Source organism: Bifidobacterium sp. ESL0790 (assembly GCF_029395435.1).
GTDB lineage: Bacteria > Actinomycetota > Actinomycetes > Actinomycetales > Bifidobacteriaceae > Bifidobacterium.
The window spans coordinates 1,441,787-1,557,129 of the sequence record NZ_CP113915.1 but is presented as its reverse complement, the minus strand read 5'-3'; the positions used below and the strand labels follow the sequence as shown (position 1 = coordinate 1,557,129).

Sequence of the window (115,343 nt, the reverse complement as noted above, 5' to 3'; positions counted from 1 at the left end):
TGGAGAATGAGGTCGTATCAAGGCCTGAAACCAAAGGTGTAGACATGTGTCCACTGTATCGGCGTTCGCTGACAAGGAGGGGTGGTGGAAATGGTCGTGCAACAAGCTAAATTAGGCACTTCTAACTTAGATGTCTGCCTTGGTCGCGTGCCGTGAAACGGCTCGGAATAGCCTGCGCCGTTCATGTGTTGGGTAATACGACGGACCGGCGGATATCATGCTGGTCTCACGCAATGGGTGAATCCCAAAGGAGTCGATATGACCAACACCGATATGAACGGCAATGGTGACAACGCGGGCGGGCAGGCCCCGCAAAACCAAGGCGCGGCCAACGGGTATGGCCCGTACGCCAGCGACCCGAATCAATACGATCAACAGTATGGCAATCAGCAATACGGTAACCAGCAATATGGCAATCCGAACATGAACCAGCAGAACGCCCAGCCCGGCAGCAACGAATGGTGGCGGATGAACCCCTTCAAGCTCGCCGAGGAATGGCTGCCGAACCAGGCCAAGAAGACGATCCGCATCATCTACGGCATCGTCGGCGTCGTGGCCGTGCTGCTCGGCCTGGCCCTCCTGATCTGGCCGGGCAAGACCCTCGTGGTCTTCGCGGTCGCCCTGGGCCTTTACTTCCTGATCTCCGGCGCCATCCGAGTGGTCGGCGCGATCGTCGAGAACGGGCTGCCGGGAGGTTGGCGCGTGCTTGACATCCTCGTCGGCATCCTCTTGGTGATCGGCGGCGTTGTGATGCTCAAGAACACGGCGCTTTCCACCGCCATGCTCACCATCTTGGTCACCTTGGCCGTCGGCATCGGCTGGATCATGGAGGGCATCATGGCTCTGGTGGAGACCTGGCGTCTGCCGAGCTCGGGCTGGGCCATCTTCTACGGCGTCATCTCGATCCTCGCCGGCATCGTCGTGCTCTTCTCCCCGTTCGCCTCGATGATCTGGCTGATCATCTTCGCCGGATGCGCCATGCTTGTCATGGGCGTGGTCGCCATCGTGCGTGCCTTCCGTTTCGGCAAGCACTGAGAGTGGCATATTAAACGCCTCTGGCCTTGTTGGAAGTTTCGTTTCGACGTGGCCGGGGGCGTTTTGTCATGCGGGATTTCGCCATGGCCGGCCCCGCGTCGTCAGCCCTCGCCGATTGTTGGGCGAGCGAAGTAGGGTGAAGGCATGATCGAATTGAAAACACCAAAGGAAATCGCCTCGATGAAGGTCGCAGGCCGCTTCGTCGGCAGCATCCTCAAAGAGCTGAAGGAGACCACCAAGGTCGGCACCAACCTGCTCGAGATCGACGACCTGGTGCGCCGCCGCATCGAAAGCCGCAAGGGCGCCGAATCCTGCTACGTCGACTACGCCCCCGACTTCGGCACCGGCCCATTCAAACATTACATCTGCGTCTCCGTCAACGATGCCGTGCTGCACGGCGTGCCTTATGACTACAACCTCAAGGACGGTGACTTGGTGAGCCTCGACCTCGCCATCAGCGTCGACGGCTGGTGCGGCGACTCGGCCGTCAGCTTCGTGGTCGGCAGCGACCCGGACCCGGACGACCTGGCGCTCATCAAGTGCACCGAGGAGGCGCTCGCGGCCGGCATCGCGGCGGCCCAGCCCGGCAACCGCTTGGGCGACGTTTCCGCTGCGGTCGGTGACGTGGCGCACGAGCATGGCTATACCGTCAACATGGAGTTCGGCGGCCATGGCATCGGCCATGTGATGCACGGCGACCCGTTCGTGCCCAACGACGGCAAGGCGCATCATGGCTACAAGCTGCGTCCGGGCCTCACCATCGCGATCGAGCCCTGGTTCATGAAGACCACCGACGAGATCTACCAGGACGCCAAGGACGGCTGGACGCTGCGCAGCTCCGACGGCTCCAACGGCGCCCACAGCGAGCACACCATCGCCATTACCGACAACGGCCCGGAGATCCTGACCGTCCGCGAGTAGCGATTTCCGATGAGATAGGTCTGGTTTTCTCACCTTCTCCTCGCCTGTTGATGGCACTCATGGATTCGCTCCATGGGTGCCATCTTGTATCCCTTGCTCTCTGCCGCATGGTGCGGCATGCTGCGTGGCCAGACAATCGGTGGGGTGTACGCTACGTGGACATCGTGCCGGCGAGTTTACATTCATGCAATAAGGTGTGTCTCATCGTGGATGGCGCAAGGCCCCGATACCAAGGAAAGGCGGATGTGATGGTGCAGGCGAAACTCAATGTGGACGCGGGTGAGTTCGATCTGCCCGTCGTGAAGGCCACCGAGGGCGCCGACGGCATCGCGATATCCGGGCTCAAGAAGGACGGGTTCGTCGCCTTCGATCCGGGTTTCCTGGCCACCGCGCAATGCGAATCGAAAATCACCTATATCGACGGGCAGAACTCCATCCTGCGCTATCGCGGCTACCCAATCGAGCAGCTGTGCGAGCAATCCGATTTCCTCGAGGTCGCCTGGCTGCTCCAGCACGGCGAGCTGCCCACGAAGTCCGAATACGACCAGTTCTGCCTCGACCTGAACCACCGCACCATGGTGGGCGAGGACTTCCGCAGCTTCATGGCCTCGTTCCCGCGCTCGGCCCAGCCGATGAGCGTGCTCGCCTCGGCCATCAACGCCCTGGGCGCCTTCTATCCGAGCACCACCGACATCAGTGACCCGGACCAGCTCGACGAGTCCGCGCGCATCATCATGGCCAAGGCGCGAACCATCGTCAGCTACATTTATCGCCGTCGCCGCGATGAGCCGATGCTCTACCCGGACGTCGCCCGTGGCTATGTCGACGATTTCCTACGCATGTGCTTCGCGGTGCCCTACGAATCGTACGAATCCGACGAGCTCTCCATCCACGCGCTGGGCCGCCTGCTCATCATCCACGCCGACCACGAGCAGAACTGCTCCACCTCCGTGGTGCGCATCGCCGGCAGCGCCCACGCCAACCTCTATTCCGCCGTCGCCGCCGGCGTCAACGCGCTTTCCGGGCCGTTGCATGGCGGCGCGAACGAAGCGGTGCTGCGTCAGTTGGAGGTCATCAGGGATTCCGGCGAAAGCGTGGCCCAGTTCGTCGACAAGGCGAAGAAAAGCGGCACCCGCATCTCCGGCTTCGGCCATCGTGTCTACAAATGCTACGATCCGCGCGCGGTGGTGGCCAAGCACTATCTCGAGCAGCTCATGGCGCGAGGTGACGTCGACAACCGCCTGCCCGCCGACGAACGTACGCTGTTCGCCATCGCCACGGAGCTGGAGGACATCGCCACGCACGACGACTATTTCGTCTCCAGGCACCTTTACCCGAACGTCGACTTCTACACCGGTCTGCTCTACCGGGTCATCGGCTTCGACCCGGCCATGTTCACCCCGCTCTTCGCGTTGGGGCGTATCCCCGGTTGGATCGCGCAATACCGCGAGATGCTGGCCGATCCGCAGACCAAGATTGGCCGTCCGCGCCAGGTCTACACCGGCGAAACCCAGCGCGACTACGTGCCGATGGATCAGCGTTAGGTTTCAAGACACAAGTCGGGGGATAGGTTTTCGGGAATGGCGGAAAATGGCCAATCTGAAAAACCTATCTACCGACTTGTGCGGAGTGATAGGGAAGACTCACGGCACTAAACGTTTGATGGAATGTGTTCTGTGTGTCAGTGCTGCAAAGGTGTAGCAGTGAAGGTGGAAGCGCGGTGGGATTAAACACAAGTCGGGGGATAGGTTTTCGGGAATGGCGGAAAGTGGCCAATCTGAAAAACCTATCCCCCGACTTGTGCGGAGCTCCCCTCAGTTCTTATGCAGCTTCTCGTTGAGGGCGATGCCGACTTTGCGGTAGCGCGCCTCGATAGCCCCGGTCACCGAGTTGCGGATGAAGAGGATGTTGTCCTTCCCCGAGAGCTCGGATCCCTTGACGACCTCAAGCGGCTCACCCGCGGCGATCTTGGCCTTGTCGTGGATGGTGATCTTCGTGCCGGCGGTGACATAAAGGCCCGCTTCGACCACGCAGTTGTCTCCCAAAGAGATACCGATGCCGGCGTTGGCACCCAAAAGGCTGTGCTCGCCAATGGAGTTGCGCAGCTTGCCGCCGCCGGAGAGCGTGCCCATGATGGACGAGCCGCCACCGACGTCGGAGCCGTCGCCGACGACGACGCCTTGCGAGACCCGTCCCTCGATCATGCAGGTGCCGAGCGTGCCGGCATTGAAGTTGACGAACCCGGCGTGCATCACCGTGGTGCCGGGGGCCAGATGGGCGCCGAGGCGCACGCGGTCCGCGTCGCCGATGCGCACGCCCTCGGGGGCCACATAGTCGACCATGCGCGGGAACTTGTCGATGGCGAGCACGTTGACGTCGACGTGCGGGGCGGGCATGCCGCCGGCCACCACGCCCGATTTCGCCACAGCGTTCATCACATCCATCTTGCGCAACGCGAAGTTCTCGGCGGCGAACGGTCCGTAGTTGGTCCACACGACGTTGGCCAACTTAGCAAAGATACCGTCGAGGTTGATGGTGTTCGGCTCGACCATGCACATGCTCAGCAGGTGCAGGCGCAGATAGGCGTCGGCCGCGTCGACGATGGGGGAGTCGATGGACGAGACGGTGAAGACCGCCTCGCGTCGCACTCCGCGCGCGTCCGGCTCGCTGTGCTCGAGCGCGCCGAATCCGTGGTTGGGGCGGCTCTCCTTGCTCGGCGCCGCGCCGATCTCAAGCTTCGGGTACCACACGTCCAACGTGTTGCCCTCCGCGTCGATCGAGGCCAGGCCCCAGCCCCAGGCTGTGCGTTCTTCGCTCATGCTTGCTCCTAACTAGTCTTCATGGAATAGGTATCTTCCCAATCTAGCCTAAATGACCATCCCCGTGCGGGCAAGGCCCATAACGTGACGGATTCCGGCGATGCCGAGGCGCTTGGTTAATCGCCTATGTCCGATATACTGAATGTTTGTGGGTGATTACAAAAAAGAACGCGAACGCCGCGAAAACCGCCGCCGCAACATCGTGCGCGCGGTGTGCGTAGTCGTGGCCGCGGCCATGCTGATGGCATTGGTGATTCCCGCGATCTATGCGGGTCTTTGACGACCTTGGCATTCGCGTCGGGATGATGCGTGGGTGCGGCCGGGCCGCCGCCATTGGGTTTGCCGGTATAGGCGGGTGATGGTGGGCCAAAGAGAGGCCGCTGGCTATGCGCCCGCCCAAGTCATCGCCCCTTATAGACGCAAAAGGTCAGCAAGTTTTCAGTGAGGATATATAAGGTAGGCCACGATGGCAGAATTTGATTTTTCGCAGGCGCTGGGCGAGGCGCGCAAGAAGTACGAGACAATCGAGAAGGCGTTGGACGTCGAAAGGCTCAAGTCCGAGATCGACGAGCTTGAAAAGGAGGCGTCGGCGCCGAATCTTTGGGACGACGTCGAGAACGCGCAGAAGATTACCAGCCGGCTTTCCAACAAGCAGGGTCTGATCAAGAAGCTCGATTCGCTTTCGAGCCGCCTTGACGACATCGAAACCCTTTACGAATTGGGTCAGGAAGAGAATGACGCCGATTCGATGAACGAGGCCCAGAGCGGCGTGGAGGCCCTGCAGAAGGACCTTGACGAGATGGAGATCCAGACGCTGCTCGACGGCGAATACGACGAGCGTAGCGCCGTGGTGACCATCCGAAGCGGTGCCGGCGGCGTGGACGCGGCCGATTTCGCCCAGATGCTCCTGCGCATGTACCTGCGTTGGGCCGAGCGCAACGGCTACAAGACCAAGGTGATGGACACCTCCTACGCCGAGGAGGCTGGCATCAAGTCGGCCACCTTCCAGGTCGACGCGCCCTACGCCTACGGCCGTCTTTCCGTGGAGGGCGGCACCCACCGCCTGGTCCGCATCTCGCCCTTCGACAACCAGGGCCGCCGCCAGACCAGCTTCGCCGCCGTCGAGGTGGTGCCGCTGGTGGAGGAGACCGACCACATCGACATCCCCGATTCCGATATCCGCGTGGACACCTACTGCTCTTCGGGCCCCGGCGGCCAGGGCGTCAACACCACGTATTCCGCGGTGCGCATCACCCACTTGCCCACCAACATCGTGGTGACCATGCAGGACGAGCGCAGCCAGATCCAGAACCGCGCCGCCGCCATGGCCGTGCTCCAGTCCCGCCTGCTCGTGCTGCGCCACGAGGCCGAGGCCAAGAAGAAGAAGGAGCTCGCCGGCGACATCAAGGCCAGCTGGGGCGACCAGATGCGCTCCTACGTGCTGCACCCCTATCAGATGGTTAAGGACCTGCGCACGGGCTACGAGACCAGCCAGACCCAGGCCGTTTTCGACGGCGACATCAACGGTTTCATTGACGCGGGCATCCGCTGGCGCCACGAGCAGCGCCGCCAGGACGCGATCGAGGCCGAGGAGAACGGGAAGAACTAGCGGTAATGGATGGTGCGGCGCACTGGTGCCGCGCAGTTCGTACAATGAAATAGGCGTTGGCAACAAGGTAAGGATGACGACATGGCGTTGATTACATTGGACAAGGTCACCAAGATCTATCCCAAGGGCACACGCCCGGCGTTGGATTGCGTGAGTCTCGACGTGGAGCGTGGCGACTTCGTCTTCCTGGTCGGCGCCTCGGGCTCCGGCAAGACCACGCTGCTGAGCCTGCTGCTCTGCGAGGAGGAGGCCACCGACGGCGAGATCCGCGTGGCCGGCAACGACCTGCGACGTCTCACCTCGCGCCAAATCCCGCAGTACCGCCGTTCCATCGGCTTCGTCTTCCAGGACTACAAGCTGCTCAACAACAAGACCGTCTGGCAGAACGTCGCCTTCGCGCTCGAGGTCATCGGCACCCGCCGCTCGACCATCAAGTCGCTGGTCCCCAAGGTCCTCGAGACCGTGGGCCTGACCGGCAAGGAAAAGAACTATCCGCGCGAGCTCTCCGGCGGCGAGGCCCAGCGCGTGGCCATCGCCCGCGCCTACGTCAACCATCCGCAGATCCTGCTGGCCGACGAGCCCACCGGCAACCTCGACCCCACCACCTCGCTGGGCATCATGGAGGTGCTCGACGCCATCAACCGCACCGGCACCACCATCGTCATGGCCACCCACAACGAGGAGATCGTCAACTCCATGCGCAAGCGCGTCGTGGAGCTGCATTCGGGCAAGATCGTGCGCGACGAGCAGAACGGCAGCTACGATTCGGCGCTCTACTTCCCCGACGCGGAGGTGGAGTCGAAGGCCAAGCGCGTCATCAATCCTTACATGAAGGGCGCGGGGGCCGGCGTGGCCTCGTCGCCTTCGCAGATTCAAGCCGGCAAGGGTGCCTCCCGCGCCGCCGTCGCCAAGCAGGCCGTCAACGTCGTCGCGGACGCGGTGGCCCAAGGCAGCGGCGAGAACGAGGGCATCGCGCGTCTTGCCAATTCCGTGCATTCCGGCAGGACTGGCCACTACGGTGAGGCCTTCCAGTCCGCCGAGACCACCATGACCTGGGGCAAGGGCCTGAGCGAGGCCGAGGTGACCAGCGTGCGCGACGCGATCTCCGACAGGACGATCATCAACGCCGACGCCGGGGAGCCCAAGAAGCCCGCCGCCAAGACTTCCGCGGCGAGCAAGGGGGAGGCCGCGAAGGCCAAGAGCAAGGCGAAGGCCAAGGTCGTCAACGCCAAGGTCGCCAAGGCTCCCGCCGCCTCGCCGTCGCTGCCACCCGTGCCGCCCGCGCCGAAGGCCAACGCGAAAGCCGCGGGCAAGGCCAAGAGATCGAAATACGACGACCGCGTCCAAGGCGAGGGCCAGGGCGAATCCAGCAACAAGGGGGATCAGCGATGAGAATGCGGTTCATACTTTCCGAGACCTGGACGAGCCTTCGCCAGAACGTCTCCATGATCCTTTCGGTCATGCTCGTCACCTTCATCTCCTTCGTCTTCATCGGTGCCTCCGGCCTCATGCAGGCCCAGGTCACCAAGGCCAAGGGCGACTGGTACAAGGAGGTCGAGGTGGTCGTCTGGCTCTGCCCGGACGGCACCAGCCAGGCCGCCAACTGCTCGGCGGGCAAGGCCCCGAGCCAGCAGGAGATCGTGCAGCTCGAGGAGAAGATCCACCGCGACCTCAACAACGAGGTCTCCAAGGTCACCTACGAGAGCCGTGAGGACTTCTACAAGCACACCTTCCTCAAGCAATACCCCAACGGCGTCTACGAGGGCCGCACCCTCACCGCCGCCGACATGCAGGATTCGCTGCGCCTGAAGCTCAAGGACCCCACCAAGTACCAGGAGGTCTCCGAGACCCTGACCGGCAACAACGGCGTCGAGGAGGTGCTCGACCAACGCCAGATCTTCGATCCCGTCTTCAACATCCTCAACAAGGCCACCGTGGTCACGGTCGTGCTGGCGGTGGTGATGGTCGTGGTCGCGGTCATGCTCACCGGCACCACGATTCGCATGAGCGCGGCGAGCCGGCGCAACGAGACCGAGATCATGCGCCTGGTGGGCGCCTCGAACTGGACGATACGATTGCCGTTCATCCTCGAGGGCGTCTTCGCCTCGCTGATCGGCTCACTGCTTTCGGCGGCCACGCTGAGCGTGATCGTGAAGGTGTTCATCACCGACTGGCTGGCCAAGACGGTGCAGTGGATGCCTTATATCGACCAGAAGACGGTGTGGCTGATGGCCCCCGTACTCGTGGTCGGCGCGGTGCTGCTCTCCGCGTGCGCCTCGGCGGTCTCGCTGCGTCGCTATCTCAAGGCGTGATGAGTTGTATCGCAGAATATGTGAAGAAGTATTGAGCTGCCTGACAAACCTTCAGGTGGATACGTTACAATGGTAAGTCCGAAGCAAGAAAGGTGAATTCCATGCGCAAGCAGAAGCAAGTGACCGCGGCCTTCAGCATCCTGATCGCCACAGCCACGTTGTGTGGCACTGCGGCGATGACCATGACGGCCAACGTAGGGCAGGCTCAGGCATCCACCATGAGCCAGTACCAGCAGGCCGCCGCCAGCCAGGCCGACCTGAAGAGCCAGCTGGCCGGGGTCGACAGCGACCTGGCCAACCAGATCCTGCAGCTCAACGATTTGACGAACAACCAGATTCCCGCCGCCCAGGCCGCGGCGCAGAACGCCCAGCAGGGCGCCGACCAGGCGAAGAACCTGGCGCAGGCCACCTCCGACCGCCTCGCGGCCGCCCAGAAAGACAAGGCCGATCTCGAAGCCAAGATCGCGCAGACCGGCGCCGATTTCGATGACGCCAAGGCGGGCGTGGCCGCCCAGGCCCGTGAGAGCTTCCATGGCTCCGACGCCGCCGACGTGATGAACGTGGTCACCAAGTCCGGCACCACCAAGGATTTCGTCGACAAGATGCAGTCCTCCGCCGCGGTCACTCGCAGCGAGGCCAACGCCGCGAACGCCGACGCCAACACGCTCGGCACCTCGATGAACCGCAAGCAGCGTCTCGCCGCCATCGAGACCCAGATTTCCACGTTGAAGGACCAGGCCGACAGCCAGGCCGCCAGCGCGCAGCAGGCCGCCGAGTCGGCGCAGGCCCAGCAGAGCAGCCTGCAGGCCTTGCGAGACCAGGGCGCCCAGGCGCGCGCGAGCCTCGAATCGCAGAAGAGCTCGCTGACCTCGCAGTCCGCGCAGCAGGCAGCCGAACTCGCCATCCTGCAGTCACAGATCGATTCCCAGAACGAGCAAATGGGCTACCAGCAGCAGAGCGCGAGCCAAGGCACCAGCCAGGCCGGCAGCTCGAGCTACATTCCCAGCAACCCGTCTCCTGTCGCTGCACCGGGACCTGTCTATGGTGGTGGCGGCCACCCCTCCGGTGACTCCGGCAACGCCTATCCTCCGCGCCAGTGCACCGAGTGGGCCTATCTCCGTCGTCACCAGCTCGGCCTGCCCGTTGGATCCTACTTCGGCAACGGTGGCCAGTGGGCCAATTCCGCCCGCAGCCTCGGCTACCAGGTCGACAGGACCCCGTCATTCGGCGCCATCGTCGTCTTCTACCCGGGCCAGAGCGTCGGCGGCCATTGGATCGCCGACCCCTACTACGGGCATGTGGCCATCGTCGAGGGCGTGTGGGGCAACACCATCGCCATCTCTGAGGGCGGCACCGGTTTCGCCACCTTCCCGGCCAATGAGGTGTTGAACGACGCCTACAACTACGAATACATCCATAACTGATTTAGAAGTTCAGTTCGGTTAAACTCGGGCGCGCCATTCGCAACAGGATGGCGCGCTTGTGTTATGGTCGGAATATCATGCTCTCGAAGGTCGACTCCCAGAGGTCGGCGAACTGGCACAATCGTTCGGATTCGTGGCGATACGATGGCTGAGGCGCAATGCAGCCTGACGAACCAGCTGGAACCATGAACCGGGAATGCGGGCAAGGCCAGAGCTGTTGGTATATCGGATGCCAGGCACGAGTGAGGAATCAGGCGTAAGGAAAAGGACATGGCGAAGGAACAGGGCACGAAGATGATCGCGCAGAACCGCAAGGCTCGGCACAACTACACCATCGAGGACCATTACGAGGCCGGGCTGGTGCTCACCGGCACCGAGGTCAAGTCGCTGCGCGAGGGCAGGGCGTCGCTCGCGGAGTCATTCGTCTCTATCGACCGCAATGGGGAGATGTGGCTGGAAGGCGCGAACATCCCCGAATACCTCAACGGCACATGGAACAACCACGCGCCCAAGCGCAAGCGCAAGCTCCTGTTGCACGCCTCGCAGATCGCTAAGCTCACCCGCCAGACCGAGGCCAAGGGCTACACGATCGTCCCGCTGAGCCTTTACTTCAAGGACGGGCGCGTGAAGGCCGAGATTGCCCTGGCCCGGGGCAAGAAGGAATACGACAAGCGCCAGGCGTTGCGTGAGGCTCAGGACAACCGCGAGGCGTTGCGCGCGATGCGCTACGCCAACAAGCTCGTGCGTTGAGTGCGGCGGCTCGACTAAAAGGGGAGTCGCCCACTCGAGAAATCCGGCCAAGATGGCGAGACTCGAACCCTCGCATCTCGTCATCTTTCGGCAAGGTTGGTCGATGCAAAAGGTCTCGTGGCTGGGTTTTTCCGCATCATACTGTTTCGGTTTTATGCATATATGCATGTATGTATATTGTATACTGCATATTAAAATAACAAAGTTAAAGGTTGCATAGAGCGTTAAAATTGACGCCCTGTTGAACGTTTAGACGCTGTAATATATCAGTGAAATACATCATTTTAATACCTGATTCAGCTGCAATGAAGCCAGAATCAAGGGTTTAAACATTTTGGATTGATGTGTTGGGTAGTGTCAAAGAGGAAATTTGCCGCAGTCAAAGGTCGATTCGCCATGAGTCCGTATGGTGACACACATAACTGCATAAATACAGGCCTGAGCATATTATGCTACTAATCAGCGAAGCAATCGCTGGATAGCAATCGGGGAGGAACCGAAATGTCAGGAACATTAAGCAAAGCTATCAAAGGCGCGCTCGCAGGTTGTTGCGCCCTCGCGATGTTAGTGACGGTGGGGGCCTGCGGCACCACCGACGAGAGTGACAAGTCCGCCACCCAGACCAAAGGCGTCGACCTGAGTTCCGTCAAGAAGGATCCCAAGATCGCCGCGATGCTGCCCGAATCGGTGACCAAGGACGGCAAGTTCACCGTCGGCACCTCGCCCGACTTCGCGCCGGCCGAGTTCCTCGACACCGACGGCAAGACCCCGATTGGCTACGACATGGACTTCGCCAAGGCCCTCGCCCAGATCTTCGGCCTCAAGTTCGAGCCCGTCGCCTCGGTGTTCGACTCGATCATGCCCGCCATCGGCAGCAAGTACGACGTCGGTATCTCCGGCTTCACCGTCGACCCCAGCCGCAAGGACGCCGGCGAGTTCGTCTCCTTCCTCAAGGAAGGCGCCTCCTACACCGTCCAGAAGGGCAACCCCAAGCACGTCAAGATCGATGACCTTTGTGGCGACACCGTCGCCGTGCAAACCGGAGTCTCCGAGGAGCAGACCGTCAAGACCGCCAACCAGCAGTGCGTGGCCCAAGGCAAGAAGCCGATCGACATCCAGTCGATGAAGCAGCAGACCAGCGTCACCACCGCCGTGGCCACGGGCAAGGCCGACGCCTTCTGCGCCGACACCCCCGTCGCCGGATACGCCGTCAAGCAGAACAGCGACACCCTGCAGCTGCTGGGCAAGAGCTTCGACGAGACCACCGAGGCCGTGGTGGTGCCCAAGGGCGACATGCAGACCGCCAACGCCGTCAAGGCCGCCATGCAGAAGCTCATGGACGACGGAACGTATATGAAGATCCTCAAGAACTGGGGCAACCAGACCTGCGCCATGTCGCAGGCGAGGATCGAGACCTTCGACGAGAGCAAGCAGCAATAAGGCTCGCGTCGAAAACCGAAGAAAACCAACGTAAGGATTTGTGATGTATGACGGGCAGTGATGACATCGTCGCCGCCCGTCTTTCAAGTTGTTCAGCACGACAGCCGTTGTAATGATCGCTTTCGCACATGAATAGAGATGCACAGAGATAATCAAAGGGGATTGTTGTGACCCCTTGGAAAGGTGACGTCTGATGGCACGTGGGAAAAAGCCGGAAGGACCTGACATACCAAACGCGATCAAGGCACGGCCGGTGCGCCGCCCCGGATCGCTGGTCGCGGGGGTGATCGTGGCGCTCCTGGCCGTCATGCTCATCAACGGAATGGCGACCAACAAGAACTTCCAATGGAACCTGGTATGGAAATACCTGTTCAATGAGCATGTGCTCAACGGCATCGGCTGGACGCTTATCCTGACGGTGACCTCGATGCTCATCGCCATCATCCTGGCGGTGCTGCTGGCGGTGATGCGAAAGTCCGTCAACCCGGTGCTCCGCGGCGTCAGCTGGTTCTGGATCTGGTTCTTCCGCGGCACGCCTATCTACACGCAGTTGGTCTTCTGGGGCCTCTTCGCGGTGCTGATCCCGCACTTCTCGCTGGGCATCCCGTTCACCGGCATCAACTTCTGGCAGATGGACACCGCCCAGCTCAACAAGGTCATCGCACCCGGATTCCTGGCCGCCATGACCGGCCTGGCCCTCAACGAATCCGCCTACCTGGCCGAGATCGTGCGCGCCGGGCTCGAGGCCGTCGACCCCGGGCAGAGCGAGGCCGCGCAGGCGCTGGGCATGTCGCGTTCGATGATCATGCGCCGCGTGATCCTGCCGCAGGCCATGCGCATCATCGTCCCGCCCACCGGCAACGAGGTCATCAGCATGCTGAAGACCACCTCCCTGGTCTCCGCCGTGCCGTTCTCGCTTGAATTGCAGTTCGCCACTGACGCGATCGCCAATCGCATCTACAAGCCGATCCCGCTGCTCATCGTGGCCTGCATCTGGTACCTGGTGGTCACCTCCATCCTCATGGTCGGCCAGGCCTGGCTCGAACGTTACTTCGGCAAGGGCTTCGACGGCCGTGGCAATGTGCCCGACAAGGACGATGAGGACAAGCCCGCCGACAAGAAGGCGGCGCCGAAGGTCTCGAAGAGCGAAAGCAAGACCTCCGCGTTCCTCGGATTGAACTCATAAGGCGAAGGCGTGATCGATATGAACGAACAAACCATGAACAATGAAACCGGCGAGGTCGCTGAGGTTAGCGAGGTCGCCGAGACCATCGAGACCACGACGGGCGTCGAGGCCGCAAAGGCCGTCGTGCCGGCGGTCAAGGCCACCGAGGTGCACAAGGTCTACGGCAACCTGCACGTGCTCAAGGGCATCAACCTCACCGTCATGCCCGGCACCGTCACCGTGATCCTGGGGCCTTCCGGCTCCGGCAAATCCACCTTCCTGCGGCTGGTCAACCAGCTCGAGACGCTCACCGGCGGCAGCATCGAGGTCGACGGCGTGCTCAATGGCTACAAACATGTCAACGCCGGGGGCAAGGATGTGCTCCAGACGCTCAACGACAAGGAGATCGCCCGCCAGCGCGCCAAGCTCGGCATGGTCTTCCAGCGTTTCAACCTCTTCCCGCACCGCACCGTCATCGAGAACGTGATGGAGGCGCCCGTCCACGTCGCCAAGGAGCCCAAGGACCAGGCTCGCGCGGAGGCCATGAAGGAGCTGGAACGCGTCGGTCTGGCCGACCGCGCCGACTACTACCCGATGCAGCTCTCCGGCGGGCAGCAGCAGCGTGTGGCCATCGCCCGCGCCCTGGCCATGCACCCCGACATCATGCTCTTCGACGAGCCAACCTCCGCGCTCGACCCCGAACTGGTCGGCGAGGTGCTCGGCGTCATGCGCTCGCTGGCCGCCGCCGGCATGACCATGATCGTGGTGACCCACGAGATCGGATTCGCGCGCGAGGTCGCCGACCAGATCGTCTTCATGGACGACGGCGTCGTCGTCGAGAAAGGCGGTCCGGAGATCATCGACGACCCCAAGGAAGAACGGTTCCAGAACTTCCTCAGCCACGTACTGTAGTTGAAGGTTAGGCAGCGCGTCAGATGGGGATATACGTTGCTCGAGACACTCAAGGACCGTTCGGCCAAGCTTACGCTCGAGCAACGTATATCCCCATCTGACGCTTGTGCTGGTGTTTGGGGTGGAGCGGATTCATTAACACTGATGTGGTTGGCATCTGACTCTTTGAGACACTCTGGCTAAGCCGTTAAGCGAAAAGCCCAGTGGGCTTTTCGTAGGCTTAGTGAGCGCGATGTATCGAGCGCGAAGGCAAAATCGTAGATTTTGCTCGGCCAAGCTTACGCCAGAACAACACATATTCCCGCGCTCTGCTTGTGCTGGTGTTTGGGGTGGAGCGGATTCATTAACACTGATGTGCGCACGATTCTGACTCGCTCGGGACACTCTGGCTGAGCCGTTAAGAACGGAGCCCTGTGGGCTCCGTTTAGGCGAAGTGAGCGCGATGTATCGAGCGCGAAGGCAAAATCGAAAGATTTTGCTCGGCCAAGCTTACGCTCGAACAACATACATCCCCATCTGACGCTTGTGCTGGTGTTTGGGGTGGAGCGGATTCATTAACACTGATGTGCGTATGATTCTGACTCGCTCTGTCGTGGAAGAATTTATCGAGGGCTGGGTTTCTTGTCTGCGTTGGGTGAATCTTTCGGTGGGGGTATGGGCTTTCTAGGGCGGGTCACGTAGACTGAAGCGTTATGTGTGGAATTGTTGGATTCGCAGGTAATCAAACCGCTTGTGGCAAACCGTTGGAAGTCTGCATGCAAGGCCTTAAACGCTTGGAATATCGCGGATATGACTCCGCCGGCGTGGCGCTTGCGGCCCCGGGGATGCAAAAGGTGGCGGTACGCAAGAAGGCCGGGCGGCTCGCCAATCTGGCCGCCGAGATCAAACGCAGCCCGCTGCCCGACGCGACCGTGGGCATCGGCCACACCCGTTGGGCCACCAACGGCGAGCCGAACGACGTCAACGCGCACCCTCACACCAGCGCGGACGGCCACATCGCCATCATCCATAACGGCATCATCGAGAACGCCGGAAGGCTGAAACTCGACCTGCAGGCCGAAGGCTATACATTCGTCTCCGCCACTGACACCGAAGTGGCGGCCAAGCTCCTGGGCAAGACCGCCAACACCATCATCGAGGAGACCGGCAAGCCCGACCTCTTCGAGGCCCTGCGCCGCGTGGCCCGCATGCTCTCGGGAGCCTTCACCATCCTCGCGGTCGACTCGCGCCAGCCCGATATCGTCGTCGGCGCACGCCACGACTCGCCGCTGGTCGTCGGCCTCGGCGACGGCGAGAACTTCCTCGGCTCCGACGTGGCCGCGTTCGTTGCCTACACCAAGGAAGCCATGGAGCTCGGCCAGGACCAGGCCGTCTGCATCAGCGGCTCCGAGGTCACCGTCACTGATTTCGAGGGCAACGTGATCACCGACAACCGCCGCTTCACCGTCGACTGGGACGCCAGCGCCGCCGAGAAGGGCGGCTGGGACTCCTTCATGGACAAGGAGATCCACGAGGAGCCGATGGCCGTGCGCAACACGTTGTTCGGCCGCTTCAACGACGCCGGCGACATCACCCTGGACGAGGTGCGCATCGACCCCGAGGTCTTCCGCGGTGTCGACAAGATCGTCGTCGTCGCCTGTGGCAGCGCCAGCTACGCCGGCATGGTGGCCAAATACGCCATCGAGCACTGGGCGCGCATCCCCGTCGAGGTCGAGCTCGCCCACGAGTTCCGTTACCGCGACCCCATCCTGACGCCCAAGACGCTTGTCGTGGCGATCTCGCAGTCCGGCGAGACCATGGACACGCTCATGGCCGTGCGCCACGCCCGCGCCCAAGGCTCCAAGGTGCTCGCCATCTGCAACACGCAAGGCTCCACCATCCCGCGCGAGTCCGACGCCGTGCTCTACACGCACGCCGGCCCCGAGGTGGCCGTCGCCTCCACCAAGGCGTTCGTCGCCCAGATCATCGCCGCCTACCTGCTCGGGCTTTACCTCGCGCAGGTCAAGAACACGCTCTACAGTGACGAGATCCACCAGATCGTCGACCAGCTCAAGGTGATGCCCGAGAAGATCCAGTGGGTGCTCGACAACCAGGCCGACACCATCCAAGCCGCCGCCAAGCGTCTCGTGGACGCGCGCTCCTTCCTCTTCCTCGGCCGCTACGTGGGCTATCCGGTGGCGATGGAGGGCGCCCTGAAACTCAAGGAAATCGCCTACACGTTCACCGAAGGGTTCGCCGCCGGCGAGCTCAAGCACGGCCCGATCGCGCTGGTCGAGGAAGGCGAGCCCGTCGTGGTCATCGTCCCCTCGGCGCGCGGACGCAACGTGCTGCACGACAAGGTGATCTCCGGCATCGAAGAGGTCAAGGCACGCGGCGCGTTCACCGTCGCCGTGGCCGAAGTGGGTGACCCCGACGCCGAGAAATACGCCGACGTCGTCTTCTGGAGGCCGGCGTGCCCGACGTTGCTGAGCCCACTCGTCGACGTGATCTCGCTGCAGCTCTTCGCGCTCGATGTTGCCAAGCTCAAGGGCTATGACGTCGACAAGCCAAGGAATTTGGCGAAATCCGTCACAGTAGAATGATGCTGAAGGTTAGGCATCGTGGATTGGAGGGATATGCCATGTTCAAGACACTCAAGGACCGTTCGGCCAAGCCTACGCTTGAACATGGCATATCCCTCCAATCCACTCGTGCTGGTGTTTGGGGTGGAGCGGATATTTTGACACTGATGTATGTGGATTTCTGACTCCTTAACCAACAACGCATAAAAACAATGCTTGGACTCATTTATCGCTTATGTTATTTGCGCTATAAATTCGTATACGTTTTGTTTGGGAGTACGTTTAAGTCGACAAGGCTGAATAAAGGGGAACGGGATGAGACGGCATCGTTGGGTAGTAGATGAGCCGGACATCCCGTTTTCGCTTGATGTCGTGTATGAGGACGAAGCCATCATCGTGGTGGACAAGCCGCATTTTCTGGCCACCACGCCACGGGGAATGTGGTATCGACAGACGGCGCTCATCAGGCTGCGGGAACGTTTTGGCGAGCCGCAGATCACGCCGGCCCATCGGCTCGATCGGCTGACGGCCGGGCTGGTGCTTTTCGTACGAGACCCCGCGCTGCGCGGAGCCTATCAGATGATGTTCCAGGAGCGTCGGGTCGAGAAAACCTACGAGTGCCTCGCGCCGGTGAAACCGATGGCCACACCGAAAACCGGGACCATCGAACGGCTCGATCCACCTTCCGTCTTTCCGCTGAGGCGGCGCTCGCATATCGTCAAGGACCGCGGGCGTTTGCAGGCCTACGAGGTGCCTGGCGAGGTCAACGCCGAGACGGTCATCGAGCTGGGGGAGACCGATGGGGATATCGTCTCCCGTGGCTACCGGCGGTATGTGCTGCACCCGAAAACCGGCAAGACGCACCAGTTGCGGGTGCATATGAACTCGCTGGGTTTGCCCATCAAAGGTGACGACCTCTATCCGCGCATCATCGAGCCTAATTATGCGGATTTCTTGCGGCCGTTGCAGCTTGTGGCCCGCTCTATGAGCTTCACCGACCCTGTCACCGGTGATCTCAGGCGCTTCACTTCGCGGGTACCTCTGGGCTAGGTCGTCGTCGCCGTCGTCGCCGTCATCGTTGGCATTGCTGGAATTATCGCTGGAATTGCCGCCGTCGGTAATGAAAAATGACACCACAGACCGGCAAAATATGCCATACACACCAGATACCGGCTGATTGTTACCATGGCAGCGTAGCTAGCGGAAGCAGACGAGGAGCAACGATGGTCTTTGAGAAGAACGGGTACCGGTGGCCGCAGCCGCTGAAGGGGAATCAGCCACAAATCTGGTACGGCGGCGACTACAACCCCGACCAATGGCCCGAATCCGTGTGGGACGAGGACGTGCGCCTGATGCTCAAGGCCAAGGTCAATCTGGTGTCCGTCGGCATCTTCTCGTGGGCCAAGATCGAGCCGCGTGAGGGGGAGTACGACTTCTGCTGGCTCGACCGCGTCATCGACAAGTTGGGCCGCGCGGGCATTGCCGTCGACCTCGCCTCCGCCACGGCCTCGCCGCCGATGTGGCTGACGCAGGCCCATCCCGAAGTGCTCTGGCGTGATGAGAAAGGCGACGTGTGCTGGCCGGGAGCCCGACAGCACTGGCGCCCCACGAGTCCCGTCTTCCGTGAATACGCTTTGAAACTTTGCCGCGCGATGGCGCAGCATTATAAGGACAATCCCTACGTGGTGGCATGGCATGTCAGCAACGAGTATGGTTGCCACAATCGTTTCGATTACTCCGATGACGCGATGCGTGCCTTCCAGGATTGGTGCCAAAAGCGTTACGGCACCATCGAGGCGGTCAACGAGGCGTGGGGCACGGCCTTCTGGGCGCAGGCCATGACCGATTTCTCGCAGATTCTGCCGCCGCGCTATATCGGCGACGGCAACTTCATGAACCCCGGCAAATTGCTGGATTACCAGCGTTTCAGCTCCGACGCGCTCAAGGATTTCTTTGTCGCCGAACGTGACGAGCTCTCCCGCATCACCCCAAGCAAGCCCCTGACCACGAATTTCATGGTCAGCTCGGTGGGCGTGACGGCCGATTACGACGATTGGGCGAGTGAGGTCGATTTCGTCTCGAACGACCATTACTTCATGCCCGGTGAGGCCCATGTGGACGAGATGGCCTATTCGTCCTCCCTGGTGGACGGCATCGCGCGCAAACGGCCGTGGTTCCTCATGGAGAACTCCACCTCGGCGGTCAATTGGCGGTCGATCAACTACCGCAAGGAGCCGGGCCAGACCATCCGCGACGCCATGGTGCACCTGGCGATGGGCGCCGACGCCATCTGCTTCTTCCAATGGCGGCAATCGCGTGCGGGCGCCGAGAAATTCCACAGCGCCATGCTGCCCCACGCCGGCGAGCACAGCCAGGTCTTCCGTGATGTCTGCGAGCTCGGCGATGACCTGCAACAGCTTGGCGACGCGGGCCTGCTGGGCACGCGGTTGGCCAAATCGCGTGTGGCGGTGGTCTTCGACTACGAGAGCGAATGGGCCACCGAGCACACGGCCACGCCCACGCAGAACGTCCGCCATTTCACCGAACCGCTGGACTGGTTCCGCGCGCTGGCTGATTGCGGCATCACCGCCGACATGGTGACGCTGCGCTCGGATTGGGACACTTATGAGCTCGCCGTGCTGCCCAGCGTCTATCTGCTCGACCGTGCGAACGCCCAGCGGGTGCGCGACTATGTGGCGGGTGGCGGCAAGCTGATCGTCACCTACTACACCGGCATCTCCGACGAGCGGGACCACATCTGGCTCGGCGGCTATCCGGGGGCCATCCGCGACGTGGTGGGGGTGCGCAGCGAGGAGTTCGTGCCCATGGGCGACGACGCCGGCGCGCTGCATCATCTGGACCTGAGCAACGGCACGGTCGCCCACGACATCGCCGACCACATCACGCAGATCGACGACACGGCCACGGTGCTCGCCACCTACAAGGCTGGGGAATACACCGGCATGGACGGTGTGCCCGCGCTGACCGTCAACCGTTTCGGCAAGGGGCTCGCCGGCTACGTTGGCTGCAGGCTCGGCAGATTGGGCATCGCCGCGAGTCTGCCCGCTTTGTTCGAGGCACTGGGATTCGAGCTTGATCAGACGGATGGTTCCGACGATGTGTTGCGTGTCGTGCGTGTCGGTGGCGTTGATGATGTCGATGATTCGGCGAGCCATGGTGGGCAGCCGAGCGTGCGGTTCATCTTCTATTTCAACCGCAGCCGCGATATCGTCACCGTCGAACTGGAAGGCGAGCCTTTGGTCGTCTCGCACGCCACCGTCGACGCCGAACACGCAAAAGGGAGCATCGAGCCCAACGGCGTCATCGTCGTCAAAGGCTAGGAGGTCGTTGCCGGAGAAGCAGGGCGTTTGCTATGGGTCGCGGCTTTGCCTGTTTTTGCGGTGACATCAATGGCCGGATACCGTTTCGTTGTGCCTGCAATGTAATCGCGACACCATGCTATACGCTTCCAACTATGACGTAGGCTCGGCAGGATAGACTGGGGTTCCATCCGCGGAGGCGTTCTCGCGTCTCCACAGCGACTTGCGCAACAGGTAACTGGTCACAAGCGATAAGCGACGAACAATAGACAACACGAACGGCAAAGGACACACATGGCACGCACGCATCTGGGGCCGAGGCTCATTGCCTTGCTCTCCGCGTTCGCCATGCTGTTCGCCGTGGCGGGATGTGGCTCCGCCCGCGACAACCGCACCGTGGTGACCGTCTGGTCGTGGGAGCCCAGCATGCGCGCCGTGGCCCGCGATTTTGAAAAAGCAAATCCCGACATCCGCGTCGACATCACCTCCACCAGCGGCTACGACAACCTCAACTCGGCCATCCAGGACGGCTACAACATGCCCGACGTGGTGCAACTCGAGTACTTCGCCCTGCAGCAGTACGCCATCAGCGGCCAGCTGCGCGACATCACCGACCGCACGCAGGGCTACGGCGGCATGTTCACCCCCGGCACGTGGTCGAGCGTGCAGCTCAACAACCGGGTCTACGGCGTGCCGATGGACTCCGGGCCCATGGCCTTCTTCTATAACCAGGACGTCTTCGCCCAGGCCGGCGTCGATCCCACGGCGATCCACACGTGGAACGATTATTACGAGGCGGCCAAGAAACTCAAAGCAATCGGTGTTTACATCGCCGCGGACGGTGGCGACGCCAGCTTCTACAACGCCATGATCTGGCTGGCGGGTGGCAGGCCCTTCCACACCTCGGGCGACGGCAAGACCGTCACCGTCAACCTCAAGGACGACGCGGGCACCACCGAATTCACGAAGTTCTGGCAGAAGATGATCGACGAGGGCCTGGTCGACACGCAGCTGACCACATGGTCGGACGGCTGGAAGAACGCCGTCGCCGCCGGAACCGTGGCCTCCGTGTTCTCCGGCGCGTGGATGCCGTCGATGCTGCTGGCCGACGTGCCCGGCGGCGCGGGGCTCTGGCGGGTCGGGCGCATGCCCACCGTCGACGGGTCCGTGGTCGATTCGGAGAACGGCGGGTCGGCGCTCGCCGTGCTGCACCTGAGCCGCAAACCCGACGCCGCGATGCGCTTCATCGACTATGTGTGCAAGGATCGCTCCGGCATCCAGAAGAGGATCGACGGCGGCGCGTTCCCGGCCGATACCGCCAGCCTCAACTCCCGCGCCTTCCTCTCCAAGACCACGATTCGCGACGCCAGGGGCATCGATGTGCCCTATTTCGGCGGCCAGGAATTTAACCGCGTGCTGGCGGGGGCGGCCGAAAACGTCTCGGTGGGCTACCAATACCTGCCCTTCGAGGTATATTCGCGAGGCGATTTCCGCAACACCGTGGGGCAGTCCTATAGCTGGACGACGCAGAAACGTTCGATCGAGCGCACCAAGGAGCGCATCAGGGAGGGGCAGACCAACTGGGACGGCAGCCCGCTGGTGGTGCCCGACGACCCGGGCCCCAAGATCAGCCTTGCCAAGGGCATCGGGCTCTGGCAGAAGGATCTCAAGGAGTACGGCATTAACCAGGGCTTCACGATTCAATGATGGTGGTGCGGAGGTTGTGGCGCTAGTAGTGTTGACTACGGTGGTCGCCCAATCTTGGTTTAATTCGCGGGTTTTGCGCCTCTGCTGCTATACGCTTCTATATTCTTGTGTTTCCGAGATTCTCAGGTTTCCCGATATTCCTAAATGTTCTTGCGGTAGATGATCGCCATGCCCTTGAAGATCAGGTCGGGGTCGTAGACGTCGATGCAATCCGTGTCGTCCTTGAACACCGAGGAGAGACCACCGGTGGCGACCACCTTGAAGTCCTCGTCGATCTCGCGGTGGAATTGGGCGATGGTCTTCTCGATGCCGCCGAGGAAGTTGTAATAGAGGCCGGCCTGCATCGCCGTTTTGGTGCCTTTGGCGAGGATCGAGGCAGGACGCGTGATCTCCACCTCTGGCAGCTGCGCGGTGCCACTCACCAGCGACCCGGCGGAGGTCTGCAAGCCGGGGCTGATGAGCCCGGCGGTGATCGCCTTGCGCTCGTCGACGTAGTTGAAGGTCGTGGCGGTGCCGAAATCGGCCACCAATACCGGCCCGCCATAGAGCGTGAAGGCGCCCACGCAATCGGCCAGGCAGTCGGCGCCCAGCGATTTCGGGTCGTCCATCCGGATGCTCAGGCCGGACTTCACGCCCGGGCCGACGATCATCGGGTCGATATCAAGGAATTTGACGATGCTGGAACGGAAGGAATGCATCACCTGCGGCACCACCGAGGCGATGATCACGTCGTCGACATCCTCGGGTTTGAGGCCTTTGAGCCCGAGGAACTGCAGCATCATGATGCCGTATTCGTCGGAGGTGTGGCCCGCGTTGGTCGTGATGCGGTAGGTGCCGAGGATGCGGTTGCCGTCGAGGAAACCGATGACGATGTTGGTGTTGCCGATGTCGACCGCGACGAGCATGGGGGTTCCTTTCGCCAGGGAGACGTTTGGCTTGTGGATGTGCCGCCTCCGCTATTCGATTACGATTCTAGTGCGTGCCGCTGCCTTGGCAAGGATTGGTGGTGATGGTGCCGCCGCCTCGCCGTCGCTTAGAAGTTACCGTCGATGGTCTAGACTTGGTTCATGCAGACGACCCGAATGGGCGGCTAGCGGTGCGTGGCCATATGGACGCGCGCGATATGCAACACAATCAAAGAGGAACACATGCCAACCAATCCAGGTGCGCACGGCGAAGACGGCGCAACCAACAATAAGACCAGCATGACATCAAACCAGGCTTCCGGCCCGGCGGCCAGCCAGCCGACCGATGCGAAACCAACCGACACGAAACCAAGCGACGTGAAACCAGCCGACGCCAAACCAAGCGCCGCGGCCAGCACCGACGAGACGCTCAACGCTCACGTCAAAGGCGGCAGCGGAAGCGTCGCTGGCGGCGCGGGGAAGAAGAACGGCGGCAAGAGGCATTGGATCTGGCTGCTCGTCGCGGCCGTCGTCGTGGTGGCGCTGGTCTTCGTTTTCGTCGTGGTCCGCAAGCCCAAAAGCCAGGAGGCGCAAGGCCGGCAGGCCGATACGGTGACCATCGGGCTCAAGCTGGCGCCCACGAACCTCGACATCCGCAACCAGTCCGGCTCGGCGCTCGACCAGGTGCTGGTCGGCAACGTCTACGAGGGGATCGTGACCCGTGACTCCAATAACAAGGTCATCCCGTCAATCGCCAAAAGCTGGGAGAAAAGCGCGGACGGCATGTCGTACACCTTCCACCTCAACCAAGGCATGGTCTTCTCCAACGGCGACAAGCTTGACGCCCACGACGTGGCATGGTCCATCGAGGAGCTGGTCAAGCGCGGCTACCACGACGCTGAATCCATGCAGAACTTCAAATCGGCCACCGCGCTCGACGCCAACACCGTACGCATCGACCTGACCGCGCCCTACGCCAACCTGCTCTGGACGCTCACCGGCAGGCCCGGCCTCGTCTTCGACCAGAAGGCGCAATACGACCCCAAGACCCAGGCCGTGGGCAGCGGCCCATACACCATCGCGAAATTCACGCCGAACGACTCCATCACCCTCAAGGCGAACCCGAAGTATCAGGGTGCCAACAAGGCCAAGACGAAGACCGTCGTTCTGCGGTATTTCGGCGACGACAACGCCGCCGTCAACGCGCTGAAATCCGGGGATGTGCAGGTCTTGGCCCCGGTCACCGAGAACCTCGCCGAGCCGTTCGAGAAGGACAGCGAGCATTTCACCGTCTCGGCCGGTGACGACACCGACAAGTACGTGCTCGCCATGAACTCCAAGGGCGACAAGACCGGCGACAAACGCGTGCGCGAGGCCATCCGCTACGGCATCAACCACAAGGAGCTCATCGCCTCCCGTGGCGGCGCCGACAAGCCGATGGGCGGGCCGATTTCCTCCCTCGACCCGGGTTATCAGGATCTCACCGGCCTGTACCCTTACAACCAGGCCAAAGCCAAGGCCTTGATGAAGGAGGCCGGCTACACGCCTGACCACCCGCTCGAGCTGCGTCTGACCTACGCCAACACCTACGGCACCGAGCTCGGCGACCAACTGCGCAGCCAGCTTAAGGCCATCGGCATCGATCTGAAGGTCAACGTCGTCGAGTTCTCCACATGGTTGCAGGACGTCTACAACAACAAGGACTACGACCTTTCCCTGGTCGACCACAACGAGAGCCACGACTTCTCGCAGTGGGTCAACACGATGTACTACTACAACTACGACAACGCCCAGGTGCGCGACTTCTACAACAAGGCTATGGCCGCCTCGACCGACAAGGAGCGCGACGGCTACCTCGCCCAGGCGGCCAAGCAGGTCAGCAGGGACGCGCCGGCCGACTGGCTCTTCAACTACCGCATCACCACGGCGATGCGCAAGGGCGTCAAGGGCTTCCCGCTCAACCTCAACCAGACGCTGCTGCCGCTCTACGGCGTCACGTATACGCAGGTGGGCAAGTAGCCGACGAGGACGCAGTGCGTCGGTAAGCAGAAAAATGAGGTTTGTTTTCTGCTTATAGACGTGGGAGTGATTTCGGGCGCGTCGGTAGGCAGGAAATCCTAGCCGAAAATCTGCTTATCGACGCAAGCCCACATGATCAAACGAGAATGAGGCACAAGGATATGCGATTCGTCATTCAGCGCTTCCTGCTGTTCGTGGCTGCGCTGCTCGCCATTTCGGTGGTGATTTTCGCGGCGCTGCGCGTGCTGCCGGGCGATGTGGCCACCGTGATGGCCGGGCTGAACTCGCCTCCGGGCAGGGTGGCGCGGCTGCGGGCGCAGATGGGGCTCGACAAGCCGTTCGTCGCGCAATACGGTGACTGGATGGGAGGCTTGCTGCACGGTGATTTCGGCAAGTCGCTGCTCACCGGCCGCTCGATCACCTCGACCGTGGCCATGCGCGCCTCCATCACCTTCCCGCTGATCGCGCTGGGGCTGGTGGTGGCGCTGGTGGTCGGCCTTTCGCTGGGAGTGGCGGCCACGCTGGCCACGCGACCGGCCGCGCGCTCCTGCTTCCATTTCTTCGGTATCGTCGGCGGCTCCATCCCGGCGCTCTGGGGCGGCTTGCTGCTGATCCTGCTGTTCTCAAAAGGCACCGGGCTGATCGGCATCTTCCCCTCCCAAGGGTTTCCGGAAGGTGGATGGCATGACTTCGGAGGGGCGTTGGCCTCTCTGGTGTTGCCCGCGCTCACCGTCGGCATCATCGACGGCGCGAGCCTCATGCGCTATACACGCTCGGCGTTGGGCGACCTGCTCTCCAGCGGTTATCTCGACCAGGCGATGGCCTGCGGCTATACGCGACGCCAGGCGGTGCTCAAGGTCGGCCTGCGGCTCGCGATGCCACAGCTAGTGAGCGTGGTCGGTCTCATGTTCGCTGGCATGGTCACCGGCGTCATGGTCATCGAGAATCTTTTCGCGTTGCCTGGCATCGGCTCCGGGCTGGTCACCGACCTCGGCAACCGCGATCTCATCGCCGTGCAGAGCGAGCTGTTCATGCTCGCCGCGTTCTTCCTCGCCGTTGGATTCGTGGTCGACGTGTTGCACCGGCTGCTCGACCCGAGGCTTAAAAGCTCGCTGGAAGGAGGCCGCTGATGGCTGATGCAAAGTCTAGGAACAGGCGGATTTCCGGGCGTGGCGACGCTTCATTAGCCAAGAAAATCGCCGTCGTGCTGCGCTCGCTGTGGGCGCGTGGCGAGGGCAAGTTCGCGCTGGTGGTGCTCGCGCTGTGGCTTGTGGTCTCACTGGTGTCGCTGGTTTGGACGCCGCAATCGCTCTGGACCACGGATGGCTATCATGTCTGGGCCAAACCATCGGCCGCGCACTGGCTTGGCACCGACGGCACCGGCTCCGATGTGTTCAGCTGGCTGATGGCCGGCGCACGCACGAACCTGCTCATCGCCGTGCTGGCGGTGGCTCTCGCCGGTGTGCTCGGCATGGCGTTGACGGCCGCGATGGTCTCGCGTTCGGCCGCGGTCTCCGGCGTCGCCGTGGTGGTGGTCGACGCGCTGATATCCATCCCGACGGTGCTTATCGCCCTGATTCTCGCGGTGCCCATGGGCGCTTCCGTGGCGGTCATCGTCATTGCCTGCGGTATCGGTTACGGGCTCAATCTGGCGCGTATAGCACGTCCTCAGGCGTTGCTGGCCGCGGGTTCCGACTACGTGGATTCCGCGCTGGCCAATGGAGCGTCGTGGTTCTCGGTGCTCATGCACCACATCATGCCCAACACGATGCCGACCATGACCGTCCAACTCTCGCTTTCGGCGGGCACGGCCGTGTTGGCCGAAAGCGGCCTGACCTACCTCGGCGTCGGCGTGCCCAGCGGCGTGCCGAGCTGGGGCCATTCGCTGGCCACATCCGTCAAGTTCATCGACGTCTACCCGCTCACCGTGCTGTGGCCGGGACTCATCGTCACCGTGGTCGTGGTGGCGTTGAACGTCTTCGGCGACGCGCTGCGCGACGCGGTCGACCCCGTGGCCAATCCGGCGTTGAGGGAGGTGGCGTGATGGCTGTGGACGTCTCGAATCTTTCGGTTGAGATCGGCAGCAAGCCGATTGTGCGCGATGTGAATCTGAGCATCGCCGACGGGGAGCGCGTGGGGCTGGTGGGCTCCTCGGGTTCCGGCAAGTCCATGATCTCCAAGGCGCTGCTGGGGCTGTTGCCACGCCAGGCCAAGGTGTCGGGTTCGGCCACGCTCGGGGGAGTGGAGGTCGTCGGGGCCGATGATGCTGTGGTGGCCGGGCTTCGCGGGCGGTACGTCGGCACGGTCTTCCAGAATCCCGGCTCCTCGCTCAACCCGGTGTTGAGCGTCGCCAAACAGGTCGAGCTTCCGCTGAAGCTGCATTATGATCTGGACGCCGACGAGCGCCACGAGCGCGTGATGGCGATGCTGCGCAAGGTCGGGCTGGACGAGTCGCTGGCTGGCCGATATCCGCACGAGCTCTCCGGTGGCCAGCAGCAGCGTGTCGGCATCGCCACGGCGCTCATCACCTCGCCGCGCCTCATCATCGCCGACGAGCCGACCACGGCCCTCGACTCCATCACCCAACGGCGCATCGTCGACCTGCTGGTCTCCCTGGTCGACACCTCAGGCGCATCGATGCTCTTCATCACCCATGATTTCTCGGTGCTCGCCCGCGCCACCACCCGCTGCTATGTGCTTGACGAAGGGCGCATCGTGGATTCGGGAGCGACCTCCGAGCTGCTCGCCGCGCCCAGTGTCCCTCAATCCAAGAAGCTGGTCGAGGCAGCCAGAAAGCTGACGTTGAATGGTGAGTTATCGGCGGGTGAGACCTTATGATGGCCGGTTTTGAGGGTGTTGATGATTTGGGCGCATACCCAAAGTGGGGCATTCAAAAACGGAACGTTGGAATTCGTATGGTTTCTTTTGGAAACCGTCGGTTTGGGTGTGCGAGAAACGAGGAAATCGATGGCTAAGGGGCAGAAATTACTCGTCGGCAGCGGCATCTGCCGCACATTCGGGCGTGGTAAGACGCGGCAGGAGGCGTTGCGCGACGTCGACGTCGAGATCAGGCAGGGCGAATGTCTGGCGATTATCGGCGGCTCCGGCTCGGGTAAATCGACGTTGGCGCGCATCCTGCTCGGACTCGACAAGCCTACTTCGGGCACGGTGGCCTATCGCGGGGAAGCGGTGGATGGCGCACGCGCCGAAGGATACCGGCTGCTTCGTCGCGAATCAGGGCTTGTCTTCCAGAATCCCTTCGCCTCGTTGGACCCGCGCTGGACGGTCGGGCGCTCGGTGGGCGAACCATTGCGCATCCAGCATCGTGAGTTGGGGCGTGATGAGATGGAACGCAAGGTCGAGGATGCTTTGTGGTTGGTTGGCCTTGAGCCAGGCGAGTTCATGGGTCGTTACCCGGCGGATTTGTCGGGCGGGCAGGCCCAGCGTGTGGCCATCGCCCGCGCCGTGGTCGCCGATCCGAGCCTCATCGTGGCCGACGAGCCGATGAGCGCCATTGACGTGGCTGCCAGGCTGCAGATTCTGGACGCTTTCGCCACGATTCGCCAGACGCGGCCAGACACCGCCATCGTCATGATCTCGCACGATCTTGGCGTGGTGCAGCATATCGCCGAGCGTATTGTCGTGCTACACAATGGTGTGGTGGTCGAAGAGGGTTCAGCTGATGAGGTTTTGAGCCGTCCCAAGTCGGATTACACCAAGGAACTGGTGGCCGCCGCATCGCTGTAGATGCTGTTGTCGGCGTCGATATAAATATTGTTGTCAGCGTTGTTGTGTACTTGCCTTGGGTTCGGGCCCAAATCACTTTGAGCCCTTTATATTATCCGCTGTCGTTCCTCTGGCAACGCTCCTTCTAATCGACCACGTTGAAACACTCGCCATTGTAGAAGGCGAGGATGGAGCGCGCCACCTGACGCGACATGTCGGCGTAGGCGTCGTCGGCGCGCCAGGCCACGTGCGGGGTGAGGATGGCGTTCGAAATCGAGCGAAGTGGATCGTCCGTCGGCAACGGCTCCTTGTCGAAAACGTCAAGTGCGGCCTTGACGTCGCCGCGCTTGAGGCGGTTGACCAGCGCCCCAGATTCGATGAGTTCTGCGCGTGCGGTGTTGATGAAGAGGCTCCCTGGCTTGAGATGCTCCAGGTCGGAGGCGGTGATGAGCCTTGCGGTCTCGGCGTTCAGGGGCAGGTGGAGGCTGACGACGTCGGAGTGGTCCATGAGCTCGGCGATGGAGTCGACGGGTGTGGAGCCCAGCGAGCGGGCGGTGGCGGCGTTGACGTGCGAGTTCCAGACCAGCGTGTGCATGCCGAACCCGTCGGCGATGCGGGCCACGCTCTGGCCGATGCCGCCGAAGCCGATGATGCCCAGCGTCTTGTCTTTGAGGGCGAATCCCTCACGTCCGGCCCAGCCGCCGGCGCGGATGTCCCGATCCATGGCACCCACGCTGCGCGCGAGCTCGAGAATCAGGGCGAAGGTGTATTCGGCCACCGTCTCGTCGCCATAATGCACGGTGTTGCACACCCGGATGCCGAGCTCCCGCGTGCGCTTGAGGTCGATGAAATTGGTGACGCCGGTGCCGCCGAAGACGAAGCAGCGCACGTGGTCGGCGAGCTGGTCGAGCAGGCTGCCGTTGACGTGGAAACCGATGACCATCACGGTGTCGGCCTCGCGGCAGCGCTCGATGATGGCGTCGTCGCTGATGTTGAAATCCCGGTAGAGCCGCACCCGCGCCACGTCGTGCAACAGCTTGAGGCTGGAGGCGAGCGGCTGGTACATCGCCTCGAACATCGTGGGGACCACCACCAGTGGCAGGTCGGTACGTTCCGATTGGGTTTCGATATAGTCCATGCCTCCAACAGTAATTCCCGCTCTGGCCGATGAAGGTGGAATCCGCGTCCGCGCGGGCGAATCGGCTATGTATTCTTGGCTTATTACGATGTGAACATAGAGCGGGCGATACTCCGATACCACAACGAGGCGGCCGCAAAACGCGTGGTTGCGCTGGCTCGGATAGGGTATCGCAACGTCGCAAGGCATAACGCCAAGGTGGACAAGCGAGGTCAGGAACATGGTCGAACAGCAACGGAAGGCGATTCCCGACGAGATACGGACCAACGGGGCGACGCCGAACCCATGGTGGGCCAACGCGGTGGTCTACCAGGTCTATCCGCGCAGTTTCCAAGACAGCAACGACGACGGTTTCGGCGACATTCCGGGCATCATCTCGCGGCTCGACTATATCGCAGGCCTCGGCGTGGATGTGCTGTGGCTCAGCCCGGTCTACGTCTCACCGCAGGTCGACAACGGCTACGACATCGCCGATTACCAGAACATCGACCCTCGGTTCGGCACGATGGACGACATGGACGAGCTGCTGCGGCAGGCGCACCAACGCGGGCTCAAGGTCGTCATGGACCTCGTCGTCAATCACACCTCCGACGAGCACGCATGGTTCCAAGCCAGCCGCGACAAGAACGACGAGCATGCAGACTGGTATTGGTGGCGGCCCGCGCGCAAGGGCCACGAGCCCGGCGCTCCCGGCGCGGAGCCGAACAAGTGGGGTTCCTATTTCGGCGGATCGGCCTGGACCTACGACCTCAAGCGCGGAGAATACTATCTCCACCAATATTCGTCCAAACAGCCGGACCTCAACTGGGAGAATCCCGCCGTGCGCAAGGCCATCTACGCGATGATGAATTGGTGGATGGACCGCGGTGTCGACGGCTTCCGCATGGACGTGATCGTCGAGATATCCAAGCGCGTCGATTCCCATGGCCACCTGCCGGGCGAGCAGGGAGGCCACATTCCCGATTTGCCGGCCAGCCATGGCTATTCCACGCCGTTCCTCGCCTGCACGGATGGGCCGAGGCTCGACGAGTTCCTGCGCGAGATGCGCCATGAGGTCTTCGACGGCCGCGACGGCTATCTCACCGTCGGCGAGGCGCCCGGGCTGCGTGTGAAGCGCGACGGGGTCATCACCGATCCGGCCAACGGCGAGCTCGACATGATGTTCCTCTTCACCCACGTGCTCTTCGACGGCAAGAACTATGACACATGGAATCCCATCCCGTTCAGGATGAGCGCGCTGCGCAAGATTCTGGCGAAGGAGCAGAAGGTGGTGCGCGAGGCCGGTTGGGCGAGCCTCTATTTCGAGAACCACGACCAGCCCAGGGTCATTTCGCGTTGGGGCGACGACAGCGAGGCCATGCGCGTCAGGTGCGCCAAGGCGTTCGCGTTGCTGCTGCACATGCACCGCGGCACGCCGTATATCTTCCAGGGTGAGGAGCTGGGCATGACCAACGCCCACTTCACGCGGCTCGACCAATACCGTGATATCCAGAGCCTCAACGCCTACCGCGACCACGTCGAAGGCGATTATGGGATGTCGCCGGACGAGATGCTCGATTTGCTGGCCAAACGCAGCCGCGACAACGCGCGAACCCCGATGCAGTGGGACGATTCGAGATACGCCGGGTTCATGTCGCCGGACGCGGATGCGGAACCTTGGCTCGCGGTCAATCCCAACCACGACGCGATCAACGCGAAGGCCGAGATGGCCGACCTCGATTCCGTTTATAGCTTCTACAAGCGGCTGATAGAGCTGCGGCACAAGAACATGGTCGTCGCGGCCGGCGATTGGGAGTTGATCGACAGGCATGACGAGAACGTCTATGCGTTCGTCAGGTCTCTGGGCGACGAGCGGTTGCTGGTCGTGGTGAATTGCTCGTCGGAGGAGGCCGCGATTCCCAGGCAATCGGCGAAATTGATCTCGGAGAGCGGGGAGCTGGATGATGGTCGGCTCGTGATCTCCACGACCGGCGCGTTCCCGAGCGAGGGTCGGCTTGGGCCTTGGGAAGGCTTCGTATACAAGGTCTGAGCGGCATCAGACTTCGCAAGAAGAAAACTTTGTTAGGGGGGGTTGAGTCTTATGTCGCTATCTGATATGCTATAACGTATAGCAGTTGCTAAGAGGCGTAGTGATGCAAGGAGGGCTGTCATGACGATGGTGCAGATGAACGTGCGCGTCGACGCTGAGGTGAAAGCCGATGTCGACAAGATTCTTGAACGACTGGGCAAGACGCCCAGCTCGGTGGTGCGCGATTTGTGGGATTTCATCAAAGACCACGGGGAAACACCGGATTTGAACACCGCGTTGCAGAACGAGGACCTGGAATTACAGAAGCAACAGGAGCTCGGACGGATTCATAGCATGAGCGGCATCGTGCCGAAGATGCTGGAGAATGCGGGGCTTATCGGGCGCGGAGACGATCCGTTCGCGGGGAAGTCTGCCGAGGAGCTTCACGATTATGCGGATGAGCAGCGTTATCTCGAGTATCTTGGGGAAAGCGAGCCGCGGTGGTGAACAATATGTCGAAAAACATTGTCTTTGACACCAATATTCTCCTTGACATGGTGATGCATCGTTCCGTACGTGAGTCAAAAGCGTTGAGGCTCATGAGCCAGTGCGCCGATAGGCGGCTGAACCCCATGTGCGTGTCGTTGTCTTTGAAAGACGTGGATTATATCGTCAAGGTCAACATCAAGCGTGATTTCAAAGACGCTGCCGAAGGTGTGGAGCGGGAGACGGTGCGGCAACTGGTCTCACGAATCGGCTGGACCAGTGTCGAGTCCATCCTGAAGGTCTGCGAAGTGGCTGCCGTGGACGGGAGGGTCTGCGAGGATGCGCTCACCTTGCGTTCGGTCCATCCTGATTACGAGGACGACCTTATCGTCGCCGCGTCGCGGCAGGTCGACGCCGACATGGTGGTGACCGGCGACAAAGACATGATCAGGCATTTTCCGGATTTGTGCGTGAGCGTGGAGGACGCGCTCGCACGAGTGGAAAAGATGGACGGGCAATGATGGATCCTATATTGACGCTGTTTGCGGCCGCTTCGGCGGCGTGCGATGATATGGCTCGGATTTCTGCCGTCACAGGAATGAACGCGCTTAGACTGTAGGGAAAGTTCAACGGAAACAAGGGGAGTGAATATGGCTGGCAAGGCATTGATTATCGTGGATGTGCAACCGACGTTCTGCGAAGGCGGGGAGTTGGGTGTCGAAGGCGGCACGGCGGTGGCCGAGCGCATCGCCCAATACGTGAAGGCGCATAAGGGGGATTACGCCTATATCGCCACCACCCAGGACTGGCATATCGAGCCGGGCTCTCACTTCTCGGACCATCCGGATTTTGTGGATTCATGGCCCAAGCATGGTGTGGCGGGCACGCCGAACGCCGAGCTCATGCCGCAGATCGCCGCACTTGGGGTCGAGCACCACTTCAAGAAAGGGCAGTATGCCTCGGCGTATTCGGGCTTCGAGGGTATTGAAGACAACACCGACCGTGTGCAGACCCGTGACGAGTTCGCCGAAATGCAGAAGGATGGCAAGACCTTGGCGCAGGGGCTCAAAGGTGCCAACGTCGACCATATCGATGTGGTTGGTCTGGCCGAGTCGCATTGCGTCAAGGAGACCGCGCTTGACGCCAAGAAGCTCGGGTACTCGGTCACTGTTTTCGAAGACATGACCGAGCCAGTGAGCAAGGACCAGGGCGTGAGTGCGCGCAAGCAGATGAGCGAGGCTGGAATTGAGTTGGCGCAGGGGCTTGCCGATTAGTTCTGAGGCTTGATGCCGTTGCTGGCGGTAAAGCGGGCTCTGACTTTGGCTTTGACGTGGATATTGGTGGCTTCGAGCTCGTGAACGTGTCAGTGGTTTGGAAAATATAGGTGATATGGAATGGCGAAGTGGTGAAAATGACCGAGGATGAATACCCGAACGACGAAGGACAGTTCGCCGTCCCCGACTTCGAGGACGACTGGGCCGAGGCTGATGTGGCCCCGTCCGAGGAGGACGAGGCGTGGGCCATGCACCTTCAGGACCTGCAACATGGTTCCGGAGGGACTTCGGTCCCGACTTCGTCTCCAGCACCGTCAGTCGCTACGCCTGTTGTCAAACCGGGGGCGCCGCTCGCCGCGCTGAAGCAGTATTTCGGGTACGATTCGTTCCGTGCCGGTCAGGAAGACCTTGTCGACGCTATCCTCAAAGGCCATGATGTGTTGGGCGTCATGCCCACCGGTGCCGGCAAATCCATTTGTTATCAGGTGCCCGCTACCATCCTGCCGGGGTTGACCATCGTCATCTCGCCATTGATTTCGCTGATGCGCGACCAAGTGGACGCGCTGAACGACGCGGGAATCGCCGCCGCGTTCATCAACACCACGCAAAGCGCCGACGAACAGGGCATGGTGCTGGCGCAGGCCCAGCGTGGGGATGTGAGGATGCTTTATGTGGCTCCGGAACGCTTGGAAACGCAGCGATTCCGCAACTTTGCCTCACGGGTCAACATCTCACTGATCACCGTGGACGAGGCGCACTGCGTCTCGCAATGGGGCCAGGACTTCCGCTCGTCCTATCTTGGCATTGGCGAGTTCATCGACTCGCTGCCGCAGCGTCCGACCGTAGCCGCGTTCACCGCCACCGCCACCGAGAAGGTGCGGCGCGACATCGTCAAATTGCTGCGACTGCGTCAGCCCAAGGTCACCGTCACCGGCTTCGACAGACCGAACCTCTATTTCGACATCATCAACATGCCGACGAAACGCAAGAACGTCTGGATCGCGAACTATGCCGCCGACCACGCCGACGACTCGGGCATCGTCTACTGCGCCACGCGCAAGGAGACCGAGGCGCTCGCCGAGGCGTTGAACAAGCGGGGAATCCCCGCCGTCGCCTACCACGGTGGCATGTCCGCCGAGGTACGCAACCAGGCGCAACGTGACTTCGTCACCGACAAGGTGCCGGTCGTCGTCGCCACCAACGCCTTCGGCATGGGCATCGACAAATCCAACGTCCGCTACGTCATTCACCACAACATGCCCGAGAGCATCGAGGCCTACTACCAGGAGGCGGGGCGCGCCGGCCGTGACGGCGAGCCGAGCCGATGCACCTTGCTGTGGAACGAGTCGGACATCGTCACCCGACGCAGGCTACTTGACATGGACTCCGACAATGATCGCTTGAGCCCGCAGGAGCAGGAGATCGTGCGCGTCAGCCACCGTCGATTGCTCAATGCGATGATTGGTTACTGCCGAACTACCGAATGTCTGCACCGCTATATGACCCGGTATTTCGCCGATCCGAACGGTGTGGAGACGGCCGCTGCGATGGGCGAGACGAACCAGCCTGACAGCGCCGGCGATGGGGAAGTGGCGAAAACCGCCGAGAATGAGAAGTGCGGCAACTGCGCGAATTGCGAAAGCACTTTCGAGACCATCAACGTCACCGATACCGCACGTGCCATCAGCCGGTGTGTGCACGACCTTCGCCAGAGTTTCGGCATGGGCAAGATCGTCTCCGTGCTGCGCGGCTCCAAGGCCCAGGATCTCCTCAACCGTGGGCTCGACCAAGTGCCCAGCTATGGCGCTTTGCACGATGTGCCCGACGCCCGTATCCGTGACGTGCTCAACCAGATGGCCACCGACCAATATCTGTTCATCTCCGAAGGCAGACTGCCGATCGTGCAGTTCGGAGTCCGAGCCGGTGAGACCGCCCAGCCTGATTTCCATTACGAGATCAAGCGCATCGAACGCCATGGCCGTTCATCGGCCACGACATCTTCGGGTGCCGCGTTCGGCTCCTACGACGCCGATTCCTCACATACGCCTGCTGGTTCATCGTTCGGCGACTACACGCCAAGCGAGGAGGACGAGGCCCTGTTCCAGAAGTTCCGTGAGCTGCGCCGTACCATCGCCAGCGAAATCGGCAAGCCACCCTACATCGTCTTCTCCGACAAGACCCTGCGTGACATGGCCCGCATCAAGCCCGTCACCGACGCCCAATTCCTGGCCGTCAACGGCGTCGGCGAAAACAAGCTCCACCTCTACGGCCCCCGTTTCATGGAGGTCGTTCGGTCGAACTAGTTGTTTGTGCCGGTGAGCAGAGATGTTAAAGGAACGCACATGGAATTTAACGGCGAATCTCAAAGCAATTCGAACCTCGAGGCCGTTCGCCGTGCCCAAGCCGATTTCGAAGGCGACGCCCAAGAGGCGGGATTGCGTGATGAGGATGACCTCATGGAGCTCATCAAAGAGATAAGAAAAGAAAGGGCAGTCAGGTTGTGGACAGAGTGAACTTGGCCATCCGAATGGCGTGCTAGAGTGACAACCACAAGCGCTGATCCGTTATCGGCGGGGAGCTTTCGGAAGAACGGTTGTGGCCTACACCATGGGCCGCGGACTTATTAGAACCGACGGGATGGGCCCGACACAGCCTGACTCAAGCGGTCGCGCTCGCAGACACTTCTCCAAGTGCCTGGGTCGCGACAAGCGAGGTGGTACCGCGGTGCCGGCGCGTGCGAACAGCGCGCTCCGAACATCGTCCTCGTGGTAGCAATGACCATCTGCCAAGCGAGGAGACAACGGTGAGCGAATCCACCAATTCCCATGTGTATCCCAAGGCGTCCGTAGGCGAGCAAGGCGCGCACGTCGCGCCGAACCCGAGCTTCCCCAAGATGGAGGAGTCGGTGCTCGACTATTGGGACAAGGACGACACCTTCGAGAAATCCATCGACCGCAACCCCAGCGGCGACCACAGCGACAACGAATTCGTCTTCTTCGACGGCCCGCCGTTCGCCAACGGCCTGCCGCATTACGGCCATCTGCTGACCGGTTACGCCAAGGACGTCATTCCGCGCTACCAGACCATGAAGGGCCGCAAAGTCAACCGCGTCTTCGGCTGGGACACCCACGGCCTGCCCGCCGAACTTGAGGCGCAGAAGGAACTCGGCATCGAATCGGTTGACCAGATCGAGGAAATGGGCATCGAGAAGTTCAACGACGCCTGCCGCAAGTCCGTCCTGAAATATACCAACGAGTGGAAGGACTACGTCCACCGTCAGGCCCGCTGGGTCGATTTCGAGCATGGCTACAAGACCCTCAACACCACCTACATGGAATCGGTGATGTGGGCGTTCAAGACCCTTTACGACAAGGGCCTGGCCTACAAGGGCTACCGTGTGCTGCCGTACTGCCCGAAGGACCGCACTCCGCTTTCCGCACACGAGCTGCGCATGGATGCCGATGTCTATCAGGACCGTCAGGACATCACCCTCTCCGTCGCCGTTAAGATGCGTGACGAGGACGACGCCTACGCCGTCTTTTGGACAACTACGCCTTGGACCGTGCCGACCAACTTCCTTATTGTCGTTGGTGAGGATATCGATTATGTCGAGGTCAAGCCCACCGAGGGCAAGTTCGCCGGCAAGAAGTTCTACTTGGGCAAGCCGTTGCTCGGTTCGTATGCCAAGGAACTCGGCGAGAACTATGAGATCGTCCGCGAGCTCAAGGGCAAGGAGCTGGTCGGCCGTCGCTACTGGCCGGTCTTCCCGTACTTCGCGGGGGATGAGGCTGAGTCCGAAGGACATATCCCCGGACCGAACGCCTACCAGATTCTCGCCGCCGACTACGTCGACACCGTCGAAGGTACCGGCATGGTCCATCAGGCTGTCTATGGCGAAGACGATATGAACACGCTGAACGCGGCCGGGGTCAATTGCATCGACGTGCTCGACGCCAGCTGCACCTTCACCGCCGATTGCCCGGATTACGAAGGCATGTACGTCTTCGATGCCAACCTGCCGATTCTGCGCAACCTGCGCAACGGCGACGGCCCGCTGGCCCGCATCCCCGAGGACCACCGCGCCCTGCTCTTCCAGGAGAAGAGCTACGTGCACTCCTACCCGCACTGCTGGCGCTGCGGCACCCCGCTGATCTACAAGCCGGTCTCCTCCTGGTTCGTCTCCGTGACCAAGATCAAGGACCGTCTGCTCAAGAACAACCAGTTGATCAACTGGATTCCCGAGAACGTCAAGGACGGCCAGTTCGGCAAGTGGCTGCAGAACGCCCGCGACTGGTCGATTTCCCGCAACCGCTTCTGGGGCTCACCGATTCCCGTGTGGGTTTCCGACGACCCGAAATACCCGCGCGTCGACGTCTACGGCTCGCTTGACCAGCTCAAGGCCGACTTCGGCGACTACCCGCGCGACGGCGAGGGCAACGTCAATATGCACCGGCCCTATATCGACAATCTGACGCGCGTCAACCCCGACGATCCGACCGGCAAATCGCACATGCACCGCATCTCCGACGTGCTCGACTGCTGGTTCGAGTCCGGCTCCATGCCGTTCGCGCAGTTCCATTACCCCTTTGAGAACAAGGAGTATTTCGAGCAGCACTTCCCGGCCGACTACGTGGTCGAATATATCGGCCAGACCCGTGGCTGGTTCTACGTGCTGCACGTCATGGCCACCGCGTTGTTCGACAAGCCCGCCTTTAAGAACGTCATCTGCCACGGCATCGTGCTCGGCGACGACGGCCAGAAGATGAGCAAGCACCTGCGGAACTATCCGGACGTCAACGGCGTGTTCAACGACTACGGCTCCGACGCGATGCGCTGGTTCCTTATGTCCTCACCGATTCTGCGCGGCGGCAACCTCATCGTCACTGCCGACGGCATTCGCGACACGGTGCGCCAGGTACTCCTGCCTGTGTGGAGCTCGTACTACTTCTTCACGCTCTATGCCAACGCAGCTAATGGCGGTAAGGGCTATGACGCACGTGCGTTGAAGCCTGAGGAAGTCGCCGGCCTGCCGCAGATGGACCGCTACCTGCTGGCCCGCACCCGCAGGCTCGTGGTGTCGGTTGAGCATGCGCTCGATACGTTCGCCATCTCCGAGGCGTGCGCAGCGGTGCAGGACTTCATCGACATGCTCACCAACTGGTACATCCGCAACAACCGCGAACGTTTCTGGGATGAGGATGAGAATGCCTTCAACACCCTCTACACTGTGCTCGAGGTGCTGATGCGCGTCATGGCACCGCTGGCTCCGATGGAATCCGAGTCGATCTGGCGTGGCCTGACGGGCGGGGAATCCGTGCATCTGGCCGAATGGCCGTTCGTCACCGTGCAGGACGAGGAATCCCACGATGTCGGCGCGACCGCAGAATCTGAATCCGAACTCGACCACGGCAAGGAGACCGAGCTGGGTCGCGTGCTGGTCGATGATCCGGCGCTGGTCGCCGCCATGGAGCAGGTGCGCGAGGTCGTTTCCGGCACGCTCTCCCTACGCAAGGCCAGCCAGATTCGCGTGCGCCAGCCCCTGGCCAAACTCACCGTGTTGGTCGACGATCCCGAGGCCGTCGCCGCCTACGACGACATCCTCAAGACCGAGCTCAACGTGAAGGACGTGGAGTTCTCCACACTCGCCGACGCGCCCAAGCAGGGCCTCAAGATCGTGCACGACCTCAAGGTCAACGCACGTGCGGCCGGCCCAAGGCTGGGCAAGCAGGTGCAGTTCGCCATCAAGGCGTCCAAGTCCGGCGACTGGCACGTCGATGAGTCCGGCGCGCCCGTGGTCGAGACCCCCGATGGGGACCTGAAACTGGTCGAGGGCGAGTACACGCTCGTCAACCAGGTGGAGGAGGTCGGCGCCAAGGACCGCGCCAACGACGTCTCCGCGGCGCTGCCCAGCGGTGGTTTCGTCATCCTCGACACCGAGCTCAACGACGACCTGATCGCCGAAGGCTATGCCCGCGACGCCATCCGCGCCGTGCAGGACGCCCGCAAGGCCGCCGATCTCGACATCGCCGACCGCATCACGCTGACGCTTGACGTGCCGGCCGCCGATGCGCCCAAGGCCGAGCAGTTCCGCGATCTGATCGCGCACGAGACGCTCGCCACCACGCTCACCATCAACGCCGACCCGACCGCCGACGAGCTGAAGGCCACCGTGGCCAAGGCGTGAGAAGATCCGCGGCGCGCGGATGACGAGTCTTATGCCTTTCCGTGTGCCGCTGGTTTCCCGATAGCGCCATAAGCAAACGGGTGGCTGGCAAACCGATGAGTATCGTCGATTTGCCAGCCACCCGTTTTGTTGTTTGAGTTTTTGCTTGAGCTATCTGTGTTCGAGCTGTCTGTATTTGAATAATCTCCCGTTCACATTATTTCTTGATAGCTCCGGGTTCGCCCGTGGCCCCGACCTTGGGCATCACGTTCGGGTTGCCGACATCCGCGCGCTCGATGCCGATGCTCCCGCAGAACTGCTCGGGTGTCTTGTCTAGGTTGCCGAAGACGTTGACCGGCCAGATGTGCCCATTGACCCGAATCGTCGGCGTGAAGAAGCTATGGGTGCCTTGGATCGTGGTGTAGAGCTCGGTGCGCTTGGCCGTGTATTCGGTCACCTTGGTGATGTAGTCCGCGTAGGTGCCTTTGACGGCGGCTTCGGCGACCTGCGGGTCCACTCCCGCCTTCACGGCCTGCTTGGCAATCTGTTCGTCGCTGACATCCTTGTATTTGTTCTCGTCGGGCTGGAAACCTTTTTCGAAGAGCGCCGAGACGAACGGCGCCACATGCTCGGGGTCGTGGGCCGAGACGTAGGCCACGGCGCTCGCGGTGCGTGTGGAATAGCGGTTGGTGGAAGGCGTGTCGAGGAAGTTGACGACATGGAATTCGAGATTGATCTGCCCGGCGTCCTGCAACCGGATGAGCGTGGGCTCGAGCTGGCGGGCCAGCTTCGCGCAATAGGGGCACAGGAAGTCCTCGTAGATCTCGACGGTGGGGGCCTGCGGGTTCCGTTTCGCCTTGTTATACGCCGGCAGACCGCCTTGCTTGGTGGCCCCAGCCGGTTTCTGCGAGACATTCTGCAACGCGGTGTAGGCCTCCGATAACGCCTGCGGGGAATTGGCGTCCTGCGCCTTCTGGTGGTTGCGCCAGGCGGTGACGCCGATAACCGCGATCAGGGCCACCACAATCACCGTGGTGATGGCGCCGATGATCAGACGCTGGTGGGATTTTCGGGGCTGAATGGTGCCTGTGGCGGTGGTGCCACTGGGGGATGATGGTGCCGAAGCCCGCATTTCGATGGTTTCTGGCTCGCTCTCGCTGGATTCGTCGGTGTCGTCACTGCTCAATGTCATTCCTTTTTCTTGTTGCGTCTCCTATCGACGCAATCAAACGATATAACAAGTTATTACAATAAAGGTAATACTATACAAAGAAAGAAATTTTGTCGTTTTATGAACATTTGCTGCGTATTTTCGGCGCTTGTTTGGCGACATTCTAATTTTGGGCGAGCAGGCTAAAAGGACAAGCTGGGAAGGCGGATTACGGGATTGCAGGTTGCTGATTGCCTAATTTCCGGGGGACTCGCCGTGGCGGGCAAACGTCAAAGCGTCGGTTATACTATTTAAGTGGTTGAAGCCAATACTTCAATGACGTTGCGCCCGTAGCCCAATGGATTAGAGCAGCTGACTACGGATCAGCAGGTTACAGGTTCGAATCCTGCCGGGCGCACCAATTAATCCGTGGAATCTCAAAGGTTCCACGGATTTTTCAATTCTTGGGCAGCGTTCCGCCGCCGCAACGTATGCCAAACGTATTTCCGACCGCCTGATTCGGCACTGCGACTGCGCATGCTCAACTGGTGTTTTCACGCACTGGTGCCGTGAGCCAGTGGGAAAAGCAGGGTTATAGGCCAAAATATTTGGTTTTAGAATCTGTTTTTAGGGTTGTTGGCCAGGAAACGTTCTCTAGTCGGTGGCGTTGGGGTATCTGGTGGCGGTGTGGAACTCGTTCCAGTCGACGCCAGTGCCGATGCCGGGCTCGTCGCCGGTCACCGCCTGTCCCGCGGCCGTCTCTTTCCTTGTCTTCTCGGCCTCCCGCCTTCTGTTCTCGAGGTATGAGTCGAGCAGGGTCCCGGTGTCGGGGTGCGGGCTCCTCGTGTAGCATTTCCATTCGCAGGCGCGCATCATGTGGGCGCGGGGCATGCCGCGGTGGTCGTCGAGCATGCGCTTGATGGGCGAGTTGATCCCGCCCTCGAGCCCGTTCGTGTCGCGGGGCACGGGCCCGCCGGCCAGGAGCGCGGGGTCGGTGTAGGCGAACAGGCTGCCGTCGCGGAACAGGCGCTCGAGCCTCTTGTAGCAGCGGCGGAGCCGCTCGTGCGTCCACCACCACTTCCGGCCCGCCCGGGCCTTCGGGTTCGAGGGGTCGCCTTTCGCGGTGGTCCTTTCGTTGACGGTGCCCCTCCACCGCTCATGCCACGCGTTGAGCGCCTCGCCCCAACGGGCCGCCTCCTCGGCAGTGTGCACCCTGAACAGCCGGTAGGACAGCTTCTTCAGTTCTTTCGCGGCCTGCGATTTGGGCTTGTGGGTGAGGTCGCGGTTCGTGTCGCGGTGCACGTGCGCCAGGCAGCGCTGCAGGCGGGTCCCCGGCCACTCGGCCGCGGCCGCCCGCTCCATGCCCCGCATCCCGTCGCTCACGAGCACGTCCGGTGCGGGCACGCCATGGAACAGGCCCCGGTACTCCGCGATGGACTCGTGGGCGCACCAGCGGACCCGCGCCACCAGCCCCGTCGTCCCGTCCATCAGCACCAGCAGGCACCGGCCGTTGACGTAGGTGCCGTCCGTCTCCAGGACATGGCTCTTCATTTCGGGCATGGGGATCACCGGGGCGACCCGCCAGCACCAGGCGCGGTCCCGCCTGAACGAGCGCCCCTCCTCGGCCAGCGTATGGCCGCCCAGCAGGCGGGCGAGGAACGAGTCCAGCTCGCGCAGCATCGCGGCGCGGCCCCTCGCGTTGCGCGGCACTCGGTTGACCGAGCATTCCGGGCAGCGCCACCGCTGCCGGCCCTCCGGTGTCCTGCCGTCCTTCTTCATCCGCCCGCCGCACAACGGGCACCGTCTCGCCTGCCTCGACCTCGTCCTCATACCCCAAGAATCGACACGGCCACGCCCTTCTTATCGGGACGGCAAAAAAGAACAGGACGAAACACCTACTCCCACAAGGCCAAACCCCGGTTATAAACCAAATATTTTGGCCTATAACCCGAAAAGCACCAAAACGGCCCCGAAAAGGTGCTTTTCTCCACACTGGTACCGTAAATCAGTGGGAAAAGCACCAAATGAGCCCTAAAAAGGTACTTTTTCCGCAGTGACGGTGACGGTGTGAATCAGGCTTGGAGGAGGGCAGTGAGCCCACCTCGTATCCCGCTCAGAGGAACTTTTTCTGGATCGGCAGTGCCTTGCTGTGGTGGCCGATCGAGGGCATCACGGTCTTGTCGCCGACCTGGTCCTCCTCGAGCCCCAGCGACTGGATGAGCGTGGGCGTGACGTCCTGGAGCGAATGGAGCCGCCGGTACTGCCACATCGTGCCGTTGATGCAGATGGTGGGCGTCGAGAAACGGTGATCGCCGCGGATGTCGACGAAAAGCTCCTTGCGCAGCACTGTGTATTTGCTGGCTTTCTCCACGAAATCCTTGTAGGTGCCGTCGGTCGAGTGTTCGGCCACATCCCGCCGCACGCCCGCTTTGATGGCCTGATCGACGATTTGCTGGTCAGTGATGTCCTTCTTGTTGTCATTGTTCGGCTGGAAACCTTTGTCGTAGAGCTGTGTGACGAAGTCGAGCGCCTTGCCGGGCTCGTGCGCTGCGACATAAGCGAAGGCGCTGGCCGAGCGGATGGAATAGTGATGTTTCGATTTGGCGTCAAGGAACGTGACCGGATGGATGTAGAGGTTGATCTGCTTGGCCGCCTGCAGCTTCCTGAGCGTCGGGGAGATCTGCTTGTCGAGGTCGGCGCAGTTCGGGCACAGGAAGTCGACGTAGAGATCTACGTCAGGGGCCTTGGGGTTGTAGGCGCTGGCGGGGAATGTCGGCACCCCGCCCTGCTTGGTGGAATGCGCGGGTTTCTCGGTGACCGATTGCAGCTGGGAGTAGGAGCGCTCAAGGCCATGCTGCTTGTTCCAATAGGCGAATCCCGCGGCGATGACGATGACGACGACCAGGACCGCGGCGACGGCGCCGAAAATCACCTTGATACGGTTGCCGGAGGTCGGTTTTGATGCCGTTACGGTTTCGGTCTGCGCGTTGGCTGCCGAGTCGGTCGGAGCGTTAGGCACGGTATTGGTTGCGGCGTCGGTCATATCGGCGGAATCGTACGTGTCGTTCGTCTGTCTGGAATCCTTCGTGGTGCCCATATCGCCTTCCCCTAGCCGTGATGTCGCCGCTACACTTCGCCGGTCATCGGTTTGTGACTACTGTCTTACTTTTAGCGTACTCCAAAAAGAGGAAAGTTAACAAAACAAATGTTCGGAATCTTCATGTTTCAGCGGTTGATGTCAATGTTTGCAGTGTATTTATGGCACGAATTCGATGGACGGATGGTGAGATTGCGGTGGAATGGAATGAGACGCGAGAATTCGGATGCGAAGGGTGGGCGATAGGTGGGCGAGTGGCGGTGTGATTTTTTCATTCTTGGGGATGATTGTCTCGTTCGCGTCGTGCATTTAGACTTGGGGTTTCGGAGAGAACGTCGCTGGTGGCGCTTGGTTTGATGGTTGGTGTGATTCCTTGGTGCTATTGGTTTCCTGGGATTATTGCCGAGCCGAAGTGCGATTGCTCGTGAAAGGCGAGTGACGGTAGGGAAGTTGACGGCGGTGTCTGAAAGAACGAATGCGAAATAATAACCCCAAAATAAACGATAATCACGGCGGAAAACGGAGTGGAGGCGAAACAGACATGGAAACGAATGGCAACAATGGTAAGCGGACGCTGGAAAACAAGGAAAATTTGAGAGGTACGAAAAGCTTGAGCGATATGGAAAATATGGGAGTTTTGGGAGAAACGAACCAGACGGTAGACACGAACAAGGTGCTGGCTACGGAAAGCGCGAATCGCGCGGCGGCCGCGAACAGCACCGTGGCGACGCGCTCACGACGCTTCGGCCTGACAACCTTCGACATCAAGATGATCGGCGTGGTGCTGATGGTGGTCGACCACGTCCACCAGATGTTCGCCTCCCAGGGTGCCCCGAACTGGCTGGACTGGTTCGGCAGGCCCGTGGCGACGCTGTTCTTCTTCGTCAGTGTGGTCGGTTTCTCGCACACGCACAGCAAGAAGGCCTACATGGTGCGGCTTTACGTGTGCATGGCGCTTATGGCCGTCATGGATTACGTGCTGCAGCAAACCGTCAACTACGACGGCGCGCAGCTGGTCAACAACATCTTCCGCGACCTGTTCATCGGGACGATTTTCATGGCCGCCGTCGATTGCTTCGAGATCGCGTGGAAGCGGCGGGGGAATAGGACTCTCGCTGGCTTTGGTGGTGGCGTTGGAGCTGGAGCTGGTGCGCGTGGCGGCGACGAGCGCATTGGTTCCGCGCATGGTGTCGTCGCAGGTCGCAACGCTATGGCTGGGGCCGGATCTGGACCAGTGGCGAACCCCTCTGCCGTCAATCAGGATATGGTGCACGCAAGCAAGCATGCCGGCGGCGTTACCAGAGGTTTCCGTGTTAAGAAGACCTTGGAGGGCTTGCTGCTTCTGGCTTTGCCGTTCATCCTCTCGCTCGCGCTGCTGCCGTTCATGACCCATGCGAACGGTACGGAAAGCGGCGCGATGCTCTGGATTCTGCGCGCGCTGACCGCCCTCGATCCCGCGATCCTGCTGGCCGAGAACACCGTCATGGTGCTGCTCATCCCGGTGATGTACGCGCTGCGCAACGTGCGCCACAGCCTGGTGTGGCAGAGCGTCGCGATCGCCGTGGTCGCCGCCGGCTACGCGCTCATCGGCCAGACCCAGTGGATGATGATCTTCGCCATCATCCCGATCCTCCTCTACAACGGCCAAAAGGGCCGCGGCGACAAGTACTTCTTCTACATCTTCTATCCCGCCCACATCGCCGCCCTCTACCTGCTGGCGAGTGTGGTGTGAGAAGCCGAAAATTGGAATCGTTTAAGCTCCCCCCCCCTATCGCTAAATGACGTGCGTTTAGCGCTAGAGGTTTATATAAGAGTTATTTCCTAGTATTAGTAAGGATTTTTTATTTTTATTTTTGTATTAATCGAAAATAAAAAATTGGAATGATGTGAAAAGTTTTGCAATTAATCCTGTGTGTTTTCCGGAATAGCCTGGTACTTTAGGTATAGACGAAAGGCAGAAATACGTGAATACTCCAATACCTATTATTGATTTGTTCGCAGGTCCAGGCGGACTAGGTGAAGGATTTTCCTCTTTACGTGATGATGAAGGGCAACGTATTTTCCAGATTGTCATGTCCATTGAAATGGAACAATCGGCACGCAAAACATTGAGATTGCGGTCGTTTTTCAGAAAAATCTTCGATGTTAACGGCGTAATTCCTCAAGTTTATTTGGACTATATATCGAATCCGAGCGCTGAAAGTTTGAAAGCCCTCAAGGAAAAGTTTTCTAATGAATGGCTGGCTGCAGATAAGGAAGCAGTTTTAGGGACACTGGTTGAAGGCGATGATACATTCGTTCAAGAAGCTATTAAAAGACTAAATACTTTTTCTGGGGTGGAAAATTATTCAGGTCCTAAAGTCATCATTGGTGGACCTCCGTGCCAAGCATATTCCTTGGTTGGTCGGTCTCGAAGAGCACATGATCCTGATTTGGAAAAAGATGTGAAGCAAACGCTCTATAAGTGCTACTTGAGCTTTATTCACGGTATTAAACCCGAAATCTTTGTAATGGAGAATGTAAAAGGTATTTTGTCGGCGAAACTTCACGATGAAGGCGTTCTGGGCATGATTCGTGCTGATATCGAAGAAGCTGGATATACGATTCATTCTTTAGTGACTGCCGATCCTGAAACATCCTCGGATTATGTCGTTAGGGCTGAGAAATTTGGTGTACCTCAAAAACGCCATCGCGTTATTTTGTTGGGTATCCGTAATGATCTTGATGTCGAACCTTTACTGCTTTCAGAACAATCTAAGCCAAAAACGCTTCGCGAAGCTTTATTGAGTATTCCCTCGTTAAGAAGTGGTTTTTCGCATCGCGTCAAGAATCTTGATAACGAAACTTGGAGTGAGTATGTAGTTAAAGCGGCTAAAAAAGTAGCTCACTATTGCCGAGATGAAGACCTTAGAGAGGTGCTTAAACAAATTAGTAGTTCAGAATTGCCAAAGAGCATGAGTCGTAACTGTATAGAAGCAGACACTTCAAATGAATTAACAGATTGGTACAGAGGAAGGCTCGATGCAGTTGATTCAAATCTTCTTACCAATCATAATTCCCGCACACACATGGCTAAAGATCTTGATAGATATCTATTCTGCTCGGTCTTTGCAAGTGTCAAAGGGAGAACAGCCAAGTTAGACGATTTTCCGACATATCTTTTACCTGAGCATAAAAATGTGATGGATTCAAAAAACCATCTAAAGGATGTTGAATTTTCTGACAGGTTTAGAGTTCAACTCTATGATTCGCCGTCAACAACCGTAACGTCTCATATTTCCAAAGATGGGCATTATTTTATTCATCCCGATTACAAGCAATGTCGTAGTCTAACCGTGAGAGAAGCTGCAAGGCTGCAAACTTTTCCAGATGATTACTTCTTTGAGGGGAATCGAACTTCCCAGTTCCAACAAGTGGGTAATGCGGTTCCTCCATTGTTGGCAAATCAAATAGCTAAGATTGTTGCTGATTGTTTTGATGTTTCTGCAAATGATTATTTCGACACAAAAGCAGAAAAAGAAAAGAACTTGGCGCAGGACAAACTATTCTAATTTGTTATACTTAATTGTGTAGTTGTGAGACTGGAGTTGTGTAATGGCGCAGAAAACTATCCGTCTTGATCCCGAGCCTGGGATTCTCATCGAGAGTCTTCGTGACATCGGCTATTCGTTTAATAGTGCGCTTGCTGACATTATCGATAATTCGATTACTGCACAGGCTAAGAATATTTCAATTGTTGCCCTTCCGATTAGAGAATCTTTCCGAGTGTCCATTGTTGATGATGGTTTTGGTTTAAGTCACGATGATTTGCTGCGTGCGATGAGGCTAGGGAGTTCAAATCCTCGTTGGAAACGTGAGGAAAGTGATTTGGGAAGATTTGGTCTTGGATTGAAGACTGCTTCATTTTCCCAATGCAGGAAACTAACAGTGGCTTCGAAACAGGAGGGGCGGATAGCTGCCTTCACTTGGGATTTGGATGCCGTTGAAGATAAAAATTCTTGGTCAATTATAGAACGCACTGATGTGCAAAATATTTATGGGTTAGATTTTCTCGGGTCTTCTGGAACGTTAGTTCTATGGGAGAACGTTGATCGTCTTACAGGGAGTAATGGGTCAGGTAAAGTTGACTATGAACGAGTGATTAGTGAGTCTCAGGATTACTTATCGTTGGTGTTTCATCGTTTTATTGCTGGTGAACCAGGAGTAGATAAAGTAGACATTTGTATGAATGGTCTTCATCTGAAAGCTTTAGATCCGTTCAATACTAAGAATAAGGCCACACAGACATCTCCTGAAGAAGTTGTCTGTCCTGGGGTAAAGCTGCGTTCATTTACATTGCCGCACATATCTACCTATGAAGATAAGTACGAGTATGAACGTTATGGATTGCCTGGCGGATATCTTAAAAATCAAGGAGTATATCTATACAGAGCAAAGCGTTTGATTATTTTTGGTACTTGGTTTGGGTTAGCGAAGAAGACGGCGCTTACTCAATTAACAAGAGTGAAAATTGATATAGACGCCGATCAAGATGAGATTTGGAAGATAGACGTTAAAAAAGTATCAGCGCAGATGCCTGAAATCGTTCGGAAAAGAGTGAGAACACTTATCCGAACGATAGGTGCTCCTTCGCGAAAAGTATATCGTCAACGCGGCGCTCGTTTAACCAGTCCGAATGCGTATCCAGTCTGGAATCGCATTCAAAATGATACTGGTATAACCTATGGAATCAACACTGCGCATCCGTTAGTAGTTGCGTTTCGAAATAGTTTAGATCCAAGTTTTCAAGGACAATTTGATTCCTTGGTTGCCTTTATTGGAGCGATGCTGCCAACTGAGGCATTATTTTACGATTTATCAAATAATGCTGAATCTGTACATACTGAAATCATGCAGAGTGAGCAGTTTAAAGATAATGTCTGTTCGTTCTTTGCTGTTCTAAAACAATTTAAGGATGACGATACAGCAATAAATGTCATGAAATCTATAGAACCATATAAATCACATTGGGAAGAGGCATTGTCAGCTTTGGGAATCGAGGAGAAATGAAAACAGTAGAAGAATTGCAAGAGTGGATTAATGGGAATGTGCGTAGGCAACTAGTTAAGGATGAACTAAACGATACAAATCATTCTGCGACCGAGGAGCAGATTGAAAAATCGTTTCATGAATGGTTTTATATCTCAAGAGTTTTTTCTGAGACAAAGAACATCGTTGTTCATGATGATGAACGATTTATCTCCCGACTTATAGAAACGTACAAAGAAAAAGAATCTTATCTTAAGCGGGTTGGGTTTGTTTACCAAGATGGTGGTTATACACCATGGGTTGCAGCTGCTAAACAAGACAGCAATAACGATTGGTTTTATTGGGAGCGATATAAGCGTTATTTAAGAGAGACGAAGCAATGGTCTAAAAATATTGTTGAATCCATGGACAAGGATACTGATCACATTTTGGATCATCTCGGGAATCCTAAGGATGAAAAGGCCTTTGATAAAAAGGGTCTTGTTGTCGCTTCGGTTCAATCTGGTAAAACCGCAAACTATATTGGCCTAATATCGAAAGCTGCCGACGCCGGGTACAAAATAATTATTGTTATGGCTGGAATTTATAACGTGTTGCGAAATCAGACGCAGGTTAGGATTGAAGAAGGTTTCGTCGGTTATGATTTGGTCAGCGATCATTACGTTGGGGTTGGCCAATTGGATGGCGATTATCCTGCCCGCCGACCATTTTTAGGAACATCAAGACAAAGGGATTTTAATCGGAACACAGAAGATGTAATGCGTGGTCTGACTTCCGGTCATTTATCTGAGCCTTCCGTATTTGTTATTAAGAAGAACGCAAATTCGTTGAGTGAAATTCTAATTTGGCTTCAACGGAACTGTAAAAAAGATACGCCGCTCTTGCTTATTGACGATGAGGCTGATAATGCGTCAATTAACATTAAATACGATAAAGATAAAGTTTCACGAATTAATGGTCAAATTCGTAAGATTCTTAATCATTTCCATGGCAGAAGCGCTTATGTGGGGTACACTGCAACACCTTTTGCCAACGTGTTAATTCAATCAGATGGCGATGATGAAGGATATGGCTCTGATATTTTTCCAAGCGACTTCGTATACACCTTGGAAGAATCTTCTGATTACTTTGGGGCAGAGAAAGTCTTTGGAGATATTGATGAACCAGAGCAAAAATATCTTCGTTTTATAAACGACGATGAAGCAAAATCATTGCTGCGTTACAAAAGTGGAGACTCGATAACTGAGCTGCCTGAGACGCTAGAAGAGGCGATTCGCTCATTTGTGATTGCTTGTTCGATTCGTATTCTATCTGGTGATGGTAACGAGCATATGACAATGATGATTAATGTCTCTCCGTATAGGAGCGTGCAACGTTCTGTACGGTACCTTGTTGGCGATTATTTGGATGTTTTAGTGAATGCCATTCATTCGTATTCTCAGCTTCCCTCCGCAGTGGCTTTGGAAACATCATGTGTTTTGAAAGCTTTGAAAGAGACATTTGAAAAAGAATACTCAGTGTATGGCTATTCTTGGGAGCGTGTTCAAGAAAAATTATCGGAAGCTGTATCGTTACCAATGACGGTAGTGGAGATTAATTCCCAATCTACAGATGCGTTAGATTATAGTTCATCTCCTCAACGTGTAATAGCTATTGGTGGATATCGTTTATCTAGAGGTCTTACACTTGAAGGCTTGCTGGTTTCGTATTATTCACGAAACGCACGGGCATATGATGCGTTGATGCAAATGGCAAGATGGTTTGGATATCGGCAAAACTATGAGCATCTATGCCGTATTTGGATGACAAGACAGTCTGCGGATTGGTATGCGTTTATAGCAGAAGCTACAAAGAATCTCATTGATGATTTGCGAGCGATGTGCTCGGCGAGTTCCACTCCACGACAGTATGGATTTAAAATTCAAAGTAGTCCAGATTCGTTAATGATAACCGCTAGAAATAAAATGGGCGCCGGCGAACAAGTTGAGACAGTTCCAGTGCAATTGGATGGAAAATTTGTTGAGACAGCAGCTTTTGATCGTGATGAAAAGACGATTCGTGAGAATCGCGCTTTAACTAAAGATTTAATAACGAAAATTACGCAGGAAGGTTATATGCCGGATTCTTCATATAAAGGTTCAGGCATCTTGCTTCGTGATATACCTTGTGATGATGTGAAGGAATTTATAAGTTCGTATCACAATTCGCAGCATTCTGCAAAATCAGAACCTGGCTACATTCTTAGACATATAGATAAACTGGAAAATCTAGGCGATAAATTGTGGGATTTATATATTCCAGATGGTTCTGATTCGAGCGAGTATTCGATTTTGGGTAGAACTCAACATAGAGAACAGCGAACTCCTGGACGTGCTACTGATTTAAAGACGGTTTTTGTTGGCAATAAGCAACGTTTATCTAGTAGAGGTATCGATAAGGTTGTGCTGACTCCTGAACAACAGGAGGCGGCAAGAGCAGAGTTCTTAAAGGACAATCCAGACAAAAAGAACGTTCCCGATGTTTATTATCGCAGACAAAACCCGAGAAAACCACTTTTAATACTCCATCCTGTTGCGATTCGAGTCGGTAAAACTACAACTGGGTTCGAATATTCAGCTACTAGCTGGCCTTCTAAGGACTACGTAGAAATTGTAGATGGATGGAGTGTTAGTTTCCCAGTCCGCGGCATTGAGGATGAAAAAAGTTATGTTTATAACGATGTGTTAATAAAACAAAGTCGGCAAATACTTTCTGAACAAGAGATCGAGAATGATGAAGATGACGAATCAGTTTGAAAATCCTTGGGAAGAGTTAGCTGTTTCACCTTCGCCGGATTATTTTACTAGTCGTAAGGTTTCAAAAGATATTAACTTCATGGAACTTCCTATTCAATGGGCTGTTTCGTCGCAGGGCCGAAAAACCTTATTGGTTCAATATGACGAATCTGAAGATTCCAATACCGCTTTGCCCAATTTAAAAGGACTGCGTATCGGCGAGAATAAACAACAACATATTCTTGTACTTGAGCTTCTAGACGATAGTATGAGTGACGCTTTTTTGAAAGTATGCTTGGATATCATCGAGACAATGCAGTTGTCAGGGGCTTCTGAACGGAGATTTGCATGCATCCTACGACTTGAGAAGTGGGAATATTTCTTCAAGGAAGAACGGCATGGTCTTGGCTTCAAGGCTCAGAAAGGACTGATTGCAGAACTTGTATGTCTTAAAGAGATTGTGATTCCTAGATTCAATTCAAGATTGGCTCTCCAAAGCTGGAAGGGACCTGAAAAGGGGGTGCATGACTTTGTTTTTGGAGAAACGGCCATAGAGGTTAAGTCAAATCAGGGTGCGAGCACGCCTAATGTAATGATAAGTTCTGCTAGTCAGCTTTCAGTTGATGATTCAGAAACACTATTTCTTTATGTTGAACCTGTAATTCCTGGGGCTTCCGACAAGGCCCTTAGTCTTACAGGCTATGTTGAGGAAGTCAGAAAATTGATTACATCGCCTCTCGACAATTTTGAATTTGACCGAAAACTTGCCGCTGTAGGATACTTTGATTCTGACGATTATTCCCCAACAAAATGGAGTTGCGGAGAGCCTAGGATTTTTAGTATTTCGGCGGATTTTCCTAAAATTGATGAAGAGTATTTGAACCCAGCGATTCAAAATATAACTTATACAGTTAATCTAGATTATTGCTCTAAATTTGAAGTCGAGAAAGAAAGCTTTTACCAGTCGATAGGAGAATTAAATGTCTGATTCTACCGAGGAACTTGAGGAATTTGGACAGGAGTTTTTCTCTGATGTTCTCAATGACGCTGAAGAGGGGAACTGGGTAGAAGATTCGTTCTTCGACAAATTCAGTGATTATTTAGTCGATGCAGGGGAATTCGATACAGCTGAGCGTTCGAGTTATCAACCCGCGAATGGTCAGATTAGGGTTGATGGTTATTGCGGTGATCCGATTGAAAATAGCTTGGATGGAAGTGTTGATGGGCCACTTACATTAGGTTTAATTATTCTTAATGTTCATCAAGGCACAGATTTGCAAACGCTAAGCAACAGAGATATGGAGACTAGTTTTCGGCGATTGTTGAGGTATCTTAATAGCGCGTTGAAACCAGAATGGCGAAGCTCATTAGAATTTTCAGACCCTGGTGCTCAGTTGGCTGATTTAATTGCGACTAGATGGTCTCGTATTACCAAAATTAAACTTTATTTGCTGACGAATAAAGTTCTGAGTGGGCGTGTGGATGGTAAAAAAGCCGGAACTTTTAATGGACGCTCCGTTGTCTACAGCGTTTGGGATTTAAAACGGCTTCATGCTGTAGATAAATCTGCCTCAGATCGTGAGCCTTTGCATATTGATTTTGAAACTGATGGATTAAGGCCGCTTCGAGCATTGCTGGCCAGTTCGAAAGAAGCTGATCCTCAAGTGTACCTAGTTACTGTTCCAGGCCTTGATCTTGCAAAAATCTATGACCGTTGGAGTGAAAGACTTCTTGAACAAAATGTCAGGGTATTTCTGCAAGCTCGGAGCAATGTTAATAAGGGTATCAAACACACTTTGGAGAATGAGCCTGAACTATTTTTTGCTTTTAACAACGGTATAACCGCTACTGCAGAGGAGGTTGGAACGAAGATTGCTCCTAATGGCCTTCTCATTGATACGTTGGATAATCTACAGATTGTCAATGGTGGACAGACGACTGCATCAATTTATTCTGCGTATCGGGCAGGCAAAGATTTAAACAATGTATTTGTTCAGATGAAATTATGCATTGTCGACCCCAATAAGTCCGGGGAACTTGTGCCTAAAATTTCCGAATATGCGAATAGTCAGAATAAAGTTTCTCAGGCGGACTTTTTCGCTAATCACCCGTTCCATAGGAGGATGGAAGAATTCTCACGTCGTATTCTGGCTCCTGCCAAAGAAGGTACTTTCCACCAGACTAAGTGGTTCTATGAAAGAGCTCGTGGACAGTACAATGATTCGCAAGCTTTTATGTCTCGTAGCGAGAAGAAAAAATTCTTGGCTGAATATCCTAAAACTCAAAAATTTGCCAAAACTGATTTGGCAAAGTATTTGCTAGCTTGGACAGATAAGGTGTACTTCGTGAACCGAGGTGCGCAAAAGAACTTTGCTGAATTTGCAAAGGATGTCGCGTCTGAATGGGAAAAGAACGATAGGCATTTTAATGAATATTTCTACAAGCAAGTAATCGCCAAAAAAATAATATTCAACGAGACTGAAAAAATCATTCCTCAAATGGATTGGTATGAAGCTGGAGGGTATCGTTCACAACATGTTGTCTTGACGATAGGATTGATTGCAGAAGCTGCAAGAAAACTTGGTAAAAGTGTTGATTTTGAACGTATCTGGAATGCTCAAGAGTTAGATGAGCCTTTTAGAGAAACTATACGTAAAGCTGCTGATGAGGTGCATCCGGTGCTGATGAATCCGGGAAGTGGATACCGCAATATCAGTGAATGGGCTAAACAGCAACGTTGTTGGGAGGCTGTTAAATCTATTGACGTTGAATGGGACGTCGATTGGTTGTCAGAGCTGATTTCACCGGATGAAGAAAAAACGCGTCAGCATGAAAGTACTAAAGATCAAAAAGAGATTAATGGTATAGAAGCAACAAAAGCTGTCGTGAAAGCGGGGCCGGCTTTTTGGAAAGGTGTGAGCCAATGGCTTGTTGATGAGAATGAAGGGACGGCAAAAGAAAGGGGCTGCGTAGAATACGCGGCGGCAATGCCTAAAAAGCTTCCGAGTGATAAGCAAAGTATGGTGATTGTCTCTCTTATGCAACGATTGGAAAAGGAAGGTTGTCCATATACCCTGAGTTTAAGCTAGGACGCTACATTTCATCGCAATGCTATTCTACGAAATATAGCGGCTGGGAATTAGACTGGAGACATCGTCGATACTCAACCGAAAGGAAGCAACATGGCTGAAGAAAATAGCGGAAACAAGCCGGAACCGGAGAGCTTCAAGCTCGACCACACCAAGGTGAAGGCGCCGTATGTGCGCTTCATCAGCACCGAGTCGGGCGAGAAGGGCGACGTGATCTCCAACTACGACCTGCGCCTGGTGCAGCCCAACGAGAACGCCATCCCGACCGGTGGTCTGCACACCATCGAGCACACCCTCGCGGTGCTGCTGCGCGAACGCATCCCGGGCTACATCGACTGCTCGCCGTTCGGCTGCCGCACTGGTTTCCACCTGCTGACTTGGGGCGAGCACAGCACCGAGGACGTGGCGAAGGCGCTCAAGGAGTCGCTCGAGTTCATCGCCTACAAGGCGACCTGGGACGACATCCCGGCCACGGACATCAAGAGCTGCGGCAACTACCGCGACCACAGCCTCTTCACGGCCCAGGAATGGTGCAAGAAGATCCTGGACGAGGGCATCAGCTCCGATCCGTTCGTGCGCAAGGTGGTCTGATTCGGTGGTTGGTTTGCGGCTTCGTTTCTGATTGGGCTAAGGGTTGACGAACGTTCGTTCGTGGTTCGGTTTGGCTTGAGCTGATTTGGATTGGCCGAGAGCTGTCGGACGTTGATTTGCGGCTCAGCTTGGATTGATTTGATAAGTCCATGAGCTGTAAAACTTCGGATTTGCGAGGGCGCGTTGGCATTTCGGTGTCGGCGCGCCCTTTTATGTTGTGTAGCCGTACGCCAATACGATATATGGTATTGAGCGATTCGCGGCAAGGTGGTGTCAATATGGTCAACGAGCAATCAGCGCAACGCGTCCGCAAGGCGAACAAAGAAGATCTTGCTACGATTCAGAGCATCTTCGCGCGGGCACGGAAGCTGATGGCGGCGAACGGGAACCTGACGCAATGGGGTACGACCTGGCCTCCGATTGAGCTGATTGAAGAGGATATCGACAAACGTCGCGCTATGGTTCTGGTCGACAATGATGGCGACGACGGTGCCGAACGGATTCTGGCCTACTTCGCCGTGTGCGAGGGCGAAGAGCCGACTTACGCAGAAATCGACGGGCGTTGGTTGGATGACGATGCTTACGTCACCGTGCATCGGCTCGCTTCTTCTGGTCTTCGAGACCACAGCGCGAAAGCCTGCCTCGATTGGGTTCTCGTGCGCTATGGCAACCTACGCTGCGACACGCATCCCGACAACAAGGCCATGCGCCACGTCTTCGAGTCCGACGGTTTCGCCCGCTGCGGTATCATCCATGTTATGAACGTGACTACGACGCCTTCGCCTCGTATCGCCTATCAGCGTCACGATTGCTGAGTCTCGGACGGATTAGTATGTTCGGCTTCGATGATTTGAGATTCGTGATTCCGGAATCGGTTTGATTGTCCGCCTGATATTGAATCTGACATCAATACCAATAACGTGAAAATTCCATTACCTAAAAGCTCACGAACGACTTTGCCGCTGTCACGGATATCAGCTGATATCTGCGGTTTGCGCGCCTAATCAATATTCCTGATATCGCGTTTTGGAAATTCTCGTCCCAACGTGTGAGCGTTTCGTGGCGGGGAATTGCGTTCGTCACCTGCGCGAGCCACAATAAGACCATGACTTTGAACGCACTTGAACCCTGGCAATTCTCCTCCACGCTTGGCAAGTCGAACTACGAGTCGGCGCTGCGGCGCTACCCCGGGCAGGCCATCGTCGACCTCAAGGCGTTGCGCGACAACATGCGCCATCTCGTGGATGTGGTCGGTGGGCCGAAATCCGGCACCGCGGTGATGGGCGTGGTGAAGGCCGACGGCTATGGCCACGGCCTGATCCCCTCCGCGTTGGCGGCGCTCGCCGGCGGCGCGACGTGGCTCGGCACCGCTCAGCCACGCGAGGCCTTGCTGCTGCGCATGGCGGGCATCGATCCAGAGCGTTGCCACATCCTCACGTGGATGTTCAACGGACGCAACGCCCCGCTGCCCGAGCTCATCGCCAGCGACATCGACATCTCCCTGGGGTCGCTGGCCGGCATCGACGCCGTGGCCGACGCCGCCCGCAAGCTCGGCAAGCCCGCGCGCGTGCACATCAAGGTCGACACCGGTTTCGGCCGCAACGGCTTCACCGAGGCCGGCTTCCAAGCCGCGCTCGACAAGCTCGTCCCGCTTGTCAAGGAGGGCGTGCTCGACATCGTGGGGCAGTGGAGCCACTTCTCCGTGGCCGACGCACCCGACGTGCCCGAGTTCGTGGAGGCGACCGACGATCAGCTGGAGACGTTCAAGCGCTTCACCAAGCGTATGGAGGAGGCCGGGATTCCGCCGCGCATCCGCCATATCGCCAACACCGCCGCGACGCTGAGCCGCCCGGAGACCCACTTCGAGCTGACCCGCCCGGGCATCGGGCTGTACGGTTACGAGGCCGACCCCGCCATGGGCACGCCGTTGAAGTATGGCCTGAAGCCGGCGATGACCTTGCAGGCGCAGCTCTCCACCGTCAAGGACGTCGAGGCCGGGCACAGCATCTCCTACGGCCGCACCTACAAGACCGACGAGGCGACAAGTACGGCCATCGTGCCGTTGGGTTACGCCGATGGTATTCATCGCTCCGCCTCCGGATTCGACGAGGCCGGCGCCAAGCACACTGACAAGCCCGGTGGGCCAGTGCGTGTGATGACCAACGATGGACCCAAGCTTATGCGCGTCTCGGGGCGTGTGTGCATGGATCAGTTCATCCTCGACCTGCACGGCAGCGCCGAGGAGATGGGCGTGCATGAGGGCGACACCGTCGAGCTCTTCGGGCCCGGTCGCGGCGAGGAGTTCGCCGAGCCGACCGCCGACGATTGGGCGCGCGCCGCCGACACCATCAGCTACGAGATCTTCACCTGCCTGCGCACGCGCATCCCACGGCTTTATCTCCACGCCGCGGAGGTGCTTGCACCGCAGGACATGAGCAAGCTCAACGCCAAGACGCTGCTCTGAGTGAAGTCGCGGGTATCTGGGTAGTCGGCCGACTGGCTAGTTAGCTGGTCGGCTGGCTGGATAATTAAAAGTATTTGGATAATCGAATAGCATATTGGCAAGCGGACGGTTTGGCCGTGATTATGCCATTGACGGCGATTGTCGATGGCGATATGGTCGGCTTAGATACTGTTCAGACACGGTTTGACGAGACGGGAACATTGCGGGCATGACGATAACGGCGAACGGCGAAGAAGTGCTTGAGGATGAGGGCTATACGGCCTTCGACGAGGAGCGCTGGACCGAAGAACCGCCGAAATCGCAATCACGAACCGCGTTCCAACGCGACCGTGCACGCCTCATCCATTCCTCCGCGCTGCGCAGGCTCGGCGCCAAAAGCCAGATATTGGTGGCCGGCACCGACGATTTCGCCCGCACACGCCTGACCCACACTCTCGAGGTCGCCCAGATCGGCCGTCAAATCGGTTCGATGCTCGGCTGCGACCCCGACGTGGTCGACTGCGCCTGCCTCGCCCACGACCTGGGGCACCCGCCCTTTGGCCACAACGGCGAGCGCGTGCTGGCGGACATCGCCAAGGACATCGGCGGATTCGAGGGCAACGCCCAGACCCTGCGCCTGCTCACGCGGCTCGAACCGAAGATTTTCCACGCCGACGGCCGCTCCGCCGGCGTCAACCTCACCCGAGCCTCGCTCGACGCGGCCGTGAAATATCCATGGACGCTGGCCGAGGCCGCGCAACACCCGAAAGGGGAGCGGAGCACCAAATTCTGCGTCTACCCGGACGACGTCGATGTGTTCAACTGGCTCAAGACCGGCGCGCCCAAGGACGCCAAACCCATGGAATGCCAGGTGATGGACCTCTCCGACGACATCGCCTACAGCGTCCACGACGTCGAGGACGCCATCGCCACCGGAGCCTTCAATCCGCTCGCCCTCGCTGATTCCAGGGTCATCGACGGCATCATCGACGTGACGCGTGAGTGGTACGGCCAGCAGTGGGACGCCGACTTGTTGCTCGCCGCTTTCCAGCGGCTCAAGAAATTGCACATGTTCCCCTCGCATTTCAACGGTTCGCGGCAGGCGCTCGCCCAGCTGAAGAACATCACCAGCTCGCTTATCGGGCGGTTCGCGGGGTCCGTCGAACGGGCGACGCGCGAAAAATACGGTCAAGGACGGCTTACGCGTTACAGCGCCAACGTCGTGATTCCCGAGGAAACGAACTACGAGATCGTCGCGCTCAAAGGTATCGCGGTCTATTTCGTCATGGCGCCGCGTGAGCGCGAACCCTTGCATGAGAAGGAACTTCAGGTCGTCGAGGACCTGGTGGACGTGTTGATGGCCGATTCGCCGCGCCCCTCCGACGCGCTGGAGACCGTGTTCCTCGAGGATTGGAACGAGTCGACCAACGACGACGAGCGGCTGCGCGTGGCCATCGACCAGGTCGCCAACCTCACCGACGGGTCGGCCCTGACGCTGCACTCGATCCTGTGCTGAGAGTCCGAGAAGTTACCTCACCTCTGAGCGTGTTCGCCATGCGCTGGCACTGGTGCCTGTGTTCGTGCATGGTCCTGTTCACTCTGGCGGACATGATTCATTGGGCAAAAACCATGGCTATGAGTAAGGTGAAACGTTATGGCCGGAATCATTGTGAAGCAAGACATCGAGAAGGTGCGTGCCACGGCGGACCTCTACGACATCGTCTCCTCGACGGTGACGCTCAAGGCGTCGGGCACCGGCACCTTCATGGGCCTGTGCCCCTTCCACGACGAGAAGACACCGAGCTTCAGCGTGCGCCCGTCGCTTGGCGTGTGGCATTGCTTCGGCTGCGGGCTCGGCGGCGACGTGTTCGGCTATGTGGAGCACAAGGAGAACATCGACTTCCGCGAGGCCGTGGAGCTTCTGGCCGACAAATACCATATCGAGCTGCACTATGAGTCGGGCAAAGGCGTCGGGCTGGAGCAGCATGGCTCCAAGCGCGCCCGGCTGCTCGAGGCCAACGAGGAGGCGCAGCGCTATTTTGTCTCCCAGATCCTCACGCGTGAGGCGCTCGCGGCCCGCAAACTGCTCGGCGGCCGCAACTTCAGCCAGGCCGATTGCGAGCGGTTCGGCTGCGGCTACGCGCCCCGGGGCTGGGACAACCTCGTGCGCCACCTGGCCTCCAAGGGGTTCACCCAGCAGGAGATGCTCGACGCCGGCCTCGCCCGCCAGGGGCAGCGCGGTGTCTACGATTACTTCCGCGGCCGCGCCACCTGGCCGATCCGCGACTCCACGGGCCGCACGCTCGGCTTCGGCGCGCGCAAGCTCTACGACGACGACAACATCAACGCCAAATACATCAACACCCCCGACACCCAGCTCTACCGCAAGACGCAGGCGCTCTACGGCATCGACCTGGCCAAGTCCAGCATCGTCAAGAAGCGTCAGGCCGTCATCGTCGAGGGATACACGGACGTCATGGCCTGCCACTTGGCCGGCATCGACACCGCCGTGGCCACCTGCGGCACGGCATTCGGCGAGGAGCATGCCAAGATCATCCGTCGTCTGATCTCCGACGATTCGCTTGGCGCCATCCAGCTGGTGGGGCCGCTGAAGGTCGAAGGCCAGTCGCTGAGCTCGCGCATCGTCTTCACCTTTGACGGCGACGCGGCGGGGCAGAAGGCCGCCATCCACGCCTTCGGGCTTGATTCCGCCTTCCTCTCGCAGACCTTCGTGGCCGTGGCCGACAACAACCTCGACCCCTGCGACCTGCGCATCCAGCAGGGCAATCAGGCGGTGCGTTCTCTGATTGACCATGCGCGCCCGCTCTACGACTTTGTGATCGACACGGCCATCGACCGGTTCGACACCTCCTACACCACCGGGCAGATGGGGGCTGTGAAGGCCGCCGCGCCGCTGATCGCGCAGATCCGCGACCGCTCGCTGCTCGACCTCTACACCCGCAAGGCCACGCGCCGCATCGGCGTCGACCTCGACATCATGCGCCGTGAGGTCAACCGCGCCCGTCGTCAGTTGCATGTGCGCGACGATGATGCTTATGCTCCTAAGCGGCATTGGAGCGGATGGTCGGAGAACCGCCGCTCGTCGCAGGGCGGCGAGTTCTCGAATCCCGCGGCCAAGCGGGCCCTTGAACGCAAGGACGCCAACGACCAGACCTACTACCATGTCGACGACGCGGTGTTCATCTGCGAGCAGCAGTTCATGGCCGTGCTCATCCAGGTGCCGCGGGCCATCAATCCCCGCGCGTTCGGTCAGCTGACGCTGGGCGACTTCATGACGCCCGTCTTCCGCTCCATGTTCCAGGCCATCGCCGCCGCCGGTGGGCTGCCAAGCGACGACACCCCGCAGGGCCTGTGGATGCACAACCTCACCAAGGCCGCCGGGCCCATGCTCGAGCAGGTCATCAACGAGCTGGCCGTCATGCCCCTGCCGCTCTCCAACGGCGACGCCGAGGTGGGCAACGCCAACAACGCCAACGGCAACAATATGAACGGCAATGTCAGCGCCGGCATCAACTCAACCGACGCCAACGCGCAGGGTATGGGCGCGAACGGGCCGAGTCCGACGGCGGTGCAGCTGCGGGCGGCGAGCGACGAGGAGAAGCGCTACGCCTCCGAGCTGACCGCGCGCCTGCTCGACATCGGCTACATGCGGCGCATCGGCGCGGCCAAGCGCAAGATGGCCCAGTTGCCCGATGGCGAGGAGAAGATCAAGCTCCTCGGCAAGATCACCGACATGGAGGCCGTGCGCAAGGATCTGCAGGCGCAGGTCTACGAGAACGCCGGCGTCTGAGCCGGCAGGAAAAGAGGAATTTGCTGATCGATTAGCTGCCTTTATGACATTAGGTCGGCGGGGAGCTGAGCCGCGATTAACCGTCGCTGTAATCATGGATTGCTGAGGAAGCCATCGGTTGTTTTCCTCTGCGTCCGTTTCCGCGCCCGTGTCCACACCAAATGCCGGTGCCGGTGCTTGGGTCGGTTAAATATGTTGGCGGCATCGCTTCATTGTCCACTTCCGCGTCGTTCGCGGGCAATCGGCAGTGGGGTAGTGCTGTACCGTCATGGGAACCCGGCTTTTGCGAAAGACAAGTCACGCCTAAGCCACCGTCGAATCCTCCAAGCCCCATTCTTCGTGCAGCGAAGTAATCCTGCAGATGCCTTCCAACCCGTGCAACAAAGCGCCAAAATAGCGACACGACACCGGGATTTCCAATTTTTTTTCATAAATTTGGTCGCTAAATCAGCTATACAGACAAGCCAATAATTTCTAGGATTCTTGATATGGCGACGCGGCCCCATATGGGAATTTGGTCGCTTTTCGCGCCCTTTTTCGTCCTATGAATGGCCGGAAAACCCATACAATAAGAGGTATAGAACGAATGACGATTCGGCGGCCATGCCGAGCCGAGTCCATGAGCGAGTAATGGCGAACCGGTTTCCGGTAGCCCGTTGGTTGGGGGATGACGAATGATGGTTGCAGGGGATATCGTTGTGTCTTGTCGTCAAACGGACGGGCAGCTGCGGTGAATAGTGGTGACGGCCCCGTGGTCTTTCAAGTGACGGTCTGGTTGGTGGATTGATGCGCAACTGGATTGTCAGGGAATTGAAGAACGACACCATTCTGGTGGTGGCGACCATCCTCGCCATCGTCTCCTGTTTCATCGTTCCTCCGGACCGTCAATACCTTGGCTACATCCATATGAACACCATCTCGCAGCTGGTCTGCCTGATGCTCGTGGTCTGCGGCCTGCAACGCATCGGCGTCTTCCACATCATCGGCACCAAGCTGCTGCACCACGTCGCCAGCGAAAGCACGTTGGTCATCACGCTGGTCTCCCTGACCTTCTTCTCCGCGATCTTCATCACCAACGACGTCGCTCTCGTCACCTTCATCCCCTTCGCCATATCCGTGCTCACGATGGCCAAGATGGAGGACAAAGCCGTTCTCGTGGTCACGCTCATGACCGTGGGCGCCAACACCGGCAGCATGCTCACGCCAATCGGCAACGCCCACAACCTCTACCTCAAGTCCGTCTCGAAGATGTCCACCTTCGAATTTTTGGAGACCATGGGCCCCTACTCCCTGGTCGCGGCAGTGCTACTGCTCATCGTCGTGCTCGTCTTGTTCCGCAGACGCGACACCCAGGCCGATTTCGTGGGGCTCGACAGCAAGGACATCGAGCAGTCCATCTTCGCCCCGCAGGACAACGGTATGCAACCCGACGAGATACGCGTGCTGAGCTACGGCGCCGGGCATGGTGGCTGGAGGGCCGGGGTCTACGCGGTGCTCTTCCTGGTCTGCATCCTGACCGTCGGCGGCCTGATACCGCTCTGGGCGATGTGCGTGGTGGTGTTCGCGGCGTTCCTGGTCTGCGACCGCAAGGCGTTCCTCAAGGTCGACTGGAGCCTGCCGCTCACCTTCGTCATGTTCTTCATCTTCATTGGCAACATGCGCCGCGTCCCCGAGTTCTCGTCGTTCGTTGCCTCGATCGTCAACCAGCATCCGATGGGCGTGGCGATTGGCTCAAGCCAGCTGATCAGCAACGTGCCCACCTCCATCCTGCTCTCCGGCTTCTGCAGCCAGTGGAAGGAACTGATCATCGGCACCAATCTGGGCGGCCTGGGCACGCTTATCGCCTCGATGGCCTCGCTGATCTCCTATCAGCAGGTCGCGCGCAAATACCCGCAGCACAAGGGCCGCTACCTGCTCGTCTACAGCGCGGTCAACGTGCTGTTTTTGGCGGTGCTCATCGGGTTGTCGTTCATCATCGAGTGACGGCATCGGGTGGTTTCCGGTGGGTGGATTGGCTGCTTCAGCGGTATGAATCGTACGTAATTATGTGAGTGTTCGTCCGTTTGCTGCCGTTATTTTTTTGCCGTTGGCGGGTTGTGGAAGCATGAATCGGGCCGCGCGTCGCATGAATTCGTTCGATTTCTGCCGTTTTATTGTGATGGTATGAACCGAACAAGATGTGACGATAATTTTGCCAGTTTGCAGCCGTTTAAGGTTATGGCGAGATGAATGGCGCGATGTATCTGGATGAACTTACGGCAACGAATACGTGGTCGCGCGAGAGCGGCCGTTGCGCTCCAACTCGCCCTTGCTGGTCAGGGACTTCAAGACGTAGGCGGTCTGGTTCTTGCTGATGCCCAGCTGCTGCTCAATCTGCGCGCGAGTCAGTTTCAACCCTCGCTCCGAGAAGAGGTGCAGGGTGATGGCTTCCAAGGATTGCACCGAATACTGTGGCAGCGCCTCTTTCGGCAGGCTTTGCGAACCATGGGTGGATTTCACGGATTCATGCGATGGGTTGCTGGTCACTAATGAACGTGGTGATTGGTTGGCTGCGAGTCTTGAGGCTGACGACTGGTTACGGGCCTTCCGCGCCTTCCAAGCCTTCTCGCCGGCGAGCACCACGGTGAGCGGGACGGCGGCGATGACACGCGAACCGTCCACCGCCTCGGAGGCGTCATCGGTGATATAGGCGTGCGAGGTCGAGAGAGGGTGCGCTGTGGGGAACACGTAGCGTCTTGCGGTTCGGCCGTCGCCTGCGCCGTCAGCGTCACCGTTGTCTGTGCTGTTATCGCCTGCCAGCGCATCGTCCATGTCATCGTCGTCCAGCGCCTCGTCGGTCTGGCCATGGCCTGGCCAGGCGGTGTCGAGAACCGGCTTGGGCAGCACGATGGCGAAGGACGAGGGACCGACGCGCAACTGCGGGCTGGCGATGCTCTCCGAATACGATTCGAGGATGCGCTGGATGCCGGTGCCGTAGTTCTCGCACAGGTCGAGCCGCTCGAAGACATCGGCCAGCCAGGGGTTGCGCGTCTCGCTGACCCCGTTGAGCAGGTCGTTGACCTCGAGATGGTCGTAGAGCCCGCCGAGCGAGACGATCTCGACGCGAGTGGCGAAGATGCTGACGAGAGTGGGCCCGGGCTTGCCGTAGTCACGGTGCAGGGCGGCGTTGACCAGCGCCTCCCGCAAGGCCGCCGTGGGCCAGGTCTCATCGGGATTGTGGTGGTTGAGCAGCAGCATGGCCTCGTTGATCTGGCGCAGCAGGGAACCGGTGAGGTGGTGGCGTTCCGTCAGTTTCGCCTTGGTGTCGTCGGCGAACACGGCGCATTTGATCTCGTAGGGGCATTGGTCGCTGATGAGCAGCGTGGTGTTGGTGGTGAGCCCCGCTTCGGTGCGGATATGGAGGGCGGCGAGGGTTTCGTCATCCCACGCGAGGCCGGCCGAGGCGAAGGCCTCACGCGCGTAATCGAAGGTCAGCGGATCGACCTCGCAGAGCGCATGGTCGAAAAGCGGGGCCGGTGGTGCGGCGTAGTCATCACCGGTGAGCCCGCTATCATCCACGTTTGCCCGTGTCTGCGATTGTCCCTCATCCATTTCCATGGCTTAAGCGTAACGTCGCGTTGCGACAGTTCCGATGAATTTTCATCGCATTTCATCGCTGATTTTCAGGGTCTGAAAATACTTCGATTTCGTTGGTATCACTTGCTTTTCATCTCCTTTGCATTGAAGCTTTTGTATCGCTGATGCTCGATTCCCTGATTCTCTCGGGTTCTCCCCTGATTTTGAAATCAGGGAAGAGGAGTGACTTTTGGCACCGGGTGTCGAAACGGGGAGCGTGTGACGATGAGGATATGGGTAACACAGACGTGACGAAACATACGATACAGGCGTTCCGTGAGCAACAGCAATATGGGACGGGAACCAACGAGATTCTGCGGGCCAGCGGGTTGTTCCGGGACTTTGGGTTCAGGCTGGGGCCGATTGACTTGAGTGTTCGAGAAGGTGAGACGGTGGCGGTCATCGGGCCCTCCGGGTGTGGCAAGTCGTCGTTATTGCGGGCGATGGCGGGGATGGACAAACCCACCCATGGCACAGTCACGTTTGACGGCAAGGTGTTGGGCAAACTCGGTGAGAAGAAGCTGGCGCAGCTGCGTGCCTCGCGCTTCGCGTTCATCTTCCAGGATTACATGCTGCTCGAGAACCTGACCATTGGCGAGAATGTGGCGTTGCCGGCCTCGATTCGCGGCGAGCGGATGGGCGATGACGAGATGTTGCGGGCCTTGGCGTGCGTGGGCCTTGCCGACAAGCCGTTGGACACGCCGGTCACCAGCCTTTCCGGCGGCCAGCAGCAACGGGTCGCCATCGCCAGGGCGCTCGCGATCGGTGCCGATGTGCTCTTCGCGGACGAGCCGACCGGCAACCTGGACCCGAAGGCGCGCGACGAGGTGGTCGAGACCATCCACGCCTCCATGAGGGCAGGGCTCAAGGCCGCCTTGATCGTCACTCACGACCCGGTAGTGGCCTCATCGGCCGACCGTGTGGTGCTGATGGCTGACGGCCGTGTCGTACAGGAATATGACGATGGGCTTTCCGCCCCTCAGATTGAGGATTTGCTGCTGGGAGTCCGCAATGAATAGGCCTAGGGGAAGGATCGCAAACGGTATAGGAAACTCGAGCGGTGTAGTCGGTGCGCCAGGGCATAGCGTCAAGACGGACGGCAAGTTCATCGTCTCGTCGCTGTGGCGTGGCAACCGACGGCTGCAGGTGCTCAACGGTGCGGCGAACATGGCGGCGATGACGCTGGTGTTCGTGCTCGCGTGGGCCACCAATTCCGTGCCGAAGCTGGCAGCGGAGCTGGGAATGTTTCTTGTCTTTATGGGCATCGGCGCCGTACTGATCGACAAGACCACCACGGACCACGCTTTCATTGCCAAGTGGAGCGACCTCATGCGTTTGCGGATGATGGGTGCCACCCCACGCTGGCTGATTGGCGCCATGATTGGTGTGCAGCTGCCCGTCGCCTTCGTTTCGGCGCTCGGCGCGTGCGTGCTCGGGGTGCCTGGCAACGCGATCTTCTCGTTCCTTTTCAGAATGATGGGTCCGGAGGCGGTGCGGCGAACGGGTTCAGGCTTCGTCAACGCGGTCTGGCAGACGGTGCTCATCTCACTCGCCTGCGCCGTGGTGTCCGCGTACTTCTCCGGAAGGAAAGTCGTAAAGTCAAGGCTGACGCTTTCCGCGGTTCCCGAGCCCAAGACGCGGCGCACGGTATACACCCGGGTTTCCGTTGTGATCCGCAATCTCACCACCTTGGCAATGTTCTTCGTCGGCATCGGTTGGGGCATCGTCTCATCCCTGTCAGGCAGCGAGGCGGCGCAGGCGGGCATCATCGTGATGCCCCTGTTGGTCTGTTGGAGCATCGCCAGGCTGGCCAAACCGCTGTTGCAGACCATCGGAGGCAGTATCAGCAGGCGTCTGCGTGGGCGTTCGTGGACGGATATCGCCCTGCGTGATGTGGCCGCGCTCAAATCCATGTCGATCTTCAGCATCACCGTCGTGGCGGTGGCCGTGTTCGTCTTCTTCTATGGCTTGCAGACCTTCCTGGACAACACCGCCCGTAGCTCGTTGCACGCGATGTTCGACGGCACGGTGGTGATGCAGACCCGGAATGCAGGTAAAGCTGGCACTGAAAGCCTGCGGGATATGGCGGTCAAAGCCGATTCCAGCACACTCGTACTGGCGCCGACCACCGACGTCACCTATCTCTACCATGGCTTCACTAGCTGCGAGAAACAGATGAAAGAGGAGGTTTCTGAAAGTTCCCCGTCGGGCAAAGGCCTTTCCTCGGTGATTGAACACGGGTCGTTGTCGAATTTTGTGCCAGCTGATGCGGTACAAGGCGATGTGGACGCACGAGATGGTGTGGTCTCGACTGATTACGGCGGAGAATACGGCCGGATTGGCCAGCCGGTGTGCATAGCCGGCGCCGATGGGCATTGGCATCGCAGCAAGGTCACTTCGATTGTGCGGATGGGTGGTGGCATGGCCGGTAATTTCTATGTGCCGCGCTCGCTCAAACCGTTGGAAAACCAACATGGCAGGCGCATGGCGATGATTCACCAAGATCATGTGGGGCAGGCCCGTTCGGTGGTGTCCGGTGCGGGAGGGAAAGATCTGAACGTCTCCGAGACACGAGATGTCATCAATCAACTGCCGCTTGGCGGAGTCGCTCGGCGTGGGGCTGAGACAGGCAACCGTACCAGCATCTATTTCACCGTCTACCCGATCCTGCTGATCTCCGTGGTGGGGCTGGTTTCCGTGGTCGCCAATGACACGGAATCGCGCCGGCGCGAGGCCAGAGCCGCTTGGATGGTCGGCATGGGTGAACGACAGTGGGCTTTGATTGGTTGCGTCCGTACAGGTGTCGAGGTTGGTGTGGCCGGGTTGCTTACCATGGTGGCCGTCGTCATCTCCAACAACCTCACCCAGCAGTCGCGGCTTGCCAGCTATTGGCATGCGGCCCGGATATACGTGCCATGGCCGCAACTATGCATGATGGTGCTCGCGTTGCTTGTTGTCGTCGGGTGTGGGGGATTGCTCTATCGCTCGGTGTGGCGCGGCGTCGCACGCAATCGCGGCCGATGAGTGTCGGTTTCAGTCCAACGTGCCGTTGAGCAGGGCGGTCAGCTCCGTGCGGTTGCGCACGTTGAGATGGGCGAAGATGCGGCTGGCGTGGTTCTTCACCGTGCCGGGCGAGAGGAAGAGTTGGTCCGCGATCTCCGAATTGGTGCGGCCTTGGGCGATGAGCATGGCGATTTGCCGGTTGCGCGGCGTCAATTCGGCGAGCAGCGCCTGGGTTTCAGCGTCGGTCGGGGATTGGCTGGAGTCCCTGTCATCCAGCGAACCGTCTGCTGCTCTGGTTGCGAGGCCGGAACCACTTGTAGGCTCTGTGTCTGTAAGGGGCGTTTCGCCAGACTCATACTTGTCGTTTCCGCTGGGATGGATACCATTGGACGGATTCATCGCGTCGTCGCTTGTGCGCTGAAGACCGGTGTTCTTATGACGGTCCTTGCCCGATTCCGCGATGATGCGCATGGCGTGGGCGGTGGCGCTGGCGCCGATGACGCGCCCACCAGCAGCGGCGCGATGGATGGCGTCGTCGAGGTCGGCCGTGGAGACGTCCTTGAGCAGATAACCGACCGCGCCCGCCTGCAGGGAGTTGACGAGGTTGTCGTCCGCGTCGAACGCGGTGAGCAGGATGCACTTGATGTTGGGATATCGGTAGCCCAGCCGCGCGATCAGCTCAGGTCCGCCCATCTGTGGCATACGCGCGTCGATGAGTGCCACATCGATATTGCGCAACACATCGTCACCCAGGACGAGTGTTTCCTCGCCGCTTATCGCCCGCGCGGCGATCACGACACCCGGCATATACGAGACGAGTTCGGCGAGGCCAGTCAGGATAAGTTCCTGGTCGTCGACGATCAACAGGCGAATGGGTCTTGTGGAAGTTGGGGTGGATGATTTTGATGGCTTGAGTTGCGTGGTATCAGTCATGATTCATCCTCCGAAGTCGTTGATAAAGCCGATGTAGTCGATGTAGTCGAGGTGACCGATGCGGTGCCGTCCACGCGCATCGGAATCGTCAACGTGACGCTGGCGCCTCCCAGCTCCTGCGATTCACCCAAACTCAGGCTCCCGCCAATCTGGCAAGCCCGTTCCCGTAGCGCGGAAAGACCGAAACCGTGGTCGATGTCATCGGCGTCGATTCCCGGACCGTCGTCCTCCACCCGCAGCGTTGTCTCACGGCTGCCGACGACCACCGAGAGGTCGACCTTCGTGGCGTGCGCGTGGCGGATGGCGTTGGTCAATGTCTCCTGCAACGCGCGGAAGAGCAGGGTCTGCGCGTCGGCTCCGAGCAGGTTCACGTCGCCGACGATCTCGGTGCGCATGTCGAGACCAGTCTCGCCGAAGGACCGAGCCATCGCGTCGACCGATTCGTTGGTGAGCTTCTGCCCGAACGCCGAGGGGTCGAGCGCCCGGGCCATCTGCCGCACCTCGGTCAGCGTCTCCTTGGTGATGCCTTCGGCTCGGGTGAGGGGCTTGAGAATTGCCGCTCGCGTGGTCTCCGGAATGTCGTCCGCCTTGGAGACGGTGTTGAACGCGGATTCGTGAGCATAGTGTATGGCGGTGAGCTGCTGGCCGATGGAATCGTGCATCTCGCTGGCCATGCGGGCCCGTTCGCGCGAAAGGGTCAGCGATTCGATCTGGCGGACGTTATGCCGCAGCTTGGTGTTGGCGTGTTGCAGTTTCCCCGATTGCACCGTGTAGAGCATGAAGAGGATGCCGGCGAAGAGGATATAGATCGAGGAGGATTGGAACTCCAAGGTGTGGTAGGTGCGCAGGTCATTGAGCACGGGTGATATCACCCAGATGACCAGCGCCGAAAGCGTAATGGCGAGGTAGCCGAACAGGGGAGTGAAGAGCAGCGACGCCTCGGCGATAACGATATAGGCCAACAGCTGCCCGCCATGGCGCGTGTACGGCGCGGACCAGATGCACACGGCGATCAGCGCGAGGGCGATTATGCGCTGCCAGACAAGCCTCGGCGCCTTGAGCATGGTGGCATACAGCACGATGATGAGCGCCGGTTGCAGGAAGAACAGCACGAAATTGCCCACATACGCCGAGTCGGGAATCTGGAAGACGAACGCCAGCGCGAAGATCAGCGCCGAGTACTTGGGGAAGGTCCTCGACGCCTCGCTCCAGAAGTCATGAAACGTCTGGTGAGGTCTCGCCTGGTCTCGTTTCCCCATTGGCGTGTGAGGCTGAGTTTCCGTCCCGCCGTTGCCTTGATCGCCGTCCACCGTGACCTCCTTGCCCACGTTCCAGTCTACAGGCCGGGAGCGCTACTCCGTGGCCGCGCGCGGGATGTCGAGTCAGACGTGCTTGATATAATGGCGGATTGTTGTTTGGCCCCGTAGCTCAGCTGGATAGAGCAACTGACTTCTAATCTGTAGGTCGCGAGTTCGAATCTCGCCGGGGTCACCAAAAGCCCGAGATCTCAACGGTTTCAGGCAGATAGTAATGGGACTACGCTTTAAACCACGCTATAGATTCAAAAACGTCCAAACATACACAGCCAAAAAGAGTATCGACAGCAGCATTTTTCCATCATTCACCGCAAGCCTCCAGGATCCTCAGTGCCGGCGATGAGAATCCAATATCCCATCTGACCTGTTTATTAGCGAGTTCGGATCTTGCCGAGGTCACTTGCCACACGCGGATGTGTGACAAAAATCAGCCGTTGATATGCTTCTTTTTGAGCATTCTAAAAAATAAAAGCCAATATAATTATCGTTCTGTAATATCTTCTGTAGTTCTTAAGAAAAAACGTCGTTGCCTGTGAAGAACAACGACGTTTCGGGATGGCTTCTTTAGACAAGCGCATTGTCTGCGTTGGTGATGTGTGATTCCCTGACATCGGCCAGCATAGGTTTTCCAGATTTGATGACCACTTTGAGATTGCTTTTGCGGTTGCGGAGATCGTCGATCAACATGCTGATGGTTGATTCGGAATCGGTCGTCGTCTCAAAAGTCTCGTAGTGTTCCATACGGTTGACGTCCCTCGACACTGGAATCAGGCAAAGCTGGCCGCGACTGGCGAAATCGACCACCAGAAGAATGTCTCCATTGGTGAGTTCCGCTATTCGATCGAAGACGGTAATCATCGATTCTTCCGAATCGGCGGCCACCACGGGAGTTCCAAACTTGTAGCCGAGTTGTTTTAGCTGTGCGACACCGTTCGGATCGGCCAGCTGGTGCATCACTTTTTTGGTTGTGTTCATATTCACTGGCATTTCGACCTCCTTGCTGTGTCCTAAAACGTGTCTTTCCATTTAACATTCTCGTAGCCAGGATTCGCCTATGCTCTCAGAACGAAGGCTGCAGCGGATAGGGTTTCGCGTTGAGGAAACCGTTGGCGTCGAAGAATTCACGGAGCGTCATGGTCTTGACATGAAAATGTTCGGCTACATCCGGAATCTTGGGCTCTCGCCTGAGTTTCTGGTTTAGGGTCGGATGAACCGCTCGTTCATTGGTAACGATAATGGCATTTTCGGCCATCGCCGCAGCGATCAACCAAGGGTCGGCTTTATCCAGAGGCTCCCATTGTGCGTAGGATTCAGGAGTATAGAGTTGGCAATCTTGCAGATAATCCTGTATTTGCACGTACAGTGCACCGATTTCATCGGAGTGGTGAGATAAAGGCGGAGTAAAAGTTGCCTCGACCCATTCGCCTAGTTCGTCAAGGTGCTTCCTGCTGTCCCGTTTCGTCAATTCAGCATAGACGGAATCGAGCATGATTATTCGCTTCGCCTTGTTCAGACGTTCCAGCCACTTCCAGAAAGGATGGAATTCGGCGTAACCGAAAGGGTGATGGAGACGATGGGACTCGATGAAGATATTCGAGTCAAGCAGGAATTGTGGTGCCATCATTCATTCCTTTCGCTGCGAGCAAACCGTCATAAGCTCTTTCGGATTTAAGTCCAAGAAGGGAAAATCCGTCGGTATAGGAAATGGAATTGGAATTGATTCCTTGCTCCACCAAACTTACAAACCTGCTATCCAAGTGGAAGGAATTGGTGATGTTCTGGTTTCCACCATCATTCTTTGTTGTTCGTTTTGGAGGCACTTGGGCAAGTTGAGTGTATTCCGCTTCAATATCTCGTTCGCTCGCGAGTCCCTCTTGCTTGGCTTTGATGAGGAAGGACAACGCGCTTAAGCCATAGTGACTGGAGAACGTTTCAGCGACTTCAATTCTGGAGGATTTTGTTTTCGATTCTTTAAGCCATTCCTTTCTGAAATCGGAATCGCCCAAAATGATTTCCATAACAGTCTGATTGATGAGACGTTCCTGGTCGGAGATGTCGAATTCGGCTTCAGTCGCGTTGAATAGTTCTTCGGCTCCCAAAAAGATATGGGTGAGCTCGTGCAGAAGGGAAAACAGCATGGCCTTGTCCGAGTCATTGCGGTTGATGAAAATGAGGGGAGCGATATCGTCCAAAAGAGTGAAGGCCCGAAATTCTTGGATGTCGAGTTTTTCATTCTTCGCGACTTCGGAATCGACCATGGTCATGATGCCGACATTGGATAGCATCTCTCTCAAAAAATTAAAGCGTTTGCGGTCGCTTTTGCCGAATGTCCACCGCTCCGGCAATTGGAGAGCCTGAATAATGGATTGGGCGATTTCCTTGGCGCTTCTCGTATTGTGGAGAGAACCCACGAATGTGTTTGTTCCCAAACCAAGACTCATCATTTCGTCATGTGCCCAAGTCTGACGGATTCGCATTTTGGCGATGATGTCTTCAAGGCTTTTGCTCAATGGCGCGGCGTTGTTGTTGAGCGTTCTGAATTTGACGAGTTCATCTTCGTGCGTCGGTGGCACGGAAGTGCGTACCAGACGTCCGAAAGGAATCTGCAAAGCCTTGCTCAAATCAGAGATTTTGGTGAAGGAAAGGCTGATGGGGCGTTTCGCCTGCAGCCACTGCGGAAGCTGTGTGAGCCCCGGTCGAGAAGCAATCGCTTCTACGTCATGTCCGCTTTGGGAAACGGCCCAGCGCAGTGTTGCTGGTTGAACAGTAATCTGAGCCATGAAGCCTCCTTTTTTGCGAATGACAGTATTTGTTTATTATACCGATAAAAGAGAAATATTCAGGTTTTGAAGAGGATTGCGGCGCTGAGATCGATAGCGATGAGTTCGGCGCTCCAACGAAAGAGACTATGACTACACTGGGTTTACTATGTGAATAGCTGAATCTTTAGCGGAATACGAGTTAGTCAGGAATCCAGGGTGATGTATGAGGGTACATTGCTATAGTTGGTGCGGTAAGAATCGTACAGACAAGATTGCATGTGTAGACGAATTGCTCATTGTGATGTAACGAATAGATAGAAATTTAAGGATGTAAGAGATGGCGACGAAACTTAACAAACGGCAGATCAAGCAGCTGAAGGCGTTGGCGAGCAAGACCTCGCCGATGCTGTGGATCGGCAAGAACGGGGTCACCGACGCCGCGGTGAAGCAGGCCTCGGAGACGCTCGAATCGCACGAGCTGCTCAAGGGCGTGGTGCAGGATGGCTGTCCCGTCGACGAGCGCGAGGTCGGCGAGACGCTGGCCGGGCAGATCGGCGCGCAGCTGGTGCAGGTCATCGGCCACCGCTTTGTGCTCTACCGCCCTACCAAGAAAGAGGGCGTCAAGAAGATCGAGTTGGTCCGTTAGCAGCTTTATCCGCTAGTTATTCGTGCTTCGCCAGGTCGTTTCCTGATCTAGGTTCCGTCAAGCACTGGTTTCAACGTCATGGGTAGTAGCCGGTGGCGTTTTTCGATGAGCTGTCGTCGATTCAGGATGTAGGCATGCAGGCCAAATTCCGGTGGCAATCAACTTTTTGCCTGTAGCCCTAACTTCCTGATTCGCGGGAACGGATTGCGTCACAGGCTAGGAACCGAAATAGGGGATAGGCGATAACTTCCGCGTCCACAGCAGGCCGGAATCGTTTTTGTGTTCCGGATATTGGCAGGTGGATTCTGAATTATCGTGCGATTAGCTATTTTAGTGCTGCGATCAGCCATGTGAGTACCAAATCCTGCTGATTGCCAAGGTCCATTTTCAAACGCCCAAACCGGCATGGCGAGGGGTTTCGTTGCAGGGCTCAAAGAAGTATAATTGGCGTTTGTCATATTCTTATTCATGCGCCGGATGTGGCACGGTGCGTGGTGCTGGGAGGTCATGCAAGTGGAAGCGAAGCCGGAACGGAAGGGCGCGGGGATGCTGCGATCAGGCCGCCGTGGCCGCCAGCATACCTGGCAGAAGGACGCCGTGATGGAGGCGCTTTCGAGCTGTGATGATTTCGTCTCCGCGCAGGATCTCTACCGCAAGCTGAGCGACGACGGCCAAGGTATCGGCCTCTCCACGGTCTACCGGCAGCTCAACGCGCTCGCCGACGACGGCCAGGCCGACACGATTCACCTGAACGACCAGCAGATGTTCCGCATGTGCCAGGACGGCGAGCACCACCATCACCTGGTGTGCGCCAACTGCGGCAAGACCGTCGAGATCGAGCCGCCGGAGCAGTGGGTGCGCACCGTGGCCGAGAAGCACGGGTTCACGGTCATCTCGCACACGCTCGAGGTCTTCGGCCTGTGCCCGGACTGCCAGCAGGAGGTCGAGGCGCAGTAGACGGGCAATCGGGTAAATCGGTTAGCTGAATACAAAAGTGGGCCGGATCGTGCGTATATACACGATCCGGCCCACCACTTTTAATATCTCAGAGGTTATTACACAGCTGCTGGCAACAGAACCTTTCAGTGCCCGGATTTGCTGTTGGCGGTCATGGTCTTGAGGATCTCGACCACCTGCGCGGGCTTGAGCTCAGGCACGTAGGCGTTGACCACGGCGATGCCGATCTGCGCGAGCTTGGCCGAATCGGGGTAACAGATGTAGATTGGGGCCGGCATCGGCTGGAACTTGCGCTTGAAGAAGAAGAGCGACTTGAAGGCGTAGGCCGGTTCCAGAATGTCCGCGACGATCTGCAGGGCGTGCTCGATGATCTCCGTGCCCGAGGGCGAGGCGATTGGCTCTTTGGCTGGCTTGGCCGTGGTCTTGTCCGATGCGTCATCGGTCTTTGAGGAACCGGACTTAGAGAAACCGGCTTTGGCAGAGTCGGCCTTTGCCGCGTCCGGTTGGGCGGCGGCTTGCGCGTTCTTGCCGTTATTCGTGGCTTCAGGCTTGGCCGCAGATTCGGTGCCAGGCTTCCCTTTAGCCTTCTCGGTTTTGACATCGGCCTTTGTGGCAGCCTTCTCGACCTTCCCGTTCTTCCCTTCAGACTTACCCTCGGCCTTGGCCTCGGCGGTCGCGGCGGCCTTGGGCTTCTCGCGACCGACGCCCATGCCGGCCAGAGGCGCGGCCGAAAGGCTCATGAACTCGACGGCGTTCTCCGGGTTCTCGCGGCCTTGGTCACGCAGGCGCTCGGCCATGCGGGCGATGAGGAACTCCATGGTGCCGTTGGGGCTGTCGGTGCGATGACGCATGAAATCGAGCGTCCAGCCGACGATGCGGCCCTCGCGGTAGGTGGGCAGCCAGCTGGTGACGCCCAGCACCTTGCCATCGGCATCCAAGGCGTAGAGCAGCGCCACACGCTCGTCGCGCAGCTCCTCGATGCCGCCGAGCGTGAACTTCATCTCGGGCAGCGCCTTGAGCTGGGCCCACTGCTCCGAGATCTCCACGATCTGCTGGTCGATCTCGAAACCGGCCTGGTTGTAGGTGGTGAGCACGTCGGTGATGCCGTCGCGCTTGGCCTTGTTGATGGCGGTGCGGATATCCTGCCATTTCTTGCCGCGCGTCTCCCACTTGTTGGGGTCGATGACCATCTCGGTGCCCACCTGGATGGACGACCACCCCAGCGACTCCAGCTCCTCGCGCTGGTCGTCATGCACCGCGTAGAAGGAGGGCGACCAGCCCTTGGTCTCGCAGAACGCCATGAACTCGCGCATGGCCTGCTGGTATTCGGCCGGGTCGCCGAACGGCCCGGTGACCGTCAGCGCGATGCCGTGCAGCACGCGGTAGGCGATGCCCGTGCGGCCGGTGGAGGAGAACCAGTAGTGGTTGCCCTCCCAGGTGGTCATGAAGCTCATGGACTCGCCACCGTGGCGGATCAGCTCGCCGGCCTGCACGCGGCCGCGCTCGTCCTCGGTGACATGGTCGCGGAACCAGAGGATGAAGACGATGAGCACGGTGAGCCAGAAGACGACCGTGAGGCCCTCGCTGACCAGCGTGGCCGGGATGGTCTGCGGGGCGATGAGCGTGGCCTTCCTGCCGCCGAAACCGGTGGGCAGCAGACGACGCATCATGTCGAGCAGCAGCAGCTTGACGCCCGGGCGCGGACGGAACGAGTTGGGGGAGACCAGCGCGTAGGTCATATAGCCGGCGCAGGTGACCAGAAGCATGCCGACGATCGCGCTGATGCCGGTGATTACTTGGCGTTTGCTGGTCCTGATGCTGAAATGCGCGAGCTCGCGCGACATGAAGATGATGAGCAGCAGCGGCGGCAGGACCGTGGTGATGAACGCGGGCATGACGTTGTAGCGCCGGGCGAGGTCCTGGCTCATCGGGGTGATGGTCAGCGGGAAGACGATGTAATAAAGCGTGGCGAAGACGATGGCCGAGCCGTTGAGCACCATGCTCACCCAGGCGGCGAGCCGGCGGCCACGTGAAAGGCCCCAGGCCACGATGGCGAGGGCGGCCATGGGCAGGAGCATGTGCAGCCAGAGGCCCGCGACGGCGATGTGGTGCTGGCGGGCGAGCAGGATGCAGCTTTGCGCCGCGGGGTTGGCTCCGCATGAGGTCAGCAGGCTCGAATCGCTCCAGATCGAGGAGGCGAAGAGGCCCAGCGTGGTGAGCGGGCCGAGGCGCGAGGTGGAGGTCAGCGCCAGCAGCGGGCCGATGGCCAGCACCAGTTGGGCCAGGGCGAAGAGGTGGCGGATCTCGTAGTCGGTGCCGCGCTTCCAGTGGATGCGGTCCTTGACGGGGCCGTGCATGAGCAGGCCGGTGGCGTGGCCGACCAGCGCCGCGCCGAGCGTGCAGTAGTCGCCGGGGTTGCCGCTGAAGAGCAGCAGGGTGCCGATGAACGTGTAGGCGAGCAGCAGGATGCGGCGCCGCCACAGCACGGACGTGTAGGCACTGGCAGCCATCAACGAGCCGATGATGAGGGTCAGGGGCGAAAGCAGTACGGGCAGCTGCTCCAGGCGCTGCCAGTCATGCATGCCCATATCCACGGCCACGCAGACCAGAAGTCCGAACGTGCCACCGACCGCGAAGCTGAAGAGGGATGAGAAAATCGTCTTCCACACGCCCATCTTGCTTTGCGCCACCGCGAGCAGCACGAGGATGATCAGCGTGTAGATGATCATGAGGATGGGGTTGCGCACGAGAACCGCCGAGCGCAGGATATGGCCGATCCACGGCAGCACGTCGGCCTGGTGGATGGGGTTGTAGGTGCCCGGGGAGTGCGGATGCGGGTTGCGCAGCAGGATCTCGGTGAGGCTCATCGTGCGGCCGGCGGGCAGACGCAGATGGCGCGATGCCTTGATGCCCCAATAGACGATGTTGCCGATGAAGAAGACCAGCGCCACGGCGATGGAGAAGAGGTGGCCGCGCATCCACTGGGTGACATCCATGCCGAGGATGCGCCAGCTGGAGGGCTTGCGCGGCTTGGAGGGCCTGGAGTTGTTGTGCTGCTTTTTGGGCTGGGGCTGCGGGTTCTGCTGGGCTTGCGACTTTTGCTGGCTGCCCTTGTTGTTCTGCGGAGGCTGCTGTTTCTTTTGCTTTGGCTGCTGCTGCGGTTTCGGCCGTTCCGGCAACGCTGGCTGCGCCGGCTGCCCGGAATCCTGCTGGGCCGTCCGGTCCGTCTGGCCGTTTTGCTCGTTTTGCCCGTTCCGGCCGTCCTGCGACTGACGTTTCATGGCTTGCTCCGCCTCGTGGTTGCCGTGCTGCGCGCCCTGCTGTTGCGGCTGCTGTGGAACGTTCGCCGTGGCTTCGGTGTTTTCGTTGTCGTGCATTGTTCGGCTTTCGTCTGTTGTCAATCTATTTCCTCGCCAGAGCTTGGATCAGTCGGTCTCTTTGTTTGTGTTCGCTGCCACTACCTGTAGCTTAGGATAATCGTTTATCGTCTTATGGGTTTCTCCCAGCCCGGTTTCTGTGCCAAACATGTCGATTTGCGCCTCCATGCCGGCCTGCACCGTGTGCCAATCGTGCCCGGTGGACTTCACAATCACCGTGGTGGCGCTCATGCCGGCGTTCATGGCCGCCTTGGAGATGGCCACCTGGTTCTTCTGGGATTTTCCGTCCCATTCGCCAGCGGCTGAAAACCAGGTCTGCTTCGAGGGCGCGTTGGCTTTGATGATGTTGATGGGCACATGCTTGTCGAACTCCGATTCCTTGCCGTCGAAGTAGCGTTGCACCGTCTTCTTGTGGCTGCCGTCGGTCGGCTCGATTTCGCCGCCCGCCGAGAAGATGTGGCCGTAGATGTTGGGATAGGCCGGGCCCAGCTGCGTGGCGCAGGTGCCGCCCTGGGAGAACCCGCCGATGAGCCATTGCTGCGATGACTTGGCCACCGGCAGCGAGCTTTTCACCCACGAGGTGACGTCTTTGACGAGGTAGGTCTCGGCGTTGCCATAGACCTTCGTGTCGGTGCACAGCGTGTTGTGCACCAGCGCGCCGTTCTGGTCGGGCGAGACGGCGATGGGGGCCAGGCCGTCATGCTTGGCCGCGTAGGTGTTGAGCATCTTGCCCAGCTGTCCGGCGCTGAAATAGCGGTCGGGGCTGCCTGGCTGGCCGGCGAGGACGACCATGACCGGAAGCGCCGGGGGAGTGTTGCTCAGGGCGGCCGGCGGCAGGTAGACGTCGGCGGTGCGCGCGCCGAATCCGGATTTCGTGGCGGGGATCTTGATTGAATGGACCTCGCCGTGCTTGGGCATGGAGGGCAGGTCGTCGTGCGCGGCGAGCTTGCGCCATTCCTTGACGCTCATCGTGGCGTCGTGCACGGAATCCTCGTCGAGGCGCGAGAATTGCGGGACGCCGAAAAGCGAGCCGACGGTGGTGTATTCGCCGTAGATCTTGTCGACGCTGATGCCGCAATAGATGAGCGCGAAGACGATGGTGACCGCCGCCACCCCGCGTCGCAAACCCTTGGACTGCACGATTGCCGCCACCAGCGCCGAGATGACGCCGATGCCCACCGCGATCGTGGTCATCACCACCCAGCCCAGGCTTACGCCGAAGACCTTGAAGACGTCGGAAAGCAGCCAGACCACCAAGCCGCCCAGCGCCAGGCCGATCACGCCGAAGCCGAGCTGCTTCAACAACGGCTTGAGCCAGCCCTTTTTGGACTTGAGGATGATGACGACGGCGAGTCCGATCACGCTCAGGACGAGCATCGTCTTGGGAAGCCATCCGTTGATGATTTGAATCTTGAAGAACCAGTTCATTGTTTCCTTCTGTGCCGTCCAAGCGTGATTACCATCACTGATTCTATGCGTCGTCTTCGAACTTGCACAATCGTTCTCAGGGACGATGTCGCAGGCCGGTGTGCGGGTGCTCGCCGAGGGCCCGGCGTCCGGCGTTTGTCGCGGTGAGAGATGACAATGACACAAGAGTTGAGCACAGGGCGGATGAATGGCCGCCGGGAGAACAGTATTGTTGGCCATGGCCGGTATCGGCTTTGTTTTCGTTGAATGGTACAAGACGTATGAAACAGACGCAGCGACAGGATGATCGCGATAATGACGACAACGACAAGGAATCGGAGCAGACCGGTTCCGTGGATGGTGCTATGCGGGATGTGAAGAGCGTGACGGATACGAAGGACACAACGGACGGCGTGATGGACACGACGGACGTGACGGATACGAAAAAGACGACGGATGAAGCCCCAAGTGATATAAACGTCGAACTTTCGGATGGCGTGGCCTCCGATTATGCCGACAAAGAACAAAAACAGGAACAGAACCCGTCGAAACCGAGGCGTTTCCGGATTCCGGTGTGGGGCTATGTGCTCCTCTTTGTCGTCTTCGACATCGCCGCCGTGCTCATCCTGCAATGGGGCGTCACCCAGGCCAGCACGCGCGTGCAGTTGGCGAGCCCATTGGACGGCGTGTGGGATTTGGTCTCCAAGATGTGGACCAAGGGCAATTTCGTCATCGTGCTCAACATGCTGCTTTTGGGGCTCATTTATCTGGCGCTTATCATGCTCTTCAACCGCTTCTGGGTGGCCACGCCGGTGCTGCTCGTGATGGTCGTGCTGATCGCCGTGGTGGAGCATTTCAAGGTCAGCGCGCGCTACGAGACCATCCTGCCCTCCGACCTGAGCTTCGTCTCCAACGGCGACGCCGGGTCGATCGTGAGCTTCATTCCCAGCGGTTCCGGGCCGCTGATCGCCGGCGCCGTGGCCGCCATGGTGGCCTTCGTGGTCATCTTCGTGCTGCTGAGCCATTTCGACGAGCGTCATGGCAAGGTCTTCGCCGGCAGCAGTCGCCAAGGCAAATCCATCGGCGCGGTCAGCCGCATCATGCTGCTCATCGTGCCGCTGCTGCTGGTCGCAGGCTATGGCGCGCAGGTCAGCTCGGTCAATAGTTTCACCAATACCTTCGCCAAGGCCATGGGCGACATCCCCTCGATGTGGGATTCCGTCTACGACGCCCAGCGCAACGGCCCGCTTGTCTCGTTCCTGGGCCAGGTCAACCCGCATGTGATGGACCAGCCGGATGACTACAGCGAGGCGACGATGAAGCAGGTCGCCAAGCGCTATACGGCCGAGGCCGCGCGGATCAACAAGACCCGCTCGTCCAACCTTGACGACGGCACCGTCATCTTTGTGCTCTCCGAATCCTATTCCGACCCGACGCGCGTGCCGGGCGTGGAGGTCAACCACGACCCGATGCCGGGCATCCGCTCGATCAAGGACCAGACGACCAGCGGCCTCATGCTCTCCTCGGGCTACGGCGGTGGCACCGCGAACCTTGAATACATGAGCCTCACCGGCCTGTCGATGGCCAACTTCGACCCGTCGCTGACCAGCCCGTACCAGCAGCTCGTGCCGGGCGAGAAATGGACGCCGACGGTCAACCAGCTCTGGGGCGCCGAGAAGAACTCCGTGGCCTTCCACCCCTATGAGCCCTCGATGTATTCGCGCGCCCAGAACTACAAGAAGTTCGGCATCTCGCACTTCTACACGCTCGAGCCGCCGGACGTCATCGCCCACCAGGCCAAAATCGACAAGTCGCCCTACGTCTCCGACCAGTCCGCCTATCAGAGCGTGGTCGACGAGGTGTCGAAGACCAAGTCGAACCAGTTCGTGCAGCTGGCCACGATGCAGAACCACATGCCCTACCACAATTGGTATAGCGGCAACACGTTCAAGGCCACCTCGTCCGACCCGTCGAAGCCACTGAAAAGCGACGAGAACGAGTCGATTAACACCTACGCCAAAGGCGTGAACCTCACCGACAAGGCCACCACGAAGTTCCTCTCGCAGCTTGACGCGGTCAATAAGCCCGTCACCGTCGTCTTCTACGGCGACCACCTGCCCGGCATCTACTCCACCGCCAGCGAGGACACGAAGAACTCCCTAGCGCTGCACGAGACGGACTATTTCATCTGGTCCAACAAGGCCAGCGGGCGGCAGGGCGTCAAGAGCGTCGACGCCGCGTATTCCTCGCCGAACTTCTTCATGGCCCAGGCCGCCGAGCAGAACGACGCCAAGGTGAGCCCCTACCTCGCTTTCCTCACCGACCTGCACGGCAAGGTCTCCGCCATCGAGCCGCCCGTCGTCAACCAGATCCAGGGTTGGGACCGCATCCCCGAGGGCCAGCCGATCTACCTGGACGCCAAGGGACACCCGATGGCCGCCAAAGACTTCGACAAGAAGACCAGGCAGCTCATGCACGACTACCAGCTCATCCAGTACGACATCACCGCCGGCAAGGGCTATCTCCAGGACTCCGACTTCATGCAGGTGAAGTAGCGGGGGCCTAGCGAGGTTCCGCCGTGGCGCTGCGCAGGGGCGGGTGCAATTTGCGTCGAAAAGCAGAGAAAAGGGGCCGAAATGCTGCTTTTTGACGCGGGTTGGGCGCGGTCTGCGTCGGAAAGCAATGAAATGGGCCCGAAATATTGCTTTTTGACTCAGGTTGCGGCCGGAGTAGGTTGGCGCTTTCGGGCGTCTGCGTTTTTGGCACGCTCGGTTTATATACTGAGTAAAAATATTCCAGCGAAGGGGCGATGGTGGCGCGGACGACGGACGATGCGGGGCAGCAGGGACGATTCACATGGGTGCCGGTTTACGAGGCCATCGCCACGAAACTCTTGGATTATCGGCATGACCGTGGTCCGCTGGCGGACATAGTCGAGGAGATTTTGGGCGAGCGGTTCCAAGACATGGATCCGTTTACGTTCTTCTCGATGTTCAACGGCAAGTTACAGCGGGAAGACAAACGCAATGATGCGATCAAGACCATTCTCACCCATTTTGGTTTGAGCACGCCATTGCCCGAGGATTTCGACGGCATCCCGGTGACGAATCCGCAACGTTGGCAATATTGGGACGGCGAAACCGACATCGTGGACCATAACTGGGAAATGTTCGAAGCGGCCATACGTTGTGCGGATGAAGATGCTGGTGCTGACGTAGGTGATGATCAAGACGCTGTACTTGTTCGGGATTTCATTGCTGCGTTTAATCGCATGAATAAGCAAGATGATGTCAGCCTCACGAAGCTGACCAAGGGTCTGTTCTGGATGAGGCCCGAAGCATACCTTCCAATTTATGGCGACCTTGAAAAGTATTTAGCGGTTAAATTGCAGATTGAGCTGCCTCGATCCGTAGACGGCGAGATCTATCTTGAGTTTTTGGCTGAACTGAGCGATTTGACTTCCAAAACGCCTTATTGTCTTTCGTATGAGGCCCAGCAGTCTGACTATTGGTATCCTTCACGAAAGAAGCGTGATAACGGTATCAACGCGGAACAATGGGAGCAGATTCTTCGCGATTCGACGATAACCACCGCCAACAATCTTATTGCTCTGAAATGTTTGGCGGAAAACCCGCAGGGAATGACATGCGCTGAGCTGAGCGACCGATATGGCCGAGATATGCACTTCTATTTGAGCAATATTCCGACTTTAGGGGAGAAAGTCGCAAAGAAAGTCGGTCTGGTGTCTGTTCACCAGCCAAGAAATTCGTATCCATATTGGACGGTGACATGTCTAGGTCGAGATGTGGCAAAATATCGACATGGCGTCTATGAATGGACATTACGACCGGAAGTGATGGAGGCACTCAACAACATGGATCTTTCAAACTATCCGCTGTATGCCGATAAACCAGAAACCTCAACGGAGTCCGAATCTTCGCCTATGAATGAGGCCGAAGTGGAACCGTATACCGACAAAGATTTTTTGGATGATGTGTTCTTGACTTCCGGGGAACTGGGCGAGCTGAAGGCGCTGCTGCGGCGCAAGAAAAACGTGATTCTGCAGGGCGCTCCGGGTACGGGCAAGACCTTCGCCGCCAAACGGCTTGCCTGGGACATGCTGGGGCGCAAAGACGACGACCATATCAAGTTCGTGCAATTCCACCAGAACACGAGCTATGACGAATTCGTGTGCGGGTATCGTCCGGCCGACGACGGCGACGGATTCCAGATGGCGCCGGGCGTGTTCGTGCAGTTCGTGCGCAAGGCGATCGCCGATTCCGATGAATCGTATTTCTTTATCATCGACGAGATTAACCGGGCCAACATCTCGAAGGTATTCGGCGAGCTGCTAATGACCATTGAAGAAGACCATCGTGGCCCTGATAACGCTGTGACGCTCACCGTGTCGCAGGAGCAATTCTACGTGCCGAAGAATCTTTACATCATCGGCATGATGAACACGGCCGATCGTGGCCTGGCGCTCATCGACTATGCGTTGCGCCGGCGGTTCGCGTTCTTCACGATGAAGCCCGCGCTGGACAATAAGAAGTTCAAGGAACAGCTGGCGAAACGTGACGATCCGCGATTGTCGGCGCTGGTGGAAGCGGTGAGAAGCCTGAACCGGGACATCGCCAAAGACGATGCCTTGGGCGAGGGATTCTGCATCGGGCACAGTTATTTCTGCGAGAACGATGAGGGCGACACGGAGAGTTTCGCCCGTTCGGTCGCGCAATACGAGCTTATCCCGTTGATCCAGGAATATTGGTTTGACAACAAAGACAAGGTCGACACGGAATGCAACAGACTCCTTGAATGCGTGAAATAACCATGCGCGCGGAGGAGCACGTCGTCATCAAGAACATCTACTACATGATGACCTATGCGTTCAAGGCCTTGCGGTTCAAGCAATATGCCAGGCTGGAAACCGAGGATTTCGAGACCATCGACGATCTGCTGGCTGCGATTCTCACCATCGGAATATCGACGCAGCGCAAACGTGGTTTCGAACGGATGTACCGGCCCGAACACGAGCGAATGCATGGCATCCGCGGGCGAATCGACATGGCCGACACCGCGCGGCTGAGGATGGCCGGGAGCAACGAGGTCTCGTGCGTCTACGACGAGCTGTCGGCCGACACCTACAAGAACCGGATACTCAAGACCACGGCGAGATTGCTCATCGACAGGCCCGGCGTGCGCAAGCCGAGAAGACGCGACCTGAAGCGGTGCCTCATCAGCATGCAGGACATGCGATTCGTCGACGTGCGTCGTTTGGATTGGGCGAGGCTGCGCTTCGAGCGCAACAACGCCAGCTATCAACTGCTTATGAACGTGTGCCGTATGGTGCTCGATCGCCAGCTGCTCACCGAAACCGGCGGGAACCGAAAGCTGGTCGAATACACTTCGCAACGCGCGTTGAGCGACCTGTATGAGAAGTTCGTGCTCGAATATTATCGGGAGTATAGCGCCCACACGCATCGGATGACGGTGAAGGCCAAGAAAATCGACCGCAAGATCGAATCCGGGGATTCCGCGTTTCTGCCCGAGCTGCTCACCGACGTCACGCTCCATCTTGGCGACAGAACGCTTATCATCGACACGAAATGTTACGGGCAGATTCTCCAGACCAATTACAAGAAGAAAATCTACCGGCCCAAGCACATCAACCAGATCCAGAGTTACGTGCTGCATGAGGCGTTCGATAGCGATGACAAGGTCAGCGGCATGCTGCTTTACGCGCTCACGGACGAGGACGCGGAACACGACGAGTCGTGGAACGAGCTTGGGCACGACTTTTCGGTTCGCACGCTCAATCTCGGACGCGATTTCCGCGACATCTCGGCCGAGCTTAACAACATCGTCGAGCGCTGGCTGGCGTAGATGGTGGGCAACAGATGCCAACCGAAAGAAAATGAATCTGCCATTCACTGATTTAGCTGGTCAGTCATCGGATCTGACGGTCTGAACAAGAGGTGGAGTAACGTTTGGTTCTAATCTTGATTGCCCTCTTGTGGGGTTTGCCACAGCTTTTCCTTCTGCCAATTTTTTGGGATGCCCATCGAACGAGCGACATCAACCTGTGGGATGTCGGCGGGAATGTTTGACAAAAGCTGTGAAAGTTTTTGAGAGTCTGTCTCAGGACTGATACTTGAAAGCAGAAAAACGAGGATTGCGATTCCGCCGTACATTTTTGTTGAAGAATGAAGTGCATGTTTCAATAGCGGCATCGTTGAAGTAATGCTTGGTGTGACAGTAAGAGGGCGGTTGTAGAGGCGACCATGGTGGGCGCAAAGGTTTCGGATGAAATTGAGACAGTTGAGCCAGGACTTGAGAACTGCCTGATCTGTGCCGTAAGAAGCGGCTATTTTGATGCGCATCTGGTATGGGAGAAAACCATACAGATTCCGAAGCATGGCGAATTCCATTATTTCGGTTGCCGCCCAGATAGGTAGTTCGCCATCATAATCACGCTTGAAATGCTTGACGAAATCCTCTCTCGAATGGTTTTGACGATCACTGAACTTAATGATGAATCTTCCATAGTCGATGGCATTCAAAGCCGGATCCAAAGTCTTAGGCTTTAGGTAGAGGAAAGGGTCCTGTTCTCCTATGTTGTACGCAAGGCGAGAACGCAGGGAAACCTCAAGACTTGCTATGGATGAAAACAGCAGACTGCGTAATTGTTGGTCAAATCTATATATCCTCAGCACATCCCCGAAATCAGAACCTGGTATGAAATTGCTGGATCGAGAGTGTGTGGCTTTATCAATTTGCCGAAACATATACCAAAAACCACTAAGGCGGTAATATCCGATTTGAGAAAGCTCGGCACGATACTGTTCAACATTTTGCATGCCGTGTTTTATGAGTTTATTGCATTGTTCATCCAAACTCAGCCAGGGTTTCTCGTAATGCGGATGGTTCCCTGTTGACATCATCGGCTCCCGGAAAAGAAAAATGATGACCGCCCCTGAGCCGCTTGCGCGGCATCAGGACGGCCTTGCAAATACCAAGATATCAAGATTTATGGTTTTCCCAAATTCCAGTCTCAACAAGTGAAACTAAAATTTAAGTTAATTAATTTGATAGCTAAGCAGTAAATTCTTTACCACAAATTAAGCAAAATATGTGCTTGGTAGCATCTGCTGGTATTTTTATTGGCTCGTCGGGATGACAAGGCGATTCAACAATCACCATATCGTTCGGTTCGTTAAGTGGGGAAGGAGTTGGAATTCCAAAAGTAAAATCACCGGTTTTCTCGAATTTGATATTATGGTTACTAGCTGATTTGAACATATCGACAAGTGAATTATTTACTAATTTATCCAAAGAAGGGCCGATGACTCCTTTCACATACTCGATTTGTGCTGGGGTCCGCCACTCGTTAAGTCCAGCAGCTTTGCCGCAACGAGGGCAAAAATACTGTTCTACACCGTAAGAATCATCGTCTGTAGGAAACCATTTGAATTCCTGCTCACAGTTCGGACACTCTCGATGTAGAAATCCGTCATCGTCAAGTGGAAACTGGATTGGAATTTCTAACTTAGTCATATTTATTCCTGTACTGTTGTTTTTATTGGTTTAGGTCAATGAATACTGACTGTTTAACTGTTTCTCCGGATTCTCGGGTTCCTGTAAGTTCCACGTCGAAAGATTTTGAAGTGGAACTTCCCGAGCCAAGCTTTCCTGTGTTTAGCACATCAATTGTGACGGATTTACTAAATCCAGGTATCTTCCGGATTGGTAAATCGGAATATCCTTTAATCTTCAATCCTGCATCGTCGGGTACGGAAAGGTTTACGTCATATACTGTCTCGGTGCCTCGGTTGATGACTTGTAGCTTATCAACTCTGGTCCCACCGAGATTGTAATAATGCAAGTCAAATTCAACGGCAGGAGGTATCTTCTGTGTTGAAGGTACCCTTCTTCCTAAAGGGAGATTATTTTTTGGCTCAGCTGGGGGCGTGAAATCTCCACTATTAAGCCAGTCTGTGCCCGATTGATCAACTTCACATCCGGCGGTTTGTAGACGTTGAATAAAAGCTTGCCGATTTTTTGAATCATTGGTCAAATGTATTACATGACGACCAGCTATGTCGCTGAAAGGTCTTATGTTTCCTATTTCAACTAAAACAGTATGGTTTTCGTTTTTTCCTATTGCCATGCCCGCTTCAAATAAGACGTTTGGGCGCGATTGTGTTGAAGGTAGAGTTTGAGGGTCGTTGTTGTCGGTTAGATCTGGCCGGAGATATGCGATTTCATCGGGAGTAAGTAATACTACGATAGCTTGTGCGGAATTGAAAGCGGTTTCAAGGACTTCTCCAATGTAGGCTGATGCATTGTTGGTCAGAGATACGGCTTGTTCCCATTCAAGGGGCTTTAAGCCTATTGAACGTAAGAAATCGAACATAGCCTTTCGCAACTTTTCATTTCGACCATGGACGACAAAAACTGTATTTGTTTTTCCTGTCATAAAATAACCCCGCTTGTTGTGCTACGTTTGAGCTTTATTGTATTTACGTATTAAGAATTTCCCAAATGTGGGATTTTTGAGGAAAATTTGGAAAGGTTAAGTTGAAAGCAGACGGCAAATCTATGAGAATAGATGAAATTTTATTCAACATATAAATCTCTTATCGATGGTGTCATTGGTTTCGGCTCCAGATATAGATTTATCGCTTTTAAAGTATAAGATTTCGAGTAGCTTACTGGAAATGTTCATGTCATGTAAGAAAATGCTGTACTGCGTAGTCGCAATACTTATATCGGCGCATGCAATATCGCGGGGCGCTGATTGTTGACCAAGCGCATGGCTATCGTGGCAAGCATGCCCGTTTTTCCGCAAGATACCGCGTCCGGCGCGGCCGTCACGCCGCTCACCATCGCCTTGGTGGTGGACTCGCTGGGCAACAGGGGCAACGGCACGGCCAACTCGGCGCTGCAATACGCCGCCGAGCTTGAGCGGCAGGGGCATCACGTCAGGCTGGTGGGCGTCGGCTCGACACGATACCCCGCGCGGATTCATCACCTGCCGTTCGTCTCGTGGCTCGCGGCCAAGCAACAGATGCAGTTCGCGGCCCCCGACGAGGAGCTGTTCCGCAGGGCTTTCGCCGGTGTCGACGTTGTGCACATCTACATGCCGTTCGCGTTCGGCCGCAAGGCGCTCGCCGTCGCGCGCTCGATGGGCATACCCGTCACCGCAGGCTTCCACTTGCAGCCCGAAAACGTCACCTATTCCGCCGGTCCGTTGCGCTTCGTGCCCGGCCTGCCCGCAGCTTTGTATCATCTCTTCCATTACTGGCTTTACCGCCACGTCGCGCACATTCAGGCCCCGAGCGAGATGATCGCCGACCAGCTGCGCGCGCATGGCTATCGCGAGCAGCTTCACGTCATCTCCAACGGCTACGCGCCTCGTTTTTCTCCGGGCGCGGGGCTATCGGGCGCAGCAGAGGCGGATCTTTCGGGCGCCTTGGCGGACGGATCGTTCGATGGTTCCGCCGATGATTCGGCTGAAAGCTCCGCTGAGACTTCGGTTGATGGTTCCGTAAACGGTTGTGGCGATAACTCCGTCAATGGTTCAGTGAATGGCTCATCTGATTGTTTTGCCGAGAGTTCCGCGGGCGTTTACGCCGATGGCTCAGATAGTATTTCCGCTGACAACGCCGTAAACGATTCGGCCGCTGTTGCCTTGGATGTAGCTCAACCGCTCGCGCGTCCGTTCAGAATCGTGGCGTCCGGGCGGCTGGCCCGCGAGAAGGATCACGAGACCCTTATTCGTGCGGTCGCGTTGAGCCGTCACGCGCGTGACATTGACCTGGTCATCTGTGGTACTGGACCACTGCAAGCACGCCTGAGGCGTCTGGCCCGGCGAGAGCTCCCTCGCCCGGCCCACATCGGCTTCCACGCCAACGCCGATATGCCGAACCTTCTGCGCAAGGCCGACCTGCTGGTTCATCCCTCGATTGTCGATATCGAGTCGCTGAGCGTGCTGGAGGGCATCGCGTGCGGCCTCGTGCCGGTCATCGCGCGCTCGCCGCTCTCGGCCGCGAGTCAGTTCGCCCTCACCGACGAATCACTCTTCCCGGCCCGCGACGCCAAGGCGCTCGCCGCCCGCATCGACTGGTGGATTGAGCATCCCCGTCAGCGCGCCGAATGGTCCCCACGCTACGCCCGCGAGGCCCGCGACAAGTACTCCCTGCCGCACTGCGTCCGCGAATTCGTGGCGATGGAACGCGCCGCCATCACCGACTCCTAACCCTGCGTCCCAGTGGGAAAAGCACCAAACTGGCCCCGAAATGCTGCTTATTCCACAGGGTAGGGCTGAAATCAGTGGGAAAAGCATCAAAACGGCCTCGAAAAGGCGCTTTTTCCACAGGTTGGAACGGTAATCAGTGAGAAAAGCACTAAAACGAGCCCGGAATGGGACGCAGTGAAGTGACATTGCGTCGGTAAGCAGAAGAATGCGAGGGTAAGTCTGCTTACCGACGCGAGGATAAGCAAAACCGCGTCGATAAGCAGAAAAACTCACTGGTAAGTCTGCTTACTGACGCGGAGATGGCTGCAGACATGATGTGAATGCGAGCGAATGACGCACTGTTGTTGCTTTTTGTCGCAGGTTGCGAACCAATCAGGAAGAAAAGCAACGAAATGGGCCGAAAATATTGCTTTTTGTTGGCGATTGCGGATGAATCAGGAAGAAAAGCAACGAAAAGGCTCTAAAGCGTTGCTTTTCTTCCTGATTGTGGCTGTAACCTGTGGAAAAAGCACCAAAACGGCCCCGAAAAGGTGCTTTTCTCACAGAGTTGTGGGCGAACCAGTGGGAAAAGCATCAAAATGGGGCTGGAATGGTGCTTTTCCCACAGGTGGGTGGGGTGGGACACCAAAAGCCCGGGCCTGCCTACAGCAGCGCGATGAGCTGGTCGGTGTGCTCCTGGGTGGTGGCCCAGCTGGTGCAGATGCGCATCACCGTGTGCGTGTCGTCGTACTTCTCCATGAAGTCCATGCGGACGTCCCGGCTCAGCCGCTCGATGGTCGGCTGGTCCATCACCACGGGAATCTGGTTGGTCGGCGCGTCGTGGGGGAGCAGGTAGCCCTTGGCCGTCAGCGCGGCGCGAATCTGCGCGGCCATGTCGTTGGCGTTCTGCGCGATCCTGGTGTAAAGCCCGTCGGTGAAGAGCGTGTCGAACTGGAGCCCGAGCAGCCAGCCCTTGGCCAGCAGCGCCCCATGCTGCTTGATCTGGGTGAGGAAGTGCGATGGCGTGTTGTGCTTGGTGAAGACCACGGCCTCGCCGAACAGCGCGCCCACCTTGGTGCCGCCGATGTAGAAGACGTCGGTGATGCGCGCGATGTCCTCGAGCGTCAGGTCAGTGCCCTCGGCGGTCAGCCCGTAGCCGAGCCGCGCCCCGTCGAGGAAGAGCGGCATGTCGTATTTATGCGCCACGTCGGCGATCGCCGTGAGCTCGGCCTTGGAGTAGAGCGTGCCATATTCGGTGGGGTGCGAGAGGTAGACGCAGCCAGGGAAGACCATGTGGGTGTGGTTGCCGTCGGCGTAGAAGTCGGCGCAGAGCCGCTCGAGGTCGGCGGCGTCGATCTTGCCGTCGTGGCCCGGCACGGTGAGCACCTTGTGGCCGGTGGCCTCGATGGCGCCCGCCTCGTGGACGTTGACGTGCCCGTTGGTGGCGGCCACCACGCCGGCGTAGGCGGGGGTGATGGTGTCGATGACGGTCTGGTTGGTCTGCGTGCCTCCCACCAGCAGCCACACGTCGGCATCGGGGCAACCGCAGGCCTCGCGGATCTTCTGCTTGGCCGAGGCGGTGTATTTGTCGGAGCCGTAGCCCGGCAGCTGCTCCATGTTGGTCTCGGCCATGCGCTTGAGGATCTGCGGATGCGCGCCCTCGCTGTAGTCATTGACAAAATTCAGCATTGTTCCTCGGCTTCTCTCTATCGGGTTGGTGGGTTGCTTGTTGCTTTCATCATAGAAACACCGTGGCCCGGCATCGTTTGCGTGTCGCATGGATGCCGGGCCGAGCGAGAGGTGGGTGGGAGTTATATGGGATAGTCACACAGAGCCGTGTGCCATATGACTATTACTGGACTCCTAAGCTTTGCCGCTTTTATTCGCTCATCGTCTTCTTGTCTTCGGTGATGCCGCGCTCGTCGTTCATCGTCGCGAAGTTGAGACCGATGAGGATGCCGCCGCCCACGAGGTTGCCGAGAATGGCCACGCAGATGACGAGAATCGCCTTCCACGCGTTGATGGCCCCGTGCATGCCGAGGATGAGGAACATCGCGGAATCCGCCACTGAGTGCTCGAAGCCGCAGAAGGTGAAGACGAGCACCGCGACCACCATGATGATGCACTTGGTGAAATCGTTGGAAAGTTTGCCGTTATAGACCATCAGCATGGCGATGTTGATGCAGAAGTTGCAGAAGATTGCGCGCACGAAGAGGTCGCCGACGCCGCCCGCGGAGTTGAGGTAGGCGAGCTTGGTGTTGGCGGCGGCGAGCATCGCGTCGTAGCCGGCGCCGGAGACGATGGTGGAGAAGCGCAGGATGACGGCCACGATGAGCGCGCCCAGCAGGTTGCCGAGCAGGCACAGTCCCAGCAGCTTCAGCGACTTGCCCCAGCCGATGCGCTTGTGGTAGGCCCCGATGCTCACCACCATCATGTTGGAGGTCAGGAGCTCGGAGTTCGTGTAGTAGATGAGCACGAGCGCCCAGCCGAACGTGGTGCCGGCCAGCACCTTGCCCGCCAGCAGCAGCCCCGGCCCGCCCTTGGAGGCGGCCCCCATCATCACCCAGAACGCCGTGAAGAAGACGCCCACGAGGATGCCGGCCATGGCGGCGCGCTGGATGTAGCGGCCGATCATCTTGCCGGTCATGGTCTTCTTGTTGTCGAGCACCTCGAGCACGGTGGAGATGAACGCCCTGCCGGGGAAGAGCGGCTTGGTCTCCTCGGCCCTTTTGGCGGCGGCGATCTCCGGGTTGACGATTGGTTGGGATTGTTCGCTCATGCTTTGTCTGTCTTCTCTCTTGTGTTCGGAAACGGGCGCGTTGATATTGGACGATTGGCCCGTTGTGTTCTGTGGTGTCCTGTTTGCTTGCGCTAAATCAAGATAAAGTCCCAGAACCTCATTATGGGCCTTTGGCTTTTCCCGTTGGTAAGGAATACGCCGTTTTGTTAGGTAGAACACATATTAAATGTGACGAACCATACAAAATTACATTAAGGAAGAGCGTATACTTTCATTATTTTTTGAGACATAAAACTATTGACAAGTCTCAAAATGTGTTTATCGTGCAAGCCATATTACGACAATCAGTCGGTAGATGAAGGATTTGATGGCCAACTTGCAGGAGACGGCGCTCGCGGTGGTGGGCGCGGGCGCCGTCGGATGTGCGGTGTTGGTGGTCATTCAGTTGTGGTTGGTGGTGAGCGGCGTGGTGGTTGGCGGGCCGGTGTCGGAGTCAGTGGCGTTGGCGCTTGCGTTGGGCGTAGGCTCCGGTGGTGACGGCCAGCACGGCGACCACGGCGAAGCCGATGAGCCCGTTGGCCTGCCAGTGGTGGCCGGTGAGCGGCAGCTTGTTGACGGTGTCGTGGCGGAGACGGATGCCGACGCTGGTCTTGTTGGCCTTGTTCTCGTAGCCGGCCGGTTTCGCCGGGTTGATGCCGCTGCCGTCGGCGTTGTCCCACAAGGTCACGGTGACCTCGCTGCCGTCGAGGGGCTGGCTGGCGGGCACGTCCACACTGAATGTGCCGTCGGCCTGGGTGACGATCGAGCCGGACGTGCCGGCCTCGAGCGGCGTGCCGTCGGCCTTGGCGCCGGAGGTGGTGTGGTCGGGCCAGGTGATGGTGACCCGGTCGCCGGCCTCAACGGTGCGGTTGGGCTGGGCGGTCGCGTTGCTACTGGTCCATGCGGTGCCTGTGATGGTGGCTTGGACGCCCGGGGCGCTGGACGGGGCGCGCTTCGAGATGCGCGTGTTGACCAGTGCGGGCGCGACGGTGTCGATGGTGAGCTTGGTGCGCGGAGCGGATTCGGCCGAGACCGAGTTGTCCGCCTGGGTGAGCGTGCTGGTGAACCAGTAGGACACGCCCGAGCCGACCTTGTCGTCGGGATATGGGTTTGTGGCGGTCGTGTAGGTGATGCCCCATGGGGCGTCGTTGGGAGCGGTGGCTGTGATAGCGGTCGCAGCGGCGGTCTCTTTGGCGGGACCGTGCGTGCCGCCGGTCTCGGTGGAGTATGGGTAGAGGGTGAACTTGTCGCCGGTCAGCGTGCCACCGGGCACGATTCCTCCCACGGTCACGGTTCCGTCAGTATGCGGTGTGGCTTTGCTGATGGGAGGCGCTGTGGGAGTCTGCCAGAGCGCGGTGAGTATGCCACCGGGGACTGAATAAGGGACAATTGACCCGGGTGCGTACCCTCCATTGTCTGCGTTCCTCCATCCTATGAATCTGTGGCCAGGATTGTTAGTTGGAGTGCACATTGTGGTGAATGGCATGGCTTCGCCATCGTCGCAGGCACCCGAATAATGTGTGCTGACCAGGTAAATCCATTCGGGGCTGGGGAACCGGCCCGGTGTCATGTTGTTCGTGTCGCTTATACCGTGTATCCATGCAGTCTGGGCAAAGTTCTCGTAGATTGGTGATGTATCATTAACATCTCCAGATTGTCTCATTGGCGAGTTGTAATTCCAATAGGTCACAAATTGACAATTAATTCGACATTCCAATCTATTAGTTGTTTCGTGTGATGTAGTGAAATCAATGGTGGGTCCGACCTTGATTCGGTAGAGTTTCGGACAGTTCTCGAACATTTGAGACTGGTTGAGAATGCTCGGTGTTAATCCTAAATCACTGTGCTTACCAAGAGCGCGCATATCCCAGTTGCTGATGTCCAAGGACTCAAGGTTGGCGCAGTTCTGGAACATGAAGCGCATGTCAGTGACATTATGGGTGTCCCAGCTTGACAAGTCCAGAGTCTTGCCGTTGGGCGTGATACGAGCGTCCGGCAGAGGGGCTTGCTCGCCTACCAGTGCCGTGTCGTTTTGGAACATGCTGTTCATGTTCGTTACCAACCCTGTGCGCCAGTCGTGCACATCGCCAATTGTGGTTAGTTTGGTGTCGTTCTGGAACATGTAACTCATATCATTGACCTGATTGACGTTCCAGCTGGAAAGATTCAAGGAGGTCAAGCCAATAGTTCCGTTGAACATGTAGCTCATGTCGGTGACGTGGCTGGTGTCCCATTTGTCGCCGTCGTGAGTGAGATCGAGGCTGGTGAGCTTGGCATCCTTATAGAGCATATATTTCATGTTGGTGGCGCTGTGGGTGTCCAGCTCGCCGAGGCCGGTGATGGTCTCCAGCAGCGGTGCGTTCTGGAACATGCGTCCGAAGTTGGTGGCTTGGCTGGTGTCGAGCTGGGTGACGTCGGCGATGCGCAGGTTGGGCAGGTTGTAGCCGTCGAAAAGGCCGTAGCCGTCAAGCATCTTGACCTTGGGCTGGCCGGGGGCGGGCGTGTTGACGACGAGTTTGCTGACGCCGGGTTCTTTCCAAGGGATGGGCGCGTCGCCGTCCTCGCGCTGCCCGTAGTCGGGGATGGTGCCCTTCTCCAGTTCGAGCACGCAGTCGGTGGTGCCGTCGTGGTTGTCGGTGGGTGTTTCCCTCCAGTGCAGGGGGTCGGTGCCGCCGGGCCAGGTGTGCTCGCCGGGCTGGCCGCAGCGGATGAGTTTCACGCAACCGTCGAACATGTGGTTGGTGGCGCTGTTGATGCCGTTGGGTATCTCGAGGCCGGGCACGCCGATGGTGGTGAGTTCGGCGTCGTTGGTGAACATGTAGTCCATGTTGGTCACGCCGCTGGTGTCCCATTTGCCGCCGTGATGGCTGAGATCGACTTTGCTCAGTTTGTCGCAGCCGTTGAACATGTAGCTCATGTCGGTGGCGCTGCCGGTGGCCCAGTTGTCGATGCCGGTGACGGTGGTGAGGTTGGTATCGCCGTTGAAGATGTAGCCCATGAGGGTGGCGCCGGTGGGGTCGAGCCCGCTGACGTCGGCGGTCGTGAGCCCGGTGAGTTTCTCGAACAGCCCCCAGAGGGTGGTGGGTGCCTTGACTCCGTCATCGATTTTGACTTTGGTGATTCGGGGATCCTGGTTCCAAGGCACGTTGGTGGTGTCGTCGGTGCCGTAGTTGGGCACGGTGCCGCTTTCCAGCTCGAGGACGCACGCTGAATGCTCGATGGTACCGGTGAGGGTTTCCTTCCAATGCAGGGGGTCGGTCGTACCCCATGTATGTTCACCCGGCAGATTGCAGCGGATGAGTTTTGTACAATAGTCGAACATGTGGTTCGTCTTGCTGTCGACAGTGGGAGGAACGTCGAGACCCGGTATACCGATGGTGACAAGCTCAACATCTCCGTAGAACATGTAGTCCATAGCGTTGACGTGGCTGGTGTCCCATTTGTTGCCGTTTTTGGTCAGGTCGAGCTTGGAAAGTTTGGGACATTGAGAGAACATGTTACGCATGTCGGCAACGTGACTGGTGTCCCAACTTTCTAGGCCAGTAATGGTAGTGAGGTTGGGCTGGCTAGCGAAGAAATCCTTGAGAGTGGTGGTGCCGCTTATATCGAGATTGCCGACATCGGCGTTTTTCAGGTTGCCGATAAGACTCGGATCTGTGGTGAACAACCCGGGACTGTTGGTTGTGGTCGTGTGGCCGGAAACGATGAGTTTTGTGTAAGAAGTGTCGAAACGCCATGGAATATCATTGTAATTTGTGGTTGGTGGGATATCGCCGCTTTCCAATTCAAGCACGCAGTCGGTGGTGCCATCGGTGTTATCGACTGCGTGTTCGTTCCAATTGAGGGTTTTCCCGCTTGCCGTCCACTTGTGTTCGCCTCGTTGTTTGCAAAGGACAAGTTTGGTGCATCTGTCAAACATCTTTGTTTGGATTGCGCTCGGAGGGATTTCAAGACCCGGGCCACCGATAGTCGTGAGTTCAGCGTCACCGAAGAACATAAAGTACATGTTGGTGACTTTGCCGGTATCCCATTTCTTATCGTGCTTGCTGAGATTGAGCCGTTTGAGTTTGTAACACCAGCCGAACATCTGGTACATGGTTGTGACGTTGCTGGTGTCCCAATTCTCGATACCGGGGATTTCGGTGAGGTTGATGTCGCCTTGGAACGTACCGATCATGTTGGTGACTTTGCTGGTGTCCCATTGTTCGAGGCCGGTGATGCTGGTGAGATTGGATTGCTCTTTGAACAGTGTCTCAAGGGTGGTGGCCCCGCTGGTGTCTAGGTTGGCAACGTCGGCGCTCTTCAACGCACTGCTGGAATTTCCAGCAAACAACGACGGATTGTTGGTTGTGGTTACGTGTCCCGAGACAACAATTTTGGTGTATGTAACGTCTCCATACCATGGAATCGCCGCAGCGTTGGCACCGGTTGCGGGTATATCTCCGCTTTCCAGCTCCAACACGCAGTCATCGCCGTCGACGTGCTCGTTCCAACTCAGGTTTCCCCACATATGTTCACCGGAGTTCTGGCAAATGACAGATTGCGGCCCCACGGTGGGCTGGGATCTGGTCAACGTGGATGAAGATGATTCCACGGGTGACTGATCTGAGGGGAGACTTGGGTTTTGTCGGGAAGTGCCAGTGGAGTTCTGTGAGAGCGATTCTCCTGCGTCAGACGAAGGCGACGACGGAGAAAGTTCGGACTTGGGCGAGGGAACGCTTTCTAGACTTAGATTTTGCGGGGGGGGGTGATTTCGTTGCTATTTTCGTTGGCGCCCGCCAAAGGTGATGTTATGGCCAAAGCGAGGACGGCGGAGATGGCCGTGAAAGCGCAGATGATGCGATTGCGTCCAGCCATGAAAATACCGTTTCCTTTCCGATAACTCTTGTACTATTAAATAGCAATAACAGGTCAAATTGTAACATTAAGTATGACTAAACTCACCAAAATTTCCGAAAAGTATGACGAATCTGAGGGAAGTGTTGCTTAAATCGGTCTGCGGGTAGCGACTCGCTAATCGGGACTTTGGGGTCACTTTTTGACCTCAAACCCGGGGTAACGGAGACAATCAACGTGACGAACGATTGCGACGAATATTCCAGTGGATGGCAAAATATATTTCGCAGCGGAATCAGCATGTCGCAAAGACAGCGTCGTTCGCTCACACGCGCGAGTTTTGCTGGCTGATCGATTCGTGGGCGGCAACAATCATGAGGCCGAGGAGGCGGAGGCGGACCGGATGCGAAAAATCCTCGGAACGTTGACATTCCGAGGATTTGGTGGGGTGGATAACGCGGTTCGAACGCGCGACCTTCTGAACCACAATCAGATGCTCTACCTGCTGAGCTATATCCACCATGGAGTGCGCTCAACCAATTCCTCAAGGGGTCATCGGCTTTCACGCAACAGATAAGTACTATACATGATTCCTCAGACCTTGTGCATACGGCGCGTCGAAACTATCCGAACCCGCTGCCAATCATCCAAATTGTCTAAATCGCCCAAGGCTGGACGAGCGATTATCTCGAGTATCTGAGCGGGACACGCCCAAGAATTCGTACCGTGCCGGAATACGGGGGATAGGCGAGGCGCAGCGTGTCGGGGCGGAGCGGCTTCGACGTCACGGTTTTGACGTGGCTGAATTCAAGGAAGCCGCGATGGCCGTGGTAGGCGCCCATGCCGGAAGCTCCGACGCCGCCGAAGGGGAGGCGGTTGGAGAGCAGGTGGCCGAGCGGCAGGTTGAATCCGAGCGCGCCCGAGGTGGTGTGGCGCTCGAAAAGCCGGCGCGTGGCCTTGGAGCGCGTGAAGACATACAGCGCCAGCGGTTTCGGGCGTTTGTTGATGAACGCCACGGCCTCGCGTGCGTCGCGGACGGTGAGGATCGGCAGGATCGGGCCGAAGATCTCCTCCTGCATCACCGGCGCGTCCGGGAGCACGTCGGTGAGCACGGTGGGCGCGATATACAGGTCGTCTCGGTCCGTTTGGCCTCCGCAAAGCACATGCCCGCGCTCGGAATGGCTGGCATCGGGCAGCAGGGCGCTGAGCCTGTCGAACTGCTTGACGTTCACGATTCGTCCGTAACTCGTCGAGGAGGCCGGATCGTCGCCGAAGAAACGACGGATGGCCGACGCCACCAAATCGGCGAGTTCGCTGGCCACATCGGGGGTGGCGAGCACGTAGTCCGGGGCCACGCAGGTCTGCCCGGCGTTGATGAAGCGACCCCAGGCGATGCGGTTGGCGGTGCGGGGCAGATCGGCGCTGGCGTCCACGAACACCGGCGATTTGCCGCCAAGCTCCAGCGTGACGGGAGTGAGCTGCCTGGCCGCCGCCTGCATTACGATCGAGCCGACGCGGCCGTTACCCGTGTAGAAGATATGGTCGAAGGGCCGCTTCAGCAGCGCCGTGGTCTCGGGCACGGCCCCTTGCACGACGGCGATGGCACGGTGGTCCATATATTCCGGGATGACGCGAGCCAGCAACGCGCTGGTTTCGGGCGCGAGTTCCGAGGGTTTGAGACACACGCAGTCGCCGGCCGCGATGGCGTCGACCATCGGCTGCAGGCTCAGCAGCACCGGGTAGTTCCACGGCGAGATGACCAGAGCCACGCCTTTGGGTTCGGCGACCGTCCAGCTCGTGGCGGGCTGCATGAGCAGCGGCATGACTTTGTGCCGCCGTCGCGTCCAAAGGCGCAGGCGTGGCTTGGCGAATTTGATTTCGTCGAGCACCAGCTTGATCTCCATGAGCCCTGTTTCCGCGGCGGGTTTGCCAAGGTCATGCAGCACCGCTGCTTCGAGGGCCTGCGCGTTGTCGGCGAGCATGCGTCGCATCGCGTCCAGCTGCTGCTCGCGCCACGCCAAGGGGCGGGTGAGGCCCGACGCGAACGCACGGTGCAGATTGGCGACGGTTTCTTCAATATCCATGGTCATGGCGCTGTTTGCCTGTTGTGATTCGCCGCTTCGCATGTCGCTGCCTCGCCTATCCATATCGGTACTCGTATATTCATTGTCGCCCCCGGCCATGTCCTCATGCTGACAGAAGCCGGGGGGGGTTGATGGAATAGCAAAGGACGCGGATTCAATACGCATGAATCCGCGTCCCAATACCTATTCGCTGTTATTCAGCTTTGCGAGTCCTGCCGAGCCTCGCTCAGGCTTTCTCATCGATCTTCACGATCGGGTCGAAATAGCGCAGCTTGGTGTAGTCCACGTTGCCGCCGTCGGTGATCGCCAGGTCGGGGATCGAGGTGATCGGCAGGAACGAGAGGTAGAAGAGCGGGTCGGGCAACTGGCTGCCCAGCGCCTCGGCCGCCTTCTTGAGCTCGATTTCCTTGGCCGCCAGCTCCTCGGGCGTGTCGTCGGTGGTGATGCTGCCGATGGGGAGCTTGAGCAGCGCCTTCACCTCGCCGTCCGCGACGACCACCTGTCCGCCGCCGCATTCGATGAGCGTGTTGGCGGCCAGCGCCATGTCGTCGGTGCTCATGCCGGCAACCACCAGATTGTTGTCGTCCGGCGCCACCGACGTGGCGATCGCCCCGTGCTTGATGCCCCATCCGGAGATGAAGCCGCGGGCGTGGTTACCGTTGACGCCGTAGCGTTCGATCACCGAGACCAGCGCCGTGTCCTTATCGACGCTGGGCCGCACCGAGCCGCCGCGCACATCCAGCACGACGTCCTTGCGCTTGCGCACGAACGGGCCAACGCTGTGGATGGTCGCCACGGTGGCCTCGCCCTCGCCTGATCCGGCAGTATCAACGCGATACTCGAAATCGCCGGCGGCCAACGGAGCGTGGTGCAGCGCCCCCTGCAGGCTCGCGCTGCGCTGCGGCGGCACGAAATCGGCCACCGTCTTGCCTTCGAGCGTCACGATCTCGCCCTTGCTGATCACGGTCTCCACGTTGAAGGTGCCCGGCTGGTCGACCAGCAGAATATCGGCGTCCTTGCCCGGTGCGATCGAGCCGACGCGGTCGTCGATATGGTAGGCCTCGGCCCCGTTGATCGATCCCATCTGGATGGCGGTCATGGGGGAGACCCCGGCGTTGATGGCCAGGCGCACCATGTGGTCGAGGTGGCCGTGCTCCAAGACGTCGCGCGCGTTGACGTCGTCGGTGCAGAAGCTCGTGTGCCGCGCCATGCCGGGCGCGCCCTCGGTGATGGCGCGGATGTTCTCGGCCAGGAACTTGGTGACGGACGACTCGCGGATGACGACGTGCACGCCCTTGCGCGCCTTCTCCAGGAACTCCTCGTGGCTGTAGCTCTCGTGGTCGACGTGCACGCCGCTCATGAGAAACTGGTTGAGCCCGATGCCTCGCGCCATGGGCGAGCAGCCGAAGACCGGCTTGTGCAGGCCCTGCGCCACGCTGATGGCCTTCAAGGTGTCCGGATCCTTCAGCGCCACGGATTCGCGCACGGTCTCCCACACCCCGAAGCAGCGGTGCTTGGGCTGCCAGCGCTCGTGGTCGGCGGCCCCGACGTTGTAGGAGATGGTCGATTCGGGAATCGTGTACGGGGTCTTGTAGGGCAGTCCCCAGAACACCTTGAGCGGGATGCCGTCGATCTCCTTGAAGATCTCCTCCAGGCCGTCGAGCCCGATGGCCGAGATGTATTCGTCAAGCCCGGAGACGATGCTCGTCGTGCCGTGCGGGACGACGGCCTGGGCGAAGCGCGTCATGCTCAGCTTGCTGCATTCGACGTGGATGTGTCCGTCGATCAGGCCGGGGGCCAGGTATTTGCCGGTCGCGTCGATATGCGTGGTGTCGGGCCCGACGTAGGCCGAGACGTCCGGATCGACGGCCACGATGCGCTCGTGCCAGACGGCCACGTCCGCCGGATAGTATTCGCCGGTGTCCACATTGACCAGCGTGCCATGCTCGATCACGAGGTCCGCGGGTGTCTTCGCGGCCCCGGCGTCGATGTATTCTCCCAATTGCTCAACGGTTGTCATAGCGTCCTTCTTCGTTCGCTTGCACGATTTTTGGTCGTGTGTTCAGTCGTGTGTTTATTGGTGTGTTCGGTCGCGTCGGCGCGTCCGTCGGGAAAGTCCCTCATATCCGTCACCATACAGGAACCTTCAGGATATCGGCGCCGGCGCGAAAGGCGTTGGGCCGGTCAGGCGATATTGCCGCCCGGCACGATGGTGAGGATATAGAGCAGCAGGATGAAGACCACCATCATCACCCACATCATCGGGTTGACCTCCTTGCGCCTGCCCGCCGCGGTCATGAGGATCGGGTAGGTGAGGAAGCCGAAGGCGATGCCGTAGGAGATGTTGTAGGTCAGCGGCATGCCGACGATGACCAGGAAGGCCGGCATGGCCGTCTCGAAGGTGTCCCACTCGATCTGCTTGAGCGCCGAGGCCATCAGCACGCCGACGATGATGAGCGCGGGGGCCGTCACCTGGCTGGTCACCACGGTGAGCAGCGGCGAGAAGAACATGCTCAGTATGAAGAGCACGCCGGTGGTCAGCGCCGTCAGGCCCGTGCGGCCGCCGATGGCGATGCCCGCGGACGATTCGACGTAAGCCGAGGTGGCCGTGGTGCCCATCACCGAGCCGGTGAGCATGGAGATGGAGTCGGCCATGAGCGCCCGGCCGATGCGCGGCATCTTGTTGTCCTTCATGATGCCGGCCTGCTGGGCCAGGCCGATGAGTGTGCCGGTGGTGTCGAAGAAGGCGACGAGCAGGAATATCAGCGTCACCGCCCACATCTGCGGGTCAGTCAGGGACGGCAGGTTCATCACGCCGGCGCCGAAGGTGGGCTTGAGGCTCGGGGCCAGCGAGACGATGGCGCTCGGCGGCTTGATGAGCCCGGTGCAGAGCCCGAGTATGGTGGTGGCGACCAGGCCGATGAAGATGGAGCCGGGCACCTTGCGGGCCATCAGGATGCCGATGACGAAGATGCCGAAGATGGTCAGCCATGTGGTCGGCACGGTGAAGGAGCCGATGGAGACCAGCGAGGACTTGTTGCCCACCACCAGGCCGCCCTCCTGCAGGCCGACGAAGGCGATGTAGATGCCGATGCCGGCCGCCATCGCGAGCTTCAGGTCCTTGGGGATCGCGTCGACGATCTTCTCGCGGATCTTGAAGATCGAGAGCAGCGTGAAGATGATGGCCGCCACGAAGACGCCCGCCATCGCCTTCTGCCAGGCGATGCCCATGCCGAGCACCACCGAGTAGGCGAAGAAGGCGTTGTCGCCCAGGCCAGGCGCGATGGCGATGGGGTAGTTGGCCAGGAAGGCCATCAGCACGCAGCCAAGCACGGCCGAGAGCGCCGTCGCGGTGAAGACGGCCCCCTTGTCCATGCCGGCGTCGCCGAGAATGCTGGGGTTGACGAAGAGGATATAGGCCATAGAAACAAAAATCGTCAGGCCTGCGAGCATTTCGCGCCTGACGTTGGTATGGAGTTCCTCTAGATGGAAGGTCCGATCCAAAATACCATTGAATCGTTGTAGGTAGGTATGGTTTTGGGGTTGGTTGTTGGTTTCCATATTCGTCTTGCGCATCAAATGACGATCCTATCTTTTGGGTAGATAAAGGAGATTGACGGATACGGGCACCATTGTTGCGCAAGCGGCGTACAGAATTTTGCGACATGCCAATTTTGTCCATTATTTGATACGCATCATCTCATTGCCTCGCCGGCGCGACCAGAAGATACGGCCCGTCACCCATAATGGACATTGTCGTGTTGAGAGCGGTTTCTCGGGCGACGTAGTTGACAAGTGATGTACAAGTGATTCAATCGCCGATTCCACATTGGAGGCATCGTTCAACCATGACCAAAGTGACACGTGAATTCATCGACGGACTGCCCAAGGCCGAGCTCCATCTCCATATCGAGGGCACGCTGGAGCCCGAGCTCAAGCTCAAGCTCGCCAAGCGCAACCACGTCGACATCGGGCAGACCACCATCGAGGAGGTCCGCAAGACCTACCAATACGATGACCTGGCCTCGTTCCTCGCCGTCTATTATCCGGCCATGGACGTCCTGCAGCATGAGCAGGACTTCTACGACCTGGCCTTCGACTACCTGCGCCGCGCCGCAGCCAACAACATCCGCCACGTCGAGATCTTCTTCGACCCCCAGGCCCACACGAGCCGCGGCATCCCCTTCGCCACCGTCATCAACGGGCTGCACCGCGCCATCGTCGATGCCCGCGCGATGAACGTCGACGCCGATCTGGTGATGTGCTTCCTGCGTGACTTCTCCAAGGAATCGGCCCGCAAGACGCTGCTTGAGGCCATGCCGTTCAAGGATTGGATCCTCGGCGTCGGCCTGGACTCCGACGAGCACAACAACCCGCCGCTCAAGTTCGCCCGCCAGTACGAGGACGCCGCGGCCGCCGGACTGCACCTGACGGCCCACTGCGACATCGACCAGGTCGGCTCGATCGACCACATCCGCCAGGCTCTCGAGATCATGGGCGTGGAGCGCATCGACCACGGCACCAACATCGTCGAGGACCCGGATCTCGTCGCGTTCGTGGCCAACCACGGCATCGGCATGACCACCTGCCCGCTCTCCAACTCCTTCGTCAGCCCCGAGATGAAGGGCGACGAGATCAAGGAGCTTTTGGGCAAGGGCGTCAAGGTCTGCGTCAACTCCGACGACCCGGCCTACTTCGGCGGCTACGTCAACGACAACTACGCCGCCCTGGCCGACCAGTTCAGCCTCACCCGCGACCAGGTCATCCAGATCGCCCGCAACTCCTTCGATGTCTCCTGGATCAGCGACGAGAAGAAGGCCCTCTACCAGGCCCAGATCGACGACTACATCGCCAACAACTGATTGATTGCGCCGGGCGCGTCTCGAGCGCTCCTGATGTATTGACTAAACCGGCCGGGATTCCACGAGAGATCGAAAACATCGCGGGATCCCGGCCGGTTTGTTCGTCCCAAACCGCGTTGTCGCGCGGCGGGTGTTATAATGTCAACTTGTGTGTGCCAATGGCATGCCTTATGTGATAGGCGTGGGCGATTGGGATATCCCGGAACTCGTGAGATTGCGCGTAGCGATACGGCGGCAGGAGAGTGACGGGCCATCGGGCCGGTGGACAGTGGCTTTCTTACCGATTCGTCGGGGGATGCCGCGGTGTGGCGGCTCCACAGAGGAAACAATGGTTAACGAATCGGAGAATCGAAGTTGCCTACTATAGAACAACTCGTCCGTAAAGGACGTAAGGCCAAGCCGAAGAAGTCCAAGACTTTGGCCCTCAAGGGAAGCCCGCTGCGTCGTGGCGTGTGCACGCGTGTGTACACCACCACCCCGAAGAAGCCGAATTCCGCGTTGCGTAAGGTTGCCCGTGTGCGCCTGAGCTCCGGCATCGAAGTCACCGCCTACATTCCGGGCGAGGGCCACAACCTGCAGGAGCACTCCATCGTGCTCGTGCGCGGTGGCCGTGTGAAGGATCTTCCTGGTGTGCGTTACCACATCGTGCGCGGCGCGCTCGATACCCAGGGTGTTAAGGACCGTAAGCAGGCTCGTTCCCTGTACGGCGCAAAGAAGGCGAAGTAAGAGATATGTCACGTAAAGGACCCTCCAAGAAGCACCAGCTGCTCCCTGATCCGATCTACGGCTCGACCGTGGTGGCGCAGCTCATCAACAAGATCCTGCTCGACGGCAAGAAGGCCATCGCCGAGGACATCGTCTATTCGGCGCTCGACATGGTCAAGGCCAAGACCGACCAGGAGCCCGTCTCCGTCCTGAAGCGCGCGCTCGACAACATCCGTCCGTCCCTCGAGGTCCGCTCCCGCCGTGTCGGTGGCGCCACCTACCAGGTCCCGGTCGAGGTCAAGCCCAACCGCGCCAACGCGCTGAGCCTTCGCTGGCTCACCGATTTCTCCCGCAAGCGCCGTGAGAAGACGATGGCCGAGCGTCTCGCCAACGAGATCCTCGACGCGTCCAACGGCCTCGGTGCTTCGGTGAAGCGCCGCGAGGACACCCACAAGATGGCCGAGGCCAACAAGGCCTTCGCGCACTATCGCTGGTAATTAAGAGATTTCGAAAGCGTAAGGAATATTTATGGCACTCGATGTGCTCAGTGACCTCAATGAGGTCCGTAACATCGGCATCATGGCTCACATTGATGCCGGTAAGACCACGTGTACGGAGCGAATCCTCTACTACACCGGTAAGAACTACAAGATCGGCGAGACGCACGAAGGCGCTTCGACCATGGACTTCATGGCCCAGGAAAAGGAACGCGGCATCACCATTCAGTCCGCTGCGACCACCTGCTTCTGGAACCGTCAGACCCATGATCCCGACAAGAAGTTCCAGATCAACATCATCGACACCCCCGGCCACGTGGACTTCACTGCCGAGGTGGAGCGTTCGCTCCGTGTGCTCGATGGCGCCGTCGCCGTCTTCGATGGCAAGGAGGGCGTGGAGCCCCAGAGCGAGACCGTGTGGCGCCAGGCCGACAAGTACGGCGTGCCGCGCATCTGCTTCATCAACAAGATGGACAAGCTCGGTGCCGACTTCTACTACTCCGTCGACACCATCAAGAAGAAGCTCGGAGCCACCCCGCTGGTCGTCCAGCTGCCGATCGGCGCCGAGAACGACTTCGTCGGCATGGTCGACCTGATCCGCATGAAGGCGTACGTCTGGAAGGACGTCACCAGCGATCTGGGCGCCCACTACGACACCGTCGACATCCCCGATGACTTGAAGGACAAGGCCGCGGAATACCGCGAGACCCTGCTCGACCAGGTCGCCGAGTCCGACGATGACCTGATGGAGAAGTACCTCGAGTCCGGCGAGATGAGCGACGAGGAGATCCGCGCTGGCATCCGCAAGCTCACCATCGAGCGCAAGGCCTACCCGGTCCTCTGCGGCTCCGCCTTCAAGGACAAGGGCATCCAGCCGCTGCTCGACGCGGTGGTTGACTACCTGCCGAGCCCTGAGGACGTCCCCGCCATCGTCGGCTTCGAGCCCGGTGACGAGTCCAAGGAGATCGACCGCAAGCCGACCATGGATGATCCGTTCGCCGCCCTGGTCTTCAAGATCTCGACCCACCCCTTCTATGGCAAGCTCGTGTTCGTGCGTGTCTACTCCGGCGCCATCAAGCCCGGCGACACCGTGCTCGACTCCACCAAGGACAAGAAGGAACGCGTCGGCAAGATCTTCCAGATGCACGCCGACAAGGAGAACCCGGTCGACGCCGCGGAGGCTGGCAACATCTACACGCTCGTGGGCCTGAAGAACGTCTCCACCGGCGACACGCTGTGCGCCGAGAAGTCTCCGATCTCGCTCGAGTCCATGACCTTCCCCGATCCTGTGATCGAGGTCGCCGTGGAGCCCAAGACCAAGGCCGACCAGGAGAAGATGTCGATCGCGCTGGCGAAGCTCGCCGACGAGGATCCGACCTTCCAGGTCAAGACCGACGAGGAGAGCGGCCAGACGCTGATCTCCGGCATGGGTGAGCTCCAGCTCGACATCATCGTCGACCGTATGCGCCGCGAGTTCAAGGTCGAGTGCAACGTGGGCAACCCGCAGGTCGCCTACCGCGAGACCATCCGCAAGGCCGTCATGAACCAGGAATACACCCACAAGAAGCAGACGGGTGGTTCCGGCCAGTTCGCGAAGGTCCTGATGAACTTCGAGCCGATTCCTCCGGAGGAGGGCAAGGACTACGAGTTCGTCAACGAGGTCACCGGCGGCCACATCACCAAGGAATTCATTCCTTCGATCGATGCTGGCGTGCAGGAGGCCATGGAGTCCGGCGTGCTCGCCGGCTTCCCGGTGGTGGGCGTCAAGGCGACCGTCACCGACGGCCAGATCCACGATGTCGATTCCTCCGAGCTCGCGTTCAAGATCGCCGGTTCCATGGCGTTCAAGACTGCCGCTCCGAAGGCCAAGCCCGTTATCCTCGAGCCGATCATGGCCGTCGAGGTCCGTACTCCCGAGGAGTACATGGGCGACGTCATGGGCGACATCAACTCCCGTCGTGGCAACATCCAGGAGATGAAGGACGCCACCGGCGTCAAGGTGATCGAGGCCAAGGTCCCGTTGAGCGAGATGTTCGGCTACATCGGCGACCTGCGCTCCAAGACCCAGGGCCGCGCGATGTTCACCATGCAGATGGACTCCTATGCGGAGGTGCCGAAGGCGGTCTCCGAGGAGATCATCAAGGCTCAGCGCGGCGAGTAATCGCTTCGCCACAAGGCGTGTTCTGTCTCCAGTCAGCGTTACTATTTTCTAGCGCTGACTGGGTTAGGGCACTTATGTGGCAGGTAACCCAGAAACCCAGTAAACTGTAGCGAGTGCCCGGAGCTGTTGGGCACGGGCTAACTACGAAACGTCCAGGAGGACAAGTAATGGCAGAAAAGGAAAAGTACGAGCGGACCAAGCCGCACGTTAACATCGGTACCATTGGCCACGTTGATCACGGCAAGACGACCCTGACCGCGGCCATCTCCAAGGTGCTGCACGAGGAGTACCCGGACATCAACCCGGAGTACGACTTCGAGCAGATCGACGCCGCTCCGGAAGAGAAGCAGCGCGGCATCACCATCAACATCGCCCACATCGAGTATCAGACCGAGAAGCGTCACTATGCTCACGTGGATTGCCCCGGCCACGCCGACTTCGTGAAGAACATGATCACCGGCGCCGCCCAGATGGATGGCGCGATCCTCGTGGTCGCCGCCACCGACGGCCCCATGGCCCAGACCCGCGAGCACGTTCTGCTCGCCCGCCAGGTCGGCGTGCCGAAGATCCTCGTCGCGCTCAACAAGTGCGATATGGTCGACGATGAGGAGCTCATCGAGCTCGTCGAGGAAGAGGTCCGTGACCTCCTCGAGGAGAACGGCTTCGATCGTGACTGCCCGGTCATCCGCACCTCCGCCTACGGCGCCCTGCACGACGACGCTCCGGATCACGACAAGTGGGTCCAGTCCGTCAAGGACCTCATGGATGCCGTCGACGACTACATCCCGACCCCTGTCCACGACCTGGACAAGCCGTTCCTGATGCCTATCGAGGACGTCTTCACCATCTCCGGCCGTGGCACCGTGGTGACCGGCCGTGTCGAGCGTGGCCGCATCCCGGTCAACGCCCCGGCTGAGATCGTCGGCATCCGTCCGACCCAGACCACCACCGTCACCTCCATCGAGACCTTCCACAAGCAGATGGATGAGGCCGAGGCTGGCGACAACACCGGTCTGCTGCTCCGCGGCATCAACCGTGACGACGTCGAGCGTGGCCAGGTTGTGGCCAAGCCCGGCTCCGTGACCCCGCACCACAAGTTCGAGGGCGAAGTCTACGTCCTGACCAAGGATGAGGGCGGCCGTCATTCGCCGTTCTTCTCCAACTACCGTCCGCAGTTCTACTTCCGCACCACCGACGTCACCGGCGTCATCACGCTGCCGGAAGGCGTCGAGATGGTTCAGCCTGGCGACCACGCCACCTTCACCGTCGAGCTCATCCAGCCCGTCGCCATGGAGGAGGGCCTGACCTTCGCAGTTCGTGAAGGCGGCCACACCGTCGGCTCAGGCCGTGTCACCAAGGTGATCGAGTAGTTCTAGAACGTAAGTTGTAGATTTACTTACCAGTTTGTGCCCCGCATCGTAAAAGGTGCGGGGCACAACTGTATTTTGGGCGGGTATTGATCCGGGGTATCAGTGCGAGGTATCAATTCGAATATCAGCACAAGATCTCAACTCGGGGTATCAGGGCAGCGAAGCCGAGAGAGACATGGAACTTGTAAGCTGTACATACGGCGTGGCATAATTGCTGAGGCATTTTATGGAATGCAAGTCGTTTGAAACATGAAAAAACTAAGGTGACGAGACGTGGCACAAACAAGCAATGACATCAAGAACGGTTCGGTTCTGAATCTGGACGGTCAACTGTGGACCGTCACGAAATTCCAGCACGTCAAGCCCGGCAAGGGTCCGGCCTTCGTGCGCACCACCATCAAGAACGTGCTCTCGGGCAAGATCGTCGACAGGACGTTCAACGCGGGCATGAAGATGGAGTTCGAGACCGTCGACAACCGCAACCTGCAGTATTCCTATGACGATGGCGAGAGCTTCGTCTTCATGGACATGACCACCTACGATCAGTTCAACATCCCGAAGACCCTCGTGGGCGACCAGTCCAAGTACTTGCTCGAGGGCACCGACTGCATCGTCAGCTTCCACGACGGCACGCCGCTGAGCGTCGAGCTGCCGGCCTCCGTCATCCTCACCATCACCCACACCGAGCCCGGCGTGCAGGGCAACCGCTCCAACGCGGGCACCAAGCCCGCCACCGTGGAGACCGGCGCCGAGATCCAGGTGCCGCTCTTCGTCGGCGAGGGCGAGAAGGTCAAGGTCGATACGCGTGACGGCTCCTACCTCGGTCGCGAGAACAACTGAGACAATGAGCGCGCTGGCTTGATATAGATAGCTAGTGCGCGATTCGGGGATCACGATTTCCTTCACTTCGACCGACTGAGAGGCATTTTTTCCATGGCACGTTCCACCGCTCGCAAGAGGGCTTTGAACACGTTGTACGAGGCGGACGAGAAGGGGCAGGACATCCCGTCGCTGCTCGCCGAACGCATCGCGCGACCTGGCGCGCAGACGCCATTGCCTGATTACGCGGTGCAGATCGTGCGCGGGGTGGCCGATCACCGTTCCGACATCGACCATGCGCTCGACGCCTATTCCACCAAGTGGACGGTGCGGCGCATGGCCGTGGTCGACAGGAACATCCTGCGCATCGCCGTCTGGGAGATGCTCTTCGAGGACGACGTGCCCGACAAGGTGGCCATCGACGAGGCGCTTGGCCTGGCCAAGACGCTTTCCGACGACGATTCGCCGTCGTTCATCCACGGCCTGTTGAGCGCGATTGGCGATCATAAGGACGACGTGTTCGCCGACATTGCCGAGGCGCAGAGGCGTCGCGACCAGGCCGAGGCCGAGAAGCGTCGTCTGGCTTCGCCCACGGCTCCTGGATTCCTCACTTCCGGTGGCGTCAGCGGCCACGGCGACGGCCAGAGCATGGAGGACGAGGCCGGTGCCGAGGCGGTGGAGGCTGAGGCTGCTGAAGCTGAGGCCGGCGCATCTGACCAGTCTGACGTGGCTGAAACCTCGAATGTCACTGATGGCACTGATGCCGGTGAAACCGATGCGGCTGCTGCTTCGGATACTGCCGACAGCACCGCCGCAGACGAGGCCACCACTTCTGAGGGTTCCGAGGCTGCTGTTTCCGATGATCCTGAAGTAGCTGCTTCCGATACCGCCAATATCGCTGATACTGCCGACGACGCTGATACTGCCGATTCGTCAGATGTTTCTGCTGTGCCGGCCAGTTCTGATTCGGCTCTCGCGTAGCTTTGGTTCCAGTTCAATGGCGAACTGGATGATTATGTCTGCTCACTAGTAGGCAACGTACGTTTATCTCCAGTTGAAGCTCGAACTGGATACTTTGGTCTGCTGGGCGGTTGTGAACACATGTTTTGTTCCAGTTCAACTATGGGCTGGATGATTTTATCTGCTAGTCGTTTTTAACGTATGTTTTGTTCCAGTTGAATAGTGGACTGGATATTTTGGTCTGTCCGCAAGGTGTCAACGCACGTTTAGTTCCAGTTCAATTGCCAACTGGATGGTTTCGTCTGGTGGCGCGCTTTCAGCGTTTGCTTTGGTCCAGTCCGATGGTGAATCCGATGTTCGATGGTGGATTCGATGAGCTGGCATGCGGCTTAGTCTTTGGGGTGTCGCAGGCTTTGTTGAGTTGAAACGTTATACATCATTATCGTCCTATAATGATGACCATGGCTTCAACGACGACACATGAAAAGCATGGGCACCACGCAAACCACAAAAGGCGGAACATCATCATCGCCATTGTGGCTTCTGTGGCTTGCGTCGCTGTCGTCATCGGTGTTGGTTGCAACGTTTATATGCGCCGGCAGGATAATGGTATGCGCCGTGATATTGAAAGGTACCAAAATCGGCCCATCGCGGTCGACAAGACCATCAACCTGCCCAAGGAGAGGATGAAGCAAGGCAAAGTCGTCGACTTCAACCTGAGCGGGAGCGTGCCGCCAGAAGAGGTTGGTGACCTCACGATGCGCCCGGGAACATGGTCCGAAAAAGACGGCCAGTATAGGGTGTACTTCGGAGTTCAAAAATACGATTCGTCAGGCAATAGCGTTGCGAGTGGCGAAACCGAATTGGGGCTCGGCAAGACCAAGGACCTGCCCAATGTCGGTTGTTCGCTGACGTTGATCAGCTTGAGGGGTTATGAGCACATGGACCCGCCGCCAGGGGTGACCGGGGGCAGCGACGGCAGTGCCAAAGTGCTCGTCACTCCCTATCAGAACGGGCCGGTGGCGCAGGAGTCCGCGAATATCACGCAAGATGGTTCCCGCAAAGGTACGACGCGCACGGTGAAGGCCGGCAGCGTCACCCATATCGGCAATCTGAACATTTTCGCCCCGTACACGCTTGACCATGACGATAAGGGCTATCGCGTCGGTTTGTGCATAGAGGATTATGTCGAGACCACTCCCAGATCGAACGTCGTATATCAGAGATGCAGTCCCAGCGAGACGCCCTACAGGCTCGGCGAGACGCAGACGTACACCACCAATGACAAGGTGGATTGGTCCGTCACCTTGCTTGGTCTGACGGACTCCGACGGTCTGCAAGCCTTCATCATCCAAGTCGCACGCCAATGAATGTATCGATGTCTGTTGTGCTTTCGTTTTTTCATCTTTCCACCGTTCGGAATTGACCAGTATGTTACCGGACTGGATGATTACGTCTTCTGCCTTGCGCCAGCGTTGGTTTTGTTCCAGTTGGGTGTTGGACTGGATGATTTGGTTCATTGAGTTGCACTCATCATGGAGTTTGTTCCAGTTGGGTATCGAGGTGGATGATTAGGCTCACTGAGTCGATGCGAGCGTTGGGCTTGGTCCAGTTCGCTTGTGAAGTGGGTGATTCCGGTGGGTTGGATAGACTGTAGGCAGATCTTCGAGAAGGGTGAGATGTTGAGCGAAACGAGCGGTGAGATGAAGACCAACGAGGCGCGGGCGCACAAGGGCCGGCTGATCGTGCTGACCGGGCCGACGGCCGTGGGCAAGGGCACCGTCGAGGCCGACCTGCTCAGCAAGCACCCCGAGGTGTGGGTCTCGGTCTCCGCCACCACGCGCGAACCGCGACCGGGCGAGATCAACGGTAAAAATTACTGGTTCATGGATGAGGCGGAGTTCGTCGCCAAGGAGAAGCAGAACTGGTTCCTGGAGACCGCCGTCGTGCACGGCATGGCCCATTACGGTACGCCGTTGCAGCCGGTGCTCGACCATCTGGCCAAGAACATTCCTACGATTCTTGAAATTGATCTACAGGGCGCTCGCCGTGTCAAGCAGCGCGCCGCCGAGCTCAATCTTGAGATTGTCTCGGTGTTCATCGCCCCGCCGAGCTACGACGAGCTGGTCAAGCGGCTGATTGGCCGAGGCACTGAAAACGAGGAGCAACGCAAAAAACGCCTCGAGACCGCCAAGGTCGAGCTGGCCGCCGAGCCCGAGTTCGATGTGAAGATCGTCAACGACACCGTCGAACGCGCCTCCGACGAGCTCTGGAGCGTCATCGCCCATGAATACGGCATCAAACAATAATTTCCCCTATATTTCTGTCGTCAACTAGTGCTTGATGATAAGTGCAGATGATGGTGCACTTTTATTACTGAATAGGCTGTCATCAGTAAAAGTCTGGAATATCGACGGTCTTGCTTGTGGTAACTATAGTGAAATTTGGTGAGATTACTACGAAATAGAGTGAGGGGGCTCAGAAAACTTTCTGTGGCGTATGACTTGGCCGAGCAAAATCTTACGATTTTGCCTTCGCGCTCAATACGTCGCGCTCACCGAGCCTACAGAAAGTCCACTGGACTTTCTGCTTAACGGCTCAGCTCGGAGCGTCTCCAGAAAGTTTTTCTTAAGCCCCTCACGGAAGAGGCGATGAAACTCATGCCAACCCTGAAAGCTTATTGATGAGCTCGGGATCTCTCGTCGCACCTTTATCGGCGGAACGGGCGAAGGCAGCGTAGGCCTTGAGAGCCAGCGAAACCTTGCGGTCGCGGTGGGCGACGTAACCGTCTCCGGCCTCGAGCTCCTTGCGGCGCTCCTCGAACTGCTCGGGCGTGAGCTCCACGTTGATGGTGCGGTTCGGGATGTCGATGTCGATCATGTCGCCATCCTTGATCAGCGCGATCGGGCCCTTGTTGGCCGCTTCGGGGGCGACGTGGCCGATGGCGAGGCCTGATGAACCGCCGGAATAACGGCCATCGGTGATCAGCGCGACATCCTTGCCGATGCCCTTGCCCTTGACGAACGAGGTGGGGTAGAGCATCTCCTGCATGCCCGGGCCGCCCTTCGGTCCTTCGTAGCGGATGACCAGCGCCTCGCCCTTCTTGAGCTTGTCGCCCAGGATGACCTCGACGGCCTGCTCCTGCGACTCGACGATGTGGGCCGGGCCGTGGAACTTCCAGATGTTCTCGGGCACGCCCGCGGTCTTCACGACGCAGCCGTCGGGGGCGAGGTTGCCGCGCAGAATCGCGAGTCCGCCTTCCTTCACGGCCGGATGGTCGATGTCGTGGATGGCGCCGTTGACGCGGTCGGTGTCGAGCGTGTCAGAAAGCGTCTCCTGGATGAACGGTTCGGGGGACTTGATGTGGCCCGGAGCCGCGCGATAGAGTTCCTTCGCCTTGTCGAGGCAGGTCGGGCGCATGATGTCCCAATCGTCGAGCTTGGATTCAAGGTCGGGATAATCCACCGAATGGACGTCTTTGTGAAGCTTGCCTGCACGGTCGAGCTCGCCCAAGATGCCGCAGATGCCGCCGGCGCGATGCACGTCGGAAATCTCCCAGTCGCCGGAGGGGCTGGCCTTGCAGATGCAGGGCACGGTGTGGCTGATGCGCTCGATGTCGTCAAGCGTGAAATCGACGTCGGCGCTCTGCGCGGCGGCGAGAATGTGCAGCACGGTGTTGGTGGAACCGCCCATGGCCACGTCCATGGTCATGGCGTTCTCAAAGGCCTTCTTGGTGGCGATGGCGCGCGGCAGCACGCTCTCGTCGTCCTCGTCGTAGTAACGGTGCGCGAGATCGACGATCCTATGGCCGGCGTCGATGAAGAGCTGCTTGCGATAGCCGTGCGTGGCGAGCGTGGTGCCGTTGCCGGGCAGGGCCAGGCCGAGCGCTTCGGTCAGGCAGTTCATCGAGTTGGCGGTGAACATGCCGGCGCAGGAGCCGCACGTGGGGCAGACGGTCTTCTCATAGGCCAGCAGGTCCTCGTCGGAGACGTTGTCGTCGGCGGAGGCGTACATCACGTCAATGAGATCGGTGGTGTCGGTCTTGCCATTGGACAGCGTGGTCTCGCCGGCCTCCATCGGGCCGCCGGAGACGAAGATGGTCGGGATATTGAGGCGCAGCGCGGCCATCAGCATGCCGGGGGTGATCTTGTCGCAGTTGGAGATGCAGATCAGGGCGTCGGCGCAGTGCGCGTTGACGGAGTATTCCACGGCGTCGGCGATCAGGTCGCGGCTCGGCAGCGAGTAGAGCATGCCGGTGTGGCCCATGGCGATGCCGTCATCGACGGCGATGGTGTTGAACTCGCGGGGGATGCCGCCGGCTTCTTCGACGGCTTTCGAGA

82 protein-coding genes, 3 tRNA genes and 1 pseudogene (2 of these 86 running past the window's edge) are annotated in these 115,343 nt (G+C 58.4%); 60 read left to right on the top strand and 26 right to left on the bottom strand.

The genetic code is table 11. The features are described from left to right. On the bottom strand, positions 1-46 hold the 5' end (the start) of the coding sequence (locus OZY47_RS05800) for a M13-type metalloendopeptidase (protein WP_277177407.1). 2,033 nt of this gene lie to the left of the window's left edge; 46 of the gene's 2,079 nt are visible here — the first part of the coding sequence; the start codon lies at positions 44-46; its stop codon lies off the left edge, out of view. Positions 47-258: 212 nt separating this feature from the next. Between OZY47_RS05800 and OZY47_RS05795 the strand changes: the two genes are divergently transcribed. From OZY47_RS05795 to OZY47_RS05785, 3 genes are all read left to right on the top strand, one after another. Then, positions 259-1,035, top strand: coding sequence for an HdeD family acid-resistance protein (locus OZY47_RS05795; protein ID WP_277177406.1), 777 nt, complete (start codon positions 259-261; stop codon positions 1,033-1,035). 144 nt (positions 1,036-1,179) lie between these two features. Beyond that, entirely contained in the window at positions 1,180-1,956 is a 777-nt protein-coding gene (gene map, locus OZY47_RS05790) for a type I methionyl aminopeptidase (RefSeq protein WP_277177405.1), read from the top strand. 248 nt (positions 1,957-2,204) lie between these two features. Continuing rightward, positions 2,205-3,500 carry a citrate synthase gene (locus tag OZY47_RS05785; RefSeq protein WP_277177404.1) on the top strand — a complete coding sequence of 432 codons (1,296 nt, stop codon included), beginning with the start codon at positions 2,205-2,207 and terminating at the stop codon, positions 3,498-3,500. A 270-nt stretch (positions 3,501-3,770) separates the two neighbouring features. Here the strand turns inward: OZY47_RS05785 and dapD are convergent, their stop codons facing one another. Further along, positions 3,771-4,775: a 2,3,4,5-tetrahydropyridine-2,6-dicarboxylate N-succinyltransferase gene (gene dapD / locus OZY47_RS05780; RefSeq protein ID WP_277177403.1), complete on the bottom strand. Its 1,005-nt coding sequence runs from the start codon at positions 4,773-4,775 to the stop codon at positions 3,771-3,773. 148 nt (positions 4,776-4,923) lie between these two features. On the opposite strand from dapD, the gene OZY47_RS05775 reads away from it, so the two are divergent. The 13 genes from OZY47_RS05775 to OZY47_RS05715 all read left to right on the top strand — a co-directional run bounded on the left by OZY47_RS05775 (position 4,924) and on the right by OZY47_RS05715 (position 21,975). Then, the gene (locus tag OZY47_RS05775) at positions 4,924-5,055 is read left to right on the top strand and encodes a hypothetical protein (protein WP_277177402.1); all 132 of its coding nucleotides are present in this window, start codon (positions 4,924-4,926) and stop codon (positions 5,053-5,055) included. Between the two features lie 186 nt (positions 5,056-5,241). Beyond that, positions 5,242-6,384, top strand: coding sequence for a peptide chain release factor 2 (gene prfB / locus OZY47_RS05770; RefSeq protein WP_277177401.1), 1,143 nt, complete (start codon positions 5,242-5,244; stop codon positions 6,382-6,384). 81 nt (positions 6,385-6,465) lie between these two features. Next, positions 6,466-7,776: a cell division ATP-binding protein FtsE gene (gene ftsE / locus OZY47_RS05765; protein WP_277177400.1), complete on the top strand. Its 1,311-nt coding sequence runs from the start codon at positions 6,466-6,468 to the stop codon at positions 7,774-7,776. Further along, the gene (gene ftsX / locus OZY47_RS05760) at positions 7,773-8,696 is read left to right on the top strand and encodes a permease-like cell division protein FtsX (protein WP_277177399.1); all 924 of its coding nucleotides are present in this window, start codon (positions 7,773-7,775) and stop codon (positions 8,694-8,696) included. The genes ftsE and ftsX overlap by 4 nt, the downstream gene beginning before the upstream one ends. Positions 8,697-8,797: 101 nt before the next feature. Beyond that, positions 8,798-10,120 carry a CHAP domain-containing protein gene (locus OZY47_RS05755; RefSeq protein WP_277177398.1) on the top strand — a complete coding sequence of 441 codons (1,323 nt, stop codon included), beginning with the start codon at positions 8,798-8,800 and terminating at the stop codon, positions 10,118-10,120. A 270-nt stretch (positions 10,121-10,390) separates the two neighbouring features. Then, complete coding sequence (gene smpB / locus OZY47_RS05750) at positions 10,391-10,870, top strand: SsrA-binding protein SmpB (RefSeq protein ID WP_277177397.1); 480 nt, start codon at positions 10,391-10,393, stop codon at positions 10,868-10,870. Between the two features lie 561 nt (positions 10,871-11,431). Then, entirely contained in the window at positions 11,432-12,310 is an 879-nt protein-coding gene (locus OZY47_RS05745; protein WP_277177396.1) for an ABC transporter substrate-binding protein, read from the top strand. A gap of 193 nt (positions 12,311-12,503) precedes the next feature. Next, positions 12,504-13,496, top strand: a complete 993-nt coding sequence (locus tag OZY47_RS05740) for an amino acid ABC transporter permease (RefSeq protein WP_348519384.1) — start codon at positions 12,504-12,506, stop codon at positions 13,494-13,496. An 18-nt stretch (positions 13,497-13,514) separates the two neighbouring features. After that, positions 13,515-14,387 carry an amino acid ABC transporter ATP-binding protein gene (locus OZY47_RS05735; protein ID WP_277177395.1) on the top strand — a complete coding sequence of 291 codons (873 nt, stop codon included), beginning with the start codon at positions 13,515-13,517 and terminating at the stop codon, positions 14,385-14,387. Positions 14,388-15,079: 692 nt separating this feature from the next. After that, complete coding sequence (glmS, locus tag OZY47_RS05730) at positions 15,080-16,969, top strand: glutamine--fructose-6-phosphate transaminase (isomerizing) (protein WP_277177394.1); 1,890 nt, start codon at positions 15,080-15,082, stop codon at positions 16,967-16,969. Between the two features lie 294 nt (positions 16,970-17,263). Beyond that, the gene (locus OZY47_RS05725; protein ID WP_277177393.1) at positions 17,264-17,998 is read left to right on the top strand and encodes a pseudouridine synthase; all 735 of its coding nucleotides are present in this window, start codon (positions 17,264-17,266) and stop codon (positions 17,996-17,998) included. Positions 17,999-18,171: 173 nt separating this feature from the next. Next, the gene (locus OZY47_RS05720; RefSeq protein WP_277177392.1) at positions 18,172-20,289 is read left to right on the top strand and encodes a beta-galactosidase; all 2,118 of its coding nucleotides are present in this window, start codon (positions 18,172-18,174) and stop codon (positions 20,287-20,289) included. A gap of 273 nt (positions 20,290-20,562) precedes the next feature. Beyond that, positions 20,563-21,975 carry a sugar ABC transporter substrate-binding protein gene (locus OZY47_RS05715; RefSeq protein ID WP_277177391.1) on the top strand — a complete coding sequence of 471 codons (1,413 nt, stop codon included), beginning with the start codon at positions 20,563-20,565 and terminating at the stop codon, positions 21,973-21,975. Positions 21,976-22,115: 140 nt separating this feature from the next. On the opposite strand, the gene OZY47_RS05710 is transcribed toward OZY47_RS05715, so the two are convergent. Continuing rightward, entirely contained in the window at positions 22,116-22,880 is a 765-nt protein-coding gene (locus OZY47_RS05710) for a type III pantothenate kinase (protein ID WP_277177390.1), read from the bottom strand. A gap of 243 nt (positions 22,881-23,123) precedes the next feature. On the opposite strand from OZY47_RS05710, the gene OZY47_RS05705 reads away from it, so the two are divergent. The 5 genes from OZY47_RS05705 (at position 23,124) to OZY47_RS05685 (ending at position 28,646) form a co-directional block, all read left to right on the top strand. Next, positions 23,124-24,899 carry an ABC transporter substrate-binding protein gene (locus OZY47_RS05705; RefSeq protein WP_277177389.1) on the top strand — a complete coding sequence of 592 codons (1,776 nt, stop codon included), beginning with the start codon at positions 23,124-23,126 and terminating at the stop codon, positions 24,897-24,899. 161 nt (positions 24,900-25,060) lie between these two features. Then, the gene (locus tag OZY47_RS05700) at positions 25,061-26,029 is read left to right on the top strand and encodes an ABC transporter permease (RefSeq protein WP_277177388.1); all 969 of its coding nucleotides are present in this window, start codon (positions 25,061-25,063) and stop codon (positions 26,027-26,029) included. Beyond that, complete coding sequence (locus OZY47_RS05695; protein ID WP_277177387.1) at positions 26,029-26,943, top strand: ABC transporter permease; 915 nt, start codon at positions 26,029-26,031, stop codon at positions 26,941-26,943. Before OZY47_RS05700 ends, OZY47_RS05695 begins: the two co-directional genes overlap by 1 nt. Next, a complete protein-coding gene (locus OZY47_RS05690; protein ID WP_277177386.1) occupies positions 26,943-27,737 on the top strand; it encodes an ABC transporter ATP-binding protein in 795 nt (264 codons plus the stop codon). The genes OZY47_RS05695 and OZY47_RS05690 overlap by 1 nt, the downstream gene beginning before the upstream one ends. A 129-nt stretch (positions 27,738-27,866) precedes the next feature. After that, complete coding sequence (locus OZY47_RS05685; protein ID WP_277177385.1) at positions 27,867-28,646, top strand: dipeptide/oligopeptide/nickel ABC transporter ATP-binding protein; 780 nt, start codon at positions 27,867-27,869, stop codon at positions 28,644-28,646. A gap of 124 nt (positions 28,647-28,770) precedes the next feature. Here OZY47_RS05685 and OZY47_RS05680 read toward each other — a convergent pair whose 3' ends face one another. Continuing rightward, positions 28,771-29,763 (bottom strand): NAD(P)-dependent oxidoreductase, encoded by a 993-nt coding sequence (locus OZY47_RS05680; protein ID WP_277177384.1) that lies wholly within the window; start codon positions 29,761-29,763, stop codon positions 28,771-28,773. Positions 29,764-29,983: 220 nt separating this feature from the next. Here OZY47_RS05680 and OZY47_RS05675 point away from each other — a divergent pair, with 220 nt between their 5' ends. The 7 genes from OZY47_RS05675 (at position 29,984) to ileS (ending at position 39,715) form a co-directional block, all read left to right on the top strand. Next, entirely contained in the window at positions 29,984-31,792 is a 1,809-nt protein-coding gene (locus OZY47_RS05675; protein ID WP_277177383.1) for an alpha-glucosidase, read from the top strand. 120 nt (positions 31,793-31,912) lie between these two features. After that, positions 31,913-32,278, top strand: a complete 366-nt coding sequence (locus tag OZY47_RS05670; RefSeq protein WP_277177382.1) for a type II toxin-antitoxin system RelB/DinJ family antitoxin — start codon at positions 31,913-31,915, stop codon at positions 32,276-32,278. Positions 32,279-32,283: 5 nt separating this feature from the next. Then, positions 32,284-32,778 (top strand): PIN domain-containing protein, encoded by a 495-nt coding sequence (locus OZY47_RS05665; RefSeq protein WP_277177381.1) that lies wholly within the window; start codon positions 32,284-32,286, stop codon positions 32,776-32,778. A 129-nt stretch (positions 32,779-32,907) separates the two neighbouring features. After that, positions 32,908-33,531, top strand: coding sequence for an isochorismatase family protein (locus tag OZY47_RS05660; protein WP_277177380.1), 624 nt, complete (start codon positions 32,908-32,910; stop codon positions 33,529-33,531). A 419-nt stretch (positions 33,532-33,950) separates the two neighbouring features. Beyond that, positions 33,951-35,834: a RecQ family ATP-dependent DNA helicase gene (locus tag OZY47_RS05655; protein ID WP_277179179.1), complete on the top strand. Its 1,884-nt coding sequence runs from the start codon at positions 33,951-33,953 to the stop codon at positions 35,832-35,834. 39 nt (positions 35,835-35,873) lie between these two features. Next, on the top strand, positions 35,874-36,044 hold the full coding sequence (locus OZY47_RS05650) for a hypothetical protein (RefSeq protein WP_277177379.1): 171 nt from the start codon (positions 35,874-35,876) through the stop codon (positions 36,042-36,044). Positions 36,045-36,334: 290 nt separating this feature from the next. Further along, a complete protein-coding gene (ileS, locus tag OZY47_RS05645) occupies positions 36,335-39,715 on the top strand; it encodes a mupirocin-resistant isoleucine--tRNA ligase (protein ID WP_277177378.1) in 3,381 nt (1,126 codons plus the stop codon). A 196-nt stretch (positions 39,716-39,911) separates the two neighbouring features. Here ileS and OZY47_RS05640 read toward each other — a convergent pair whose 3' ends face one another. After that, positions 39,912-40,886, bottom strand: coding sequence for a thioredoxin domain-containing protein (locus OZY47_RS05640; protein ID WP_277177377.1), 975 nt, complete (start codon positions 40,884-40,886; stop codon positions 39,912-39,914). Positions 40,887-41,188: 302 nt separating this feature from the next. On the opposite strand from OZY47_RS05640, the gene OZY47_RS05635 reads away from it, so the two are divergent. Then, positions 41,189-41,265: transfer RNA gene (locus OZY47_RS05635), tRNA-Arg, on the top strand. Positions 41,266-41,498: 233 nt separating this feature from the next. Here the strand turns inward: OZY47_RS05635 and OZY47_RS05630 are convergent. Together OZY47_RS05630 and OZY47_RS05625 are read right to left on the bottom strand one after the other, a co-directional pair. Next, on the bottom strand, positions 41,499-42,674 hold the full coding sequence (locus OZY47_RS05630; protein ID WP_277177376.1) for an IS1249 family transposase: 1,176 nt from the start codon (positions 42,672-42,674) through the stop codon (positions 41,499-41,501). A gap of 283 nt (positions 42,675-42,957) precedes the next feature. Next, positions 42,958-43,941, bottom strand: coding sequence for a thioredoxin domain-containing protein (locus OZY47_RS05625; RefSeq protein WP_277177375.1), 984 nt, complete (start codon positions 43,939-43,941; stop codon positions 42,958-42,960). A 628-nt stretch (positions 43,942-44,569) separates the two neighbouring features. On the opposite strand from OZY47_RS05625, the gene OZY47_RS05620 reads away from it, so the two are divergent. From OZY47_RS05620 to OZY47_RS05565, 12 genes are all read left to right on the top strand, one after another. Beyond that, positions 44,570-45,673: a TraX family protein gene (locus OZY47_RS05620; protein ID WP_277177374.1), complete on the top strand. Its 1,104-nt coding sequence runs from the start codon at positions 44,570-44,572 to the stop codon at positions 45,671-45,673. 232 nt (positions 45,674-45,905) lie between these two features. Continuing rightward, a complete protein-coding gene (dcm, locus tag OZY47_RS05615) occupies positions 45,906-47,492 on the top strand; it encodes a DNA (cytosine-5-)-methyltransferase (RefSeq protein ID WP_277177373.1) in 1,587 nt (528 codons plus the stop codon). A gap of 43 nt (positions 47,493-47,535) precedes the next feature. Next, a complete protein-coding gene (locus tag OZY47_RS05610; protein ID WP_277177372.1) occupies positions 47,536-48,990 on the top strand; it encodes an ATP-binding protein in 1,455 nt (484 codons plus the stop codon). Next, positions 48,987-51,764 (top strand): Z1 domain-containing protein, encoded by a 2,778-nt coding sequence (locus OZY47_RS05605; RefSeq protein WP_277177371.1) that lies wholly within the window; start codon positions 48,987-48,989, stop codon positions 51,762-51,764. The genes OZY47_RS05610 and OZY47_RS05605 overlap by 4 nt, the downstream gene beginning before the upstream one ends. Continuing rightward, a complete protein-coding gene (locus tag OZY47_RS05600; protein WP_277177370.1) occupies positions 51,739-52,731 on the top strand; it encodes a PD-(D/E)XK motif protein in 993 nt (330 codons plus the stop codon). Before OZY47_RS05605 ends, OZY47_RS05600 begins: the two co-directional genes overlap by 26 nt. Further along, positions 52,724-54,832 carry an AIPR family protein gene (locus OZY47_RS05595; RefSeq protein WP_277177369.1) on the top strand — a complete coding sequence of 703 codons (2,109 nt, stop codon included), beginning with the start codon at positions 52,724-52,726 and terminating at the stop codon, positions 54,830-54,832. The genes OZY47_RS05600 and OZY47_RS05595 overlap by 8 nt, the downstream gene beginning before the upstream one ends. A gap of 93 nt (positions 54,833-54,925) precedes the next feature. Continuing rightward, the gene (locus OZY47_RS05590) at positions 54,926-55,423 is read left to right on the top strand and encodes an S-ribosylhomocysteine lyase (RefSeq protein WP_277177368.1); all 498 of its coding nucleotides are present in this window, start codon (positions 54,926-54,928) and stop codon (positions 55,421-55,423) included. Positions 55,424-55,701: 278 nt separating this feature from the next. Then, positions 55,702-56,238 (top strand): N-acetyltransferase, encoded by a 537-nt coding sequence (locus tag OZY47_RS05585; protein ID WP_277177367.1) that lies wholly within the window; start codon positions 55,702-55,704, stop codon positions 56,236-56,238. A 290-nt stretch (positions 56,239-56,528) separates the two neighbouring features. Continuing rightward, complete coding sequence (gene alr, locus OZY47_RS05580; protein WP_277177366.1) at positions 56,529-57,887, top strand: alanine racemase; 1,359 nt, start codon at positions 56,529-56,531, stop codon at positions 57,885-57,887. A gap of 208 nt (positions 57,888-58,095) precedes the next feature. Next, positions 58,096-59,382 carry a deoxyguanosinetriphosphate triphosphohydrolase gene (locus tag OZY47_RS05575; RefSeq protein WP_277177365.1) on the top strand — a complete coding sequence of 429 codons (1,287 nt, stop codon included), beginning with the start codon at positions 58,096-58,098 and terminating at the stop codon, positions 59,380-59,382. 138 nt (positions 59,383-59,520) lie between these two features. Then, complete coding sequence (gene dnaG / locus OZY47_RS05570; RefSeq protein ID WP_277177364.1) at positions 59,521-61,677, top strand: DNA primase; 2,157 nt, start codon at positions 59,521-59,523, stop codon at positions 61,675-61,677. A gap of 786 nt (positions 61,678-62,463) precedes the next feature. Next, on the top strand, positions 62,464-63,660 hold the full coding sequence (locus tag OZY47_RS05565; RefSeq protein ID WP_277177363.1) for an SLC13 family permease: 1,197 nt from the start codon (positions 62,464-62,466) through the stop codon (positions 63,658-63,660). A gap of 270 nt (positions 63,661-63,930) precedes the next feature. On the opposite strand, the gene OZY47_RS05560 is transcribed toward OZY47_RS05565, so the two are convergent. Further along, positions 63,931-65,274: an ATP-binding protein gene (locus tag OZY47_RS05560; protein WP_277177362.1), complete on the bottom strand. Its 1,344-nt coding sequence runs from the start codon at positions 65,272-65,274 to the stop codon at positions 63,931-63,933. 143 nt (positions 65,275-65,417) lie between these two features. Here OZY47_RS05560 and OZY47_RS05555 point away from each other — a divergent pair, with 143 nt between their 5' ends. Then, the gene (locus OZY47_RS05555; RefSeq protein ID WP_348519383.1) at positions 65,418-66,311 is read left to right on the top strand and encodes an ABC transporter ATP-binding protein; all 894 of its coding nucleotides are present in this window, start codon (positions 65,418-65,420) and stop codon (positions 66,309-66,311) included. Between the two features lie 148 nt (positions 66,312-66,459). Next, on the top strand, positions 66,460-68,316 hold the full coding sequence (locus tag OZY47_RS05550) for a hypothetical protein (protein WP_277177360.1): 1,857 nt from the start codon (positions 66,460-66,462) through the stop codon (positions 68,314-68,316). Positions 68,317-68,325: 9 nt separating this feature from the next. On the opposite strand, the gene OZY47_RS05545 is transcribed toward OZY47_RS05550, so the two are convergent. Further along, positions 68,326-69,228: a response regulator transcription factor gene (locus tag OZY47_RS05545; protein ID WP_277177359.1), complete on the bottom strand. Its 903-nt coding sequence runs from the start codon at positions 69,226-69,228 to the stop codon at positions 68,326-68,328. After that, positions 69,225-70,487: a sensor histidine kinase gene (locus tag OZY47_RS05540; protein ID WP_277177358.1), complete on the bottom strand. Its 1,263-nt coding sequence runs from the start codon at positions 70,485-70,487 to the stop codon at positions 69,225-69,227. Before OZY47_RS05540 ends, OZY47_RS05545 begins: the two co-directional genes overlap by 4 nt. A gap of 158 nt (positions 70,488-70,645) precedes the next feature. Here OZY47_RS05540 and OZY47_RS05535 point away from each other — a divergent pair. Then, a tRNA-Arg gene (locus tag OZY47_RS05535) sits at positions 70,646-70,722 on the top strand. 386 nt (positions 70,723-71,108) lie between these two features. Here the strand turns inward: OZY47_RS05535 and OZY47_RS05530 are convergent. The 3 genes from OZY47_RS05530 to OZY47_RS05520 form a co-directional block, all read right to left on the bottom strand. Beyond that, positions 71,109-71,531 (bottom strand): hypothetical protein, encoded by a 423-nt coding sequence (locus OZY47_RS05530; protein ID WP_277177357.1) that lies wholly within the window; start codon positions 71,529-71,531, stop codon positions 71,109-71,111. A gap of 73 nt (positions 71,532-71,604) precedes the next feature. Further along, entirely contained in the window at positions 71,605-72,168 is a 564-nt protein-coding gene (locus tag OZY47_RS05525; RefSeq protein WP_277177356.1) for a DUF4411 family protein, read from the bottom strand. Then, complete coding sequence (locus OZY47_RS05520) at positions 72,143-73,324, bottom strand: ImmA/IrrE family metallo-endopeptidase (RefSeq protein ID WP_277177355.1); 1,182 nt, start codon at positions 73,322-73,324, stop codon at positions 72,143-72,145. The genes OZY47_RS05525 and OZY47_RS05520 overlap by 26 nt, the downstream gene beginning before the upstream one ends. Positions 73,325-73,643: 319 nt before the next feature. On the opposite strand from OZY47_RS05520, the gene OZY47_RS05515 reads away from it, so the two are divergent. Further along, positions 73,644-73,952 carry a YhbY family RNA-binding protein gene (locus OZY47_RS05515; RefSeq protein WP_277177354.1) on the top strand — a complete coding sequence of 103 codons (309 nt, stop codon included), beginning with the start codon at positions 73,644-73,646 and terminating at the stop codon, positions 73,950-73,952. Positions 73,953-74,498: 546 nt separating this feature from the next. Further along, positions 74,499-74,909 (top strand): Fur family transcriptional regulator, encoded by a 411-nt coding sequence (locus OZY47_RS05510; protein ID WP_277179177.1) that lies wholly within the window; start codon positions 74,499-74,501, stop codon positions 74,907-74,909. A 125-nt stretch (positions 74,910-75,034) separates the two neighbouring features. On the opposite strand, the gene OZY47_RS05505 is transcribed toward OZY47_RS05510, so the two are convergent. Beyond that, positions 75,035-78,286, bottom strand: coding sequence for a phosphatidylglycerol lysyltransferase domain-containing protein (locus OZY47_RS05505; RefSeq protein WP_277177353.1), 3,252 nt, complete (start codon positions 78,284-78,286; stop codon positions 75,035-75,037). A gap of 48 nt (positions 78,287-78,334) precedes the next feature. Further along, the gene (locus tag OZY47_RS05500) at positions 78,335-79,714 is read right to left on the bottom strand and encodes an alpha/beta hydrolase-fold protein (RefSeq protein WP_277177352.1); all 1,380 of its coding nucleotides are present in this window, start codon (positions 79,712-79,714) and stop codon (positions 78,335-78,337) included. 260 nt (positions 79,715-79,974) lie between these two features. On the opposite strand from OZY47_RS05500, the gene OZY47_RS05495 reads away from it, so the two are divergent. The 3 genes from OZY47_RS05495 (at position 79,975) to OZY47_RS05485 (ending at position 85,576) form a co-directional block, all read left to right on the top strand. Beyond that, positions 79,975-82,248: a sulfatase-like hydrolase/transferase gene (locus tag OZY47_RS05495; protein ID WP_277177351.1), complete on the top strand. Its 2,274-nt coding sequence runs from the start codon at positions 79,975-79,977 to the stop codon at positions 82,246-82,248. A 254-nt stretch (positions 82,249-82,502) separates the two neighbouring features. Then, entirely contained in the window at positions 82,503-84,521 is a 2,019-nt protein-coding gene (locus tag OZY47_RS05490) for an AAA family ATPase (protein ID WP_277177350.1), read from the top strand. Continuing rightward, the gene (locus tag OZY47_RS05485; protein WP_277177349.1) at positions 84,509-85,576 is read left to right on the top strand and encodes a hypothetical protein; all 1,068 of its coding nucleotides are present in this window, start codon (positions 84,509-84,511) and stop codon (positions 85,574-85,576) included. Before OZY47_RS05490 ends, OZY47_RS05485 begins: the two co-directional genes overlap by 13 nt. A gap of 110 nt (positions 85,577-85,686) precedes the next feature. Here OZY47_RS05485 and OZY47_RS05480 read toward each other — a convergent pair whose 3' ends face one another. From OZY47_RS05480 to OZY47_RS05470, 3 genes are all read right to left on the bottom strand, one after another. Further along, entirely contained in the window at positions 85,687-86,634 is a 948-nt protein-coding gene (locus OZY47_RS05480) for an Abi family protein (protein ID WP_277177348.1), read from the bottom strand. A 151-nt stretch (positions 86,635-86,785) separates the two neighbouring features. Continuing rightward, positions 86,786-87,247: a hypothetical protein gene (locus tag OZY47_RS05475; RefSeq protein WP_277177347.1), complete on the bottom strand. Its 462-nt coding sequence runs from the start codon at positions 87,245-87,247 to the stop codon at positions 86,786-86,788. Between the two features lie 22 nt (positions 87,248-87,269). Then, complete coding sequence (locus OZY47_RS05470) at positions 87,270-88,169, bottom strand: nucleotide-binding protein (RefSeq protein ID WP_277177346.1); 900 nt, start codon at positions 88,167-88,169, stop codon at positions 87,270-87,272. Between the two features lie 354 nt (positions 88,170-88,523). Between OZY47_RS05470 and OZY47_RS05465 the strand changes: the two genes are divergently transcribed. Continuing rightward, entirely contained in the window at positions 88,524-89,951 is a 1,428-nt protein-coding gene (locus OZY47_RS05465) for a glycosyltransferase (protein WP_277177345.1), read from the top strand. Between the two features lie 642 nt (positions 89,952-90,593). Here OZY47_RS05465 and OZY47_RS05460 read toward each other — a convergent pair. The 3 genes from OZY47_RS05460 to OZY47_RS05450 all read right to left on the bottom strand — a co-directional run bounded on the left by OZY47_RS05460 (position 90,594) and on the right by OZY47_RS05450 (position 96,376). Beyond that, positions 90,594-91,619, bottom strand: a complete 1,026-nt coding sequence (locus OZY47_RS05460; RefSeq protein WP_277177344.1) for an aminotransferase class I/II-fold pyridoxal phosphate-dependent enzyme — start codon at positions 91,617-91,619, stop codon at positions 90,594-90,596. A 190-nt stretch (positions 91,620-91,809) separates the two neighbouring features. Further along, a complete protein-coding gene (locus OZY47_RS05455) occupies positions 91,810-92,709 on the bottom strand; it encodes a formate/nitrite transporter family protein (protein WP_277177343.1) in 900 nt (299 codons plus the stop codon). A 454-nt stretch (positions 92,710-93,163) separates the two neighbouring features. Continuing rightward, positions 93,164-96,376 carry a BspA family leucine-rich repeat surface protein gene (locus OZY47_RS05450; protein ID WP_277177342.1) on the bottom strand — a complete coding sequence of 1,071 codons (3,213 nt, stop codon included), beginning with the start codon at positions 96,374-96,376 and terminating at the stop codon, positions 93,164-93,166. A 24-nt stretch (positions 96,377-96,400) separates the two neighbouring features. On the opposite strand from OZY47_RS05450, the gene OZY47_RS05445 reads away from it, so the two are divergent. Further along, on the top strand, positions 96,401-96,991 hold the full coding sequence (locus OZY47_RS05445) for a hypothetical protein (RefSeq protein WP_277177341.1): 591 nt from the start codon (positions 96,401-96,403) through the stop codon (positions 96,989-96,991). Between the two features lie 998 nt (positions 96,992-97,989). On the opposite strand, the gene OZY47_RS05440 is transcribed toward OZY47_RS05445, so the two are convergent. The 4 genes from OZY47_RS05440 to OZY47_RS05425 form a co-directional block, all read right to left on the bottom strand. Then, a tRNA-His gene (locus OZY47_RS05440) sits at positions 97,990-98,065 on the bottom strand. A 163-nt stretch (positions 98,066-98,228) separates the two neighbouring features. Then, a complete protein-coding gene (locus tag OZY47_RS05435) occupies positions 98,229-99,629 on the bottom strand; it encodes an aldehyde dehydrogenase family protein (protein WP_277177340.1) in 1,401 nt (466 codons plus the stop codon). 226 nt (positions 99,630-99,855) lie between these two features. After that, on the bottom strand, positions 99,856-101,649 hold the full coding sequence (locus OZY47_RS05430) for an adenine deaminase C-terminal domain-containing protein (protein WP_277177339.1): 1,794 nt from the start codon (positions 101,647-101,649) through the stop codon (positions 99,856-99,858). Between the two features lie 164 nt (positions 101,650-101,813). After that, positions 101,814-103,052: an NCS2 family permease gene (locus OZY47_RS05425; protein WP_277177338.1), complete on the bottom strand. Its 1,239-nt coding sequence runs from the start codon at positions 103,050-103,052 to the stop codon at positions 101,814-101,816. A gap of 425 nt (positions 103,053-103,477) precedes the next feature. On the opposite strand from OZY47_RS05425, the gene OZY47_RS05420 reads away from it, so the two are divergent. From OZY47_RS05420 to gmk, 9 genes and pseudogenes are all read left to right on the top strand, one after another. After that, a complete protein-coding gene (locus OZY47_RS05420; protein ID WP_277177337.1) occupies positions 103,478-104,491 on the top strand; it encodes an adenosine deaminase in 1,014 nt (337 codons plus the stop codon). 354 nt (positions 104,492-104,845) lie between these two features. Beyond that, positions 104,846-105,217 (top strand): 30S ribosomal protein S12, encoded by a 372-nt coding sequence (gene rpsL, locus OZY47_RS05415; RefSeq protein WP_277177336.1) that lies wholly within the window; start codon positions 104,846-104,848, stop codon positions 105,215-105,217. Positions 105,218-105,222: 5 nt separating this feature from the next. Beyond that, the gene (gene rpsG / locus OZY47_RS05410) at positions 105,223-105,693 is read left to right on the top strand and encodes a 30S ribosomal protein S7 (RefSeq protein WP_277168093.1); all 471 of its coding nucleotides are present in this window, start codon (positions 105,223-105,225) and stop codon (positions 105,691-105,693) included. Positions 105,694-105,724: 31 nt separating this feature from the next. Continuing rightward, positions 105,725-107,854: an elongation factor G gene (gene fusA, locus OZY47_RS05405; RefSeq protein WP_277177335.1), complete on the top strand. Its 2,130-nt coding sequence runs from the start codon at positions 105,725-105,727 to the stop codon at positions 107,852-107,854. A 167-nt stretch (positions 107,855-108,021) separates the two neighbouring features. Continuing rightward, a complete protein-coding gene (gene tuf, locus OZY47_RS05400) occupies positions 108,022-109,224 on the top strand; it encodes an elongation factor Tu (protein ID WP_277177334.1) in 1,203 nt (400 codons plus the stop codon). 273 nt (positions 109,225-109,497) lie between these two features. Next, positions 109,498-110,064 carry an elongation factor P gene (efp, locus tag OZY47_RS05395; RefSeq protein ID WP_277177333.1) on the top strand — a complete coding sequence of 189 codons (567 nt, stop codon included), beginning with the start codon at positions 109,498-109,500 and terminating at the stop codon, positions 110,062-110,064. Positions 110,065-110,157: 93 nt separating this feature from the next. After that, a pseudogene (gene nusB, locus OZY47_RS05390) lies at positions 110,158-110,541 on the top strand (transcription antitermination factor NusB); the annotation flags it as partial. 923 nt (positions 110,542-111,464) lie between these two features. Next, positions 111,465-112,373, top strand: coding sequence for a hypothetical protein (locus tag OZY47_RS05385; RefSeq protein ID WP_277177332.1), 909 nt, complete (start codon positions 111,465-111,467; stop codon positions 112,371-112,373). Between the two features lie 309 nt (positions 112,374-112,682). After that, positions 112,683-113,312 (top strand): guanylate kinase, encoded by a 630-nt coding sequence (gene gmk / locus OZY47_RS05380; RefSeq protein ID WP_277177331.1) that lies wholly within the window; start codon positions 112,683-112,685, stop codon positions 113,310-113,312. 349 nt (positions 113,313-113,661) lie between these two features. Here gmk and ilvD read toward each other — a convergent pair whose 3' ends face one another. Beyond that, positions 113,662-115,343, bottom strand: the 3' portion of a protein-coding gene (gene ilvD, locus OZY47_RS05375; protein ID WP_277179175.1) for a dihydroxy-acid dehydratase. The gene runs 181 nt beyond the window's last position; the window shows 1,682 of its 1,863 coding nt (coding positions 182-1,863); its start codon lies off the right edge, out of view — the gene reads right to left on this strand; the stop codon is at positions 113,662-113,664.

What these genes read in the sequence shown, in the direction of transcription:
- OZY47_RS05795 (WP_277177406.1), top strand. Translation starts at nt 259, where the DNA reads ATGACCAACACCGATATGAACGGCAATGGTGACAACGCGGGCGGGCAG.
- map (WP_277177405.1), top strand. Translation starts at nt 1,180, where the DNA reads ATGATCGAATTGAAAACACCAAAGGAAATCGCCTCGATGAAGGTCGCA.
- OZY47_RS05785 (WP_277177404.1), top strand. Translation starts at nt 2,205, where the DNA reads ATGGTGCAGGCGAAACTCAATGTGGACGCGGGTGAGTTCGATCTGCCC.
- dapD (WP_277177403.1), bottom strand. Translation starts at nt 4,775, where the DNA reads ATGAGCGAAGAACGCACAGCCTGGGGCTGGGGCCTGGCCTCGATCGAC.
- prfB (WP_277177401.1), top strand. Translation starts at nt 5,242, where the DNA reads ATGGCAGAATTTGATTTTTCGCAGGCGCTGGGCGAGGCGCGCAAGAAG.
- ftsE (WP_277177400.1), top strand. Translation starts at nt 6,466, where the DNA reads ATGGCGTTGATTACATTGGACAAGGTCACCAAGATCTATCCCAAGGGC.
- ftsX (WP_277177399.1), top strand. Translation starts at nt 7,773, where the DNA reads ATGAGAATGCGGTTCATACTTTCCGAGACCTGGACGAGCCTTCGCCAG.
- OZY47_RS05755 (WP_277177398.1), top strand. Translation starts at nt 8,798, where the DNA reads ATGCGCAAGCAGAAGCAAGTGACCGCGGCCTTCAGCATCCTGATCGCC.
- smpB (WP_277177397.1), top strand. Translation starts at nt 10,391, where the DNA reads ATGGCGAAGGAACAGGGCACGAAGATGATCGCGCAGAACCGCAAGGCT.
- OZY47_RS05745 (WP_277177396.1), top strand. Translation starts at nt 11,432, where the DNA reads ATGTTAGTGACGGTGGGGGCCTGCGGCACCACCGACGAGAGTGACAAG.
- OZY47_RS05740 (WP_348519384.1), top strand. Translation starts at nt 12,504, where the DNA reads ATGGCACGTGGGAAAAAGCCGGAAGGACCTGACATACCAAACGCGATC.
- OZY47_RS05735 (WP_277177395.1), top strand. Translation starts at nt 13,515, where the DNA reads ATGAACGAACAAACCATGAACAATGAAACCGGCGAGGTCGCTGAGGTT.
- glmS (WP_277177394.1), top strand. Translation starts at nt 15,080, where the DNA reads ATGTGTGGAATTGTTGGATTCGCAGGTAATCAAACCGCTTGTGGCAAA.
- OZY47_RS05725 (WP_277177393.1), top strand. Translation starts at nt 17,264, where the DNA reads ATGAGACGGCATCGTTGGGTAGTAGATGAGCCGGACATCCCGTTTTCG.
- OZY47_RS05720 (WP_277177392.1), top strand. Translation starts at nt 18,172, where the DNA reads ATGGTCTTTGAGAAGAACGGGTACCGGTGGCCGCAGCCGCTGAAGGGG.
- OZY47_RS05715 (WP_277177391.1), top strand. Translation starts at nt 20,563, where the DNA reads ATGGCACGCACGCATCTGGGGCCGAGGCTCATTGCCTTGCTCTCCGCG.
- OZY47_RS05710 (WP_277177390.1), bottom strand. Translation starts at nt 22,880, where the DNA reads ATGCTCGTCGCGGTCGACATCGGCAACACCAACATCGTCATCGGTTTC.
- OZY47_RS05705 (WP_277177389.1), top strand. Translation starts at nt 23,124, where the DNA reads ATGCCAACCAATCCAGGTGCGCACGGCGAAGACGGCGCAACCAACAAT.
- OZY47_RS05700 (WP_277177388.1), top strand. Translation starts at nt 25,061, where the DNA reads ATGCGATTCGTCATTCAGCGCTTCCTGCTGTTCGTGGCTGCGCTGCTC.
- OZY47_RS05695 (WP_277177387.1), top strand. Translation starts at nt 26,029, where the DNA reads ATGGCTGATGCAAAGTCTAGGAACAGGCGGATTTCCGGGCGTGGCGAC.
- OZY47_RS05690 (WP_277177386.1), top strand. Translation starts at nt 26,943, where the DNA reads ATGGCTGTGGACGTCTCGAATCTTTCGGTTGAGATCGGCAGCAAGCCG.
- OZY47_RS05685 (WP_277177385.1), top strand. Translation starts at nt 27,867, where the DNA reads ATGGCTAAGGGGCAGAAATTACTCGTCGGCAGCGGCATCTGCCGCACA.
- OZY47_RS05680 (WP_277177384.1), bottom strand. Translation starts at nt 29,763, where the DNA reads ATGGACTATATCGAAACCCAATCGGAACGTACCGACCTGCCACTGGTG.
- OZY47_RS05675 (WP_277177383.1), top strand. Translation starts at nt 29,984, where the DNA reads ATGGTCGAACAGCAACGGAAGGCGATTCCCGACGAGATACGGACCAAC.
- OZY47_RS05670 (WP_277177382.1), top strand. Translation starts at nt 31,913, where the DNA reads ATGACGATGGTGCAGATGAACGTGCGCGTCGACGCTGAGGTGAAAGCC.
- OZY47_RS05665 (WP_277177381.1), top strand. Translation starts at nt 32,284, where the DNA reads ATGTCGAAAAACATTGTCTTTGACACCAATATTCTCCTTGACATGGTG.
- OZY47_RS05660 (WP_277177380.1), top strand. Translation starts at nt 32,908, where the DNA reads ATGGCTGGCAAGGCATTGATTATCGTGGATGTGCAACCGACGTTCTGC.
- OZY47_RS05650 (WP_277177379.1), top strand. Translation starts at nt 35,874, where the DNA reads ATGGAATTTAACGGCGAATCTCAAAGCAATTCGAACCTCGAGGCCGTT.
- OZY47_RS05640 (WP_277177377.1), bottom strand. Translation starts at nt 40,886, where the DNA reads ATGACATTGAGCAGTGACGACACCGACGAATCCAGCGAGAGCGAGCCA.
- OZY47_RS05630 (WP_277177376.1), bottom strand. Translation starts at nt 42,674, where the DNA reads ATGAGGACGAGGTCGAGGCAGGCGAGACGGTGCCCGTTGTGCGGCGGG.
- OZY47_RS05625 (WP_277177375.1), bottom strand. Translation starts at nt 43,941, where the DNA reads ATGGGCACCACGAAGGATTCCAGACAGACGAACGACACGTACGATTCC.
- OZY47_RS05620 (WP_277177374.1), top strand. Translation starts at nt 44,570, where the DNA reads ATGGGAGTTTTGGGAGAAACGAACCAGACGGTAGACACGAACAAGGTG.
- OZY47_RS05610 (WP_277177372.1), top strand. Translation starts at nt 47,536, where the DNA reads ATGGCGCAGAAAACTATCCGTCTTGATCCCGAGCCTGGGATTCTCATC.
- OZY47_RS05605 (WP_277177371.1), top strand. Translation starts at nt 48,987, where the DNA reads ATGAAAACAGTAGAAGAATTGCAAGAGTGGATTAATGGGAATGTGCGT.
- OZY47_RS05600 (WP_277177370.1), top strand. Translation starts at nt 51,739, where the DNA reads ATGATGAAGATGACGAATCAGTTTGAAAATCCTTGGGAAGAGTTAGCT.
- OZY47_RS05595 (WP_277177369.1), top strand. Translation starts at nt 52,724, where the DNA reads ATGTCTGATTCTACCGAGGAACTTGAGGAATTTGGACAGGAGTTTTTC.
- OZY47_RS05590 (WP_277177368.1), top strand. Translation starts at nt 54,926, where the DNA reads ATGGCTGAAGAAAATAGCGGAAACAAGCCGGAACCGGAGAGCTTCAAG.
- OZY47_RS05585 (WP_277177367.1), top strand. Translation starts at nt 55,702, where the DNA reads ATGGTCAACGAGCAATCAGCGCAACGCGTCCGCAAGGCGAACAAAGAA.
- alr (WP_277177366.1), top strand. Translation starts at nt 56,529, where the DNA reads ATGACTTTGAACGCACTTGAACCCTGGCAATTCTCCTCCACGCTTGGC.
- OZY47_RS05575 (WP_277177365.1), top strand. Translation starts at nt 58,096, where the DNA reads ATGACGATAACGGCGAACGGCGAAGAAGTGCTTGAGGATGAGGGCTAT.
- dnaG (WP_277177364.1), top strand. Translation starts at nt 59,521, where the DNA reads ATGGCCGGAATCATTGTGAAGCAAGACATCGAGAAGGTGCGTGCCACG.
- OZY47_RS05565 (WP_277177363.1), top strand. Translation starts at nt 62,464, where the DNA reads ATGCGCAACTGGATTGTCAGGGAATTGAAGAACGACACCATTCTGGTG.
- OZY47_RS05560 (WP_277177362.1), bottom strand. Translation starts at nt 65,274, where the DNA reads ATGGAAATGGATGAGGGACAATCGCAGACACGGGCAAACGTGGATGAT.
- OZY47_RS05555 (WP_348519383.1), top strand. Translation starts at nt 65,418, where the DNA reads ATGCTCGATTCCCTGATTCTCTCGGGTTCTCCCCTGATTTTGAAATCA.
- OZY47_RS05550 (WP_277177360.1), top strand. Translation starts at nt 66,460, where the DNA reads ATGGCGGCGATGACGCTGGTGTTCGTGCTCGCGTGGGCCACCAATTCC.
- OZY47_RS05545 (WP_277177359.1), bottom strand. Translation starts at nt 69,228, where the DNA reads ATGACTGATACCACGCAACTCAAGCCATCAAAATCATCCACCCCAACT.
- OZY47_RS05540 (WP_277177358.1), bottom strand. Translation starts at nt 70,487, where the DNA reads ATGGGGAAACGAGACCAGGCGAGACCTCACCAGACGTTTCATGACTTC.
- OZY47_RS05530 (WP_277177357.1), bottom strand. Translation starts at nt 71,531, where the DNA reads ATGCCAGTGAATATGAACACAACCAAAAAAGTGATGCACCAGCTGGCC.
- OZY47_RS05525 (WP_277177356.1), bottom strand. Translation starts at nt 72,168, where the DNA reads ATGATGGCACCACAATTCCTGCTTGACTCGAATATCTTCATCGAGTCC.
- OZY47_RS05520 (WP_277177355.1), bottom strand. Translation starts at nt 73,324, where the DNA reads ATGGCTCAGATTACTGTTCAACCAGCAACACTGCGCTGGGCCGTTTCC.
- OZY47_RS05515 (WP_277177354.1), top strand. Translation starts at nt 73,644, where the DNA reads ATGGCGACGAAACTTAACAAACGGCAGATCAAGCAGCTGAAGGCGTTG.
- OZY47_RS05510 (WP_277179177.1), top strand. Translation starts at nt 74,499, where the DNA reads ATGCTGCGATCAGGCCGCCGTGGCCGCCAGCATACCTGGCAGAAGGAC.
- OZY47_RS05505 (WP_277177353.1), bottom strand. Translation starts at nt 78,286, where the DNA reads ATGCACGACAACGAAAACACCGAAGCCACGGCGAACGTTCCACAGCAG.
- OZY47_RS05500 (WP_277177352.1), bottom strand. Translation starts at nt 79,714, where the DNA reads ATGAACTGGTTCTTCAAGATTCAAATCATCAACGGATGGCTTCCCAAG.
- OZY47_RS05495 (WP_277177351.1), top strand. Translation starts at nt 79,975, where the DNA reads ATGAAACAGACGCAGCGACAGGATGATCGCGATAATGACGACAACGAC.
- OZY47_RS05490 (WP_277177350.1), top strand. Translation starts at nt 82,503, where the DNA reads ATGGTGGCGCGGACGACGGACGATGCGGGGCAGCAGGGACGATTCACA.
- OZY47_RS05485 (WP_277177349.1), top strand. Translation starts at nt 84,509, where the DNA reads ATGCGTGAAATAACCATGCGCGCGGAGGAGCACGTCGTCATCAAGAAC.
- OZY47_RS05480 (WP_277177348.1), bottom strand. Translation starts at nt 86,634, where the DNA reads ATGATGTCAACAGGGAACCATCCGCATTACGAGAAACCCTGGCTGAGT.
- OZY47_RS05475 (WP_277177347.1), bottom strand. Translation starts at nt 87,247, where the DNA reads ATGACTAAGTTAGAAATTCCAATCCAGTTTCCACTTGACGATGACGGA.
- OZY47_RS05470 (WP_277177346.1), bottom strand. Translation starts at nt 88,169, where the DNA reads ATGACAGGAAAAACAAATACAGTTTTTGTCGTCCATGGTCGAAATGAA.
- OZY47_RS05465 (WP_277177345.1), top strand. Translation starts at nt 88,524, where the DNA reads ATGCCCGTTTTTCCGCAAGATACCGCGTCCGGCGCGGCCGTCACGCCG.
- OZY47_RS05460 (WP_277177344.1), bottom strand. Translation starts at nt 91,619, where the DNA reads ATGCTGAATTTTGTCAATGACTACAGCGAGGGCGCGCATCCGCAGATC.
- OZY47_RS05455 (WP_277177343.1), bottom strand. Translation starts at nt 92,709, where the DNA reads ATGAGCGAACAATCCCAACCAATCGTCAACCCGGAGATCGCCGCCGCC.
- OZY47_RS05435 (WP_277177340.1), bottom strand. Translation starts at nt 99,629, where the DNA reads ATGGATATTGAAGAAACCGTCGCCAATCTGCACCGTGCGTTCGCGTCG.
- OZY47_RS05430 (WP_277177339.1), bottom strand. Translation starts at nt 101,649, where the DNA reads ATGACAACCGTTGAGCAATTGGGAGAATACATCGACGCCGGGGCCGCG.
- OZY47_RS05425 (WP_277177338.1), bottom strand. Translation starts at nt 103,052, where the DNA reads ATGGCCTATATCCTCTTCGTCAACCCCAGCATTCTCGGCGACGCCGGC.
- OZY47_RS05420 (WP_277177337.1), top strand. Translation starts at nt 103,478, where the DNA reads ATGACCAAAGTGACACGTGAATTCATCGACGGACTGCCCAAGGCCGAG.
- rpsG (WP_277168093.1), top strand. Translation starts at nt 105,223, where the DNA reads ATGTCACGTAAAGGACCCTCCAAGAAGCACCAGCTGCTCCCTGATCCG.
- fusA (WP_277177335.1), top strand. Translation starts at nt 105,725, where the DNA reads ATGGCACTCGATGTGCTCAGTGACCTCAATGAGGTCCGTAACATCGGC.
- tuf (WP_277177334.1), top strand. Translation starts at nt 108,022, where the DNA reads ATGGCAGAAAAGGAAAAGTACGAGCGGACCAAGCCGCACGTTAACATC.
- OZY47_RS05385 (WP_277177332.1), top strand. Translation starts at nt 111,465, where the DNA reads ATGGCTTCAACGACGACACATGAAAAGCATGGGCACCACGCAAACCAC.
- gmk (WP_277177331.1), top strand. Translation starts at nt 112,683, where the DNA reads ATGTTGAGCGAAACGAGCGGTGAGATGAAGACCAACGAGGCGCGGGCG.